Source organism: Larkinella fluvii (genome assembly GCF_051857545.1).
In the GTDB taxonomy this organism is placed as follows: Bacteria; Bacteroidota; Bacteroidia; order Cytophagales; family Spirosomataceae; genus Larkinella.
In genome coordinates, this window is the sequence record NZ_JBPZHB010000018.1 from 1 (window position 1) to 114,951 (window position 114,951).

The 114,951-nt window shown below is 51.0% G+C and carries 77 protein-coding genes, 1 tRNA gene and 1 rRNA gene; 43 read left to right on the forward strand and 36 right to left on the reverse strand.

Going from position 1 to position 114,951, the window contains the following annotated elements; all coding sequences use genetic code 11:
- Positions 1 to 210: 210 nt before the first annotated feature.
- A tRNA-Met gene (locus ACS5NO_RS31350) sits at positions 211 to 283 on the reverse strand.
- Between the two features lie 128 nt (positions 284 to 411).
- On the opposite strand from ACS5NO_RS31350, the gene era reads away from it, so the two are divergent.
- The 4 genes from era to ACS5NO_RS31370 all read left to right on the forward strand — a co-directional run bounded on the left by era (position 412) and on the right by ACS5NO_RS31370 (position 4,077).
- Positions 412 to 1,329 (forward strand): GTPase Era, encoded by a 918-nt coding sequence (era, locus tag ACS5NO_RS31355; RefSeq protein WP_114407539.1) that lies wholly within the window; start codon positions 412 to 414, stop codon positions 1,327 to 1,329.
- A gap of 44 nt (positions 1,330 to 1,373) precedes the next feature.
- Positions 1,374 to 2,681 (forward strand): ribosome biogenesis GTPase Der, encoded by a 1,308-nt coding sequence (gene der / locus ACS5NO_RS31360; protein WP_138992910.1) that lies wholly within the window; start codon positions 1,374 to 1,376, stop codon positions 2,679 to 2,681.
- On the forward strand, positions 2,678 to 3,601 hold the full coding sequence (locus ACS5NO_RS31365; RefSeq protein ID WP_439418762.1) for a DMT family transporter: 924 nt from the start codon (positions 2,678 to 2,680) through the stop codon (positions 3,599 to 3,601). The genes der and ACS5NO_RS31365 overlap by 4 nt, the downstream gene beginning before the upstream one ends.
- 167 nt (positions 3,602 to 3,768) lie before the next feature.
- Positions 3,769 to 4,077, forward strand: a complete 309-nt coding sequence (locus ACS5NO_RS31370; RefSeq protein WP_138992908.1) for an ArsR/SmtB family transcription factor — start codon at positions 3,769 to 3,771, stop codon at positions 4,075 to 4,077.
- 38 nt (positions 4,078 to 4,115) lie between these two features.
- On the opposite strand, the gene ruvB is transcribed toward ACS5NO_RS31370, so the two are convergent.
- Complete coding sequence (gene ruvB / locus ACS5NO_RS31375; RefSeq protein ID WP_439418763.1) at positions 4,116 to 5,144, reverse strand: Holliday junction branch migration DNA helicase RuvB; 1,029 nt, start codon at positions 5,142 to 5,144, stop codon at positions 4,116 to 4,118.
- 112 nt (positions 5,145 to 5,256) lie between these two features.
- Positions 5,257 to 9,348, reverse strand: coding sequence for a PKD domain-containing protein (locus ACS5NO_RS31380; protein WP_439418764.1), 4,092 nt, complete (start codon positions 9,346 to 9,348; stop codon positions 5,257 to 5,259).
- A 250-nt stretch (positions 9,349 to 9,598) separates the two neighbouring features.
- Here ACS5NO_RS31380 and ACS5NO_RS31385 point away from each other — a divergent pair, with 250 nt between their 5' ends.
- The 3 genes from ACS5NO_RS31385 to ACS5NO_RS31395 all read left to right on the forward strand — a co-directional run bounded on the left by ACS5NO_RS31385 (position 9,599) and on the right by ACS5NO_RS31395 (position 17,088).
- The gene (locus ACS5NO_RS31385; protein ID WP_439418765.1) at positions 9,599 to 10,633 is read left to right on the forward strand and encodes a PorP/SprF family type IX secretion system membrane protein; all 1,035 of its coding nucleotides are present in this window, start codon (positions 9,599 to 9,601) and stop codon (positions 10,631 to 10,633) included.
- A gap of 177 nt (positions 10,634 to 10,810) precedes the next feature.
- On the forward strand, positions 10,811 to 13,696 hold the full coding sequence (locus ACS5NO_RS31390) for a DUF8487 domain-containing protein (RefSeq protein WP_439418766.1): 2,886 nt from the start codon (positions 10,811 to 10,813) through the stop codon (positions 13,694 to 13,696).
- A gap of 23 nt (positions 13,697 to 13,719) precedes the next feature.
- Positions 13,720 to 17,088: a DUF5107 domain-containing protein gene (locus tag ACS5NO_RS31395; protein WP_439418767.1), complete on the forward strand. Its 3,369-nt coding sequence runs from the start codon at positions 13,720 to 13,722 to the stop codon at positions 17,086 to 17,088.
- Here ACS5NO_RS31395 and ACS5NO_RS31400 read toward each other — a convergent pair.
- The gene (locus ACS5NO_RS31400; RefSeq protein ID WP_150877386.1) at positions 17,085 to 17,966 is read right to left on the reverse strand and encodes an AraC family transcriptional regulator; all 882 of its coding nucleotides are present in this window, start codon (positions 17,964 to 17,966) and stop codon (positions 17,085 to 17,087) included. The two genes, ACS5NO_RS31395 and ACS5NO_RS31400, sit on opposite strands and share 4 nt — an antisense overlap.
- A gap of 101 nt (positions 17,967 to 18,067) precedes the next feature.
- Here ACS5NO_RS31400 and ACS5NO_RS31405 point away from each other — a divergent pair, with 101 nt between their 5' ends.
- From ACS5NO_RS31405 to ACS5NO_RS31430, 6 genes are all read left to right on the forward strand, one after another.
- Positions 18,068 to 19,408: a sugar porter family MFS transporter gene (locus ACS5NO_RS31405; protein WP_439418768.1), complete on the forward strand. Its 1,341-nt coding sequence runs from the start codon at positions 18,068 to 18,070 to the stop codon at positions 19,406 to 19,408.
- A 174-nt stretch (positions 19,409 to 19,582) separates the two neighbouring features.
- Complete coding sequence (locus ACS5NO_RS31410) at positions 19,583 to 22,642, forward strand: SusC/RagA family TonB-linked outer membrane protein (RefSeq protein WP_439418769.1); 3,060 nt, start codon at positions 19,583 to 19,585, stop codon at positions 22,640 to 22,642.
- 29 nt (positions 22,643 to 22,671) lie between these two features.
- Positions 22,672 to 24,240, forward strand: a complete 1,569-nt coding sequence (locus tag ACS5NO_RS31415; RefSeq protein ID WP_439418770.1) for a RagB/SusD family nutrient uptake outer membrane protein — start codon at positions 22,672 to 22,674, stop codon at positions 24,238 to 24,240.
- A 70-nt stretch (positions 24,241 to 24,310) separates the two neighbouring features.
- Entirely contained in the window at positions 24,311 to 27,631 is a 3,321-nt protein-coding gene (locus tag ACS5NO_RS31420) for a VCBS repeat-containing protein (protein WP_439418771.1), read from the forward strand.
- 94 nt (positions 27,632 to 27,725) lie between these two features.
- Positions 27,726 to 30,497 carry a DUF1553 domain-containing protein gene (locus ACS5NO_RS31425; RefSeq protein WP_439418772.1) on the forward strand — a complete coding sequence of 924 codons (2,772 nt, stop codon included), beginning with the start codon at positions 27,726 to 27,728 and terminating at the stop codon, positions 30,495 to 30,497.
- Between the two features lies 1 nt (position 30,498).
- Positions 30,499 to 32,013 carry a DUF1501 domain-containing protein gene (locus tag ACS5NO_RS31430; RefSeq protein ID WP_439418773.1) on the forward strand — a complete coding sequence of 505 codons (1,515 nt, stop codon included), beginning with the start codon at positions 30,499 to 30,501 and terminating at the stop codon, positions 32,011 to 32,013.
- Here ACS5NO_RS31430 and ACS5NO_RS31435 read toward each other — a convergent pair.
- The 11 genes from ACS5NO_RS31435 to ACS5NO_RS31485 all read right to left on the reverse strand — a co-directional run bounded on the left by ACS5NO_RS31435 (position 32,000) and on the right by ACS5NO_RS31485 (position 46,601).
- Positions 32,000 to 33,292, reverse strand: a complete 1,293-nt coding sequence (locus ACS5NO_RS31435) for an aspartate kinase (RefSeq protein WP_439418774.1) — start codon at positions 33,290 to 33,292, stop codon at positions 32,000 to 32,002. The genes ACS5NO_RS31430 and ACS5NO_RS31435 overlap by 14 nt on opposite strands.
- Positions 33,293 to 33,429: 137 nt before the next feature.
- The gene (gene dxs / locus ACS5NO_RS31440) at positions 33,430 to 35,364 is read right to left on the reverse strand and encodes a 1-deoxy-D-xylulose-5-phosphate synthase (RefSeq protein ID WP_439418775.1); all 1,935 of its coding nucleotides are present in this window, start codon (positions 35,362 to 35,364) and stop codon (positions 33,430 to 33,432) included.
- Positions 35,365 to 35,649: 285 nt separating this feature from the next.
- Positions 35,650 to 36,570: a rhomboid family intramembrane serine protease gene (locus tag ACS5NO_RS31445; protein ID WP_114407557.1), complete on the reverse strand. Its 921-nt coding sequence runs from the start codon at positions 36,568 to 36,570 to the stop codon at positions 35,650 to 35,652.
- 3 nt (positions 36,571 to 36,573) lie between these two features.
- Positions 36,574 to 37,350: a rhomboid family intramembrane serine protease gene (locus ACS5NO_RS31450; protein ID WP_439418776.1), complete on the reverse strand. Its 777-nt coding sequence runs from the start codon at positions 37,348 to 37,350 to the stop codon at positions 36,574 to 36,576.
- 33 nt (positions 37,351 to 37,383) lie between these two features.
- Positions 37,384 to 39,333, reverse strand: a complete 1,950-nt coding sequence (gene mutL / locus ACS5NO_RS31455) for a DNA mismatch repair endonuclease MutL (protein ID WP_439418777.1) — start codon at positions 39,331 to 39,333, stop codon at positions 37,384 to 37,386.
- A gap of 535 nt (positions 39,334 to 39,868) precedes the next feature.
- Positions 39,869 to 40,594, reverse strand: a complete 726-nt coding sequence (locus tag ACS5NO_RS31460) for an RluA family pseudouridine synthase (protein ID WP_439418778.1) — start codon at positions 40,592 to 40,594, stop codon at positions 39,869 to 39,871.
- A 76-nt stretch (positions 40,595 to 40,670) separates the two neighbouring features.
- Positions 40,671 to 41,489 (reverse strand): 3-methyl-2-oxobutanoate hydroxymethyltransferase, encoded by an 819-nt coding sequence (panB, locus tag ACS5NO_RS31465; protein WP_138992889.1) that lies wholly within the window; start codon positions 41,487 to 41,489, stop codon positions 40,671 to 40,673.
- A gap of 134 nt (positions 41,490 to 41,623) precedes the next feature.
- Positions 41,624 to 43,015: a murein hydrolase activator EnvC family protein gene (locus ACS5NO_RS31470; RefSeq protein ID WP_439418779.1), complete on the reverse strand. Its 1,392-nt coding sequence runs from the start codon at positions 43,013 to 43,015 to the stop codon at positions 41,624 to 41,626.
- Positions 43,016 to 43,087: 72 nt separating this feature from the next.
- Entirely contained in the window at positions 43,088 to 43,939 is an 852-nt protein-coding gene (gene lolB1 / locus ACS5NO_RS31475; RefSeq protein ID WP_439418780.1) for a lipoprotein insertase outer membrane protein LolB1, read from the reverse strand.
- A complete protein-coding gene (locus ACS5NO_RS31480) occupies positions 43,932 to 45,689 on the reverse strand; it encodes a tetratricopeptide repeat protein (protein WP_439418781.1) in 1,758 nt (585 codons plus the stop codon). Before ACS5NO_RS31480 ends, lolB1 begins: the two co-directional genes overlap by 8 nt.
- Positions 45,690 to 45,956: 267 nt before the next feature.
- Positions 45,957 to 46,601, reverse strand: a complete 645-nt coding sequence (locus ACS5NO_RS31485; RefSeq protein ID WP_114407565.1) for an AlbA family DNA-binding domain-containing protein — start codon at positions 46,599 to 46,601, stop codon at positions 45,957 to 45,959.
- Positions 46,602 to 46,805: 204 nt separating this feature from the next.
- Here ACS5NO_RS31485 and ACS5NO_RS31490 point away from each other — a divergent pair, with 204 nt between their 5' ends.
- The gene (locus tag ACS5NO_RS31490; RefSeq protein ID WP_138992884.1) at positions 46,806 to 47,249 is read left to right on the forward strand and encodes a sterol desaturase family protein; all 444 of its coding nucleotides are present in this window, start codon (positions 46,806 to 46,808) and stop codon (positions 47,247 to 47,249) included.
- Positions 47,250 to 47,328: 79 nt separating this feature from the next.
- On the opposite strand, the gene ACS5NO_RS31495 is transcribed toward ACS5NO_RS31490, so the two are convergent.
- Positions 47,329 to 47,550 carry a DUF2795 domain-containing protein gene (locus tag ACS5NO_RS31495; protein WP_009284883.1) on the reverse strand — a complete coding sequence of 74 codons (222 nt, stop codon included), beginning with the start codon at positions 47,548 to 47,550 and terminating at the stop codon, positions 47,329 to 47,331.
- Between the two features lie 197 nt (positions 47,551 to 47,747).
- On the opposite strand from ACS5NO_RS31495, the gene ACS5NO_RS31500 reads away from it, so the two are divergent.
- Positions 47,748 to 48,491 carry a copper homeostasis protein CutC gene (locus tag ACS5NO_RS31500; protein WP_439418782.1) on the forward strand — a complete coding sequence of 248 codons (744 nt, stop codon included), beginning with the start codon at positions 47,748 to 47,750 and terminating at the stop codon, positions 48,489 to 48,491.
- Between the two features lie 91 nt (positions 48,492 to 48,582).
- On the opposite strand, the gene ACS5NO_RS31505 is transcribed toward ACS5NO_RS31500, so the two are convergent.
- The 4 genes from ACS5NO_RS31505 to purU form a co-directional block, all read right to left on the reverse strand.
- Complete coding sequence (locus ACS5NO_RS31505; protein WP_439418783.1) at positions 48,583 to 50,247, reverse strand: sodium/sugar symporter; 1,665 nt, start codon at positions 50,245 to 50,247, stop codon at positions 48,583 to 48,585.
- Between the two features lie 135 nt (positions 50,248 to 50,382).
- A complete protein-coding gene (locus ACS5NO_RS31510) occupies positions 50,383 to 51,456 on the reverse strand; it encodes a DUF4421 domain-containing protein (protein WP_439418784.1) in 1,074 nt (357 codons plus the stop codon).
- Positions 51,453 to 54,287, reverse strand: coding sequence for an AsmA family protein (locus ACS5NO_RS31515; protein WP_439418785.1), 2,835 nt, complete (start codon positions 54,285 to 54,287; stop codon positions 51,453 to 51,455). The genes ACS5NO_RS31510 and ACS5NO_RS31515 overlap by 4 nt, the downstream gene beginning before the upstream one ends.
- Before the next feature lie 86 nt (positions 54,288 to 54,373).
- Positions 54,374 to 55,213 (reverse strand): formyltetrahydrofolate deformylase, encoded by an 840-nt coding sequence (gene purU / locus ACS5NO_RS31520; RefSeq protein WP_439418786.1) that lies wholly within the window; start codon positions 55,211 to 55,213, stop codon positions 54,374 to 54,376.
- A gap of 108 nt (positions 55,214 to 55,321) precedes the next feature.
- Between purU and ACS5NO_RS31525 the strand changes: the two genes are divergently transcribed.
- Entirely contained in the window at positions 55,322 to 57,136 is a 1,815-nt protein-coding gene (locus ACS5NO_RS31525; protein ID WP_439418823.1) for a glycosyltransferase, read from the forward strand.
- 121 nt (positions 57,137 to 57,257) lie between these two features.
- Here ACS5NO_RS31525 and ACS5NO_RS31530 read toward each other — a convergent pair whose 3' ends face one another.
- Positions 57,258 to 58,628 (reverse strand): DUF349 domain-containing protein, encoded by a 1,371-nt coding sequence (locus ACS5NO_RS31530; protein ID WP_138992878.1) that lies wholly within the window; start codon positions 58,626 to 58,628, stop codon positions 57,258 to 57,260.
- A gap of 71 nt (positions 58,629 to 58,699) precedes the next feature.
- Between ACS5NO_RS31530 and ettA the strand changes: the two genes are divergently transcribed.
- Both ettA and ACS5NO_RS31540 read left to right on the forward strand, forming a co-directional pair.
- Positions 58,700 to 60,367, forward strand: a complete 1,668-nt coding sequence (gene ettA, locus ACS5NO_RS31535) for an energy-dependent translational throttle protein EttA (RefSeq protein WP_421828025.1) — start codon at positions 58,700 to 58,702, stop codon at positions 60,365 to 60,367.
- Positions 60,368 to 60,426: 59 nt separating this feature from the next.
- Positions 60,427 to 61,245 (forward strand): aminotransferase class IV, encoded by an 819-nt coding sequence (locus ACS5NO_RS31540; protein ID WP_439418787.1) that lies wholly within the window; start codon positions 60,427 to 60,429, stop codon positions 61,243 to 61,245.
- An 80-nt stretch (positions 61,246 to 61,325) separates the two neighbouring features.
- Here ACS5NO_RS31540 and ACS5NO_RS31545 read toward each other — a convergent pair whose 3' ends face one another.
- A complete protein-coding gene (locus tag ACS5NO_RS31545; protein WP_439418788.1) occupies positions 61,326 to 61,880 on the reverse strand; it encodes a KdsC family phosphatase in 555 nt (184 codons plus the stop codon).
- A 207-nt stretch (positions 61,881 to 62,087) separates the two neighbouring features.
- On the opposite strand from ACS5NO_RS31545, the gene ACS5NO_RS31550 reads away from it, so the two are divergent.
- Positions 62,088 to 63,299 (forward strand): AGE family epimerase/isomerase, encoded by a 1,212-nt coding sequence (locus ACS5NO_RS31550; RefSeq protein WP_439418789.1) that lies wholly within the window; start codon positions 62,088 to 62,090, stop codon positions 63,297 to 63,299.
- A gap of 7 nt (positions 63,300 to 63,306) precedes the next feature.
- Here the strand turns inward: ACS5NO_RS31550 and ACS5NO_RS31555 are convergent, their stop codons facing one another.
- The 7 genes from ACS5NO_RS31555 to ACS5NO_RS31585 form a co-directional block, all read right to left on the reverse strand.
- Complete coding sequence (locus ACS5NO_RS31555) at positions 63,307 to 64,101, reverse strand: Rossmann-like and DUF2520 domain-containing protein (protein ID WP_439418790.1); 795 nt, start codon at positions 64,099 to 64,101, stop codon at positions 63,307 to 63,309.
- A 278-nt stretch (positions 64,102 to 64,379) separates the two neighbouring features.
- On the reverse strand, positions 64,380 to 65,729 hold the full coding sequence (locus ACS5NO_RS31560) for a Gfo/Idh/MocA family protein (protein WP_439418791.1): 1,350 nt from the start codon (positions 65,727 to 65,729) through the stop codon (positions 64,380 to 64,382).
- Between the two features lie 9 nt (positions 65,730 to 65,738).
- Positions 65,739 to 66,455, reverse strand: a complete 717-nt coding sequence (locus ACS5NO_RS31565) for a 3-keto-disaccharide hydrolase (RefSeq protein WP_439418792.1) — start codon at positions 66,453 to 66,455, stop codon at positions 65,739 to 65,741.
- 5 nt (positions 66,456 to 66,460) lie between these two features.
- On the reverse strand, positions 66,461 to 67,969 hold the full coding sequence (locus ACS5NO_RS31570) for a RagB/SusD family nutrient uptake outer membrane protein (protein ID WP_439418793.1): 1,509 nt from the start codon (positions 67,967 to 67,969) through the stop codon (positions 66,461 to 66,463).
- Between the two features lie 26 nt (positions 67,970 to 67,995).
- Positions 67,996 to 71,424 carry a TonB-dependent receptor gene (locus ACS5NO_RS31575; RefSeq protein ID WP_439418794.1) on the reverse strand — a complete coding sequence of 1,143 codons (3,429 nt, stop codon included), beginning with the start codon at positions 71,422 to 71,424 and terminating at the stop codon, positions 67,996 to 67,998.
- 206 nt (positions 71,425 to 71,630) lie between these two features.
- A complete protein-coding gene (locus ACS5NO_RS31580) occupies positions 71,631 to 72,719 on the reverse strand; it encodes a FecR family protein (protein ID WP_439418795.1) in 1,089 nt (362 codons plus the stop codon).
- Complete coding sequence (locus tag ACS5NO_RS31585; RefSeq protein ID WP_439418796.1) at positions 72,716 to 73,300, reverse strand: RNA polymerase sigma factor; 585 nt, start codon at positions 73,298 to 73,300, stop codon at positions 72,716 to 72,718. The genes ACS5NO_RS31580 and ACS5NO_RS31585 overlap by 4 nt, the downstream gene beginning before the upstream one ends.
- Before the next feature lie 913 nt (positions 73,301 to 74,213).
- On the opposite strand from ACS5NO_RS31585, the gene ACS5NO_RS31590 reads away from it, so the two are divergent.
- Together ACS5NO_RS31590 and ACS5NO_RS31595 are read left to right on the forward strand one after the other, a co-directional pair.
- Entirely contained in the window at positions 74,214 to 75,215 is a 1,002-nt protein-coding gene (locus ACS5NO_RS31590; RefSeq protein WP_439418797.1) for a type I glyceraldehyde-3-phosphate dehydrogenase, read from the forward strand.
- Between the two features lie 60 nt (positions 75,216 to 75,275).
- Entirely contained in the window at positions 75,276 to 75,749 is a 474-nt protein-coding gene (locus tag ACS5NO_RS31595; RefSeq protein ID WP_439418798.1) for a Dps family protein, read from the forward strand.
- A gap of 126 nt (positions 75,750 to 75,875) precedes the next feature.
- Here ACS5NO_RS31595 and ACS5NO_RS31600 read toward each other — a convergent pair whose 3' ends face one another.
- Positions 75,876 to 78,782, reverse strand: coding sequence for a T9SS type B sorting domain-containing protein (locus ACS5NO_RS31600; RefSeq protein WP_439418799.1), 2,907 nt, complete (start codon positions 78,780 to 78,782; stop codon positions 75,876 to 75,878).
- Between the two features lie 122 nt (positions 78,783 to 78,904).
- Here ACS5NO_RS31600 and ACS5NO_RS31605 point away from each other — a divergent pair, with 122 nt between their 5' ends.
- Positions 78,905 to 79,210 (forward strand): hypothetical protein, encoded by a 306-nt coding sequence (locus ACS5NO_RS31605; protein WP_439418800.1) that lies wholly within the window; start codon positions 78,905 to 78,907, stop codon positions 79,208 to 79,210.
- 113 nt (positions 79,211 to 79,323) lie between these two features.
- On the opposite strand, the gene ACS5NO_RS31610 is transcribed toward ACS5NO_RS31605, so the two are convergent.
- Both ACS5NO_RS31610 and lpdA read right to left on the reverse strand, forming a co-directional pair.
- Complete coding sequence (locus ACS5NO_RS31610) at positions 79,324 to 81,009, reverse strand: hypothetical protein (protein WP_439418801.1); 1,686 nt, start codon at positions 81,007 to 81,009, stop codon at positions 79,324 to 79,326.
- Between the two features lie 216 nt (positions 81,010 to 81,225).
- Positions 81,226 to 82,626 (reverse strand): dihydrolipoyl dehydrogenase, encoded by a 1,401-nt coding sequence (gene lpdA / locus ACS5NO_RS31615; protein ID WP_439418802.1) that lies wholly within the window; start codon positions 82,624 to 82,626, stop codon positions 81,226 to 81,228.
- 174 nt (positions 82,627 to 82,800) lie between these two features.
- On the opposite strand from lpdA, the gene ACS5NO_RS31620 reads away from it, so the two are divergent.
- The 3 genes from ACS5NO_RS31620 (at position 82,801) to ACS5NO_RS31630 (ending at position 85,702) form a co-directional block, all read left to right on the forward strand.
- The gene (locus ACS5NO_RS31620) at positions 82,801 to 83,658 is read left to right on the forward strand and encodes an RpnC/YadD family protein (protein WP_439418803.1); all 858 of its coding nucleotides are present in this window, start codon (positions 82,801 to 82,803) and stop codon (positions 83,656 to 83,658) included.
- 132 nt (positions 83,659 to 83,790) lie between these two features.
- Positions 83,791 to 84,868 (forward strand): peptide chain release factor 2 gene (gene prfB, locus ACS5NO_RS31625; RefSeq protein WP_150877490.1). Its coding sequence is split into 2 segments (ribosomal slippage): positions 83,791 to 83,850 and positions 83,852 to 84,868, totalling 1,077 coding nucleotides; the frame shifts between segments, so codons are not numbered across the junction.
- Between the two features lie 75 nt (positions 84,869 to 84,943).
- Positions 84,944 to 85,702: an alpha/beta fold hydrolase gene (locus ACS5NO_RS31630; protein WP_439418804.1), complete on the forward strand. Its 759-nt coding sequence runs from the start codon at positions 84,944 to 84,946 to the stop codon at positions 85,700 to 85,702.
- Here ACS5NO_RS31630 and ACS5NO_RS31635 read toward each other — a convergent pair.
- Positions 85,699 to 86,376 (reverse strand): TVP38/TMEM64 family protein, encoded by a 678-nt coding sequence (locus ACS5NO_RS31635; protein WP_150877494.1) that lies wholly within the window; start codon positions 86,374 to 86,376, stop codon positions 85,699 to 85,701. The genes ACS5NO_RS31630 and ACS5NO_RS31635 overlap by 4 nt on opposite strands.
- Positions 86,377 to 86,442: 66 nt before the next feature.
- Here ACS5NO_RS31635 and ACS5NO_RS31640 point away from each other — a divergent pair, with 66 nt between their 5' ends.
- The 4 genes from ACS5NO_RS31640 (at position 86,443) to dcd (ending at position 89,702) form a co-directional block, all read left to right on the forward strand.
- Entirely contained in the window at positions 86,443 to 87,582 is a 1,140-nt protein-coding gene (locus ACS5NO_RS31640; RefSeq protein WP_439418805.1) for a cystathionine gamma-synthase, read from the forward strand.
- Positions 87,583 to 87,707: 125 nt separating this feature from the next.
- Positions 87,708 to 88,001, forward strand: coding sequence for a hypothetical protein (locus ACS5NO_RS31645; protein ID WP_439418806.1), 294 nt, complete (start codon positions 87,708 to 87,710; stop codon positions 87,999 to 88,001).
- Between the two features lie 11 nt (positions 88,002 to 88,012).
- Positions 88,013 to 89,104, forward strand: a complete 1,092-nt coding sequence (locus tag ACS5NO_RS31650; RefSeq protein WP_439418807.1) for a hypothetical protein — start codon at positions 88,013 to 88,015, stop codon at positions 89,102 to 89,104.
- The gene (dcd, locus tag ACS5NO_RS31655; protein ID WP_439418808.1) at positions 89,091 to 89,702 is read left to right on the forward strand and encodes a dCTP deaminase; all 612 of its coding nucleotides are present in this window, start codon (positions 89,091 to 89,093) and stop codon (positions 89,700 to 89,702) included. Before ACS5NO_RS31650 ends, dcd begins: the two co-directional genes overlap by 14 nt.
- A 19-nt stretch (positions 89,703 to 89,721) precedes the next feature.
- On the opposite strand, the gene ACS5NO_RS31660 is transcribed toward dcd, so the two are convergent.
- The gene (locus tag ACS5NO_RS31660; RefSeq protein ID WP_439418809.1) at positions 89,722 to 92,103 is read right to left on the reverse strand and encodes a TonB-dependent receptor; all 2,382 of its coding nucleotides are present in this window, start codon (positions 92,101 to 92,103) and stop codon (positions 89,722 to 89,724) included.
- A gap of 358 nt (positions 92,104 to 92,461) precedes the next feature.
- Here ACS5NO_RS31660 and ACS5NO_RS31665 point away from each other — a divergent pair, with 358 nt between their 5' ends.
- From ACS5NO_RS31665 to ACS5NO_RS31690, 6 genes are all read left to right on the forward strand, one after another.
- Positions 92,462 to 93,403 carry a ring-cleaving dioxygenase gene (locus ACS5NO_RS31665; protein WP_150877504.1) on the forward strand — a complete coding sequence of 314 codons (942 nt, stop codon included), beginning with the start codon at positions 92,462 to 92,464 and terminating at the stop codon, positions 93,401 to 93,403.
- Positions 93,404 to 93,482: 79 nt separating this feature from the next.
- Positions 93,483 to 94,148: an alpha/beta hydrolase gene (locus tag ACS5NO_RS31670; protein WP_439418810.1), complete on the forward strand. Its 666-nt coding sequence runs from the start codon at positions 93,483 to 93,485 to the stop codon at positions 94,146 to 94,148.
- 14 nt (positions 94,149 to 94,162) lie between these two features.
- Entirely contained in the window at positions 94,163 to 94,459 is a 297-nt protein-coding gene (locus ACS5NO_RS31675; protein WP_138995205.1) for a muconolactone Delta-isomerase family protein, read from the forward strand.
- Positions 94,460 to 94,490: 31 nt separating this feature from the next.
- On the forward strand, positions 94,491 to 94,928 hold the full coding sequence (locus tag ACS5NO_RS31680; protein WP_439418811.1) for a barstar family protein: 438 nt from the start codon (positions 94,491 to 94,493) through the stop codon (positions 94,926 to 94,928).
- 93 nt (positions 94,929 to 95,021) lie between these two features.
- On the forward strand, positions 95,022 to 98,375 hold the full coding sequence (gene mfd / locus ACS5NO_RS31685) for a transcription-repair coupling factor (RefSeq protein WP_439418812.1): 3,354 nt from the start codon (positions 95,022 to 95,024) through the stop codon (positions 98,373 to 98,375).
- Positions 98,376 to 98,465: 90 nt separating this feature from the next.
- Positions 98,466 to 99,743, forward strand: a complete 1,278-nt coding sequence (locus ACS5NO_RS31690) for an SUMF1/EgtB/PvdO family nonheme iron enzyme (RefSeq protein WP_439418813.1) — start codon at positions 98,466 to 98,468, stop codon at positions 99,741 to 99,743.
- Between the two features lie 36 nt (positions 99,744 to 99,779).
- On the opposite strand, the gene ACS5NO_RS31695 is transcribed toward ACS5NO_RS31690, so the two are convergent.
- Positions 99,780 to 100,496, reverse strand: coding sequence for a ComF family protein (locus ACS5NO_RS31695; RefSeq protein ID WP_439418814.1), 717 nt, complete (start codon positions 100,494 to 100,496; stop codon positions 99,780 to 99,782).
- Between the two features lie 136 nt (positions 100,497 to 100,632).
- Here ACS5NO_RS31695 and ACS5NO_RS31700 point away from each other — a divergent pair, with 136 nt between their 5' ends.
- The 6 genes from ACS5NO_RS31700 to ACS5NO_RS31725 all read left to right on the forward strand — a co-directional run bounded on the left by ACS5NO_RS31700 (position 100,633) and on the right by ACS5NO_RS31725 (position 111,454).
- Positions 100,633 to 100,992, forward strand: coding sequence for a hypothetical protein (locus tag ACS5NO_RS31700; RefSeq protein WP_439418815.1), 360 nt, complete (start codon positions 100,633 to 100,635; stop codon positions 100,990 to 100,992).
- 135 nt (positions 100,993 to 101,127) lie between these two features.
- Positions 101,128 to 104,601: a DUF4175 family protein gene (locus ACS5NO_RS31705; RefSeq protein WP_439418816.1), complete on the forward strand. Its 3,474-nt coding sequence runs from the start codon at positions 101,128 to 101,130 to the stop codon at positions 104,599 to 104,601.
- Between the two features lie 172 nt (positions 104,602 to 104,773).
- The gene (mnmG, locus tag ACS5NO_RS31710; RefSeq protein WP_439418817.1) at positions 104,774 to 106,636 is read left to right on the forward strand and encodes a tRNA uridine-5-carboxymethylaminomethyl(34) synthesis enzyme MnmG; all 1,863 of its coding nucleotides are present in this window, start codon (positions 104,774 to 104,776) and stop codon (positions 106,634 to 106,636) included.
- A gap of 62 nt (positions 106,637 to 106,698) precedes the next feature.
- Positions 106,699 to 107,529: a class I SAM-dependent methyltransferase gene (locus ACS5NO_RS31715; protein WP_439418818.1), complete on the forward strand. Its 831-nt coding sequence runs from the start codon at positions 106,699 to 106,701 to the stop codon at positions 107,527 to 107,529.
- A gap of 56 nt (positions 107,530 to 107,585) precedes the next feature.
- Complete coding sequence (locus ACS5NO_RS31720; RefSeq protein ID WP_439418819.1) at positions 107,586 to 109,193, forward strand: Ig-like domain-containing domain; 1,608 nt, start codon at positions 107,586 to 107,588, stop codon at positions 109,191 to 109,193.
- 452 nt (positions 109,194 to 109,645) lie between these two features.
- Complete coding sequence (locus tag ACS5NO_RS31725; RefSeq protein ID WP_439418820.1) at positions 109,646 to 111,454, forward strand: tetratricopeptide repeat protein; 1,809 nt, start codon at positions 109,646 to 109,648, stop codon at positions 111,452 to 111,454.
- Positions 111,455 to 111,491: 37 nt separating this feature from the next.
- Here the strand turns inward: ACS5NO_RS31725 and thrC are convergent, their stop codons facing one another.
- Positions 111,492 to 112,796: a threonine synthase gene (gene thrC / locus ACS5NO_RS31730; RefSeq protein ID WP_439418821.1), complete on the reverse strand. Its 1,305-nt coding sequence runs from the start codon at positions 112,794 to 112,796 to the stop codon at positions 111,492 to 111,494.
- A gap of 157 nt (positions 112,797 to 112,953) precedes the next feature.
- Between thrC and pruA the strand changes: the two genes are divergently transcribed.
- A complete protein-coding gene (pruA, locus tag ACS5NO_RS31735; RefSeq protein WP_439418822.1) occupies positions 112,954 to 114,585 on the forward strand; it encodes an L-glutamate gamma-semialdehyde dehydrogenase in 1,632 nt (543 codons plus the stop codon).
- 247 nt (positions 114,586 to 114,832) lie between these two features.
- A 16S ribosomal RNA gene (locus ACS5NO_RS31740) occupies positions 114,833 to 114,951 on the forward strand; the annotation flags it as partial.

The following is a 114,951-nucleotide window of genomic DNA, read 5'->3' on the forward strand; positions in this document are numbered from 1 at the left end:
CGATAAAATCGGGTAACAGGTATTCGACTAAAGGCAGGAAACTCTCCAAGACGGTCAGGTTTGATGAAAAATACAAACCTAAAAAAATGCAACGCACTCCACAACTTTTGTACTTGATCCACTCTTTCGAATAAACTTGATCCGGTCTCTTTGGGAAGCAGCCTGCTTGAAAACAGAAAAAGGCCACACGATTGTGTGACCTTTTCTTTGTAGCGGGAGCTGGACTCGAACCAGCGACCTTTGGGTTATGAGCCCAACGAGCTACCAACTGCTCCATCCCGCGATGTTGGGACTGCAAAGGTAAGGCGTTTTTCATAAAAAACAATTACCTTTGTGAAAAAATCTGCCCCCTCCCGCTATTTTTTTTAGTCGGAGGGGAGTTTTTTTCTGTAGTCATTGGTTGTCAATTACATGGATATTTCAAATGAAACGTACGGCCCGGATCATAAGGCCGGCTATGTCAGCATCATCGGTAAGCCCAATGTCGGCAAATCGACGCTGATGAATCAATTGGTGGGCGAGCGGCTTTCGATCATCACGTCAAAAGCGCAAACCACCCGCCACCGCATCATGGGCATCCTCAACGGGGTGCACGACGGGCAGGAGTTTCAGTTGGTCTATTCGGATACACCCGGTATTATCAAGCCGCAATACCGGTTGCATGAATCGATGATGAGTTTTGTGCGCGGTTCGCTGGAAGACGCCGATGTGATTCTGTTCGTGACCGACATTTTCGAGAAATACGACGAAAATGACGTGATCGAACGGTTGCAGAAAACGCAGACCCCGGTTTTGTTGCTTATCAACAAAATCGATCTGGCGACCCCCGAACAGGTGGAGGAGAAAATTCAGTACTGGAAGGAGAACTTCAAATCCGAAGCCATCATTCCGATTTCCGCCCTCACCGACATCAACATCAAGCATGTCTTTAAAGCCATTGTAAGCCGCCTGCCGGTTCATCCGCCTTATTTCCCGAAAGACGAATTGACCGACCGGCCCGAGCGCTTTTTTGCCTCAGAAATCATTCGCGAGAAGATTTTCCTGAACTACAAAAAAGAGGTTCCCTACAGTTGTGAAGTGATCATCACGGGCTTTAAAGAAAAAGACGACATCATCGTTGTCCAGTCAGAAATCCTGGTTGAGCGGGCTACTCAACGGGCGATTTTGCTGGGCGAAGGGGGTAAAATGATTAAAAAAACGGGTATTATGGCCCGTGAGGAACTGGAACGCTTCTTCGGCAAGAAGGTGTTCCTTGAACAATACGTAAAAGTTGAACCCGATTGGCGCACCAAAGAACGGTCGCTGAAGAGGTTTGGGTACGAAGAATAACCGAAGGCCAGCCAAAAGGCTCCTTCTTTCCTCCTAAGTGAATCATGGCAAATATTGTAGCAATTGTGGGCCGACCGAATGTCGGTAAATCGACGCTGTTTAATAAATTGGTAGAACAGCGCCAGGCCATTATGGATAACCAGCCGGGCGTGACGCGCGACCGGCATTACGGCTATGCCGACTGGACCGAGAAGTATTTTACCGTCATCGATACCGGCGGTTATGTGGTCGGATCGGATGACGTTTTTGAAGAGTCGATTCGGGAACAGGTCCAGATCGCCATCGACGAAGCGTCCGTGATTTTATTCATGGTCGATACCATGGCCGGATTGACCGACATGGACAAGGATTTTGCCGACGTGCTGCGCCGGTCGAAAAAACCGGTGATCGTGGTTGCCAACAAATCCGAAACCGTTCTGCGTCAGAACTCCGTCGGCGAATTTTACGCGCTGGGTCTGGGTGATCCTTTCCCGATTTCGTCCCTGACCGGAACCGGTACGGGCGATTTGCTGGATGAAGTCGTGAAGCATTTTCCGTCCGACGGCGTCGAAGATCCGAACGCGGGCATCCCGCGCATCGCCATTCTGGGTCGTCCGAATGTTGGGAAGTCGTCGTTCCTGAACGTCCTGATCGGCGAAGAACGCAGCATTGTGACGGACATTGCCGGCACCACCCGCGACGCCATCGACACCCGTTACAAAGCTTTTGGCAAGGATTTTATCCTGACCGACACCGCCGGGATCCGGCGCAAAGCCAAAGTGAAGGATAACATCGAGTTTTACTCGGTTATGCGCTCGCTGAAGGCCCTGGAAGAGTCGGATGTGGTGATTGTGATGCTGGACGCCACACGCGGTCTGGAAGCGCAGGATATGAACATTATCGGACAGGCCGTTCGGGCCAAAAAAGGGGTTCTGCTGATGGTGAACAAATGGGACGCCATCGAGAAAGATACCAAAACCGCCGATACGTGGAAAAAAGAGATCGTGCAGCGCATGGCACCGATCGATTATCTGCCCGTTATTTTTGCTTCGGTCGTAGAAAAACAGCGGATTTTCCAGGTTATGGAAAAAGCGATGGAGGTCTACGAAAACAAGCACAAGAAAATTTCGACCTCGAAACTCAACGAGGCCATGCAGCAGGAAATCATGAACTACCCGCCCCCGGCGACGAAAGGAAAGCTGATCAAAATCAAGTACATGATTCAGTTACCGACGCCCTCGCCCACGTTTGTGTTTTTCTGTAACCTGCCGCAGTACATCAAGGAACCGTATACCCGGTATCTGGAAAACAAACTCCGCGATCACTTCGGGTTCGACGGAGCACCGATAACGATATTTTTCCGGCAAAAATGAGGGGTCCGCAGACAACGGCATCAACTCGGACACGGTATTGGATTGGAGCGCTGCTGGTTTTTCTGGCAGCGTTTTGTTTTGCCTTAAAGGGCATCTTAATCAAAATGGCCTACCAGTATCCGATCGACGCGATTTCGCTGCTGACGCTGCGGATGGTCTTTGCATTGCCGTTTTATGTGGTCATTGCTTTGAATCTGTCACGACGGCTTGCGCCAGCCCGTTTATCCATTCAAAACTGGTTAAAGTTGGGTATGCTCGGCCTGACGGGCTACTACATCGCTAGTTTCCTGAACTTCCTGGGTCTGGTTTACATCACGGCCAGTCTGGAGCGGATTCTGCTGTTTGTCTATCCCACGTTTGTCCTGCTGCTCGGCAGGGTGGTGTATGGCCGTAAAGTCAACCGGTTGCAGATTCTGGCGGTGCTGCTGACGTATGCCGGGATCATGGTGGCGTTTGCCCCTAACATCAATTCCGGGCAGCAGAAAGACGTGTTTTTGGGGGCGTTCTGGGTCATTCTGAGTGGTCTGGTCTATGCGGTTTATCTGGTGGGCAGCGATACGATGATTGCCCGCGTGGGCGCCCAGCGGTACACCTGCTACGCCATGATTGCGGCCACCCTGGCCATCGTTTTCCATTGCCTGATCGCCAACGGCCTGGATCTGTTCCGGTTTGCCGCTCCGGTATACGGGCTGGCCCTGCTGATGGCGGTTTTGGTCACCGTGATTCCGACGTTCATGATCGCCGAGGGCATCAAACGCATCGGGTCCGGCAATGCTTCCATTGTCGCCAGCATCGGCCCCATTTTCACCATCGTTCTGGCAACCACGCTTTTAGACGAAACCATCTCGATTTCCCAGCTTTTCGGTACATTACTGGTATTGCTCGGCGTCTTTCTGATTGGTTGGAAAGGCCGCAAATAACCGGACACCCAACCGAATTTGTCTGCTAATTACGTTGCCCTGCTTAACTGGTTTTAGACCCTTTTTAAATAGATTAACATATCAATGTTACTAGCATATTTTTTTGCTTATCCCGTATAAATAACTAAATTTCAGTTACTTTACGTACCTAAATAGCACACAGAATCATGACAAAGGAAACGGTAGTTAACGACGAAAAAAAGATTGAGCGAGCCGCTTATGTATTGAAGGCCGTCGCTCATCCGTTGCGCATCAAGATCATCCAGATGTTGAATGAGCACAAAGAATTAAACGTATCAACGATTTATAAGAACCTGAACGCGGAACAGTCGTTGATCTCACACCATCTCATTAATATGCGCGACAAAGGAATTCTTGAAATCCGGAGAAGTGGCAAAAACATTTACTACTTTCTGGTAGACAATTCGATAGCTGAAATTATCGATTGCATTTACCGCAGTAAAATTCTGGCGTAACAAAAAAGGGAAGCAGTAACGCTTCCCTTTTTTGTTTTTCAGGAGAACAACTCCCCATCCCGGTACGCGGGCACAATGCCCAGGTGTTTATACGCCTTTTCAGTTGCTTCCCGTCCCCGCGACGTTCGTTTCAGATAGCCTTCCTGAATTAAAAACGGTTCATATACTTCCTCAATCGTTTCGGCCTCATCGCCACAGGCCGTCGCAATGGTCGACAGCCCAACCGGCCCACCCTTGAATTTATCAATGATCGTCGTCAGAATCCGGTTGTCCATCTCGTCGAGACCATTTTGATCCACATCGAGCGCCCGCAGAGCCATTTCGGCAATCGCAACCGTAATGATTCCTTTGCCTTTTACCTGCGCAAAATCGCGCGTCCGGCGAAGCAGGTTGTTGGCAATCCGGGGCGTTCCGCGACTCCGGCGGGCAATTTCGTAGGCCCCATCGGACTCGATGGGTGTTCCCAGAATAGCCGCCGACCGGTTGACAATCGTGGTCAGCAAAGCCGCATCGTAATATTCCAGCCGGGCGTTGATCCCAAACCGCGCCCGCAACGGCGACGTCAGCAAACCGGCACGGGTGGTGGCTCCGATCAGCGTAAACGGGTTCAGTTTAATCTGAACGGTTCGGGCGTTCGGGCCGGAATCGAGCATGATGTCGATTTTGTAATCTTCCATCGCCGAGTACAGGTATTCCTCCACCACGGGGTTGAGCCGGTGAATCTCGTCGATAAACAGCACATCGTTTTCCTGCAAATTGGTCAGCAGACCGGCAAGGTCGCTCGGCTTGTCGAGCACCGGGCCGGAGGTCATCTTGATGCTGGCATTCAGCTCATTGGCAACGATGTGCGAGAGGGTGGTTTTGCCCAAACCCGGAGGGCCATGAAGCAGAACGTGGTCGAGCGCTTCGCCACGCTGGAGGGCGGCCTGTACAAAAATCCGCAGGTTTTCGAGTATTTTGGCCTGACCCGTAAAGTCTTCGAACGACAGCGGCCGCAAGGCGCGTTCGATCTCCTTTTCGGTGGCCGTCATCCCTTCGTTGGTACCTTTCAAAATGTCTTTCCGCATCGGTATTTGAATGAACGTATTTGTTGTTTACACTTAAAACAGGGCCTGTTTTTCAGACACTTATACAGACACTGATTTCATTCAAATATACAGAATTTCGGGCATATTTCCACTATCGAACCAGTAGAATCGAACCGCGTTTCAGCACTTTTGGCCGCTCCGGATAATAGAGACTTTTGAAGTTTACCGTATAGGCATACACCATCGACGGATAGGCCTGCCCCCGGTAATTGCCATCCCATTTTTGTTCCGGATCATTGGAAACGAAGATCACTTCGCCCCAGCGGTTGAAGACCCGAAGCTCAAAATCCGTTACGTAAGACGTAAAAACATCCAGTAAATCATTGTTACCGTCGCCATTGGGCGTAAAGGCATCGGGAATCACGACCCGGGGCTCGCACTTGTCCACCACCACCGCCGTATCCAGAGCCGCACAGCCATTAGCACCTGTCACCCGAACGGCATAACGGCCTACTTCAAGAACGGTTATTCGGGGCGTTGAATCGCCGGAATGGGGCCAGAAATACGTCAGCGTGCTGTTTCCGGATACCTGCAAAACCGCCCGACCCTGATCGCCGACGCACAGCGGAACCTCCCGCGTCAGATCGAAAGTCGGTAATGGCAAAAAGGTCAGTTTCACCTCATCGGTCGCCGTACAGGCTCCTGACGTCGCGACGACGGAGTAACTACCGGATGTGGTGGGTTGAATAGACGATGTGGTGGCCCCCGTCGACCACCGATAGGTTGCCCCGGCCGATGCGGTTACTTCCAACCGCAGTGTTGGCGACGGACACAGGGTCGTGTCGGGACCCAGGCTCACCGTTGGCGGAAGCTGAACAAAGACAATCTTGCGGTCGAAGGCCACACAACCACCCTGAGAAGCCGAATAGGTCAGTACGATGGGATTCGGCCCGGCCAGACTATCGGCGGGGGTGAAACGACCGGTACTGTCGACGCCCCGGCCCGTCCAGAATCCCCCCAGGGGTGTCGCGCCACTGAGTGTAAAACTGGGCGAATTGGCGCATATTTCCTGCGGAAGCCCGGCTTCCACGACCGGTTTTGCGTTGAAAGTAACTACTACTTCGTCGGAACCCTGGCAACCCGTGATCGAGTTGCGAACCGTCAGGCGGTAAGGACCAGCCGTCGTTACATTGATCGAAGGCGTGTTCTGACCACTGTTCCAGAGGTAAACATCGCCGGGCGTTTGCACCAGCGTCGACAGTTGAATCGTATCGCCAATGCATTTGCCGCGATCAGGCCCCAGGGACACAAAACCGGTGGTGTCGACCGGAACGCGGATATTGTTCAGCGTATCCAGACAGCCCCCCGTATCGCGGGCTTCAAGGCTGTAAACGCCACCGTTGATCCCCGTCAGGCCAGAACCGTTGCCCACCACCGCGCCATCGGCATCCCGCCAGATAAACTCGGTCGGTCGTCCCCGCACAATGGTGAGTCGAATGGAACCACTCTGCGGAATCGTACACAAAGCCGTCTGCGGATTGGCCTGAACCTCAATGCTGTTGTTGGATCGAAGCGTTAAGGTCGTGTCGACCGTACAGGCGTTGTCGCTGATGATCCGCACGGTATACTCACCATCGCGAATACCCTGCAACAGCGCGGTCGTATCACTGAGCGGTTGCCCACCAGAACTCCATTCAAACCGCCGAACGGTGGCCGACCCAACGCTGAGCCGGATGCTGCCGTCGGTTGTCGTACAACCCGTGGGAGGAGTCATGAAAGCCGTAACGACCGGTTTGGGTAAAGCGACCACCGCGACGGTATCGGTATTCTCGCAGCCGTTCACATCCCGAACAATGACCGAATACGTTCCTGCCTGCGTGATGGTCGTTTCCCGCTCGGTGGAACCGTTGCTCCACTGGAAGCTGTTCCAGCCACTGCCCCGGGCGGTCAACGTCAGGGAACTGTTCAGACAGAGCGTGGTGTCGGGACCCAATGTGAAATTGGGCGGACGGCGTAATGAAACTCGAATTGTGTCACTTGAAAAACAACCGCCATTCGCAGCAATAACGACAAAAAGTCCGGATGTTATGCCGTTATAGCCCGGCGATCCGGGCACGGTCACGGGTAATGTTCGCTCGTTATACCCTCGTATCAATCGCCCGTTTCGGATCCAGATGTAGACACTGGCCTCCACTTTGGCGTCCAGCGTCACCATATTCTTGCAACTGTCAATGTCCGGCCCCAGATTGATCGGGTCAGGCGTCCGAACAATGGTTACATCCTGAGGAATCAAAGTATCTTTACAAACTTCGCCATCTGAGCGTACTGTTACGATTCGTAGAGTAACAGGATAAACCCCAGGTTCATTGTAAGTGTGCGTTGCTTGAGTAGCAGTTGTACTAAACGGCGCACTTCCATCCCCCCAATTCCAGGTATAACTTTCTTTCAATGGCGGACACATGGGCGTCACCGTAAACTGCGTGGGCGAACCGGCGCAGGTGTCAGCGTACGAAAAACCGGGTGAACTGGACGGTTCGTTGAAGTTGGCGACCATGTTGGGCAAACCCAACTGGCTGGTTGGCCCGTTCAGATTGAGACCATTCGGATCGAAGGTGGCAGGAGCAAGCAGTTCATCGTTCGGGTTGTCGATCACCCCCAGGCTGGTTCCATCCTTGATAGCCACATAGATTTTCCCGTCGGAACCGATTTGCAAGGCCCCATACTGTCGGCTTTTGGTACTATCCAGCACGGTTTTGGACGCTTCAATGGCGGCCGGGTCCGGATTCGTCAGGTCATAAATCAGAATCTGGGAGGCATTGGCCGTATCACCCTGTAACGAAACGTAGAGTTTCGACCCATCCGGCGAAAACTCCACCCCATAGGCTTTGGGCGGGGCGGGGCCGATGTTAATGGCTGGCCCGGCCGTCATGACTCCGGTCGAATCGTTGAAGGTAAACACTTCGACGTAGTTGGTGGGTGGACCGGGCACCACCACCGCGATGGGGCGGTTTCCGTTGCCGGTCGTATCCGCCGGACCGATTTTCATGTAGCCTTCGCCTTTCGTCGTGGTGTCGTGGGGCATTCCGAGGGCATATTCTTCCGGTCCTTCAACTCCGGCTTTCGTTACGTGATAAACCTTGAACTTGTTGTTACCGAAGTCGTGGGAAATAACCCAGTAAGTCGTATCGCGGTCGTTCCGCACCGAAGCCAGCCGCTCCGTCGTCAGCGAATCGACCAGCGTATTTTTTTCGATAATGGCACCCGTTCCCTGGTTATACCGCATATCGACCACACTGACACTCAGGATTTTTTTGCCGTTGATTTCGGAGGTTGTATACACCCGGTAGAGGTATTCACAGCCTTTACAGGTGGGTTGTGGCACAATCAAGGCCGACTGCGTCGAGGTCTGGCTCCCCTGCAACTGGGCCGTATCCGCCGGGTTGAGCGGTTTCATCAGGTTGCCGTTTTTGTCGTAAATGAGCACCCCGCCGGTATAAAACAGAAGCTGTCCTTTGGTGTTGGAAATCGATGACGACCCTTCGATGGTGTTGAGTTTTCCGTCGTCCAGCGGTGTGGGACTGCCGCCGGAGAAGTCGATCCCGGCATTATTTCCGAAATACCACTTGGCACCCTGCTGTTCCGGCCGCTGTCCACAGACCTGCACATTGATCCGGTCTTCCACCGAGCAGACTTTCTGTTTATCCGCCTGCGTACCAATCCAGACTTCCACCGAATAACAGCCCGCGCTATCGACCTGAATGGTCTGCGTCGTGTCGCCTTTGGGATACCAGAGAAAACTGGCACCCGCAGGAGCGCCATTAGGATACGGATCAAGCGTGATTTTCTGACCGTTACAAAGCATGGTGTCCGTCCGCCAGTTCTGAAACTGGGTGGGAGGGACGCCAATCGTAATCGTCGTATCGGTTTGCAGTGTCGTCCCGTTTTGGAGTGTCCGGGTCAACGAAACCGTATAGTCTCCGGGATTTCTATAGGCATAACTCGGTTTGGCCGCCGTGGACGTATCCGCAGCAGTAGAAGGGTCGCCAAAATCCCACACTCGGGAGCGTACATTCGGCACGGTATCTTCAAACATCACGGCGGGGCCATTCTCGCACGATGGATCCGGAATGCAAAGCTTGCCGCTCACCTTAATGCCCGACTGCGCCCGGGCCATACCGGCAAACAGCCCCCAACACAGAAGCATCCATCCCAACCGCCGTACCATTCCTGTATAGGTTGTCATTCGCTGCTAATAAAATCAAGTAGGTTGCCGGTTTTCCCAGTGGCTGTGAACATAACAGTGAAGGTCGGCAGTACGTTATTGTAAACGAAACGGCAGCTATAAAAATTTTATAGGAATCCATTCATCCGTTTCATCCGTTACCACTACCTTTATCTAGGCGGTCAAGTGCAATTTTACGGTAAAAAAACGTTTATGTTTTAGTGTTTTCCCGGAACCAGTTTGGCAAGTTGTTTGCACTAAAGATACAGTTATGTTAAAACGTTACCTTTTTCTCCTCTTTGGCTTGCTGATCGCCGGAACGGTTTGGGCGCAGGATCCGCAGTTTTCGCAGTTCTATGCGGCTCCCATGTACTTAAACCCGGCTTTTGCCGGTTCGGCCCTCGCTCCGCGGGTAACGGTCAACTACCGGAACCAATGGCCCGCCGTGACCAATTACGTCACGTCCATGGTGAGCGTCGATCACTATTTCGACCGCTACAACAGCGGGGTCGGCTTGATGCTGCAAAGCGATAACCAGGGTCAGGGGCGCATCCGTTCCACCGACATTGGATTACAATATTCCTACCAGATTCAGTTGGCGGAACAGACCTTCGTTCGGCTGGGCGTTCAGGGCTCCTACGTAAACCGCTCGATCAACTGGTTTGGCTTGACTTTTGGCGATCAATATAACAACGGCGGTTTTACCGGCAATCCCACCACCGACCCCGTGGTTTCCAACGGCTCACCAACCCTTTCTTACCTGGATTTTTCAACCGGCGGTTTGTTGTATTCCGACTGGTACTGGATCGGCGTGGCGGCTCACCACCTGGGGCGACCCAATCAGGGCGTTTTTGTCCTGAGCGACGAAAGTCGTCTTCCGATGAAAGGGAGCGTCCACGCGGGACTGCGGATTCCCTTTGCGGGTTTCACCGGCCTGGGCGACGAGTGGGATCGTGAAAAAACAATTTCACCCGCGATCAACTACCGGTATCAGGGCAAGTACGACCAACTGGATCTGGGCGTTTACATGACCTATTCGCCCATGGTAGTCGGGCTTTGGTACCGTGGTTTACCGTTGAAAAAATACGCTCCAAGCGTCACCAACCGCGAATCACTGATTGTTTTGGCCGGTTTTCGTCAGGACAATTTTTCGATTGGCTACAGTTACGACGCCACCATCTCCTCGCTCGGACCAGGCAGCGGGGGTGCCCACGAAATTTCGCTGTCATACACCTTTGAGAATTTCCCTTCGGGCAAACCGAAAACCCGCAAAGCTCGCAAGCAACTTTCCTGCCCAAAATTCTAATCGCTTTGTTTCGTGAAATGCCTGCCTCCTTCCTCTGGTTGAAGGTGGCCGGAATTTCCGTTAAATTATCCATCTTTTCCCAAATAAACTCTATGGTTTATTTTATATGAATTTGTGTTTTTTGCATGACGATTAGGTAGATCACGGGTGATCATAAACCGCCTGATCGGGTTCACAATGCAAAAAAGGGGACTATTCATTTTTATCCTTTCAATCGGAAGCTGGCTTGCCAATTCTACACAAGCCGTCAGTCAATCTAAAATCTCGTTAGCCGGGGAGTGGCAACTCCGTTTAGACCCCGCCGATCTGGGCTTGCGGGAACATTGGTGGCAGGGAACCTACCCCGATCGGGTGAAGCTACCGGGTTCTTTAACGGAAAATGGAAAGGGCAATGACATTACCCTGCAAACGCCCTGGGTGGGCGACGTCATCGACAGCACGTACTTTTTTGCGGACAGCTATAAAAAATACCGCGAGAATCCCATCAAAATACCGTTCTGGCTCCAGTCCGTCAAGTATTACGCCGGACCCGCCTGGTATCGGCGCCAGATCGAGATTCCCGCCAACTGGGCAAAAAAACGCATGACGCTGAACCTGGAACGCTGCCATTGGGAAACAATGGTATACGTTAATGGCCAGTTCTGCGGCACCCGCAACTCCCTCGTGGCTCCCCACCAGTTCGACCTGACCAAACACCTGCGACCGGGCAATAATACCATCGCTATTCGGGTCGATAACCGCTATAAACTGCACATTGGCCCCAATTCGCACAGCGTTGCCGATCATACGCAAACCAACTGGAATGGGTTGGTCGGTGATTTGTCGGTAACCGCCGAAGCACCAACGTATATTGAAGACGTTCAGGCCTTTCCAAATCTGGCAACTCAATCGATCAACGTGGCGCTTAGGCTTCACCAGCCCCGGCACCAGGAGTTTCAGGGGAAGTTGATTCTACAGGCCCGGAGTTTGCAAAAAAATGGCGCGGCCTTGCCGGAATTCACGCAGGCCGTTCGGTTCACCGGCGAAGAAACCACGTTAAACCCAACGTATGCCATACCGAATCCGCAACGCTGGGACGAGTTTAACCCCAACCTGTACAAATTGCACGTTCGGCTGGTCAGCGATCAGGGCGAGTTGCTATCGGAACGGGAGGTGACGTTTGGCATGCGCGAAATGAGTACGAGCGGAACGCGACTGGCCATCAACGGTCGCCCGATTTTTCTGCGGGGCGATGTCGAATGCGCCACCTTCCCGCTGACGGGCTATCCGCCAACGACGGAACCGTATTGGGAAAAAATCATGAAAACCGCCAAAAGCTACGGCCTGAATCACCTGCGCTTTCACTCGTGGTGTCCGCCCGAAGCGGCATTTGACGTGGCCGACCGGCTTGGCGTGTATCTATACGTGGAGAGTCCGCTCTGGGCTAATCAAAGCAGTGCCGTCGGGACCGGTGGCGTGATCGACGATTTCATTTACCAGGAATCGGAACGCATTCTGAAAGCGTACGGCAATCACCCGTCGTTTTGCATGATGTCGTACGGCAATGAACCAGCCGGACCCGAGCAGAACGAATTTCTGGGTCGCTGGGTCGATCATTTCAAGCAAAAAGACAACCGCCGACTCTACACCAGTGGCGCGGGCTGGCCGATGATTCCTGAGAGTCAGTTCCATATCCATTCCGACGCCCGGATTCAGCGGTGGGGCGAGGGCGTGAAAAGCATCATCAACGCGGGAACGCCCAAAACCAGCTACGACTGGCGCGAGATCACCAAAACCGCTACGGCTCCCTACGTCAGCCACGAAATCGGGCAGTGGTGCGTTTATCCGAATTTCAAGGAGATTGCCAAATACACCGGCGTGATGCGGGCGAAAAATTTTGAAATCTTCAGAGAAACGCTCGAAGCCAACGGCATGGGCGATCAGGCCGAAGCCTTTCTGCATTCGTCGGGCCGTTTGCAGACGCTCTGCTACAAAGCCGACATCGAAGCGGCCCTGCGGACGCCCGGTTTTGCCGGTTTTCAGTTGCTGGGGCTACACGATTTTCCGGGACAGGGCACCGCGCTGGTGGGCGCGCTGGATGTTTTCTGGGAATCCAAAGGCTACACCACCCCTGAGGAATACCGCACGTTTTGCAGCCCAACGGTTTTGCTGGCCCGCATGGAAAAGCTCGTGTATGAAAACAATGAAACGTTACAGGCCGCTGTGGAAATCGCCCACTTTGGCGCGGGCGAGTTGACCAACCAAACCGTGCTCTGGCAGGTGCTCGATGCAGCCGGTAAAGTAAAACGAAGTGGTTCGCTGACCAAAGATAAAATAGCGATTGATAACCTCCAGTCGGTCGGAACCATTCAATTGCCGCTGGCGGGTTTCAAAAAACCGGAGATGCTTACGTTGAAAGTCGCGTTGAAAGGGTCCGAAAGCACGAATTCATGGAATTTCTGGGTCTATCCGGCGGGCGTCAATGCCGATGCGGCCACGGGCAAAGTTATTGTTGCTCATACGTTGACGCCCGATGTCGTCAATCAATTGCAGAACGGCGCGAACGTTTTGCTGTTGCCCTACGGACACGTCAAAAAAGGCAAAGGGGCTGAAGTGGAGATTGGGTTTTCGAGTGTTTTCTGGAACACCTCCTGGACCAAGGGGCAGGCTCCGCACACGCTCGGTCTGGTTTGCAATCCGGCTCATCCGCTGTTTGCCAGTTTTCCGACCGAAGCCAGCAGCAACTACCAGTGGCAGGATCTGGTCAGCCATTCCCAAACCGTCATTCTGAACGATTTTCCGAAAAACCTCCGTCCGCTGATTCAGCCGATTGATACCTGGTTCGAAAACCGCCGGTTGTCGCTGGCGTTTGAAGGCCGGGTTGGCAAGGGAAAACTGCTGGTGTGCAGCATCGACCTGGAAAGTGATCTGGCCAAACGCCCGGCCGCCCGGCAGTTGAAATACAGCCTGCTGAACTACATGAACAGCGGCCAGTTTAAACCCGCGAACGAGCTGGCACTCGATCAGGTAAACCAGTTGTTTCAGGCCGAAACGTCTCTGCTTACGCCCGCTAAAAACGACTAAAATATTTTGACAGACCTCTATTTATGGCTTTGCAGGAAGTAACTGTGTGGGAAGAATCGGTTGTGATTACCACGTATGGTGTCGGCGCACCCGAAAAAAATCCGATGTTTCTGGAAAAACGGGTGTATCAGGGCAGCAGCGGGGTGGTGTATCCGCACGCCGTGATCGAAAAGATCGACGACCACAAGGAGGACCGGACGTATCAGGCGGTTTTTCTGGAAAACCGCTACCTGAAAATCATGGTGTTGCCCCAGTTGGGCGGACGGATTCAGATGGCTTACGATAAAATCAAAAACCGTCATTTCGTCTATTACAACCAGGTGATCAAACCGGCGCTGGTCGGGCTGACGGGGCCGTGGATTTCGGGCGGTATCGAGTTCAACTGGCCGCAACACCACCGCCCGAGTACGTTTGAGCCGGTGGATTATACGACCGAAGCGCATCCCGACGGCTCCAAAACCGTGTGGGTCAGCGAAGTGGAGCGGATGTTTCACACCAAAGGCATGGCCGGTTTTCGGCTGCATCCTGATAAAGCCTACCTCGAAATTCAGGGCGTGCTGTACAACCGCACGCCCGTTCCCCAGACTTTTCTGTGGTGGACGAACCCCGCCGTCAAAGTGAACGATCACTACCAGTCGGTTTTTCCACCGGATGTCTATGCGGTTTTCGACCACGGAAAACGGGATGTTTCGTCGTTTCCGATTGCCACGGGGACCTACTACAAAGTGGATTATTCGCCGGGGACGGACATCTCGCGGTACAAGAACATTCCGGTGCCGACGTCCTACATGGCGGTGGCGTCGAAGTATGATTTTATGGGAGGTTATGAGCACGACAGCCGGGGCGGTTTGCTGCACGTAGCCAATCACCATTTGTCGCCCGGTAAAAAGCAGTGGACCTGGGGCAACGGCGAGTTTGGCTACGCCTGGGATCGCAACCTGACCGACGAAGACGGGCCGTATATCGAGCTGATGACCGGCGTTTTTACGGACAACCAACCCGATTTTTCGTGGATCATGCCCAATGAAGAACGGACGTTTGTGCAGTACTTCATGCCTTACAGCGAAATTGGAATCGTTAAAAATGCCACAAAGGAAGCCGCTGTCAATCTGGAACTTACTGACAAAACCGTTCAGATCAGCGCGTATGCAACCGCCGTTTACGCCGGGGCCGTCATTCGATTGACAAAAAATGTAGAAGTGGTTTTTGAACAACGGATTGAGCTTTCGCCGGAACAACCGTTTCTGCATGAAATACCGCTGGAAATTGAAAATTCCACGCATCTCCGCCTGAGTGTCGAAACCGCCGACGGCCTGGAACTGGTTGCTTACCAGCCCGACGAAGGGACGGAGACAACGGTTATTCCAGAACCGGCGCAGGCCGCTCTGGACCCCGCCGAGGTAGAAAACAATGAGCAGTTGTATTTAACGGGTTTGCACATCGAGCAATACCGCCACGCAACCTATGTCGCCACCGATTATTACGAGGAAGCCCTGCGCCGTGATCCGAAGGATGTGCGCTGCAACAATGCCCTGGGGCTTTGGCATATGAAACGCGGTCAGTTCGCCAAAGCGGAACCGTATTTCAGACAAGCCGTTCAGACACTGATTCAGCGCAATCCGAATCCGTACGATGGCGAACCGTATTACAACCTCGGCCTGTGTTTGCAGGGGTTGGGGCGGTATGACGAAGCCTTTGACGCGTTTTTCAAAGCCACCTGGAATGCCGCCTGGCAGGACACCAGCTTTCTGGAACTGGCTCGCATTGCCACCCGGCGAAAAACCTATACCCAGGCCCTCGAACTGGTCGAGCGTTCACTGGCGCGTAACTGGCACGGGCATTCGGCGCGGCATTTGAAAGTCGCTTTGCTGCGGAAAACCGGGCGAACCCACGAGGCTTTGCAGCTCATCAACGACACCCTGGCGATCGACCGCTTTCACTTCGGTTGTCTATTCGAAAAATCCCTTATCGAGCAAACCGACGACGCAACGGCTGCGGCCCAGACGCGGAACCAGCTTAACGACCTGATGCGCTACAACGTCCATACCTACCTGGACTACGCGCTGGATTACAGCCGGGCCGGTTTATACGACGCAGCAATTCAACTGCTGTCGGAATTGCTGCCAACCGGAAAGGCGGTTTATCCGATGGTATATTACTTCCTGGCCTTTTTCAACACGCAGTTGGGCCAGACCGAAACCGCTCACGATCATCTCAAAAAAGCCACCGAAGCCAGTCCTGACTTTGTGTTCCCCAACCGGCTGGAAGAATTGATGGTTTTGCAATGGGCGGTTTTGCAAAAACCGGATGATCAGCCGATTAATCACGCCCATGCCTGGTATTTTCTGGGCAATTTCTGGTATGGCAACCGGCAATATGAAGAAGCCATCGACGCCTGGGAGCAGTCAGTGAATTTCGATAATACCTTTCCCACCGTGCACCGGAATCTCTCTTTGGCGTATTACAACAAACAGCAACGGGCCGACAAAGCACTGGCGTCTCTGGAAATCGCCTTTGCGCTGGATACCGCCGATGCGCGGGTACTGATGGAGTTGGATCAGTTGTATAAAAAGCTGAATTACCCGCACGAAGAGCGGCTGGCACTACTGGAAAAACATCTTGATACAACCGAAGAGCGCGATGACCTGTCTTTAGAGCGAATCACGCTGTATAATCAGCTCGGCGCGTATGAAAAAGCCCGTGATTTGCTGGTGACCCGGCAGTTTCATCCGTGGGAGGGGGGCGAAGGCAAAGTGGTGAGCCAGTACCTGATTTGTCACATCGAGCTGGCGAAGCAGGCGTTGCAAAATGCCGAGTATGCCGCAGCCCTTGACCTGCTAACAGCCGCTGAAACCTATCCAATCAATCTGGGCGAAGGCAAACTGTTCGGGGTGCAGGAACCCGATATTTTCTATTTGAAAGGACTGGCCTACGAAGCTCTGGGCGAAACGCAAACCGCCCGATCGTATTTTGAACGGGCATCAGTCGGTTTGGATGCGCCGGTGCAGGCGGTTTTCTACAACGATCAGCAGCCGGATAAACTGTTTTATCAGGGCTTAGCCCGGAAAAAACTGGGGCAGAACGACCGGGCCGAAAAGCTCTTCAAGACCCTGATTCAGTACGGAGAAACGCACCTGAACGACGCTATCAAGATCGATTATTTCGCGGTATCGCTCCCCGATCTGCTGGTGTTTGATGCCGATCTGAACGAACGAAACCGCATCAGTTGTCTGTATCTGATGGGCTTAGGTCATCTGGGCCTGGGAAACGGTCATGTTGAACAAGCTCTTGCCTGTTTTGATGGCGTACTGGCCAGTGACCGCAACCACCAGGGCGCAGCTTTGCACCGGAAAATGGTCGATTTTCTACCGGCGCAGGAAGTGTCGGGTTAGGATTTCCGGAGTTTGCGGAAGTCGCGCGGAGACACGCCCATGACGTGGGCAAAAACCCGGCTGAAGTGGTACGGATCGCTGTATCCGATCTGATAGGCGACTTCCTTGATGCGCAATTGCGTGTTTTCGAGTAAACGACAGGATTCCTGAATCTTTAAAAAGGTGAAGAAATTGATGGGCGCACTTTGGACTTTGGTCCGGAAAACCGCCGAATAATGCGACGCCGACATGCCCGCAATCTGCGCCAGGTCTTCCAGCGTCAGGTTCTTGCTCAGGTTCTCTTTCATGAACGCGATGGTTCGGCTGATCGGGTCATTTTCGGGTTGGGCAAACTGGTTGGGGTTATAAACCGCATTGTTGAACGTGGCCAGAAACCGCGACAGACTGCTGTTGGCATACACAATATTGTCCATGTTATACGACATTTCAACGTGCGACAGAATGTCGTCGAAGAGTTGAAACCGTTCGGGCTGGGGCGACACGGTTACCGGGGACGGATCGGTATCCTGCTTTAAAAACTGCAAAAAATGATGCGCGTTGGAACCGGTAAAATGCAGCCAGTAGATGGTCCAGGGATTTTGGGCGTCGGTTCCGTAGCGGTGGGCGAGGTCAGCGGGCAGGATAAAGGCCTGATTGGGTTTGACAAGGTGTTTCCGGTCGTTGAGGACGTACCAGCCTTCCCCCTGAACGCAGTAGATGAGAATATGCTGCGGGCTTCCTTTCCGGCGTTCGCGATCATGAAACGCGGCTTTCGGATAATACCCAATATCGGTGATGTACAACGACTCACAAAGCGGATGAACGGCAATCAGTTTTTTTAACTCGCCCGGCAACACATAACTGCGTTGTCCGGCAAAGCCTTCTTTCTTTTTGATCATGTCGCAATATTATCTAGGTATGGGTCAGGAATGGTTTGTAAAAATACGCATCTGTATCGCTTTTTTTCTAAAAATTACCCGAATACTTTAACAAAACCACCATGGCAAAAACCGGGCTTAACGCCAACTATATTTTTGGAATCGCTTTCATTTCGGCCTTGGGCGGGTATCTGTTTGGCTTTGATTTTGCCGTGATTTCGGGAGCGCTGCCATTTCTGCGGGGGTATTTTGGGCTCACGGCCTGGTGGGAAGGATTTCTGACCGGCTCGCTGGCCCTCGGCTGTATGCTGGGCTGCGTGCTGGCCGGCACTCTCGCCGACCGCTACGGTCGTAAACCCGGGCTGATGGTGGCGGCCCTCATTTTTGCGCTCTCTTCGCTGGGCATGGCCTTCTCCTCCACCTTGCCGGTTTTCATTACCATGCGCTTCGTGGCCGGAATCGGAGTCGGAATGGCGTCCACACTCAGTCCCCTCTACATTGCCGAAATTTCGCCCGCCGAAGTCCGGGGCCGTAACGTTTCCATCAACCAGTTGACCATTGTGATCGGGATTCTGATCACCAATCTGGTGAACTATACGCTGGCCGACAACGGCCCGGATGCCTGGCGCTGGATGTTCGGGTTGGGGGCCGTGCCATCCGCCGGTTTTCTGCTGGGCGTCTTCTGGTTGCCCGAGAGTCCGCGGTGGCTGGTGCAGAAAGGTCGGGTGCAGGAAGGTGAAACGATTTTGCGCCGGATTGGTGGCGAATCCTTTGTGAAACAGACGGTTATTGCTATCAATCGTTCGATGGAAGGGGCCGAAAAACCGTCGTTGTCCATGCTGCTGGAGAAGGGCGTTCGCCCGGCAGTGATTGTCGGCATTGGCCTGGCGGTGCTGCAACAGTTGTGCGGAATCAATGTGGTTTTCAATTACACCTCCACGATTTTCGAGACCGTGGGAGCCAATCTCGACCGGCAGTTGTTCGAAACCGTAGCCATCGGAATCGTCAATCTGGTGTTCACACTGGTGGCCATGTGGCAGGTGGACAAACTGGGCCGAAAACCGCTGATGCTCATCGGAACCCTGGGGCTGGCGGTGCTGTATGTGGTGATTGCGGTGCTGCTGAAAACCGGTGCGTCATCGGGTCTGCTGTCCGTCTTTGTGCTGCTGGCAATCAGCGTTTACGCCACCTCCCTGGCACCCATCACCTGGGTTTTGATCTCGGAGATTTTCCCCAACCGGGTTCGTGGGCTGGCGTCGTCGGTCGCGATTCTGGCGTTGTGGGGTGCTTATTTCATTCTGGTTTTCACATTTCCGATCCTCGCCGAACAACTGGGCACGTACGGACCTTTCGGGCTTTATGCGGTAATCTGCCTCGTCGGATTCTGGTTTGTCCGCCGGAATGTGCGCGAAACGAAAGGAAAAACGCTGGAAGAACTGGAAGATACCTTCATCGCGCATTGATTTCATAAGATTATCCATCTTAATCGAAATTCTCTCTATTGATTTAGGAGCTGAAGCCTTTAATCTTTGTAGTTATGGAATTTAGCAAATAATGATTTGGATTTTATTGTGCCTACCATCAATTCAATCGGCTAATTCTGACTAATCAACTAAACCCTTAATCCTTTCTTACGTATGAATCATTCTATACGGTGTCTGCAAACAACCCTGGTATTGGTTTGCCTCACACTGACCACTTTTGCCCAGAGCCTGATTACGGGCAAGGTGGTTGGCGAGCAAAACGATGGCATACCGGGTGCTACGATTACCATAAAGGGCACGACCCGGGGCACCACAACCGATGCTTCCGGTGGGTTTCAACTGAATGCCAGCCCGAACGAAACGCTCGTATTCAGCTACGTGGGCTATGTGACCCAGGAAGCTGTCGTTGGCAACCGCACCAGCCTGACCATTAAAATGCTGACCGACACCCGCAGCCTGGAAGAAGTGGTGGTGGTGGGCTACGGTACGGTAAAAAAGAGTGACCTGACCGGTTCCGTTTCGACCATCAAAGCCGATGCCATTAAGGAAATGCCGGTGGTCTCGGTCGATCAGGCCATTCAGTCACGGGCGCCGGGGGTTCAGGTGACCCAGAGTTCAGCGGCTCCGGGCGGTGGGATTTCCATCCGTGTGCGGGGTGCCAACTCCATCAACAGCGGAAGTGAGCCGCTGTATGTCATCGACGGTTTTCCCATGTATCCCGACAACGGTGCCATGGGAACCGCGGGGAACCGGCAATCGAGCAACGCGATGGCCACCATCAACCCCAACGAAATTGAATCCATTGAAATCCTGAAAGATGCCTCCGCTACCTCGATTTACGGATCGCGGGGTTCGAACGGCGTGGTTTTGATTACGACCAAACGCGGAAAAGAAGGCCAAAGCCGGGTCGATTACGAAGGATCGTACTCGTTCCAGCAAATTGCGCGGCCCATCGAGGTGTTGAACGGCAGTGACTACGCCCGGTATCTGAACATTCTGGAACGCAGCCAGGGCGGCAGTCCGCGGTTTACCGACGCGCAAATCAGCCAGATCGGCGAGGGCACCAACTGGCTGAATGCAATCACGCAAACCGGCGCACTGTCTAACCACCAGCTTTCGTTTACCGGCGGAAACAAGGCGATGCGGTATGCCTTTGTTGCCAACTATCTGGATAACAAGGGAATTGTCAAGAATACATTTTTCAAACGGTACGGTTTTCGGCTGAACCTCGACAACGATTTTCTCAACGGCCGGGCCACGCTCAGCAATAGCTGGTCGTATAACCGGACGGGAAGCAGCAACGTGGCCACGGATCGGGGCGGCCCGGGCGGGATCATCATTACGGCCCTGGGCCTGGACCCGACCGTAGCGGTGTATGACCAGAATGGCAATTACAATTACCCCAGCTACGATCAACGCTTCAACATCAACCCGCTGGCGGAAGCCGTAGAAGGCTACGACCGGGATAACATCAACCGGTTATTCGGGACAACAGCCCTGACGGTCAACATCATCGAAGGACTGAAATTCCGGACCAGTCTGGGCGCCGATGTCGTGAATGCCACCCGCAACACGTTTTACAACAACTATACCTTCACCGGGCGGCAGTATGGTCGGCAACTGGAACGGGCCAACCGCAACGTCAGCAGCATCCTGAACGAGAACATCCTGAGCTACAACAAACAAATCCGGCCGGGCCACAACCTTGACGTAACGCTGGGATATACTTACCAGCAGGAAAGCAACCGGTTCAACTCGGCGTCGACGCGCGGGCTGCCTTCGGATGATCCGGAGTCGGTTAACATGCAAAACGGCAGCAGACCGCAGATTCCCAATTCCGGGCGTCAGGACTGGACGTTGCAATCGTTGCTGGGCCGGGTGAATTACAACCTGAAAGACCGCTACCTGTTTACGGTCACGTTCCGGCGCGATGGTTCGTCGCGGTTTGGTCCGAGCAACAAATGGGCCACGTTCCCTTCGGCGGCCGTTGGCTGGCGTCTGGTAAACGAAGATTTCTTCCAGAATTCGGCTCTGAAAAATGTGTTTGACGACGTTAAAATCCGGGCCAGCTACGGTTTGACGGGTAATTCACAAATCCCGGTTTACCGGTCGCTGGGCGGTTTGTCGACCTACAATTATGTGTTTGGTGGTGGCCTGGCTGCGGGTTATGGCCCCAACCGGATTGCGAACCCCAACCTGAAATGGGAAAGTACGGCGATGCTCAACCTCGGTCTGGATCTGGCCCTGCTCAACAACCGCCTGTCGATGACCTTCGACGTGTTCAGCAACAAAACCACGGATCTGCTCCTGGATGTTTCCATTCCGCAAAGCACGGGTTTCAGCACCATCATGCTGAACTCCGGAGCGCTGACCAACAAGGGTCTTGAGTTTTCCACGAACTACAAAATCTTCAACAATGCCGCGTTCAAATGGGATGTGAGCGGTAATATTTCGGTGTTGCGGAACGAGATCACCGATTTGGGACAGAGCACGCCCTTCTTCGCCAACAGCACCAGCGGCCACCTGGGCGTTTTTGGTAGCTGGGTAGAAGCCGGCAATCCGATTGGTGTCTGGAAGGGCTACAAATACGTCGGGCTGTTTCAGACCGACGACGAAGCCCAGACCTTTGCCGCCCGCGCCGGTTATCCGAAATACGAAGACGTGAACGGCGATGGAAAATATACCGCCGACGATTACGTGGTGATGGGCAATCCGAACCCGAAATTTACCTGGGGACTGAATTCCAGTGTTAAGTTTAAAAACTTCGACTTCTCGATCTTCTTCCGGGGTGTTCACGGCAACGATGTGCGGAACCTGCAACAGTCGGAAATGGGCGACGGGGTCCAGAAAATCAACCAGATTGGCGACATCCTGACGGATTCGTGGACACCGACCAATACCGGTGCCAGCCGGCCCGTGATCGATGGTCGTCGGGATTTCATCTCCTTCCGCCGGTCGTCGTTCTTCATTCAGGACGGTTCTTTTGTGCGGTTGCAAAACCTGGCGCTGGGCTATAACATTCCGTTGCATACCAAATACATCCGGTCGGCCCGGATCTACGCCAGCGGCCAGAACCTGTTCCTGATCACGAAATACAAAGGATTTGACCCGGAAGTGAACAACCAGGGCCAGAACAACCTGAACCGGGGTGATGACTACGACGCGTATCCCCGCGCCCGGATGTTTACGGTGGGAGTCAATCTTGGTCTGTAATTCGCTAACCCTACAATCTTTAAAGAGACATGAACCTGATTATTTCTTCCAAAGTCAAATCCCTGCTGATGCTGTCGGTCCTGGCCACGGGCCTCGGTTGCTCGGATCTCAAGGAAAACCCCGACTTCATCAATCCCGACACGTTTTATAAATCGGCTACGGAACTGGAACTGGGCGTCAACGGTATTTACGACGATCTGAACTCCGGCTATTCCGGTTATTTCTACGACCGCTACGTATTTGAGTGTTTGACGGGCGACCAGATCGGCTGGGAAAAAGGCCCGCTGCAATACAACCTGGGCAACGTCAGCTCGGCCGATGAGTACATTGAGGCTTACTGGTCAATCAGTTATCGCTCCATCAACCGCGCCAATGCCGTGATTGAAATCGCCGATGCCATGAATGACCCGGCCAACGACGCGCTGGTGAAACGCCTGAAGGGTGAAGCGCAGTTTCTGCGGGCGTTCTATTACTACGGTTTGCTGAGTTATTTCGACAATCCTCCGCTGACGACCAAGTCGACCAAGGGAATCAGTGAATTGCCGTCGAACGCGGGTGGAAAACGCGCCGTGATCGACCAGATTTACGCCGATGCCAAAGCCGCTGCCGAAGCATTGCCCGCAGCTTATACCGGTGCCAACGCCGGACGGGCAACGAAATGGGCCGCCAAATCGATCCTGATGAAAGCCCAGCTTTGGGATGAAAAATGGGCCGACGCCAAAACCACCGCCGAAGACATTATCAACAACAGCGGTTTGCAGTTGTACGAAAACTTCGGGTATAACTTCGATCTGGCCCACGAAAACCAGGGCGAACGGATTTTTGAAGGCCAGGTTTCGGCAGCCGCCAACGCCAGCGAGTGGAATGTACATTCAGCCCACTTTAACCCCGAAGATTACCCGAGCGAACTGGGTGGCGCGGGCTGGAGCTGGCTGAGTGCGACGCAGGAATTCCGGGCTTCGTACGACAGCAAGGACAAACGCATCGATGCCACGTTCATCGAATCATATCCAACGGGCCGCCTGGGCAAAGTCAACGGGCAATATCCGGTTGTGAAGTGGAGTCCGACGGCGGATTTCAACCTCTCCCGGTTCGGCGGGATCGTTAAAGCGGATGCGAATCCGGCCGATCCCAGTCAACTGGTTTTTGGCAAAGCGTGGGCGGGTAAGCTGGTGGAACTGGGTATCAACTACAACAATACCGAAAAGAACACCATCTACATTCGTCTGGCCGACATCCTGCTGGGCCATTCCGAAGCCTGCAACGAAAGCAATACGGGTGACAAGTTTATGGGAATCAACAAGGTACGTGCCCGCGCCGGTCTGACGGCCCTGAGCGGTTTGAGCCAGTCGGCCTTGCGGGATGCCATCATCAAGGAACGCGAACAGGAGTTTGTCTTCGAGCAGGTCATGTATCCGGAACTGCGTCGCAAAAGCAAACCGGGCGGACAGCCGGATTACCTGGGTGCGCGAATCAACCACTACATCACGAAATACAAAGTGGGCCGAACCCTCAAACCGCGCGATTATGTGCTTCCGCTCCCGCTGAAAGAAATGCAGGGTAATCCCAACGTGACTCAGAACCCGGTGTGGCAGTAACACAAGATCAATCAAAAAAGGGCTTTCACGAGCCCTTTTTTGATTTCTGTTTTTTAGCGACCTTGCCTGTATGAAGTACCTATTCCTCCTGCCGGTTTTCCTGTGCATCCTGGCCTGCGAGCAAAAGCCGAAGACACTCTTTACCAGCTTGCCCGCTTCGAAAACCGGCGTCCATTTTCAGAATACCGTTACCGAAAACGACTCCTTTAACCTGGTCGATTATTATTACGTGTACAATGGCGGGGGCGTCGCAGTCGGCGATTTGAATAATGACAACCTGCCCGATTTGTATTTCACCGGCAATCAGGTGGGTGACCGGATGTATTGGAACACCACCAAACCCGGTTCGGATTCGCCCACCTTCGAGGACGTGACGGACAAGGCCGGTATTCAGAAAGGCGGCTGGTCGACGGGGGTGACGATGGCGGATGTGAATGCCGACGGGCTGCTGGATATTTACGTTTGTAAGTCCGGGAATTACGCCGGAAGCCGCCGGAAAAATCAGCTCTACATCAACAAAGGGAATTTTCAGTTTGAAGAAAGCGCCGAACGCTACGGTCTGGCCGATACCAGTTACACCAACCAGGCTACGTTTTTTGATTACGACAAGGACGGTGATCTGGACGTTTTTTTGCTGACCAGTACGAATCTGGTTCGCAATCCCAACCAGGTGACGCCGGTCATTGCCGACGGTTCCGGGCTGGCCAACGACAAGCTGTTTCGCAACGATTCGGAGGCATCGGAACCCCGGTTTACGGACGTGACCAAAGCCGCTGGTATTCTGCACGACGGTTTTGGGCTGGGGCTGACGGTGTCGGATTTCAACCAGGATGGCTGGGAAGATATTTACGTCGCCAATGACTTTCTGGCAAACGATTTTCTGTACGTCAACAACCAGAACGGCACGTTCAGCGAAGTCAGCAAATCGTACTTCAAGCACCACAGCCAGTTTTCGATGGGCTGCGATGCTGCCGACATCAACAACGACGGTCTGCCGGATCTGGTCGTAGCCGACATGCTGCCCGCCGACAACGAGCAGCGCAAAAAAATGGCGGGACCGGCTAACTATCAGCAGTTTGAAAGCATCACCCGCCAAGGCTATCACCCGCAGTTTATGCGCAATATGCTGCAGGTGAACGGCGGAAAAGCCGCCGACGGTCGGATGGTTTTCTCCGAAATTGGGCAGTTTGCCGGGGTGTCGGCCACCGACTGGAGCTGGTCGCCCTTGCTGGCCGATCTGGACAACGACGGCTGGCGGGATTTGGTCATCACGAATGGCTATCTGCGCGACATTACCGACCTGGATTTTGTGTCGTTCAACGACTCCTTCGCGCAGGGAAACCGGACGCCCGAAGAAATTAATGCGTATCTACGGCAGGGCGCACCCAAAATGCCGAGCATCAAAAAAGCCAACCGATTTTTCCGAAACCGTCGCGATCTGACGTTTGATGACGTGACCGCTACCTGGTTCGGCTCGGAAACATCCCTGTCGAATGGTTCAGCCTACGCCGATCTCGACCGCGACGGTGATCTGGATTTGATTGTCAACAACATCAACCAGGACGCCTACATCCTGCAAAACGCGACCGTCAACTCGCATTACCTGCAACTGGAATTACAAGGCCCGAAACAGAACCGGTTCGGACTGGGCGCGGAGGTGACACTGTACAGCAACGGATTGACGCAAACGCATCATCAGGCCGTTACGCGGGGCTATCAATCGTCAGTCGATTACATCATTCACTTTGGTCTGGGTGCCGCAAAAACCGTTGATTCCCTGCGGATTGTCTGGCCGGATGGCAAATCGCAGACGCTGAAAAAACCGGGCATCGATCGGCTGGTAGCGTTGGATTACCGTCAAGCGGCCCAAACCGCCCGGCAACCGGAAAACCGCCCGGCCACGCTGCTGACCGACATCACAAAGGCATCCGGAATAAGGCTTACGCACCAGGAAGAATCCTATCTGGATTACAACCAGGAACCGCTTTTGCCGCACAAACTCTCGCAACAAGGTCCGAAACTGGCGGCAGGCGATGTCAACGGCGACGGTCTGGAAGATTTGTTTATCGGTGGTTCGTTCCGGCATTACGGAAAATTGCTGATTCAGACGTCGGCGGGGCGGTTTATCGAAAAACCGTATACCGATGAATCACTTCCCAAAGACGAAGAAGATGTCGGGGCACTGCTGTTCGATGCGGATGGCGATGGCGACAAGGATTTGTACATTGTTAGTGGCTCCAACGAGTATTACGACGGTTCCGAGTATTATCAGGACCGGCTGTATTTGAACGACGGAAAAGGCAAGTTTACGGCGGCAACCGACCGATTACCGGCCATCCGGCACAGTGGTTCGTGTGTGCTGGCGGTTGATGTTGACAAAGACGGTGATCTTGACCTGTTCCGGGGTGGACGATTGAAAGCGTTACAATATCCATTACCGGGCGAGAGCTATCTGTTGATCAACGATGGCGGGCGCTTTCGGAATGCAACGGATGAGCTGGCACCCAACCTGCGGAACGTCGGCATGGTGACCGATGCGGTTTGGGCCGACATTGACCGCGATTCGTGGCCGGACCTGGTGGTGGTGGGTGAAATGATGCCCATTACGGTTTTCAAAAACAACCGGGGGAAGTTGGCTCAGGTGTCTTTTGACGCGCTAAAGGGTTCGGAAGGGTTCTGGAATTGCATTCGTTCGGGTGATTTCGACCACGACGGCGATGTCGATTTTGTGATTGGGAATCTGGGGTTGAACAGCCGCTACCGGGTATCGCCCAGCCAGGCCATGCGCGTTTACGCGGGTGATTACGACAATAACGGTCGGCTCGATGCCATCGCCACGTATTATTTAGACGGCATCGAATACCCGATTGCGTCCCGCGACGAGTTGGGTCGCCAGTTGCCCCTCATCAAAAAGCAGTTTACGAATTACGCCCTCTACGCCAAAGCCAAAGTAGCCGACCTGCTGACGCCCGAACGGCAGAAAATCAGCACGGTTTTGCAGGCTTGCTGGCAGCAAAGTGTATTGTTGGAAAATACCGGTGGCAGTTTCCGGCTTCAACCCTTGCCCGCGCTGGCCCAGTGGGCGCCCATCCAGAGTTTGCTGGTGGAAGATATTGACCAGGACGGTCATCTGGACGTGCTGGCGGTCGGAAATGCGTACGATGCCGAATCGGTGGCCGGGCAGTATGATGCGATGACGGGACTCGTGCTGAAAGGCGACGGAAAAGGCGGTTTTCAGCCATTGCTATTTCCACAAAGCGGTTTTCTGGCGGATGGCGATTGCAAATTCATCGTTGGACTCAACAGCCCGGCCCAGCGGCTGATTGTGGTCTCGGTCAACAATGGACCCTTGAAGGTCTTTCGTTCCGGAAACAAGAGCCGAAAACCGTAAAATTATCCATGTAAAGCAAAATTTGCTCCATTCCGATTAGGATTATGGCTGACTAAATTTGTGTAGAACCAATACCGCCCAGTTAGGGCCGCGTATGAACACAAAAGTAATCGTCGTCAGTGGAGCCGTGGTAGGCGTGGGTCTGCTGCTCTCGTCCTTTCTGGGCTGGTTCGAGGAGCGCGTCGACTTCAACACCCAGGTCAAACCGCTGCTGAATAAAAACTGCATTGCCTGCCATGGGGGCGTCAAAAAGGCCGGGCGCTTTTCCGTCTTGTTCCGGCACGAAGCCGTTGCACCCACCAAATCGGGCAAACCCGCGATCGTTCCCGGTGACGCCGACGCCAGCGAAATGATCCGCCGGTTGACGCTAACCGATCATGACGACCGGATGCCGCTGGATGCGCCCCCCCTGAAACCCGAAGAAATTGAAACCCTCCGCAAGTGGATCGATCAGGGCGCGGAATGGGGAGATCACTGGGCCTATACCCGCATCGAAAAACCGGAAATTCCGAAAGTGGGTACGTTCTGGAGCCGCATGGGAATGGCCAAAAATGATGAAACCGACTGGGTTAAAAACGAAATCGATCCGTTTATCCTCGAAAAACTCCGGGGCCAATCGCTGAAACCGTCACCGGAAACCGACCGCGCTACGCTCATTCGGCGCGTTACCCTCGACCTGACCGGGTTGCCGCCCACCCAGCAGGAAGTGGCTGATTTTGTGAAGGATCAATCCCCGAATGCGTACGAAAAAGTGGTGGACCGGCTTCTGGCTTCACCTGCCTATGGTGAACGCTGGACATCACTCTGGCTCGATCTGGCCCGGTATGCCGATTCGAAAGGCTACGAAAAAGATACCGAACGAAAAATCTGGCGGTACCGCGACTGGGTTATCAAGGCTTTTAATCAGGATATGCCGTATAACCAGTTCACCATCGAGCAACTAGCAGGCGATTTGTTGCCCAATCCGACCGATGACCAGTTCATTGCCACCGGTTTTCACCGCAACACGATGACCAACGACGAGGGCGGCACGCAGGACGAGGAGTTTCGGGTGGCTGCGGTGCTGGACCGGGTCAACACCACCTGGGACGTGTTTCAGGGAACCACGTTTGCCTGTGTGCAGTGTCACAGTCACCCCTACGACCCGTTTGTTCACGATGAATATTACAAGTATCTGGCGTTTTTCAACAACACCCGCGACGAGGACGTTCAGACCGATACGCCGACCTTGCGATTTTTCAAGGATCAGGATTCGGTGAAAGTGGCCGAGTTGAAAAACTGGGTTTCGTCGCATACGAAGCAGCCCCAGCCGGTGCAGGAACTGGTGAATTTTGTTCGATTGACTGAGCCAAAAATCAACTCGCACGATTTTGATCAGTACGTCAACGCGTCGCTGCTGGATGCCAAATTTTTCGGCGTGCAACACGGCGGATCGGCGCGAATCAAAAGCGTCAACCTGAACGGAACCAACCGCCTGATTATGGCGATTGGAACAAATGCCGAAAAAGCGGTTTTGACGCTCCACCAGGACAGCCCGACCGGCCCGACACTATTGACGATCCCCGTACCGAAAACCGGGAGCCAGTGGCGGGATACGGTGATGATTTACGCGCTTCCAAAGGTTTCGGGGCGTCATCATGTGTATCTGACCATGGACAGCCCGAAGCAACCGAAGGATTGGACGATAATCAAATGGGTGTCGTTTCGGCCCGCCTTACCGGGAACTTCGGCAACGGTTTTGGGCGAAATGGATCACAAACTCCAGGAGGTGCTGAACGCCAAACCGGAATCAACGCCCGTACTGTACGAAGGGAAGGGCGATTTTGCCCGGAAAACGCACGTCTTCGAACGGGGTAACTGGCTCGTGAAAGGAAAACCGGTACAAGCCGACGTCCCCAAATCGCTGCCACCTTTGCCCACCGACTCAACCGGAAAACCGGTGCCCCGCAACCGCCTGGGGCTCGCGTTGTGGATGGTCAACCGCGATCATCCGCTGACGGCGCGGGTGGCCGTCAATCGCTTCTGGGAGCAACTTTTCGGAACCGGACTGGCCGAAACCGTGGAGGATATGGGAACGCAGGGCATTCCGCCCACCCACCGGGAACTGCTGGATTATCTGGCGACCGAATTTATGGAAACCGATCAATGGTCGGTGAAACGCCTGCTGAAACGGATGGTTCTGTCAGCCACTTACCGCCAGCGTTCGGAGGCTTCGGCGGATCTGGTCGCAAAAGATCCGTTTAACCGCTGGCTCGCGCGTGGCCCGCGTGTCCGGTTAACCGCCGAGCAGGTTCGCGATCAGGCCCTGGCAACCAGTGGTTTGCTGAGTTCGAAACGGTTTGGTCCGAGTGTGAAACCGTCGCAACCCGATGGCATCTGGCAATCGCCCTACAACGGCGAAAGCTGGAAACTAAGTGAGGGCGAAGACCGCCACCGCCGGGCCCTGTATACCTACTGGAAACGCACCTCGCCCTATCCGTCGATGATTACCTTCGATAGTCCAAGCCGCGAGTTTTGTCAGGTCCGGCGCATTCGGACGAACACGCCCTTACAGGCCCTCGTCACGCTGAACGATCCGGTTTTTGTCGAATCGGCGCAAACGCTGGCAGCTTTGATGCAGAAACAGGGAAAAACCGCCGACCAACAAATTCAGGCCGGTTTTCGGCAAGTCATGCAACGAAATCCGGCCCCTCAAAAATTGGCTGTGTTGGTGAAGCTGTATAAAAAAGCAGAGACCTATTATCAACAGCATCCAACCGATGCACAGAAGCTACTGGCCCACAAAGACGCCACTCCGCAGTTGGCAGCCCTGACGATTACCGCCAATACGATGCTCAATCTGGATGAGGTGATAACCAAAGAATGACATGAGAAAGCTCATCAACGAATTACAACAGGCAGCTGCCCAGCGCGAAACCCGGCGGCATTTTTTGCATACGTGTTCAACGGGTCTCGGCGCAATGGCATTGGGTTCCGTCCTGGCTAGCTGTGATTTTTTGGGGAAATCCGACGAGAAAGGTTCCTCCGTAACCAGTGCGCAACCGCTGGGTAACGACGACCGTTCCCCGACGGCGGTGCGTCCGGCGCAGTTTGCGGGCAAAGCCAAACGGGTGATTTACATCCACATGGCGGGTTCGCCATCGCAACTGGAATTGTTTGATTACAAGCCCGAACTGGCAAAATACAACGGCAAAGACTGTCCGCAGGAACTGCTGACCGGGAAAAAATTTGCGTTCATCCGGGGCGTTCCCAAAATGCTGGGTCCGCAGGGGAAATTTGCGCAACACGGTCAGTCGGGAGCCTGGGTTTCGGATTATTTGCCCCATTTGCAGGGTATGGTGGACGAAATCACGTTTCTGAAAGCCATGCACACCGACCAGTTCAACCACGCTCCGGCGCAGTTGCTGATGCACACGGGAGCCGCCCGGCTGGGACGGCCCAGCATGGGTTCGTGGGTGACCTACGGTTTGGGAACGGAAAACGATAATTTGCCCGGTTACATCGTGCTGGCGTCGGGGGGCAAGCAACCCGATGCCGGGAAGTCGGTCTGGGGCAGCGGTTTTCTGCCGTCGGTGTACCAGGGCGTTCAGTGCCGGACGGAAGGCGACCCGGTTTTGTACGTTTCCAACCCGGATGGCATGTCGCGGGATATGCGCAAAAACACCATCGATGCGATTTCAGAAATTAACCAGCAGCAATACAACGACGTCAAAGATCCAGAAATTCTGACCCGAATTGCGCAGTATGAACTGGCGTTCCGGATGCAGATGTCGGTGCCGGATGCGATGGATATTAAGGGCGAACCGCAGTATATGCTTGATCTGTACGGCGTTGACCCGAACAAAGGCTCGTTTGCCCGGAACTGTCTACTAGCCCGGCGGCTGGTGGAGCGCGGGGTGCGTTTTGTCCAGTTGTTCGACTGGGGCTGGGATTCGCACGGCACGGACACGAGCACGGCCATCGATCTGGGACTTCACGAAAAATGCCGCCAGTCAGACCAGGCCGTGGCGGCTTTGCTCCAGGATCTGAAGCAACGCGGTTTGCTGGACGACACGCTCGTGGTTTGGGGTGGCGAATTTGGCCGGACGCCGATGCAGGAAAACCGCGATGGTCAGACGCTGCCCTTCATGGGCCGCGATCACCATTTGGATGCGTTCACGGTCTGGATGGCGGGCGGTGGCGTTAAACGCGGTTTTTCATTTGGCGAAACCGATGACATCGGCTATTATGGCGTGAAGGATCAGGTACACGTCCACGATTTACAGGCGACGATTCTGCATTTGCTGGGGTTCAATCACGAAAAACTAACCTATCAGTTTCAGGGCCGTCCGTTCCGGCTGACCGATGTGGCCGGAAAGGTGGTGAAACCTATTCTGGCGTAAGTTCCAGCCTTTGGCTACTGGCTTCGTCTTTCACCACCAGTTGCACCGTATACCGGCTTTTTTGTTCCAGCAGCAGTTTTTTATGGACCAAAACCCGGTCGATGGTTTTCTCGTCGTAGTGGCGAATGGTGATGAGCTCCAGCCCCTCGTTGTAGGTAATCCGAAAGTTTTCCTGCAAATGGGGCATCAAACGGGCCAACCGCTCCGGCCGGTGGTCGACCACGACGGAAAAGCTGATGGCGGTATTTTGCATCAGGTTGATTTTCACGCCATATTCCGCAAAATGACCGAAAATCTTACTCAGATTTTCTTCCGCGATAAACGAAAAGTCTTTCGGATGCAATGATATCAGCGTCTGGTTCATCTTGAAAATGAACGACGGAACGGGCAGGTGCTTCTCAAAATGCCCGATGACCGTTCCGGGCTCCTGCGGTTGCAGAAACGACCGGACGTAGAGTGGTATGTTCTTGTTCTGTAACGGTTTGATGGTTTTCGGGTGAATAACCGTAGCGCCGTAATAGGCCAGTTCGATGGCATCTTGGTAGGTCAACTGGTCGATTTTAACGGTTTCGTCGAACCATTTCGGATCGGCGTTCAAAACGCCCGGCACATCTTTCCAGATCGTAACGCACTCAGCGTTCAGGCAATACGCAAAAATAGCCGCTGTATAATCCGAACCGTCCCGACCCAGAGTCGTGGTGTAGCCTTCGCCTGTGTTGCCAATAAACCCCTGCGTAATCACGACGCTGGTTTCGATCAGATCGGCGAGGGTGTCCGTAATGTGTTCGCCGGTTCGCTCCCAGTCTACCTTGCCTTCGCGGAAGGTATCATCCGTTCGAATTAACCGCCGGGCATCCACCCAGTAGGAGTCCAAACCGGATTGGTTCAGGTGGGCATTGAGAATGCGGGTCGACAGCAGTTCACCAAAGGAAACCAGTTGGTCATATACTTTATCCGCATGGGGTTCCGGCTCCTCGGCAAGCAGGGTTTCCAGATCGGAAAACAGCTCATAAACGCCCTCAAAAGGCTCACGGTTATCACCAGCCAAATTATCGATCACTTGTTCGTGACGCGCCCGGATGTGCTGCCAGATCGTGTCTTTGCCCGCTTCCCGGCCGAGATAGGCCCAGGTCAGCTTCTCCAGTTCATTCGTGGTTTCACCCATTGCCGACACCACCACCACCAGTTGCTTCGGTGGCTGCTGTTGAATGATTCCGGCCACGTTGCGAATTCCCTGCGCATCTTTCACCGATGCCCCGCCGAATTTAAATACCTGCATTGTCAAAAAGAAGAAATGAATACGAACGTGGCCGGATTACCGCTGCGATTGAAGAGAGGAAGTCGGTCGTTTCCGTACCCATCCATCGGTTCAATCACACTGGTAACCCGGCCACGTTACTGAGTAAGGGTTATCGTTTAAGCAGTAATGATGCGCTCGGCATAGGTTAGTTCCCGGACGGCATCAGCAATTCCTTTCGGATCGAAACCACATTCGCGGTGAAGGTCAATCTGCTCGCCGTGTTCGATCACCGCGTCCGGGATGCCCAGCCGCTTCACGCGGGCCACGTAGCCGTGGTCGGTCATGAATTCGATCACCGCACTGCCAAAACCGCCCATCACGCAGCCATCTTCAACGGTCACGACTTTGTCGTACCGCTGAAATATTTCGTGCAACATCACTTCGTCGAGCGGTTTTACAAACCGCATGTCGTAGTGTGCCGGGTGAATCATCTCGGTTTCGAGGAGGTCACAGGCGGTTGTGACGTAGTTGCCAATGGGGCCAATCGTCAGAATGGCGACGCCTTTTCCGTCCCGGATTTTACGGCCTTTTCCTACTTCAATGGCTTCAAGCGGAGTCCGCCAGTTGGGCATCACGCCTTCGCCCCGCGGGTAGCGGATGGTAAAGGCCTGTTTTCCCTGCTGAATGGTGTCCGACTGGGCCGTAAACATCAGGTTACGGAGTTCCTGCTCGTTCATCGGGCTGGCCACGATCATGTTCGGAATGCAGCGCATGAAAGACAAATCGTAGGCTCCGTGGTGCGTTGGACCATCGGCACCGGCAAAACCGGCCCGGTCGAGGCAGAAAATAACCGGCAATTCCTGAATACAGACGTCATGAATCACCTGATCGTAGGCCCGTTGCATGAACGTAGAGTAGATGTTACAGAAAACCACCTGCCCCTGTGTGGCCATTCCCGCCGAAAACGTAACGGCATGTTGTTCGGCAATGCCGACATCGAAAGCCCGGTCCGGGATGGCTTTCATCATGATGTTCATCGACGATCCCGACGGCATGGCGGGTGTTACACCCACGATTTTCTCGTTCGCTTCGGCAAGTTCCACCAATGTATTCCCGAAAACATCCTGGTATTTAGGCGGTTGCGGTTTATCATAGACTTTCTTTTTGATTTCACCCGTCACCTTATCGAACAAACCCGGCGCGTGCCATTTGGTCTGGTCTTTTTCGGCGGGGCCGTATCCTTTGCCTTTTACCGTTAGACAGTGCAGCAGTTTGGGGCCGGGAATGTCTTTCAGGTCGTTCATCACACTCACCAGATGATCGATGTCGTGGCCGTCGATGGGGCCAAAATACCGCAGGTTCAGCGATTCGAACAGGTTGCTCTGGTGAAGCAGCGACGCTTTCAGTCCGGTTTCAATTTTAGAAACAATGTCCTGCGCGCTTTTTCCGAAATTGCTCATCTTGCCCAACAAATTCCAGACTTCGTCCTTCATTTTGTTGTAGGTCGGCGAGGTGGTAATGTCCGTCAGATATTCGCGCAAGGCGCCCACGTTGGGGTCGATGGACATGCAGTTGTCATTCAGGACAATGAGCAGATCGGCTTCGGTTGCGCCGGCGTGGTTCATGCCTTCAAAAGCCAAACCGGCCGTCATCGCACCGTCGCCAATGACGGCAATGTGATGCCGTTTGGGATGGTTTTGTAGCTGCGAGGCAACCGCCATACCCAGGGCCGCCGAAATCGAAGTTGAAGAGTGGCCAACGCCAAAAGAATCATATGGACTTTCCTTCCGTTTCGGAAAACCGGAAAGCCCCTTATAAAACCGATTGGTATGAAAAGTATCCCGTCGTCCGGTTAGAATTTTATGGCCATACGCCTGATGCCCGACGTCCCAGACCAATTGATCATCCGGCGTGTTGAAAACGTAATGCAGGGCTACCGTCAATTCGACAACGCCCAGACTGGCCCCAAAGTGGCCTCCATATACCGATACATTATCGACAATGAATTGCCGTAGCTCGGCACAGACTTGTGGAAGATCGGTTTGATTCAGATTACGGAGGTCGTCCGGACTGTCAATCTTGGCGAGTAGTCTGCCGGGTGTGATCAACATAGTAGGTTGGATGCTATAGAATGTTTTTCATAAACTACGTGTGGTAACAAACTGTTTCACAGCGTTCATTCATGAAATGAGTATCAGGCAAAAGTACAAAAAAAATACAAACTGCACAGTGATTGCCCAGATTCCGGACAAATGGCTTACAGAATTGATACAGGGTCAAAAAGCACGCTAAAATCGGGTTCCAGCGTGCTTTCAGCTAAAGTTTATCGAACAGTATGTATTCTTTCCCTCTAAAAACCGTCACCGAAAATTCGCGAGAAAAATACAATTTAGATTCTATCCACGCTGGCTCGCCCGGAAAAGTTTCTGTTTCTCTTCACGAGTCAGGCTTTCATAACCGGAACGGGATATTTTATCCAGAATCGCGTCAATTTCATCCTGATCCGGCATCGCAACCGCCGAAGGAGACGACGGAGCCGCGTAAGCTCCGGTGCTCAGGCTGGCACTACTGCGCTGACGGTAAGACACTTTAACCGGCGGTTTTTTCCGAAACAGGCTTTGCCAGCCGTCCATCACCCAATAAATAGGCTGCCCCAGATCCGTTCCATTCTGAAGCATTTTGATGAACAGAAATCCGACCAAAGCGCCCCCCAAATGGGAAAGATCGCCCCCGGCATTCGGACCAATGGACCGGGCCAGCGACAGAACAATGTAGAAGAAGGCAATGTATTTGATCCGAACCGGACCAAAAAACAGCAGATGAAAGGTATAGTTGGGTAGCAGTGTTGAAGCCCCAACCGCGACGGAAAAAGCCGCAGCCGACGCGCCCAGCATCCGGGAGTCACCCACCTGCTCCTGGAAATAGGGGAGGAGGTTGTAGATGGCCATATAAGCCAGACCGCCCGCCAAACCGCCCAGCATGTAGAGCGCCACCAGCCGGCGATTTCCCAGGTATTCGTCGATCAACCGGCCAAACCAGTATAGGAAGAGCATGTTGAACAGAATGTGAAAGACGTCTTCGTGGGTAAAGAAGTACGTGATCATCGTCCACGGCTTCGTGATGAAGGTTCCCAGGGCAGCCGGTAACCGCAGTTGATCGACAATCAGATTGTAGACTCCTGACATCTCTGCCAGCGTCAGAATGACTTTCAGGATCAACAACAGCAGAAAGACAATGGTATTAACAAGAATCAACTGCACCAACGTGTTGTTGGGTTTGTTGAATTCGCTCCGGAAGTCATCTAACAGTCCACTCATTACTCAATAAAAATTATTTCGTTGCTTCCCCCAATATTTCACCAATATAAAAGCAAACAGCATACCGCCAATATGAGCAAAATGCGCCACATTGTCGGACTGTGCCCGATAAATGCCCGAATACAATTCATACGCACCGTAAAACGCCACCAGGTATTTCGCCTTGATGGGGATCGGTGGAAATAAAAGGAAAAGTTCGGTATTTGGGAATAATAATCCAAATGCCATCAAGATTCCAAAAATCGCTCCCGACGCCCCAACCATCGGTACCGCCAATTGCTGCTCGTAATACGTTTGAATCAGTTGCACCGCCCCTCTTCGATACGCTGGGTCCGTTGGGTTGTCTTCAAACACGCGTAAAAAATTATCCCCCTGACTCAACAGGCCCCGATCCGACAAAAATAACTCCAGCGACTCGGGGGTTGGGTTACTTTGGAAAGCAGCCACTGCATCTCGTAACTGGCTGGCTTCAAAATAGTTTATGCCCAGAAATAATAATCCGGCTCCAACGCCGGTAATAAAGTAAAAAATCGTAAACCGTTTGCTCCCCCAAACCTGCTCAAGCATCGGGCCAAAGAAAAATAAACCCAGCATATTACTGAAAATGTGACCAAAATCAGCATGTAGAAACATGTAGGTTACAAACTGATGGGGTGCAAAGGCCGGTGAGAGAAACGAATAGAGTCCAAACGTACTGATCAGATCGATTCCCAACGCTTTTACAATAAATAAACCAACATTAATAAGCAACAGCGTCCTGACGACCGGCGTAAGATTCATAAAGTTGTAACGTTTTCTTGCATAATAACCATATCAGGACCGAAATAATCCCGCTAATTTATCCAACGCCAACAGGGTTGTAATCGGTTCACCACCGGGCGTATAGGATGGGTTTGATGACGCAATTAATTGGTCGACCAAAGCCCGTTGCTCCGGTTCGGCCAGTTGCTTCTGGTGCCGCGCAGCCGACCGCCGGGCCAGCGAACGGGCAAGGACTTCGGCCCGCTCCAGTTTCAGCCGCCCCGTATCTTCGCGGAGTTGCGCCAGCAGATTGGCAAACAGTTCTTCTTCATTCTCGCCTACCGAAAGCGCCGGAACGCCCCGGATCATAAAGGCATTCTGCCCGATTTCGTCGAACAGAAATCCCAGACTCGTCAAATCGTCGCGCAGCTCAAGGGCCAGGTTGTAATCGACCGGCATCACCGTCACCGTTTTCGGAAACAGCAGTTGCTGCGACACGCCGTTGCGCTTGGTCAGTGCGGCCTGGTATTGATCATACAACACCCGTTCGTAGGCCCTTCGCTGGTCGATCACCAGCATACCGGCCTGAACGGACGTTACCAGATAGCGGTTATGCACCTGAAGAATGGGACCAGCCCCTTCCAGAGCAACCGCTGACGTGATGAGTTTGTTCACCCGGCTTCCCAGCGTTACCGACTCGATTTCGGCCTGCGAATCGGCTGATGCGTTGTTTTCAAACAGATTCTGCGCTTCCGTCGCCGGGGTTTCGTTGGTTTCCAGCCCTTCAAACAACGCCTGCCAATTAGCGGCCGACTTGCGTGGAAAGTCAAAACTGGTGGCCGCTTTGTGTTCAGCCGGTTCGGTCGACCAAGCGGGGGACATCGGGCGCAGGGGGGACCGGCTTGTTGCATCCGATTGACCACTTCCGTTTCCCACTTGTACTTCAGACGTACGACGGGGGGCCGGGGTCACAGGCAGGAAGTTCACATTGGAATCAAAATCGAGCGAAGGGGTCAAATTATAGACGCCAACGGCCTTCCGAACAGCCGCCATGACGATGGCATACACCGAGCGTTCATCGTCGAACTTGATTTCGGTTTTGGTAGGATGGATGTTGATGTCGATGTGCGACGGATCAATTTCGATAAACAGGACGTAGAAAGGATGAAAACCGTCCTGAATCGTTCCTTCGTAGGCACCCACGACGGCATGATGCAAATAATTGTGCTTGACGAAGCGCGAATTGACAAAGAAAAACTGTTCTCCCCGCGTTTTGCGGGCAAATTCGGGTTTGCCGATATACCCCCGGACGTTCACATACGGCGTTTCTTCTTCGCAGAAAGCCAGTTGTTCGCGGTATTGCTTTCCAAACAAATCGACAATCCGGCGGCTCAGCTTTCCGGCCTGCAGGTTGTAGACTTCCGAATCGTTGTGATATAGAGAAAAGGCTACCTCCGGATGGGCCAGCGCGACACGCTGAAACTCATCGAGTATATGGCGCATTTCTACCGAATTGGTTTTCAGGAAATTGCGCCGGGCCGGCACATTAAAGAATAAGTTTTTTACCAGAATATTCGTTCCCGGCAAACACGAAACCGTCTCCTGGGTTTTCAGTTCGGAGCCTTCCATCCGGATAAGCGTTCCCAACTCGTCGTTGGTGCGGGATGCGTCGGACCGTCTGGTGCGCAGTTCAACCTGGGCAATGGCGGCAATGGATGCCAGGGCTTCGCCCCGAAAACCCATCGTTCGGATGCGAAACAGGTCGTCGGACGAACGGATTTTTGAGGTCGCGTGTCGTTCAAAACTCATCCGGGCATCGGTTTCCGACATGCCAATGCCATCATCTATAATCTGAATCAGTGTTTTCCCGGCATCCCGAATAATAATTTGTACGGTTTTTGCTTGGGCATCTACTGAGTTTTCCAGTAATTCTTTGACCACTGATGCCGGGCGTTGCACCACTTCCCCTGCCGCAATCTGATTGGCAATTGAATCCGGTAACAGTTGAATAATATTCAACATTTTGTATTTATCTACTATTTCAAATCCTTAATGGAAGAACAAATTACTATTTTTCCACGACATAGCGAAAAGCAATCAGACCAGCTGTTGTAATTTAGTAAATCTTTTTTTTTGAATGTTTGTTATAGAAATAATTCAAGAGTAATTTTGAATATAAGCAGAAACCAAACGTTTCTATCTTGGAATCCAGTACAGTACCAATAGGGGTTTTAATACCTTGCGTTCCGTTAAAAGTGGCACCCTTTTACCCAAATACCGAGATGAAGAAGGTCAAATTGAACATGATTTTGCACTGGGTCGTTTTCTTCCCCATTATTCTGCCTTTATGTATGATTTTTGGCGCTTTTCAGGGAGCGATTCAGATGGCAGACAAAGTGCTCAACCAGTTTTGGTCTGATGTAGCACCCACCGTAAAGTAAGCGGTTTGTATCCCTCATTTTCCGGTTCGAAGACCGGTTTCTCTTCGCCCGAATATCTACGCCATTTTAACGAATTGTAGGATGATTCTACGTTGGCCTTTCGCTGATGGGAGTGATCAATAAATAAAATCCAGGTTTTTATCCTTGTAATCTTCCGGATCAAGCGCTAAAAACTCTTCCCAAAATGGACTATTTGGAACCCCGGCTTTACAGATCAGGGGTTCTTTTTTTATGGGATGAATAAAATAAAGCCGTCTGGCATGTAAATTGATGCTGCTGTCCTGATTCGGTCGCGGGAAGCCGTACTTGATGTCTCCCCGAATCGGACAGCCCATACTCGCCAATTGCACCCGAATCTGGTGCGGCCGACCCGTAATCGGATTGACTTCCAACAAATAATGATCGTTGATTTTTCCGAGTAAACGGTACGTCAGTTCGGCCTTTTGCGAACCCGGCACTTCATCGTCATAGGCTTTGACGGTATTCGTCGCTTCATCTTTGAGCAGAAAATGGGTCAGTCGCCCTTTCTCCTCCCGGGGTTTTCGCCCCACCACAGCCCAATAGGTTTTCTGAACCTGCCGTTTTCGGAAGATTTCGTTCATCCGTTCCAGCGCTTTCGACGTCCGGGCAAACACCACCAGCCCACTGACGGGCCGGTCGAGCCGGTGAACGGTTCCCAAAAACACATCGCTGGGCTTATCGTATTTTTTCTTGATATAACTTTTTATCATATCAAGCAGTGGCACATCACGGGTTTTATCCGCCTGCACCAACACACCCGGCTCTTTATTGACAACAATCAGGTGGTTATCTTCGTAGACAACGACGTATTTCTGTTTCATTCGTTTGGAACGGTTTTTCAAACCGTCTTTTGTGCCTTCCTGATAAGCCGGGCTGGGCTCCCGACCGTTCGTTCGGCTAATAGGCTTCTTCTTTACTCGGAAACTCGCGGTCTTTCACATCGTCGACATAATGCCCGATGGCCTGTGTAATGACGCCGTGCAGGTCGGCATACCGGCGCAGGAAACGCGGTTTGAATTCTTTGTTGATGCCCAGCAGGTCGTGCAACACCAGAATCTGGCCATCGGCATCCGGTCCGGCCCCAATACCAATCGTCGGAATGGTCAGACTTTCGGAAACCTGTTTGGTCAATGCGGCCGGAATTTTTTCCAGAACAACGGCAAAGCAGCCAATGTCTTCCAGCATTTTCGCGTCTTCCAACAGTTTTTGGGCTTCGGTTTCTTCCTTCGCCCGAACGGCATAGGTCCCGAATTTATAGATCGACTGCGGGGTCAAACCCAGGTGGCCCATCACGGGAACGCCCGCGCTCAGAACCCGGATAATCGACTCCCGAACTTCCAGACCGCCTTCCATTTTCACCGAATGCGCACCCGATTCTTTCATGATCCGGATGGCCGACCGCAGGGCTTCCGATGAATTCCCCTGGTAGGAACCAAACGGCAAATCGACCACGACCAGCGCCCGCTTCACGGCCCGAACCACCGAGGTAGCGTGGTAGATCATCTGGTCCAGCGTAATCGGCAGGGTCGTTTCGTGGCCAGCCATCACGTTGGAGGCCGAATCACCCACCAGGATGATTTCGACACCGGCGGCATCGACCAATCGAGCCAGTGAATAGTCATAGGCAGTCAATGCCGAAATTTTCTCTCCCTTGCTTTTCAGCTCCTGAATAACATGGGTAGTGATCCGTTTGATGTCGGGGTTATGAACAGACATTCCTTAGGTAAACCGTTTTAAATAGTCAGTGAGCAGGATTTAGCAGGCAATCTACGGGTATTCGTAGCTAATAAAACCACGATGGCGGCAAAATGATTCTGTTGAAGGTTAACGGTTTGCGGTTTAGGTTAAAATCAACGGTCGATCAGCCAGGATTCGGGGTTCATCCGGCTGGTGCTTTTCCAGACCTGGAACTGCACTTCCGCCACGCCATCCTTGTCGGTGGCCACCACGCCAATCACCTCGCGGGCTTTGATGCGCTGCCCAACCTGCACCGACACACTTTTCAGTTTGGCGTAAACCGTGTAATAATCCCCGTGCTGAACAGCCACGATGTTGTGCATCCCGGTTACGTAGGTCGTATACTGAACAATCCCGTCATAAACCGCTCTCACCACCTCGCCGGGCGTGGTCTGAATATCGATGCCGGGATTATCCTGCATGACGCCTTTCAAAACCGGGTGCGGTTTTACGCCGTAATGATCCGAAATGAAGCCCCGCGTGACGGGCCAGGGCAGACGGTTTTTGGAAGAAGCAAAAGAAGACGCCAGAGCCGCTTCTTCGTCATTTAGCAAATTATTTCGTCGCTCATCGGGCTTGCGGGCGGTTCGTTCCGACGCTTCTGCGGCCGATTCGGTGGCCTTGGGTTCAACGGCTTTCGGTTCAGCCGTCTCCGGTTCGTCCGATTCTGCTGCGGCAGCGGCCCGTTCAGCTTTGGCTTTAGCTGCGGCTGCCGCAGCGGCTTTTTCACGGGCGATCCGCTCCCGTTCGGCTTTCAATCGGGCCAGCCTGGCCAGGCGTTCCCGCTCTTCCCGTTCGCGAATTTCCCGGCGAATCATTTCCGTAATGGCCGATTCCAGCCGATTGACGGCCTTCCGACTTTCGGCCAGTTCGGTCCGCAAATCCTGTTCTTTCTCGCTTAGTTCCTCGGCAACCCGGTTTTTCTCATCCTTCAGCCCTTCCAGGCGCTTCGATTCGTTGACCTGCACGGCCAGTGTCCCCTGCTGCTGTTTCTTTTTACGCTCGACGTCCTGCTGCTTTGTAAGCATCTCCTGCCGTACTTTCTCCATCTGCCGCACCTGGCCCTGCCGGGCTTCGGAATATTGCTGGAGGTATTTGTACCGCGCCACCAGTTGATTAAAATTTTCGGCCGAAAACAGAAAGCCCAACGGGTTGACCTGCTGCCGGCGTTTGTCGGCGGCATAAATCATTTCGCCGTATTCCTTTTTGAGTTTTTCGAGGTTGTTCTGCAACTGGTTGGAAGTCCGGCGCAGTTCCTGAATTTCGGACGTCATCAGCTTGACATCTTCCGTCAGCAGGTTGATCTGTTTGGATTGGGCCGCAATTTCCTGATTCAGCGCTTTCAGTTGGCCGAGGGTCGCCTGTTTCTGCGAAGAAGTTTTTTTCAGAATCGTCCGGATCTGCGAGACCTTCTCGATGTTCTGCTTTTTCTCTTTTTCTAACTGCTGACGACTCCGCTGCTGGGCCATTACGCTCCCGCCAGCCAGCCAGCATAGGGTAAGCACAAGGATCAATTTCCTCCAATCGGTAGCCCGAACCACTCTGTACTTCATAAGCATCTTGCAATACCGGGGCAGTTACGGTCTCCGCTGGTATTTTGGCGGAATGCTGAACGGAAAGCCCGGATTTTTATCGGTAAGCTCTACTTTATTGTGTCGTATTCGTAAGACGGTCTGGTAAGGTTGACCGTCGTTTTTGGATTTGTAATCGACGGTTACCAGACTGGTGTACGGAAACAGGAAATTATTCAATACCGTGAAGTCTTCATAATCCAATGTCAGCGAATTCTTGGTGGGTTGCTCCACCACCAGCAGTTTTTTCAGTTTCCGGTTTTCTTCTCCAATATAATTGTCGACCATTACCTTGCCTTCGCGCTGCCGCAACAGGAGGTAATCCTTCTCGTTTTTAACCCGTTGGGCCGGTTCCTGGGGCAGCGGCAAATTCCCGATCAGCAGCGACTGGATCAGACCGAAAGTCAGGTTGAAATTAAACCGCTGACTCAATGACGCGTAATCATACACGGAATATTCGCGGTGAATGCGATCCATAATCACCACGGAATCTTTTGTAATCAGCGCCCGTGCCACTTCAACCCCAACGCCCGACACCGACAACCAGATCAGGCTGTCTTTATCGATACGGAGGTTTACGTTTGCGTTGTTGATGTCCTGGTCTTTGCTTTTGAACGAAACCTTCGATTTGGCCGTCAGGTAAGCAAAGTCAACCTGGTCGACGGTCGCCTTGGGGTCAACGGAAGACACGACCGGGGCGGTGGCAATCGTATCGGTCCGGATTGGGGTTTGGGCTTGCACGGAAACCGTATCGGCTGTGGGCGAAGGTGGGGCGTTGCGGAACAGTCTCCGCCGACGACATCCTTCCGATGTACACAGCATGATGACGCACAAAAGTCCAATAAGGTATTTACTCATAAATTTTTCCGGTTGCAATTTTCTTGTCCAACCGCTCGGTCGTTTCGCCTTTTAATTTGGCCCGCTTCCACTGTTCAATTGCCTTGTCGTGCTCGCCAAGCTGGTATAACACATCGCCGTAGTGTTCGATAATGGTCCCACTCACATTCTGATCGGCCTGAATGGCTTTTTCGAGGAAAGTCCGGGCTTTGGCATAGTCCTTCATGACATACAAAACCCAGGCGTAGGTATCCAGATAGGTCGCGTTGTTCTGGTTTTTTTCAACCAGTCGCTCCGACATTTGCAGCGCCAGCGGCAATTTCTCTTTCCGCAGAGACAAAAAATAGCTGTAGTTATTCAAAACGTGATCGTTGTCCGGGTCTTCTTTCAACACCAGTTCGTAGGCTTCGTCCGACTTCTGGTGGTCGCCCATGCCGTTGTAGACGTCGCCCAACTGCGCGTTCACGCTTTTCATCAGCTCGGCGTTGGTGGCCGAAAGCCGCCGGGTTTCCTCGTAGGCTTCAATGGCTTCTTTATACCGTTTCTTGAAATAATTGGCCGATCCGTTAAACGCCCAGATGACGCCCTGATTCGGGAATAATTCCAGCGCCTGTTCGGAGTGAACCAACATGCTGTCCATCTGATTCAGTTCACCGTCGAGTTGCAGAATGGCCCCCCAGACTTCGTAGGTCGCTTTGTCCAGACGGGCGGCTTTAACGTAATAATCCCGGGCTTCGGCTTTTTTACCCTGTTGCACCAGCAAGTCGGCATAAATGGCCTGCGAACGGGCGTCTTTGGGATGAGCCGCTGCCAGCTCTCTGGCCAGTTTCACGGCACTCTGCCTGGCTTTTTCGTCTTTACCAACCACGCCAATGTAACTTGATAAGATCCGCGCTTTAATATCAGCTTCCAGGTTCGGATTCGAAAAAACCTTGTCAAGTTCCTGGCTGCATTTTTCCAGATCACCCTGCTTGCGATATAGATCGGCCAGCATGACGTGGGCCTGGGGCAAATCCGTGTTGACTTTCAACGCCCGCTGGAGCCAGTCCACTGCCTGATCGTTCCGGTCGTTGGCAATCAGCAATTCTGCCCCTTCGAGCAGGTAATCGGTTTCGCCGGGTTCAGAAGCCACCAGTTTTTCAGCTTCCTGAATGGCTTTTTCCACTTTATTCTGCTTCAGGTAAATCCGCTGTTTCTGCCGGATGATTTCTTCGTTCATGCCGGTGGCCTTCTCCACCTTGTCGTACATGTCGAGGGCCTTGTCCGGTTTTTCGTCGAACAGGTAAATGGCCGCCAGTTCAACGCCATATTCTATATTTTCCGGGCTTTTCTTGATCAGTTCTTCATACAGATTTTCGGCATCGGCGTATCGTTTCTGCTTCACCAGCAGTTCGGCCAGTTGCAGCACATAATATTTGTTGGTGCCTTTATCCAACTGAACGGCTTTCTGGGCGAAAGGAAGGGCCTCTTCCGGTTTGCTCAGTTTCATCAGGGCCGTAGCGGCTGCGTAGTTGGCCGCCGGGTTTTCGGGATCAAGCTGGATAACTTTCTGGAATTGCGGTACTGCTTTGGCCGGTTCGTCCATCATCATGAACTTCATCCCTTCCGTAAACAGGGACTCCTCCACGCCCCGAACGCCCTCTTTCGGCTTCTGCTGGTCTTTTTCCTTGGATTTGCGTTGTGCCTCAGCGGGTGTGATGCTCCACACCATCAGGCAACCGATACCGGCAACCAGCCATTTCCGCCAATTGGGTTTTACCAGATAGTGCATCTGTATGAGTTACTTAAATGAATTGAACGACTCTGAATGCCCACCGGGCTCTCCTGTTCAAACGTGTCAGGCACAGTCTCTATTGCAACCGGATGCAACCATTGGTCACAATATGCAAAGGTAGTGGAAAACCGTCAGAACCTTTGACCAGGAAGAGATTGAATAATGATAAATGTAAAATGATGAATGCAGAATGTAAAAGTGTTCCCATGCCGCACATTTTTACATTCTGCATTCATCATTTTACATTCATCATTAAGACCCTTGTCACCCCATCCGCGTCGTAAACCGATCTACGGTTTCATGGGGATGAATTTCCAGCACATTGGCCAGCACCAGCAAGACCAGGGTTCGGGAGGCCATTTTTCGGGGAATGTTGGCGATGTTGGCGAAGAGATCGACGGTAATGCTCTGGTTGCGATCCAGATGCTGCATTAAGGTCTGCTCTTTGTCGCCATACGTAAACCGCACGGCCCGCTCGGCGGTTTCGCCTTTCATAATCTCGCGCACCTCCTTGCTGGCCTGAACAGCTTTGTCGTCAACCCGAATGTAGGCCCGCCGGAAATCATTGAGCGGATCGTCGACGTAATGCGGTTTTCGCTCACTCTCCGGAACCGTAATCACCAGCACTTCCCGCTCGTTGGCGAGTAGCACGCGTTCCATGGAGTAGGTAATGGTGGGCGTACAATACCGTTCGATGGCGCGTTCCAGCAGGTATTCGTCTTCGTCGACGTGTTTAAGGCCCTGGATGCTTTTGTCGTCGCCGATGCCAATGAGCAGTTTCCCGCCCTCAGTGTTGGCAAACGCCACAATTTCACGAATAATCCGTTCGGGGTGATTGGACTTTAATTTGAATTCGAGATGCGTTCCCTCACCCTGTCTAACCAGTTCCTTGAGCGCCCTGTAGTCCATCCGTCAGTCGGCTGTGTAGGTATCAGGAAGGATGTCAGCCCCTCCCTTGCTTTTAAATATAACCGTTTTAACCCATACGAACCAAAAGGTTGAACAACTATTTTACCGGAAATTGCCGTAATTTTGTCCGTTGTTCTCAGTATTAACCATTTAAACTAGTTAGCGGTTTTACCTTTGGGTAGGATCTGATCTAGTAACGAAAAAATGCTGGTAAACGTTGTTATCGTCCTGGTTACGTTTGTGGGAATGGAAGGGGTGGCCTGGTGGACACACAAATACATCATGCACGGTTTCATGTGGCGCTGGCATCATTCGCACCACAACCACCATGCCGGTTTTCTGGAGCGAAATGATCTGTTCAGTGTCATTTTCAGTTTGGCGGCTGTCGGAACGGTGGTGGTGGGCTTCGAAGTCGACTCGCTCTGGTTTCTGGCACCAATTGGCATTGGCGTGACCTTATACGGTATTTTTTATTTTATTTTCCACGATGTTATTGTCCACCGTCGGATCAAAATCCGGTTCAACACCCGAAATTCGTACCTGAAGCGAATCATCCGGGCGCATTACATTCACCACAAGGTTCACAAGCGCCAAGGAGCCGAAGCATTCGGTTTTTTGTATGCGCCGAAGAAATACCGGAATCGCTGATTTCCCGCAAATGGCAAAACCCATAAAGTCACAACGTTTGCGCTGTACCTTTATGGGCCAAATTCATGGAAACAACCGGCTAATACTCGTCTTCGTTGAAGAAGAAATCGTCCTTGGTTGGGTAATCAGGCCATATTTCCTCGATACTCTCGTAGGGCTGACCGTCGTCTTCCAACTCCTGCAGGTTTTCAACTACTTCTAAGGGAGCGCCAGAGCGGATCGAGTAATCAATCAACTCATCTTTGGTAGCCGGCCAGGGGGCATCTTCCAGATAGGATGCCAATTCGAGTGTCCAATACATACGCGTTGCTGCTAAAATATGACGACTGATTGTCGTAAAATTGTGCAAAAGTAAAAAAATATGAATATCCTATACATGTCGCTGAAAATTCTTTCAGAAACGGTACGGATGCCGTTCAGGCCATTTAACCGAATCCCGGTTGAAAATGTTTGTATTCTTTCGTCAAACTTCTTCTTTTTCTAACCGTCTATTAATCAATGAACATTGAAATTTGCGCGTTTTCCCTGGAGTCCTGCCTGATTGCGCAGGCCAACGGTGCCACCCGGATCGAGTTGTGTGGGGGAGCAGGGGAGGGCGGCACCACGCCGAGCTACGGCCTGATCGAATTGGCCCGCCAGCAGGTAACGATTGCCCTTTACGTTATGATACGTCCCCGTGGAGGAGATTTCTTATACAACGCCACCGAACTGGCGGTGATGCGCCGGGATATTGAAGCCGCGAAGCAAGCCGGTGCCGACGGCGTGGTGCTGGGCCTGTTGAAGGCCGACGGTACGGTCGATGAAGAAAAAACCGCCGAACTCATTCAGTTAGCCCACCCCTTAGCGGTTACGTTTCACCGGGCGTTCGACCTGACGCGCGATCCGGAAGAAGCCCTGGAAGCCGTGATCCGAACGGGGGCCAAACGGATTCTGACTTCGGGGCAGCAAGCCAGCGCAGAAGCCGGTATTCCGCTTCTGACGAAGCTGGCTGAACAGGCCGGTAACCGCATCGAGATTATGGCCGGCGCGGGCGTGACAGCCGCCAATGCCGCGTGCCTGGCCGCAACAGGTGTTCACGCGCTCCACCTGACGGGCAAACAGGTAATGAACAGCGGCATGGAATACCGTAACCCCAACGTGCCAATGGCTTCGGTAACAATGAGCGAATACGAATGGCTCAGTACGAGCCGTGAAGTCGTCCGGGCGGTGGTCGAAGCTACAAAAACTATTTCGCGGAGTTGAGCGGAGAAAAAGGAGTTAAGCAGAGTTTATATTTTTCTCTGCTTAACTCCTTTTTCTCCGCTCAACTCCGCGAAATAACTCAAACCTCTTTCTACCAGAAATACCCGTATAAAAGTACAATAATGGCCAGCACAACGGCGGCTCCGATGGCGAAGCTGGAGGACGTTTTGAACATGCTGCTGTCAATCTCCAGCCCTTTGTCACTGGGCTTTTGCAAACCAAGCACGATCATCACAGCGACACAGATCAGGAAGACAAAGCCCATCGTATCGAGAAACGGAATGGTGTAGATGCCATCCGGGTTCGGGACGGCAAAACCGGTTGGGGCCAGAAATTGCAGATCTACCAGACCGGGCAGCATGTATTTGAAAAACAGCGACAACAGGAACCCGCCAACAATGGCGAACAAGGCCCCGGCCGAGTTGGTTTTTTTCCAGAAGAAACCCATGATAAAGGCGGCAAAAACGCCCGGTGACACCAGCCCCGTCATTTCCTGGATGAACTGAAAACCGCCTTTTTTGTCGATTCCCATAAACGGCGAAATGAAAATGGCCATCAGCATCGACACCCAGATGGCAATTCGACCCACCCGCACCAGTTTCTTCTCACTGGCATCCGGTGCAATGTATTTCTTGAAAATATCGAGCGTAAAAATGGTCGAAATCGAGTTGGCTTTCCCGGCCAGCGAAGCCACAACCGCAGCCGTCAGTGCGGCAAACGAAAGACCTTTCAGACCGGCGGGCAGCAAATTGAGCAAAACCGGATAGGCATGATCTTTATTCACTTCGCCCGTCGCATCGAGCATTTCCTGTTGAAACAAGCCCTGCTGATACAGTGTGTAGGCGGCAATCCCCGGCAAAACCACGATAATTGGCATCAGGAGTTTCAGAAATGCCGCAAACAGAATACCTTCCCGGGCGGTTTTCAAATCCGCCCCCAGCGCCCGTTGCGTGATGTACTGGTTGCAGCCCCAGTAGTTTAGGTTCACAATCCACATCCCGCCGATCAGTACCGTCAAACCGGGTAGCGACGCGTAATGCGGGTGACCCTTCGGAAAGATCATGTGAAAATGGTCTTCGGATTTCGCCAGCATGTGGTTGAAGCCGTTGAGGATGCCGGTGGTACCGTTCTCCGACGAGACCAGATTGACCGCCAGATAGGTGGTGGCCAGCCCGCCCAAAATGAGAAAAAACACCTGAATCACGTCCGTATAACCAATCACTTTCATGCCGCCCAGGGTGATGATAACCGCAAAAACGGCCAGCGCAAACATACAGAATGTAAAATTGAGTCCCGAAATGGTGGAAACCGCCAGCGCGCCCAAAAACAGAATCGACGTCAGGTTGACCAGGATGTAAAGAAACAGCCAGAAAATGGCCATGATCATCGCAACGGTGTTGTTATACCGTTTGGTCAGGAACTGCGGCATCGTAAAAATCCGGTTCTTGAGGTAGATCGGCATAAAAAAGACGGCGACCACAATCAGCGTAGCAGCAGCCATCCATTCGTAGGTGGCAATGGCCAGCCCCATCGCAAAACCGTCACCGGAAGCACCGATGAACTGCTCCGCCGAAATGTTGGAGGCAATCAGTGACGACCCGATGGCCCACCAGGTGAGTGACCCTTCGGCCAGAAAAAAATCGGTAGAGGAGGTTTCTTTGGTCTTTTTTCGTTGGTAAATCCAGTAGCCGTACGACGCTACAATGATGAAATAAATGAAGAAAACAACGTAATCGAGAGTCTGTAATTTTTGCATGACGGCAACTGTAAGCGGGGAAGAAATAAGCTTAGGATTATTACGACTCGAAAGATAATAATTTACAGAACATATTCTTGCCAATCTTCGTCTCCCGCGTAGATTATTGTTGTAAAGCGATATTCGCCAGAATAATCAGATTTTGATGGTCTCCGGCACGATTTTCCGCAACCGGGGATTTGCTTTGAAGCGATGGGCAACGGTCAACCGGTAGTTCCCGGTGTGGATGGTGTAGTTATAAACGGGTGTTGTGACCGACACCGAGCCGTTGACCCAGCCCAGCGTTACACACCACAGATTGCTGTTGTAGCCCGCAACGATCCTGAAAAGGAGATCCGGACGCAGCGTGCTGTAAGTTAGTTTGCCGGCCCCAACGATCTCTTTGCTGAAGGTGGCGTTCAAATTGGTCGTCAGCGAACCCGTGGCAAACCAGTGTTGCCGGTAAACGTACGTGTAGGCATAGCCCGCACCGGGGCCAAATTTCACAAACCGCATCCGGCGCACGTCGGCTTCCAGGAAAACCGGCCGCAAAACGGAGGGAAACAGCGCACTATCGCCCCGCACAATGCCGTAATACAATTGGAAGCCAGCCAGAAACGTGCCTGCTGATTTTTTCTGCCACTCATTTTGCACCAAAGCCGCCCGAAACGAAAACCGCCGAAAGTTAAATACCCGCCGAATCGATGCACCCACCAGGTAAATACCCAAATCGGGACGCTGATAGTATTGATCGGGATTGGGCGACGCGTTGCCCCGGGGAGCGAGGTAGTACCCTTCATAAAATTGCCCAAATCCGTCGACGACCCATTTCCGCATGTAAAGGTGCGTTTGGAGGTCAATGTCGCGGGTTTTGCCTTTCCCGTTGTTGTTCAGAAACGAAAGACCGTAGGCCAGATTCAGCGTCAGGGCGTTGAAGGTGGCACCAATGCCCAGATCCAGCGACGAATTGGGCTTGAAACGCAACGCAGGACTTGGAATAACCGGCGTTGACAGAACAAACGAGGTGTATTTTTGGGAAAGGTACAGCCGCCCCGTCAGTTTTCCGGGGAACGTCTTTACATACGTTGAGTCCAGTCCGCGGCCCAGGAGGCTTTGGGCTAGTCCTGGCAAAACCGTCCCGAATACCAGACAGACAACCGGAAAAGCGAAAGAAAACGCCCGGTTTACGGAGCTGACAAACCCACGATCACCCTCCAAACGTCGCTTCATCGGGAAAAGGTAGTGTCAATTCTGTGGCGGCTCAACTCTTCCTGCCATTCCGAACGAAGGGTTTGCTTCTGGGCTTCAAAATCTCTTCGGCCAAACATTTTCATCCGGTATTTTCCGAGGTCGCGCTGCAACAGCAAGTGGTTTTTCAGTCCGCGGGAAGTTCGGGTCGAGTCCGGTTCCTGAATCTGCCGAATGCGTCGTTTATTATTACCAAAAATTAAATCCGTCAGGCTGATTTCCACCAGAAAAGCGGCTTTCTTGTTGAGCGTGTAATCGCCGTTCAAATGCAGATACGACAGGTTGCTGGACAGATTCAAATCTGGCATCAAAATCCGGTTGTCGTGCAGCAAAAACTGGGCTTCTACGTCTTCAAAATAGATGTGGCTCGTCTTGGCCTTCGGCAAAAATCGCAGGGCTTGCTGAATGGGTTGAACTTCGATGAGTTCCATTTGCCGAATCGAAGCCCTGGTATAAGCCGTTATTTTCTTGATATCCGGCAAAAAATCGTTGTTCAATTCCGTCCGGAGCGACATAGCACAATCCACATTACCCCGGATGTTCTCGCTTTTCAGCACATCGATTCTCATTTCCTCAGCCGCCCGAAAAAGCTGGTGGAGATCCATCTTCTGGAGCGTTACATTGAGCGTTACCGGAAACCCTTCCGGACGACCCAGTTTCATCAAGCCATGGGAACCCAGCCGCCCGCCAAAAACATTCATCGTGAGCCGTTCCAGTTGCGCGGTTTCGTCTTTGATGACGGTTTTCAGACCAAAGTCGTCGCCTTTCAGCGTTTGGTAGTCCAGCTTGCGGGCTTTCACTTCCACATCAAACTGGTAATCGTTCAACGCGGATTTTTTTTGCTGCGAAACCGGCCTTTTGTAAGTAGCCTGCATGCTGTTCAATCCAGACAACAAACCCACCAGTCGTTGCAGATCCAGCCGTTCATACGACAGGCTCAAGGCCGCATAGGGTTCCTGAATCCCGTCCGGGGTCAGTTGAAAATGGCCTAATCCAGCAATTGAGCCACCTAAAGTAGTCCGGCAACGAAGCTGCGGAACCCGAACCCGTTCTCCTTTTTTGTGAACCACGAACGACATATCGCTCAAATCTTCCCGAGACGGCAGCCGAATGCGATCAATCCGAATGACGGCGGAATACTCGGTGCCAAACAGCAACCCGGCCAGCAAACTATCGGTTGAAGTCGGTATTTTGGGAGGAGCCGACCGCCGGTTCGACGGAGGGAGCGGTTTTGAGAAATCCAGTTCCTGCCAATGCGCAGCCAGTTTGGTCCGAACCGGGTATGTAGCCCGGTTGCCGCCCAGGGCATACCGAAGCAGATTAGTCACTTCGCCATTGATTTTGAAAAACCGCCCGTCCAGTTTCCCCACCACTTCCCGAATCCGAAGCATGTTGTTTTCCGGAATAAAATGAATATCCGCATTGAGCGCCGTACACCGACCCGACGGTTTTGGAAAATGAAGACAACCGTCTTTCACACGAAGCGTTCCTTTCCAAAAGGGTTCATTGGGAGAGGGCTTGATTACATTCGAATACAGCAGCGGGCTGCGAACGGCCAGATCGATGGCGGCTGTCCCGGAATAGAGCGAGTCACCGGGCCAGTTCATCAGTTGGGCCAGTTGTTGCAGTGATAAGTTCCCCTGAATGGTGGCATCGGCAACCGGCGACACCAGATTGGCCAGTGTACCGCGCACCACCAGTGTATCGTTTCCCGACTGAACCCGAAACTGCTGAAGCGTCAGTTTGGTGGTTTCGCGGGCGTTTCGGGCGCCGTTGTTCCAGTTTCCCCGCACCTGCACGGTTTGAAAAACCACCGGTGTTTTGGGCCAGTGGTAATTTTGGGCCTGTAGCTGAAAACTGATGTCATTGTGGGGCCGCACCGTCGTGCTGCTCTGTCCACTCATTCGAAACCGGAAAGCGACTTTTCCCTTCATGTCGGCATCTCCGGCATACCGTTTAAGCGAGTCAGGCAACAAAGCCGCCAGAAACTCGTGAGCCGGTTGCAGGCCGTTCAGACCGATGTTCAGATCCATGCCCTGGTTTTCGGGCAGTTTCCGGTGGCTACCGGTCAACTGAATGGGCAAACCATTGACCACAAGCTGGCTTTGGCTGAAAGTCCCGGTTTTGGTCGTCGGGTTGTATTCATAATGGACCTTGGCCGTGAAAGCCTGCGCCCGAAACAGCATCAGGTTCCGGTTTTTAATGAAATCGATCGCTCCCTCGACGGTCCCTTGCAATTGCAGTGTAGGATGGTTGAGATGGCCATTCAAATCGGCATTTCGGATGGTCATCGAAAACGCATTCTTTTTGTATTCATTTTCAACAACCACCGTGGCGTCTTCAATCCGGATTTCGGGAATGGCAACCGAATGCGTGTGGCTGGTGTCCGGCCGGTTTTCGGCTTTCCAGACCAGCCCGGTTTTTTGCCCGGTCGAATCAACGCGCTGGTGATACCGAACGCCTTTCAGCAGGATCTTCTGAACGGTTCGGCTTTCCCGGAAAATATCGGTGAGCCGGATCACCAGATTGGCCTGATCAACGCCCACAATTTCCATCGGTTTTGGCCCCTGGTTATCGTGGATCGACACATCGTTAAGCTGAATGGCCAGATTCGGAAAGTGGCTGAGCAATGAAAAATCTACGCCGAAATCGGCCAGACGCTGTTCGGAATGGCTGGCAAATTCATTGCGAACGGCCAGAATGACTTTTTCTTTGTAGACGGTTGTCAGCAAAAGCGGAATCAGCAAGCCCACCACCAGCAGAACACCAGCCAGAGCGGCTCCTATTTTTATCCAGTGAGAAAACCTCGCCATGCTTTTACAGACAGATCGTTGAGCAATCGAATCCGGCAAAATAGCCGGTTTTAACTAAACACCCATCGGCGGCACACTGTTCGACCCTACAGAATGATCGTCCGATTCTGGTGAATGAAAACGCGGTCGTTGAAAACCAGTTTCAGCGCCTGCGACAACACGATTTTTTCCACGTCTTTTCCTTCCGTAGACATATCGGCCGCCGTGTGCCGGTGGTCAACCTCCTTGATGTTTTGGGCAATAATCGGGCCTTCGTCCAGATCATTGTTCACGAAGTGAGCAGTGGCTCCGATAATTTTGACGCCCCGTTCATATGCCTGCCGATACGGGTTGGCACCCATGAAGGCCGGCAAAAATGAGTGGTGAATGTTGACAATGCGGTTCGGAAACTTTTTCACAAATGTTGGTGTCAACACCCGCATGTATTTGGCCAGCACAATGTATTCCGGTTCATAAATCGACAAGGTCCGGGTGATGGCCTCTTCGTGTTCTTCCCTGGTTTTGTGCTCGTGGGTTACATAATGAAAGGGAATACCGAACTTACTGACCAACGGCTGGAGCGTATTGTAATTGCTGACTACCGCCAAAATATCGGCATCGAGTTCATTAAAAGCATACCGGATCAGCAGTTCGGCCAAACAATGATGTTCCTTTGTAACAAAAACAATAATATTTTTCTTTTTTTTGGGATTAATACGGAGATTGATGCCCGGTGGTAAGGTCTGTTGTAAGTTATCAGACAAAACGGATGAATCATAGTTACCTTCGAACTCGGTACGCATGAAAAACTGCCGGTCGGGGCTTACGTATTCGTCGTTTCGGATGATATTCAGATTGTAATGCGCCAGTACGCCGGTGACGCGGTGAATGAGTCCCGTGCTATCGGGGCCGTCCATTAACAGAATGTGACGTGTTTCGGTTGCCATGAACGAATTGATAATTTGAAAGTTAGTGTAAAAGTAGTAAAATCACCTCGCGAATCGCCTTTCCCGACTGAATAAGGCAGGCTAGCCACCCTAACAAATTGTATGGCATTGGAATCGATGTTCTCTGCATCTAAGCGAAAATTATTAATTGAAGTGGCCTGGGAAGTTTGTAACCAGGTCGGCGGTATTTATACCGTCATCCGGTCGAAGGTGCCTTCGATGGTCGAGAAATGGGATAATGACTACATCCTGCTGGGCCCGTATTTTCCACAACGGGCCGCCGTTGAATTTGAACCGATTACGCACGACGACGGCACCGAAATCGGCCGTGTCGTGCTGAACATGCGCTCGCGGGGGCTGGATGTTCAATATGGCCACTGGCTTATTACGGGCAAACCGCGTGTGGTTCTTTTCGGTATTGCAAGCCTTGGAACGGCCATCGACCAAGTGAAATTCCAGCTTTGGGAACGTCACCAGATTTCGACGCTGGGTGTTGAGGATCTAGTCAATCAGGTGGTTGGTTTTGGTGAACTGGTGCGCATTTTCCTGACCGAACTGGCCGCTGAAAGTGCTAAGCACGTCGATATCGTGGTTCATTTTCACGAGTGGATGGCCAGCAGCGGTTTGCCGGATTTGCGGAAAGACAATGTGAAAGTCGCAACGGTTTTCACCACCCACGCCACCATGCTCGGTCGCTACCTGGCCCAGAACGAATCGGGTTTTTACGGCAAACTGCCGTTTTTCGACTGGCAGCGCGAAGCCAAACACTACAACATCGAGGCTCAGGCAACCATCGAGCGGCTTTCGGCGCAGCTTTCCCACGTTTTCACAACCGTCAGCGACGTTACCGCCCGCGAGTGTGAAGTGTTTCTGGGCCGCGTTCCCGACCTTATTCTGCCCAACGGTTTGAATATCGTCCGGTTTACGGCAGTTCACGAATTCCAGAATCTGCACGTCAAGTTCAAGGAACGGATTCATGAGTTTATCATGGGCCACTTCTTCCAGAGTTATTCATTCGATCTGGAAAAGACCCTGTATTTTTTCACCTCGGGCCGGTTTGAGTTCAGCAACAAAGGCTACGACATAACGCTCGAAGCACTCGCCCGGCTGAACTGGAAAATGCGCGAGGCCAATATGGACATGACCGTCGTTATGTTCATGATTACCAAGCAACCCTTCAAGTCCATCAACCCCGACGTGTTGCACAGCCGGGCACTGCTGGACGAGATTCAGGAAACTTGTAAAGCCATTGAAAATCAACTCGGTGATAAGTTATTTTTGAATGCCGCTTCCGGCGAAGACATCAATTTGCCCGACTTGAATCAGTTTGTGGATGAATACTGGCGGCTCCGGCTCCGGCGAACCATCCAGAGCTTCAAGACCAAGCAACTGCCGCCGTTTGTGACCCACGACCTGGTTGAAGAAGACGACATGGTGCGGTTTATCCGGCAGGTTCAACTGATCAACAATGCCCACGACCGGGTGAAAGTCGTGTACCACCCTGACTTCATTTCCTCGACCAATCCGTTGTTCGGGCTCGATTACGGCCAGTTTGTGCGGGGTTGTCACCTGGGCGTTTTTCCGAGCTATTACGAACCGTGGGGATACACGCCCCTGGAATGCGTGGTGCGGGGTATTCCGACCGTCACCAGCGACCTGTCCGGTTTTGGTGATTTCATTATGCAGATCATGCGGGATTATGAAAACCGGGGCATTTACGTCGTGAACCGGAAAACGCAAACCTTCAACGAAGCCGCCGATCAACTCGCCAACATCATGTTCCGCTTCGTCCGTCTTTCACAACGCGACCGGATTACCCAGCGAAACCGGGTCGAAAACATTGCCGAAGTCTTCGACTGGACCAACCTGCGTTCCTATTACGACACCGCTCATGATCTGGCGCTAAAGCGCAGAAAACCGTGATAGACAAGAGAGAAAAGACAAGAGAACAAAGACGGTAATACCACTAAAAGACAAGAGAGTAAAGAATTCCAGTGCGGTTTTCTTTACTCTCTTGTCTTTTCTCTAACTTCTCTATTCTACCTCAATATTGACTCAGTTCTTTATTGAACTCACTCAGTATCTGTTCCTTCATCGCAATTTTCCGTTTTTGCGTGTTCATTTTGCTCATCATCATTTTGTCCGCATCTTCGTTGCCGGGACGTCCCATGGTATCCATGCTGCTCATCGACATGGCCAGATCGCTTTTTTCGCGACGAACAAGATACTCCAGTTCCCGAACTTTCGTACGTATCTGCTCGGAGCGGCTTTTTAGTTCGAAGGCCGGATATTTGCGGCTGATGACACGTTCCAGATAATTCAATTCGAAAATCTTGTCACATGACGACCGGAAACGCTCCGAAACCGCTTTATCGACCAGTTTGAACGGAATCTTGATTTCTTTCCACTGATTCAGCAGTTCTTTCGCGCGGTCGGCAGCCGCCGGAATGTTCGACTGTTTCGCCAGTTTTTCGGCTTCGTCGGCCATTTTCATTTGCTGCTCCACGCGTGGGTCGATCCGAACTTTTGGCTGGATTCCACGCGCCAGGTTGTAGCGGTCGAAGATGGTTTTGGTGGCCCGGCGGTATTTTTTAAGGATTTTTCCGGATTTTTTGATCGGCACTTCGCCCACCTCTTTCCAGTCGTTGTTCAGATTCCGAACGAGGTGATAGGCTTCCGTCAGCACTTTCATGTACCGTTCTTCGGCGACATTAGCGCGTTCGAGGGCTTCACCTTCCAGTCCATCGCGTTTGAAGGGGCGGCTGCGGTCGGCTTCGTAAATGCTCCGCACGGCCCGTTCGGCCTGCCAGATCAGGTTATCATAGCGATCCATGCGCTCCTGAATCACCTTGTTCTGTTCATTGAAGAATTCGCGCCGACGCTGAAAAAAGCCATCGAGGGTATCGCTAAAACGCGTCTCGATGGTTTCGTCCAGTTCTTTATCGACCGGCCCGGTTTTTATCCACTTTAGCTTAATCTCCTGTAACTTCTCCGCCGTTTCGCGCCATTCCGTACTGTCGGCGACCTGTTCGGCTTCTGCCAGCAGAGCATGCTTGATTTCAAGATTTTTGAGCTGATTCGTCCGAATCAATTCGACCAGGACCTGTTCCTGTTCGTCGAGCCGGTTCAGCAGCGGAATGAAATTTCCAATCGCGTCGAAACTCAGTAATTTTTTTCGCAGTTGAACGAGTTTCGTCAGGTACGACCCTTTGTTCTGGGCCTCCTCAACTTCCTGCTCTAACTGGTTTACTTTGTTTTCGGCAATTGTAAACCTATTTTTGAAATAATCGAGCGCTTCCTGTTCTGTGCGTTTCACTTCACCGATTTGTCGGTCCGGATAGCTGAGGTAGCTCGATAAGAATACCTTTCCGTCTTTGACGTAACCGTATTCGTCTACCAATTGAGCTTGTTCCATTATTTTACTCTTTAAGACTAAGCTATGGGTTTAATTGTTGATATTTGCCACCTAAAAAAGTAATCAAACCAATGAGTCAGGAAACGATCATTTTTTCCATGGCGGGTGTCAGTAAAATTATTCCGCCAAACCGACAAATCCTAAAGAATATCTACCTTTCCTTTTTTTACGGTGCAAAAATTGGTGTTTTAGGCTTGAACGGTTCCGGTAAATCGACGCTATTGCGCATCATTGCCGGTATTGACAAGAATTTCCAGGGTGACGTTGTGTTTTCTCCGGGCTATTCAGTAGGCATGCTGGAGCAGGAGCCGAAGCTCGATCCGACCAAAACCGTGAAAGAAGTGGTGGAGGAGGGCGTGCAGGAAACGGTGGATCTGCTGAAAGAATTCGATCAGATTAACGAAGCGTTCGGCGATCCCGACGCTGATTTTGATAAGTTAATTGCCAGACAGGGCGAGGTGCAGGAGAAACTCGACCACCTGAATGCCTGGGAACTGGATAACCGGCTCGAAAAAGCCATGGACGCCCTTCGTTGCCCGCCTTCGGATGCGAAAGTGGCGAATTTGTCGGGCGGGGAAAAACGCCGGGTGGCGCTCTGCCGCCTGTTGCTCCAACAACCCGATGTCTTGCTGCTGGATGAGCCGACCAACCACCTTGATGCTGAATCGGTGCTGTGGCTCGAAGAACATTTGCGCCAGTATGCCGGAACGGTCATTGCCGTAACGCACGACCGGTATTTTCTGGATAACGTCGCCGGCTGGATTCTGGAACTGGACCGGGGCGAAGGCATTCCATGGAAAGGCAATTATTCATCGTGGCTCGATCAGAAGCAAACCCGCTTAGCCAAAGAAGAAAAGCAGGAATCGAAGCGCCAAAAGACCTTGCAGCGCGAACTGGAATGGGTCCGGATGGCTCCCAAAGCCCGTCAGGCCAAGTCGAAAGCCCGGTTGGGTGCCTACGAAAAGCTGCTGAGTGAAGACAACCGCCAGAAGGAAGACAAACTGGAAATCTTTATTCCGGCAGGCCCGCGTCTGGGCTCCAAAGTCATCGAAGCGCACGACGTTGCCAAAGCGTTCGGCGACCGGCTGCTGTTCGAACACCTCGATTTTCAGTTGCCACAAGGCGGTATTGTCGGTATTATTGGCCCGAACGGTGCCGGTAAAACGACCCTGTTTAAACTTATCACCGGAAAAGAACAACCCCAAAACGGCACGTTCGAAGTGGGCGAAACCGTGAAGTGGGCGTATGTCGATCAGGAACACGACGGGCTGGAAGGCGACAAGACGGTTTTTCAGACCATCGCGGGCGGTAACGAATGGGTAATTCTGGGCGGCAAACAGGTGAACGCCCGCGCCTACGTCAGCCGGTTCAACTTCACCGGTTCCGATCAGGAGAAGAAAATCGCCAATCTGTCGGGCGGGGAGCGCAACCGCGTTCACCTGGCCATGATGCTGAAAGAAGGCGCCAATCTGCTGCTGCTCGATGAACCGACCAACGACCTGGACATCAACACGCTGCGGGCGTTGGAAGAAGGACTGGAAAATTTTGCCGGTTGCGCCGTCGTCATTTCCCACGACCGCTGGTTCCTCGACCGCGTGGCCACGCACATTCTGGCGTTTGAGGGCGATTCGCAGGTCTACTGGTTTGAAGGCAACTTCTCCGAATACGAAGAAAACCGCAAAAAACGGCTGGGCGGAGATGCCACGCCGAAGCGGATTAAGTATAAAAAACTGGTTTAGGATTGGAAACCTGTCAGGTCTTGTAGACCTGACAGGTTGAAATTTTGGTATCACTGCACATGTACGGCTATTTCAACGGCTCCATTCTCCCCGTCGAGCAAATCGCTTTCGGCATCACCGACCTCGGACTGCTGCGCGGTTTCGGGCTTTTCGACTATTTCCGGACTTACAACGGACGCCCGTTTCAGTGGGACTGGTATTGGGAGCGTTTCGCGAATTCAGCCACCAAAATGCATTTGCCGGTTCCGATTCAGAAGGAGGAAGCCTACCGGGTGGTGATGGAGTTGGTCGATAAAAGCAGTCTGCCGGACGTTGCTATACGCTTCGTGATGACGGGCGGTTACAGCCCCGACAGCATCAGTGTGGTCAATCCCAATCTGGTGATGATCGCGGAGGAAATCCATCCGACCCCACTCAGCCAGTTTGAAGAGGGCATCAAGGTGATTCTGGACGACTACGTCCGCGAAATGGCCGAGGTTAAAAGTACGGATTACAAGCGCGTCATTCTGCTCGCCCAGGCCATCCGGTCGGCGCGGGCGTCGGATGTGTTATACCACAAAAACGGTGAGATAAGCGAACTGAGTCGCAGTAACTTCTTTATTTTCAAAGGCGACCGGCTGATTACCCCCAACCGCCACATTCTGCACGGCATCACCCGCCGAACCGTCATGAATTTGGCGCAGAACGATTTTGAGGTGGAAGAGCGGCCGGTTTTGCTCTCCGATCTCTACGACGCCGACGAAGCCTTTACGACCAGTTCGACCAAGAAAGTATTGCCCATCGTTCAGATTGGCGAACTGACCATTGCCGACGGAAAACCGGGTAAACGGACCTTGTTTTTGCTGGAGGAATTTAACGAACTGATCGAAAATTGGTAACAGTACAAGGACACCAGCGACACCTGACAGGTTTTGAAAACCTGTCAGGTGTCGCTGGTGTCCTTGTACTGTTGTCTTGATCACCGCTCATTGTGCAGTTTGAACGGTTCTACATCCGTCAGCCACGACAGCCATTTGCCCTGCGCCTTCATCACCTGCTCAATCACATCGCGAACCGCCCCACGGCCACCCGGCACGGGCGAGATGTAGTCGCAGACGGCTTTGATTTCATCGGCGGCATCGGCCGGGCAGGTGCTCAGTAGCGTAGGACGCGAAAGCACCTGAAAATCCGGAATGTCGTCGCCCATGTACAACACTTCAGCTTCGTTGATCTGATCGCGATTTAAATACCCCAGGTAGGCATAGATTTTCTGCTCTGTGGGACCACCCATGAAGATATCCTTGATTTTCAGGAACTCGAGCCGCTTGCGAACGCCAAACTGGCTTCCGGCAGAAAGGACAGCCACCCGGTAGCCCGAATGAACCGCCCGTTCGATGGCGTACCCATCGCGAACATTGAACGTCCGGTATTGTTCCCCCGTCTCCAGGGCATTCACACTGCCGTCCGTCATAACGCCGTCGACATCAAAAATGAATGTCGTTATTTTTTTGAATCGTTCCTGTAAAGCATCCATACTGATATGGTTAATGAAACTACTGATGGAAAAACCGATTAAACGGATCGAACAGATCAAAACAAATTTCAATCCGCGCAAATCCGTCTCATCCGTTGAATCCGCGTTCCCATCAAAACGGACGAAAGTACGCGTTCAATCGGTTTAATTTCCATTTACTCCGATTTTCTTATAGTTTCGGGAATGCCAATGAATGCAGATAATTGAATGGATTTCAGTAAACTGGCTGCTCTGTACCAGGAAAGCCTTTTCCGAACAATCATTCCATTTTGGACGAAACACAGCCGCGACACCCTCTGCGGTGGGTATTTTAATGCGCTTACCGATCAGGGAGAAGCCTTCGATACCGACAAAGTCATCAAACTTCAGGCGCAGCAAATCTGGGCCTTTGCCTTTTTATACAACGAGGTCGATGCCATTCCATTGTGGCTCGATCTGGCGCGACATGGGGCCGATTTTTTGCTGAAGTACGGACAACACGAAAACCGCTGGCTGGGCGTGGTCGATCGGCGGGGGAGAGCCGTGACACCAGCCGAGACCATCGAATCGGATTGCTCGGCCGCGATGGCTTTTGCCCAACTGTATACGGCTACGAATGAACCGAAATTTGCGAGCCTCGCCCGGCAAACCATGCTCTCGGTGGTCACTTACCGTCAGGAGCAACGCGAACAATGGGAAAGTCAACTGGGCGGTTTTCGGGAATTTAAACACCTCGGCGAACCGATGTTGCTCCTGAAAGCCTTGCTGGAAACCCGTGCTTTACTGGACCCGGATTTGTATAAACAGGCGTATGAAGCGGTTTTGAGCGAAATTCAGAACGAGTTTTTTGACAAACGCATCACGGTTTTGCGGGAATATGTGTTGCCGGGCGGTTCCTTTTGTGACAGTGTAACCGGACGGCGGCTCCACGGCGGCTACGGGTTTGAAACCGCGAATTACCTGCTGGATGCCGCCGATCTGGCCGGCAACCGGCGACTGGCGCAGCAAGCCATGCAGATGGCACTTCATCTGGCGGATATTTGCTGGGATGAACCGGCCGGCGGTTTTTTTCAGTATGCCGATTTGAAAGAACGACCCAGCGTATACAGTGAATGGGACCGGAAACTATGGTGGATTCACTCCGAAGCGCTATCGGTTTTTTCGAGAGGTTACGTCCGCACACGGCAAAACGATTGCCTGAAGTGGTTTCGGAAGATACACGATTACACCTGGTTACATTTCCCGGACAAGGCCAACAAAGAATGGTTCGGCGTCCTTGACCGGAAGGGGGAGCCGGTGTCGACGGTGAAAGCCACCCCCGAAAAAGGGTGTTACCATCTCGTCAAAGGCTTGTACGAAACCTGGCGGGCGCTGGAACAAAGTGCCGCGATTACGGACAAACCCCGCATGGAAACCCGGCTGGGTCGACCGTTGCGCTAAGCTGGTTTCAACGCCGGGTTTGAATCCCACCCGACAGCATCCGGTAGAGTTGCAACAGCTCCGGCCTGTCCGACAAATAAGCCCGGTGGAGACTCAGTGTAGTCACATCACCGCGCCGGGCGGGGCCGGTTTGCACCTCGGCCGGATGCCGGGCATCGAGTGCTTTTTGAACGGTTTCCTCAATCAGCGGTTTCAATAAATCAAACTCCAGGTTTTCAGAATCGGTCAGGTCTTTAGCAATGCCGAAGAGGTAATTGGTGAAATTGCAGGCAAACACTGCGGCTATGTGCAGCACCTTCCGCTCGTGTGAATTGACCAGATACACAATCTGGCTCAGTTCCTGCCCCAGCGCAATGAGCTGCTTTTCGGTGCTCTTGTCACTGGCTTCGATGCAAAGCGGAATGGTTTCAAAAGGGAGGGGGTTGATGCCTTTGCTGAACGTTTGAAGCGGGTAAAAGACGCCCGTCCGAACCGGTACGTCGCTGTAAATGTCCATCAGTTGACGCAGACTTTCCAGGGATTTGCTGCCGGATGTATGAACCACCAGCGCATTTTCGGGCAACACCAACTGGGCGGTCACTTCTTCCAAAACATCGTCTGGTATGGCCAGAACAAATAGTTCGGACTCACTTTCGGCAAAGTTCAGATCAGGATTTAACCGGGCATCATACAGCATCGAAATGAGTCGCCGGGCATTTTTTTCATCACGGCTATACACCTCACAAATAACATTACCGGCATTTTCGAATGCCATTGCCAAATGCCAGGCCAAATTTCCGGCACCAATAAAGGAGAGCTTCATCCAATCCGTTTCGTTTTAAGTATACCAATCCGAAAAAATAGTAACTATCTCATTATCATCTAACAGTGTTAACTAGCAAGCTTTTACCAATACCGCCATTACCTTTTATTTTAACTACAAGGAGCGGCACTGAGCTCTAATGAAATACAGAAATTTCAATTTACCTAACACTGTTAGATGCACACGCAAATATAGTAAACGCAAAATAACGCCCCAATCAGGTAGTTTTCTGATCGGGGCGTTATTTCATTTCCCGGATGACTGCCGGCGATGCCGCTTTATACTTTCGGCTCCCAGCCTTTTTCATAATCGCGGCTCCAAAGCTTCTGTGCTTCTTTATCGCCGATGATGTGGCCATTTTTAGGGTCAATTTTCAAATCACGGCCCACGCGCCAGGCAATGTTGCCCAACTGCATCGCCACCACACTTTTATACCCCAGTTCGACATCGCAGTTCGGACGGCGGTTGTTCTTGATTGCGTCCAGAAAGTCGGCAACGTGGAGATTGTCCATGCCCAAACTCGGGCTCGCCGTGTTCCGTCCCTGCACATCGCCTTCGCCATCACCGACGGATTTTATTTCCTTCACCAGCTTGCCATCCAGATCGTAGACCTTGTAACTATCGCCACCCGTGTCCAGACTGCCGTTTTCGCCGTAGAAAATAATACCCCGATCCAGTCCTTCGATTTTCCGGCCGTTTGAGCTTCGGGACTCCCACATCAGCGACACGCGACCGGGATAATCCATCGTAATCACTTGCGTATCGGGCGTTTCCCAGTCATCTTTGAACTCGTAGCGACCACCTACGGAGGTGACGCGCGTCGGAAAATCGACGTTCAATCCCCAACGGGCTACATCGACTTCGTGGGTGCCGTTGTTCAGTGCTTCGCCGGTTCCCCAGTGCCAGAACCAGTGCCAGTCATAGTGAATCAGTCCTTCCTTGTAGGGCATTCGCGGGGCCGGGCCTTGCCACAGTTCATAATCCAGCCAGGACGGAACCGTGCCCGGTTTCAAAACCGTTGCTTTACGCTTGTTTGTGTACCAGGCTTTCGCAAGATACACGCGTCCGATAATCCCTTTGTGCAACTGCTGAATACCTTCCGTCAAAACCGGTGCCGACCGGCGTTGTGCGCCCATCTGAACCACCTTGTTATATTTCCGGGCGGCCGCAATGGCCAGTTCGCCTTCGTGCGGATTATGGCTCAGCGGTTTTTCAACGTACACGTGTTTGCCGGCCTGACAACCCATGATCGTCAGCGGAGCATGCCAATGGTCAGGTGTGGCAATGTAAATCGCATCGATCGATTTGTCCTCCATCACTTTCCGGCAGTCTTTTTCGGATTTCGGGCTGGCCGTCGATTTGACCTTTTTGATGGTGGCGATGGCCTTCGGAATAGTGCGTTCGTCTACATCGCAAACCGTGGCAACTTCGGCGTTTTTCTGTCCGGCAATGGTGCCGCCCATGCTGTTTCCCCGGCTGTTGACGCCAATTGTGGCTACCCGAACCAGCTCATTCGCCCCGATGATGCGGTTATAGCTTTTGGCACTGAATCCGAAGGCCGTTCCACCGACGGCCAGGCTGGCCGAACCGGCGGCTATTTTCTTAATAAATTCGCGTCTTTTTTCCATGCGCAGGTCTTATAACTCTTTGATTTTGATATTTTTAAACGAAACCTCACCGCCATGTTCCTGCAACAGAATATGGCCTTTTTCAACCGTTCCAAAGGCGGGTTCGGCTTTGTTGAACTTACTCAGCGCAACCGCATCCGTGAACGCCTGACTGCCGCGTGTAAACTCCAGAATCTTCACGTCATTTAGCCAGTGTTCCACTTTTTTGGCTTTGGAAACGATTCGCACTGTATTCCACTGACCCGGTTCGTGCGTCTTTTTCAGAGCCGCATTGGGCGGTATGACATCATAAAAAGAACCCGTCAGGTGGTTTTCCTTCTTGTTGTCTTCCGCCAGTTTATCATCCAGAAGCTGGTATTCCATGCCCAGATTACCGCCTTTATCGTATTTCGTGTAAAAATACTTGACGCCACTGTTGCCAGTCGGTTCGATATTGTAATCGAACCTCAGATCAAAATCCGAATACTGGTTTTCGCTGACAATATCCCCGCCTTTACCGCCTTTTTTGGCCGTGAGTGTACCGTCTTTGATTTCCCAACCCGCCGGAACCGGATTTCCCGAAGGGGTTTTCCAGCCCGCCGAACTCGTGCCGTCGAACAGCAGAACCCACCCGTCCTTTTTTTCTTTCGTAGTCAATGTGTTGGCCTTCTGGGAAAAAACCGCCGTTGGCAGCAGCATTCCGAGCGTCAAAATGCCTAAAAGTCCTGGTATCGTCCGTGTTTTCATGCGTCTCAATAGCCGGGGTTTTGCTTGATTTTATCCGGATTCGATTGAATAACCGACAACGGAATCGGAAACAGCAGCATGTTGTCGCTCCAGGAAGCCGGGTTGAATCCATTCTGTTCTTTCTGCTCCTGCGACATCACGGTTTTGGCCCGTTCCGTTCTGACCAGATCGAACCACCGGTGATTTTCAAAAGCCAACTCGACCCGTCGCTCTTTTTCAATGGCCAGTAAGAACGCTTCACTGGAGGTAAAAGGCGGATAATCAGCCAGTATACTTGCCGAACCGCCGGTGCTGTTCCGGGCGCGCTGGCGAATTTTATTGAGATAAACGAGGGCCGTTTCGGGCTGCTTGCCCTGCCGAACGAGTGCTTCGGCGTAGAGCAGGTAGACGTCGGCCAGCCGGAGTTCGATCCAGTTGTTGTCGTTGTCGGAACCCGCAAACGAGACGTCGTAGTATTTCCGGACGTATTTCTCGTTCACCGTGTTACCACCCGGCACCGCCACGTAGTTATCGCTCATGGATATGGTTTTCCGCGGATCACCAGTTTCGTAAGCTGCCGACATCGACGGCGTTGGCGCATTAAAACCGCTTTTGTCGCCGATCAGAACCACTTCCCGGTTCGAAAACCGGGGCGCAAAATCATTATTCCAGGGGCTGCCCGTCGTGGTTCCGCCTTTTTTGTATTGAATCTCGAACAACGATTCGGTACTGTTTTCATTTTTTACATCGAACAGTGCCTTGTAATCCGGCACCAGCGAATACGTTGACATATTAATCACTTCCAGGGCTTTAGCTTCCGCCAGGGCGTAATGCGATGCGCCTTTTTTCAGAGGATAACCGGCCATGGTCATGTACACTTTCGCCAGCAGCCCTTTGGCACCGCCCACCGTGACACGTCCTTTGTCGATCGCTGCGTACGAAACCGGCAGATTGGCTTCGGCGAATTTCAGATCCTCGACGATAAAGTCATACATTTCCTGCGTCGACGTGCGCCCGACGGCATAGGCTTCCGAGACAGACAACTGCTTGTCGACTTTCGGCACATCGCCGTAGACGCGAACCAGCCAGAAATACATCAGCGCCCGAACGAATCTGGCCTCCGCCTTATACTGTTCTTTCAGTTTTGGATCTTTGAACGGTACGGCGTCGATTTTATCCAGCACGATATTGCACCGCAGAATGGTGTTGTAAACGTTGTTCCAGAAATTCAGAACAAACGTATTGTCGGACAACATCACATCCCCGAAATTGTCGATGGACGTCATGTTTTTGGAGTCGCCCGGCACCCAGGAAAACGTGGTGTTGTCGGAACGAACTTCGCCCATGTAGATAAAAAGCTGGTTGTAGACATTCCGCAGCGACGCATAAGGCGACATAACCGCCTGATTCATATCCTGTTCGGTTTTGTAAAATACGCCCGCGTTCATGTCCGAAATGGGCTGGAGGTCGATAAATTCCTCCTTGCAGGAGAAAGAAACCGCAATGAGCAGGACGAGTATAAGAATTCGTTTCATGTTCCAGAAGTTTGACGATCAGGTAATTAAAAACTTACGTTAAGACCAGCAATGATGGTGCGGGCGGCCGGGTAGCCCAGGTAATCACCGCCCCGCGACAACCCGTCGCCCTGACTGCTCGTTTCCGGATCGAAGCCCGGATATTTTGTGAAGGTGTACAGGTTTTGCCCCGTCACGTAAACCCGTAAGCCCTTGACGTGCAGGCGCTGTGTGAGGGCCGGTGCAAAATTGTAGCCCAGCGAAACATTCCGGATGCGCAGGAACGAGCCGTCTTCTACCCAGTAGCTGGAAGGCTCTTTTTGCAAGCCTTTCGGATCGCGGTTGGCCCGCAGAATGTCGCCCGATCCCGGGTCACTTTCCGACCGCCAGCGATCGATCAGCTTGGCCCGCCCGTTCCGGTCGCCGTGGTAAATACCGACCATCCGGTTGAAAAAACTAAACAGTTTAGCACCCTGCGAACCGGTCAACTGCACATTCAGGTCAAAGCGGTTATACGAAAAATCGTTGCTGAAACCGTACATAAACTTCGGCTGGTTGTTGCCCAGATAGGTTTTGTCAGCCGCACTGATCACGCCGTCTTTGTTGATATCGATGTAGCGCGGATCGCCGGGGTGGTCGTTCGCCAAATGGGGCGCGGCATCCAGTTCCGACTGGTTTTTGAAGACGCCGTCGTACTGGTAGCCGTAGAACGTGGCAATGGGCTGGCCAATCGTCGTAATAAACGTATTGTTGGCATTGGGCGCACCCGCATAAATCGGCAGTCGATCCGGCCCCAGCGCCAGCACTTTATTTCTGTTGAAAGAAATGTTGAAATCCGTCGACCATTTCAGTTTGCCGATCAGGTTACGGGTTCTCACCAGGTATTCCATGCCTTTGTTTTCCACCTGCCCGATGTTCTGAAGCTGCGTCGCGTAGCCGGTCAGCGTCGGAACCGGCACGTTCAGCAGCAGATCGACCGACCGGCTGATGTAGAAATCAGCTTCCACCTGAATCCGTCCGTTCAGTAAGCCCAGGTCAAAACCAAGGTTCCATTGCCGGGTTTTCTCCCAGCCCAGATCGGGGTTCGGATAATTGATCGGATTGACAGAATTGACCAGACTGTTGTTCAGGATGTAATAATTGGAACTGGTGCGGGCAATGGCGTCGTAATTTCCGATGCGGTTATTGCCGACCAGACCCCAGCTCGCCCGCAGTTTCAGGTCCGTAATTTGCCGGATGTCCTGCATGAACGGTTCGCTGCTCACCCGCCAGCCAACCGAAAGCGACGGAAACGTCCCCCATTTGTTGTTGGCCCCAAATTTGGACGAACCGTCGGTCCGGATGCTGGCCGTCAGCAGGTATTTTTCATCGTACGCGTACGTAAACCGGCCTAAATATGAAATCAGTGAGTTACGGAATTCCGTATTCGTTCCGCCCACGATTTGCCCGGCATTCAGGGTCCGGATCACGTCGTTGGGAAAATTCTGGGCCATCACCTGCGTGTACTCACCGAAGGTTTTCTGAGCCGTATAACCGGCTAACAGGCCAATGGCATGCTTGTTGAACAGCGTTTTGTTGTAATTCAACGTGTGTTCGATCAGCCAGTTGCGGTCCAGCCAGGTTTCATTCCGGGCATCGGCGGTTTTGGGCGCGCGCGAACCGTCGGTGTCGACAAACGAAGGGCGGTAGTATTTCAACCGTTTGTTTTCCAGTGAGCCGTTCAGGCTAATCCGGTATCTCAAGCCTTCGATGATTTCATACTGCCCGTAGACCGAGGCAATGAGTCCGTTTCTAGTCGTAAAATTGGTTATGTTTTCCGCAATGCCGACCGGGTTGGCAACGTCACCCGCCCAGATTTCCGGATTCCGAACCTGCGAACCGTACGTACCATCGGCGTTTCTGAGCGGATAAATCGGCGGCAGATAAACCGCATACGCCAGCGGACTGTCTTTTCCGTCGTCGACGTTGTTGTTCTCCGAATAATACGCGCTGATCGTGGTGCCGATTTCCAGTTTTTTGCTGATGTTCGACGTAATGTTCGCCCGCAAATTGTACCGTTTGAAGTCGGTTTTGATCTGAATACCGTCCTGATTCGTATACCCTGCGGAAATGGCATACCGGGTTTTTTCAACGCCCCCGGTTACGGAAAGCTCGTGCCGCTGCGTTGCAGCAGTTCGGAAGATTTGGTCCTGCCAGTTGATGTCCGCAAACTGGCTCGGATCGTTAAAACTTTCGGGAATGACGTAAAAGCTGGAGTTCGTATATTTTTGGCGGATGGAATTGGGATCATTGATGGTATGCGGAGCGTCACCGGCCATCGGTGCCCGATCCAGCCAGGCCTGGTTGTGGCCGTCTTTAAAAAACTCAATGTATTCGCGGGTGTTCATCATGTCCATTTTTCTGGCAACCTGCTGAATCCCGTAAAATGCGTTGTAAGAGATGGTTGGAGCGCCAATGCTCCCTTTTTTCGTCGTAACGATAATAACGCCATTGGAACCCCGCGAACCGTAAATGGCGGTTGAAGAGGCATCTTTCAACACCTGAATGCTTTCAATGTCGGACGGGTTCACCAGCGAAAACGCACTGCCTTCAATCGGATAACCGTCGATGACGTAGAGGGGCGTATTCCCCGCCGTAATCGAACCCGTTCCCCGTACCCGAACCGACAGGCCTTCGCCACCCGGAGCGCCGTTGATCTGCTGCACCTGCACGCCCGCCATCTGGCCCACCAGCGCTTCACCATAGGAAACCGCTGCCTTGTTTTTGAATTTGTCCGCCGAAATGGTCGCAATGGCCCCGGTTAGATCGGCTTTTTTCTGGGTGCCGTATCCCACAACGACCACTTCACTCAGCGTTTTGTCGTCGGACTTCAGCGTGATCGTAAACGTGGTCTGGCTGTTAACCGGAACTTCCTGGTTCACAAAACCAACGTAGGAAAACACCAGCACCGATTTGGTATCCGGCACCGAAAGGCGAAAAGCGCCTTCGGCATCGGTGGACGTGCCTTTGGTCGTGCCTTTCACCACCACACTCACCCCCGGAAGGGCCAGCCCGGCTTCATCCCGCACGGTTCCGCTGACGGTTTGCTCGACCGAAGCCACAAAAGCCGTGTTTTCATTGGCTACCGGAAGGGAAGACTCGGGTTTGGAAGGTTCCGGAATCGGCGAGATAACAATCTGTCGTCCAATGACTTCATAACGAAGCCGAAGCGGTTTTACCACTTTGTCCAAAACCGTCCCCAGCGATTCGTTGGACACACTAATGGTCGTTTTTCGGTCGAAGGGAATCTCCCGGGGCCGGAACGCAAACCGAATGTTGGTCTGGTTTTCGATTTCTTTCAGCACCTTGCGTAAGCCCTGATTTTCAAACCGAAAGCTTACCCGCTTATTCAATACTTCCTGGGCGGTGGCGTCATAGGCCAGCGAAACACCCGTACAAATCATGGCCAGAATAACCTGGGCCAGCGAGAGTTTCATGAGTAATAGCAGGGTTTGGATTGGTATTGGTTTTTTCATTAGCTTTAAAGGTTTTGTTAAATTTTTGGACAAAACAACCCTCTTCATCCTGAAAAGGACGACGGCAAAACCAGCGCATCGAGGGGAATCGGCATCAGTGGTGTTACGAGCATCACTGATGTTTTTTTAGGTAAAAGCTTATTGGATTGGCATACCGGCAGGGGTTTTTACAGGGGTTTAGGACAGCCTTTGCTATAGATTACAATCTGTGCATTGAGCAGTTTGTACCGGGCGTCGAGCACTTTGCAAATGACATCCAGTTTCTGAAAAAGATCTTCATTGTCGATGCTCATCGTCAGCGTACAATGCTGCATCACTTCTTCGTCGAAAATAATATCGATTCCGTAAGCCCGCTCGATGGCCGTAAAAACCCGGTCTACCGACGCATCTTCAAACACAAACCGCTGCATTTCTTTTTTGGGAATCAACGGAAGCGGTTTTTCCACCAGCAGTTTGTTGAGCGTCGCAGCCTCGCGCTGAAAAATGACTTTCTGGTTGGGCGTCAACACCATTCCTTTTGATTCCGGGTCCTGAACCCGGCTCGGCTGGTTGGGATAGACCGACACCCGACCGGTTCTCACATCCACCGTCACCGTGGGCGCATCCTTCGGGGCTTTGATCCAAAAGCTGGTCCCCAACACTTTCGTTACCAACCCATTGGCATAGACAATGAACGGTTTCTTAGGGTTTTTTCTGACATCAAAAAAAGCATCACCGGTCAGATACACCTCCCGCTGAGCGCCTGCCAGCTCTTTCCGGTAACGAAGTCGTCCGCCTTTTTGCAGATCGACCCGGCTGCCATCCGCCAGTTGAATGTGCATGATCTGGCTGGCTTCGTTAAGCGTTTCCACCCATTCATTAGCCGTCAGAGAACGTTCTGTCGGCGAAAAACCGGCTTTCTCCAGTTGCTGCCAACCGAACCAGCCGACGCCCAGCATCAGCAAAACCGCTGCCGCCACTTTCCAACTCCGGGAGCCCGTCAGCCAACGTTCCACCGGCATCGGTCGGGTACGTTCGAGCGTGTTTTCGATTCGGTTCCAGATGGCGTCTACGTTTTTCGCAAGTGCGGGCTGGTGCTGAATGTCCCGCAAACCGCTCACCAGTTGCCGGGCTTCCGCCACCTGGTAATACCGTTCCGGATACTCCCGCAGGAACTCCGTCCAGAAGGCCTCCGTTTCAGGACCGGGCGAGCTGACCCACTCCTTGAAGTAGTCGTCAGCCGCCAGATCCTCCGTGCTGAATTGATAATAATTCATGGTTGTATATGCGTTAAGAATCCTTCCAGCCCAATCCACAAAAGTCCCCAGGAAAAAATCCGAACGGCTTCCCGGAGTGTTTTCAATGCGGAGTAAATAAACCGGCAGGCCGACTGGTAGTTGACACCCATAATCCGGGCGATCTCTTCGTTGCTGAAGTGCTGATAAAACCGCAGATTCAGGGCTTCCTGCTGGCGGGGTGTCAGCAGATCGTAGCTTTTACGGAGTTGCCGGTGTACCTGTTCCCGCTGTTCGTGCTCGATGAGGGTATTTTCAATGATAAAGTCGTCCGCCGTATGAACGGTATTGATGTCGGAAGCCTGAAAAAACAGATCGCGGTGGCGGGTTTTGTTAATCTTGTTACGCAACGACCGAAACAGGTAAAACCGGATCGAATCCGTGTCGCTCAGGTTAGCCCGGCTTTGCCACAGTTCGATGAACAGGTCGTGGATGCTGTCTTCAATGAGCGGCACATCGTTGGTTACTTTGTAGCCATAATTGAGCAGGTCGCGGGCATACAACCGGTAAATCTGTTGAAAAGCCGCTTCATCCCCCTGGCGGAAGGCATACCACAAATCCATAGGGGGATGATGAGTCAGCACAGTGGTTAAAGGTCGGGTTAGGAATAGTTGAACAATGGTAGGATTTATCTGCCCAAAACCATGTCCATTTAATTACTAATGCCCGGTTCCATCAATTTTAATCCCTTTTTTTCTAAAAATAGTTGAAAAATGGGCTATGAGCTTAGAAATACCGGTTTTAGTCGGTTTTGAGAATACCCGTTCGTTAGCATCCGATCGGTCATCCCTACGGGATTGGATGTGTTCCGTTCACCTTTACCCCGGTTTCAACCGGGGGCTACAAAATAATTCATCCCTACGGGATTTTAATTCTTTGTTCATCTGTCCCCCCGGATTGAACCGGGAGCTACAAAATGACTCATCCCTACGGGATTTTAATTCCACTTTGTTCATCTGTCCCCCCGGATTGAACCGGGAGCTACAAAATGACTCATCCCTATGGGATTATAATTCCACTTTGTTCATCTGTCCCCCCGGATTGAACCGGGAGCTACAAAATGACTCATCCCTACGGGATTTTAGTCCTCCCCCGGATTGAACCGGGAGCTACAAAATGACTCATCCCTCTGGGATTATAAAATCCAAAAATCCCGTAGGGATGAATCATTTTGTAGCGGTGGGTTAAAACCCACTGGATGATATTGAATCGAACGAACCCAATCCCGTAGGGATGACCGATCGGATGCCAACGAACGGGTATTCCTCAAAACCGACTAAAACCGGTGTGATGGCATTATACCCTTGTTAAACAGCCTTGCAAGGATCATTTCCCGGTTCGTATATTTATTACGGTTCACTGAACTTTTTAAAGGCTCCTCTCTCTTATCATTTTGTAGGGGCGTAAAGATCAATCGTGCCGTTTTAGCGCGGATTTACGCCAAATTCCCCGTTTGTTCAACAAATCATCTTTCGTATGGCAACTATTGCATTGTATGGATTCGGTCGCATCGGGCGACAGTTTCTGCGTGTTGGCTTGAGCAACAACCTCTTTGTTCCCGTTTCGATTTCCGACATCCGTGATGAGCCCACTCTGGCGGCTCTGTTCGCGGTCGATACCAACTATGGCCGCTGGCCGGAGCCGGTTTCTGGCAGCGAAGGCCAGTTGACCATTGGCGACCGGACCATTCCGTATATCAATTCAGCCAAGGAAGTCCCCGACTGGAAGGCACTGGGCGTCGATCTGGTGGTCGATTGTACGGGCCGGGCCACCACCCGCGCCGGAGCGCAGGTTCACCTGGACCGGGGTGCTAAATATGTGCTCATCAGTGCACCCAGCAAATCCCTGGCCGACTGCGACGCGGTGTTGCTGAAAGGCATTAACCTCGACACGTTCGATCCGGAAAATCACCACATCATCAGCATGGGAAGTTGCACGACCAATGCCCTGGCGGCCGTGGTGAAAGTGATTCGGGAGAATTTTGGCATTCAATACGGTTTATTTTCGACGGTTCACTCGTATACCAACACCCAGTCGCTGACCGACCAGCCGATGAAGGACCGGCGGGATTCGTGGGCGGCCGCCGAAAACATCATTCCGTCGTCGTCGGGAGCCGCCCGTGCCTTGCAATTCATCTGGAAAGACCTCAAAATCACCGGGAAAGCCTACCGCGTTCCGACGCGCACGGGTAGCATCGCCGAGTTGAACCTGATTACTGAAAAAGACTGCACCGTGCAGGAAGTCAACGACGCGTTCCGTAAAGCGGCCTCGGAAGGACCCTTGAAAGGTGTGCTGGATGTGCTGGAGCAGGAGTGGGCCTCGTCGCGGATTGTGGCCGACCCGCATTCGTCGATTGTCGATCTGCCATTGACGGCCAAAGAAGGTAATCTTCTGTCGGTGGCTGCCTGGTACGATAACGAGTGGGGTTTCTCAAACCGTCTGGCCGAAGTGGCCGCCCATCTGGCCGAACGGATTTAACAGTGTTTTCTCTAAATTGCCCTTCAAGCCACTCAGTTACCGTTTTAACACACACAAAAGATGAAAACAAGTATTGGTATTTCAGCCGAAAACCGGGAGGTTGTCGCTCACCAATTGGCCAAATTATTGGCCGATGAATTTGTATTGTACACAAAAACCCTCAATGCCCACTGGAATCTGGAAGGCATGGATTTCCATTCGGTTCACCTGTATTTTGAGGAGTTATACACGCAATCGGCAGAGATTGTGGACGAGGTCGCCGAACGGATTCGCCAATTGGGACATTACGCGCCCGCCACGCTGAAAAGCTTTCTGGAACTGACGCACTTAACCGAACATGATGCCGGTGGAAACGACAGCCGTAGCCTGATCAAAAAACTGCTGGCCGACCACGAAAGCATCATTGCGTTTATCCGGGGCAATATCGACGAGTTTGCCGAAGCCCACAAAGATGCCGGAACGAGTGACTACATTACCGGTTTGATGGAAAAACACGAGAAAATCGCCTGGATGCTGCGGGCGCATATTAAATAAAAGGGAATTTTAAATGTAAAATGATGATTTTAAATGTAAAAGTGCCAGATCAGGAAGTACTTTTATATTTAGAATTCATCATTTTACATTTATTATTCAGGTTCTTTAAAAACCGGAACCGCTTCATTAATTCGTTCCGCCGGATTCTCTCAGAATCTCCACCCAGCCTTTGTAGATTTCCTCGGGTGCTGCGCAATTCAGCCGCGTGAATTTCACCCGAATCTGGTAGTAATACAAACCACCCGGCAATTCCTGACCGCGGCTGTTGGTACCATTCCAGGTTAGCGCGCCATCGACGCTGTTGTTCTGATAGACTTGCCCACCCCACCGGTTGACAATAATCAATTCGGCCGACTCCACAAACCGGGGGCATTGCATGGGCTGAAACTCGTCATTTTTGCCATCGCCGTTGGGCGTAAACACATTGGGCATCATCAGATACGGGCAATTGTCCTTACAAACCCGGTTGGAAGCCACACTTTCCTGACCACTCCGACTCACCGCCCGGACTTCGTAACACCCCGCAAAGGAAGTCAGATTTTCGTGCCGATAGGTCATCGTAGGCGCGTTCACCGACGCCAGTAAAACCAGCTCCTGGCCTTCGCAGGGCGCATAATAAATATTGTATTTGACTACGTTTTGGTCACACTCGCCCGTTGTCGGCCTTTGCCACGTTAACGTGTTGGCAAAGGTCGTCTGATTGCAAAACGCTTCGGGTGTCAGACTGGCGCAATTGAGCGTATCGATGGCTAACTGTGGGGGGCACGGTTTGGTCGTGTCAATGGGCATTGCACACACGCCCTGCGAGAAATTATTCAGCAACATTGTCGTCAGCGGAGCCGAATACCGCCCTACGGTTTCCACCCGGTAACAATAATTGCTATCGACCGACATGGTCACGGGCTGAACGCCATCGGCCGCGTAGGTATCGGCTCCCTGATCGGTATACGTGTAGCTATTTGCCGTGGTAACCGGAACCACCGCCACCAGATTGAACGGCCCGTTGGGACCGGTTTTGCTGCGATATACGCGATGTTGCTGGTTGTCGTTGCTCCAGGGCACGTTAGCTTCCCAGGCAAGCTGAACACGTCGCATGCCGGGGGTTGCCGTTAATCGAACCGAACTGGCATTTTCGGTCGCATCGAGTCGCTGCAACTGGCCGGAAGCCGGGTCAGTAAAGTAAAATTCAATGCGGTAGCGATAGGCATTCGCCACGGTATTTAGCCCACGGTCGGTATACACCGTATCCGCAATACCAGGTTGCAGCGTGGTGCTAATGGCCGCAATCTGGGTAAAGTTAGTGCCGGTCAGACCTGTAGCCCGGAACAGGCGGTATTGGAACGGGCCGGTGCCATCGTTGGGGTCGACACCGGGCGGGCGGGTCCAGCGAACGTTGATAACGCCCCGGGTATCGTAGGTACTATCAACCGTAACGTGGGTAATCAGCGGCACCTGTTGGGGCAGGGTCACGCAAATCTGCTCGGAAACCGCACTTTGGCCGTTGTTAGGACGCGGTAGAATAACCACAATCCGGTAGCTATACTGCACACCCCGCGATAGTCCCTGACTGGAATTGTTATCCGTAAACGTGGTTTGGTCGATCGGTACTTCGCCAATTTTCACATAACCGGTCGACGCCAGCAAACCGGCATCCGTACAGGGGTCGAGGGTGAGATTCTCACAGCCTTCCTTGCGATAAATAGCCATTTGCGTGCCCGACGGCAGCGCCGAAACCCCACAGGCATAGGCGGCCCAATTGAGAATGATGGCGCGTCCGGCCGGGTCCGTGGTCGGGCGGGCGGTGAGATTCTGGGGTTTGGGGGCATAAATCCTGATTCGGAACGATTCGAGTGTTGCCAGTTGAGTCTGACCCGCTCTTTGCGGGAAATCGACAACGCGGAAAATGACATCGTACGGTTCGGCCCGGACGTGGGCACAGTTGGTTTGCCAGCGAAAAGCCGAGGTTGCGGGACTATTCTGAACGCCCGCTGGCGTCAGCGTAGCGGCTGGTGGAGCCACCAGTTGAATGGTGGCATTATTGGGGCCTCTGTTGAAAGGGCCGCCGTAGCCGGTCAATTCGAGACGGTTTCCGTCGGGGTCGGTGGCCGTAACAGTCTGGTTGATGAGCGTTCCGGCCTCCACACAGAGATCTTCCGGTACCCTCAGTTCCGGACGCTTGTTGACGGAAGGCGTCACAATGATTTGAATATCCCGGACAATTTCGCCGATTTTGACACCATCCCGCCATTCTTCCACAATGAACGCAATGTTATATTGCCCTACTTCGGCCGGTGCGTCCCAGCAGACATCACCGGTCAGGGCGTTGACTGTCAGGGTCGCCGGACCGGTATTGGCTTCATTGACCCGATTGAGACCAATCGTCGTCGGGTCCGAATAACCGGCCACAAAACCCAGGTCGCAGGAAGCATCGTCGGTCTCGTTTATTTTCCCGGAAGGCGTGTAAAGCCGGTAGGCTAAACTATCGCCATCAGCATCGAAAGCCGCCGGGTTGTGGCACCATTTTTGGCCAACGCGGGCCGAATCCAACGGAGGGTTCAACAAAACCGGGGTGCTGTTGAGCCCCAGATTGGCATTCACCACAATGGTGGTCCGCAGTTTAAAGCTGGTATTGATCGAAACGGGAATATTCCGGGTTCCTTCGTTCCGGTTGACGATGGTGCAACTGATGTCATAGACACCGGGCCCCGAATAGGTATAGGTGGTCCGGTAAATGTTGATGGTGGTATTGGCATTGATGTTTCGGGTTTCGGCATCGACCCGGGGCACCCGGCGCATTTGCTGCCCAACGCCGAAACAGAAATTGACATCCCGTTGTGCAAGAGCGGCATCATAGCCTCCACCGGGGCCGCGTGTGACGTCGTAATAAACCGTTAAGGTAATTTCGTAGGTCAGCGACGTAGATGACACCCGCCGGGTCGTAATTTCGCCCGCCCGAACGTGGGTGGCCAGCGCATCCGAAGCCGCTGCCAGATTCAGCAATGCCCAGAAGATCAGAAGTAGATACCTTTTCATAGAGCCCGTCGTATTTCATATAAACGGCTCATCATCTGGTTTTTGCATACCCATCCATCGCTTTTGCGTGAAAAAAAACGGCGGTGCTGCTTATATTGCGCTACAAAATTCAATTCCCAATCATGGATACAACGATCAAAAAAGTGTATAAACGCATCCGGCAGCTCTGGAACGATGAATTTGAGCTCAATCCCGGCCACCGGATTATTCAGTCGGTAGAGATGAGTGACGACGAAAAAGTCGAGGTAGAACTGCTGGATTTCCGCTTTTCCTTAGCGGCTGAAAAGGATCATCTTACGGCAACCTTCGAAACAATACCGCATGTTGATGCGCCCTCGGCAGAGGACATGAAAGCCGTCGTCGTTCACGTAGCGGACCTGGTCAAAAACCTGACGGGTGAGCTGCCGGTTGAAATCATTCCGGCCTGACGGTTAGAGTAGGATAGCGCACTTTCCTGTAGCTTGAAAAGCAAAAAAGTTTGGCATGAACGGTTTTCTGTCGATCGTTCATGCCAGACCCTAAACAGGCGGTGTGGATGTTGTTAATTCGATACGCAGTTCCGAATCAACTGCCTGAAGGTTTCGGCCACGTAGCGGCCTTTTTCAATATCACCCAGTTGAATTTTTACGGTGTGGACGTAGTCCGAAGGCTTTCCGTCTTTGAAGGTTTTCACCAGTTTTTCTTTTCCTTTGGTCACCAGGTTGACGTAGACATTTTTGCCGTCGACATCGAAGCTGGCGGCATCCGCATTCAGGTCTTTCAAGGCCAGGTCATAGACGAGCTCCGATACTTTCCGACCGCCTTGTGCCACCGTCAGCTTGAGATCGCAGGTACCATTTTCGGCCGCCAGCGTATACGTAACCGGCTCTTTTTCACCGGATTCCTTGGGAAGCTGCTGCGAAATCCAGTCCAGCCGGGCTTGTTGACCAGCCGTTGGCACCGGGCTTTTCCGGGATTGCGCACAGGCCTGAACGGCTTTTTCAAACGCCTGCGACATATACCGCACATTCTCCAGATTGTCGGACGCCAATTCGATTTCGGATACGTAATTCTGACGAACACCGTTCTTGGTATACCCAATAAACCGGCGGTTGTCGCGCGTTTTCAGATCGATGGTGTAGAGTTCTTTATCGACGCCCAGTTTGGCACCTTTCTCTGCCAGATCGGCCAGATTGAACTCATAAACCTCTTCGGTATTGTTTTTATTGTAGGTTTCGCGCCGGGTGTAGGTACAGATGCAATCCGGTTTCAGGCTCTGCTCAATCGTGCGGTCGTTTGTTTTGGCCGGTTGGATGCTCGATTCCAGGTATTTCTGAGCAGCGGGCATTGCGGCAAAAACTGGTTTTTTAGATTCCAGTTGCTTGACTGCCAACGGGATTAGTTTGCGCCAGGCAGCAGCCACATCCCGAATTTTGTCGGCATCAGCACTGATGATTTCAAACGTCTGAACGACATTATCCAGTTTTCCGTCTTTCGCATAACCCATCAGCTTCTGCTTTTGCTGAACCACCAGTGATAGCTCAAACCGCTTGCCTTTGGTTTCAACCTGTAAACCTTCCAGCCCCAGATCCCCGAGGTTAAACGAGAACGTTTCAGAAGAGGCTGATCCTTTCGCGCCTACTTCGCTCCGGCGGAAAACCGCCCGCAACGGATTATCGAAGTCGAAGGTGAGTGCCTGTTCGTATTTATCAGACCCAATGGCTTCGTTGCCAATGTTGGTTTTCAGCCACTGGCGCAAATCGTCCAGCGTCTCGGGCGTTCGGGCCGGTTTGTACGATTTTTCGGCCGCCAGAATCGCCTTCTTCAACGACTCAACGAGTGCTTTGGCGATGTCCGGATTATCGGCATAGAGTTTAACGCGGTCGGTCAGGCTCTTTAACTCGCCGTTCTCGCTGTAGCGGACAAATTTGCGGTGTTGTTTGGTATCGGCCAAAACCGCAATGACATCTCGCTCAACCTTATACGTTACCGTTGAGACATCCAGATCCGATAGATTCAGAAAGTACGTATTTTCATCGCCTTTGCCTTTATCGCTGGTTTTGGTCACCGAAAACGTTGCCCGGTGATTGGGTTGAGACGCTTCGATTTTCTGAATGAACTGCGCATTTCCGGTTTTGACGGGTTTCAACTGGGTAGATACGCCGGAAAGTGGGCCGGTCATGAGGTCTTGGGCATTGGCCGCGACGCAGAAGGTGGCTGCCAACCAGAACAGTACTGGTTTTTTCATGAGTGTTTGGCGGTATTTGTTGTTGGTATACCGGTTTTAAAAACCGTTCGGCAAAGATAGGCAGGCGGGGGCAGGCCGAAAGCAGACCAATCAGCAAACGGAAGTTCAGCCTGTTCAACTGCACATTTCGCTAGCTGAATCGTAAAAACAGAAATGCCGCCGGGATAACGTTCCCGACGGCATTTCTGTAAAAAGCTAAAACTCTATTGTCCTGACTTAGAGGTGAATTGCTTCTCCGTAAGCCGCTTCTGTCGCATCCTTGATGGATTCGGAGATGGTCGGGTGGGGGTGAACCGCTTTCAGGATTTCATGACCCGTCGTCTCCAACCGGCGAGCAGCCACCACCTCGGCAATGATTTCAGTGACGTTGTAGCCGATGAAGTGAGCACCTAACCACTCGCCGTATTTTTTGTCGAAAATCACTTTCACGAAGCCTTCCGGTGCACCAGCGGCTTTGGCTTTTCCTGATGCTGACAAGGGGAATTTACCCACCAGAATGTCATAACCGGCTTCCTTGGCCGCAGCTTCCGTGTAGCCAACCGACGCAATTTCCGGCGTGCAGTACGTACAACCCGGAATGTTGTTGTAATTCATCGGCTCGACGTGGTCCAGACCGGCGATTTTTTCCACACAAATGATGGCTTCCGCTGAGGCCACGTGCGCCAGCGCCTGGCCTTTGGTACAGTCGCCGATGGCGTAATAACCGTCCACATTCGTGCGGTAAAAGTCGTCCGTGGTGATTTTACCCTTTTCGGTTTTGATCCCGGTTTCTTCCAGACCGATGTTTTCGATGTTGGCCACTACGCCAGCCGCCGACAGCACCACTTCCACATCAAACGTCTTTTCGCCATCCGGCGTCTTGACGTATACTTTGCTGAGTTTTCCGCTCGTATCGACTTTCGTTACTTCCGAACTCGTATAAATATCGACGCCCAGTTTCTTGTAATTTTTAGCCAGTTCTTTCGAGATTTCCTCGTCTTCGACCGGCACAATGCGCGGCATAAACTCGACAATGGTCACTTTCGTGCCCATCGAAGCATACACATACGCAAATTCGACCCCAATGGCCCCGGAACCAATCACCAGCATCGATTCGGGTTGTTTTGTCAACGACATCGCCTTGCGGTATTCGATCACTTTTTCGCCATCGATCGGCACGGCAGGCAGGGCGCGGGCGCGGCCACCGGTGGCAATGATGATGTGTTTGGCTTCGTATTCGGCGGTTTTACCGTCTTTATCCGTTACGTCGATTTTCTTACCCGGTTTTACTTTTCCGTTTCCGAACAGAACATCGATTTTATTTTTCTTCATCAGGAAGGTAACCCCTTTGCTCATGGAGTCGGCGACACCCCGGCTGCGTTTGATCACCGCACCAAAGTCCGGTTTTGCTTCACCGCTGATGGTAATACCGTAATTTTCAGAATGTTTGATGTATTCAAAAACCTGTGCGCTTTTCAGCAGGGCTTTGGTTGGGATACAACCCCAGTTCAGGCAGATTCCACCCAGACTTTCGCGTTCGACAATGGCTACTTTAAATCCTAACTGCGACGCGCGAATAGCAGCTACGTAGCCTCCGGGGCCGCTGCCAAGAACAATTACATCATATTGTGATGCCATAATTTGCGGAATGTTAATGAGTAGTAGAATTAACTGTAACTCTATCAGGGGAACGCAAAGTTAGTTTGAAAAGTTGATTTACCACCTACTTCTACTCCGCCCCGGTTTTCAATCACCATCTATTCCTGCATTACTTTCCGCATCCTTTCCCGTCTAAGGAGAAAACGTGCGTTCATGTCACAGGATTACGATAAAATTTTCCGGGAAAATCTGGCTGAAATCATCTTGCCTTTAGTTCGGAAAACCGTCGGTCTGAATCCGTTAAAACTCGAGAATCTGCCCGAGAAATTGCAGCGAACCGTCGAACGGATTCCCGACTTTTTAAAGAAAGTCGTCGATGTGGCGAATGATCCCTATATTCTCCACATCGAGATTCAAACCACCGACACGCCGGATATGGTGTACCGGATGCTGGAATATGCCGCCATGATGCTGCGGAAATACAAAATCCTGGTTCGGCAATATGTCTTTTACATTGGTGAAGGCCACGCCCGAATGCCGGTTCAATTGGAAACCGGGACCTTGCGGTATCAGTTCACGCTCGTCAATCTGAGCGAAATTCCGTATCAGCAATTTATCAATTCCGAAAAACCGGAAGAGCTGATCCTGACGATTTTAGCGGATTTTCAGCAGGAAAAACCGCGTGAGATTATCAGCCAGATTTTACTGAATTTGCATCGGTTAGCGCCCGATCATCTCCAGTTGGGCAAATTCATCCGGCAGTTGGAAATCTTGTCCCAACTCCGTAATTTTAATTCAATCGTTTCAAAAGAAGCAGAAACCATGGCACACGGATTCGACATCACCATCGATCGGCTTTATATCAAAGGCCGGGAAGAAGGAATAAAAACCGGGATAAAAGAAGGTGTACGGGAAGGCATGGAAAATGGAGTCAAGATAGGCAAAGAACAGGCCCGTCGGGAGTTGATTTTCTCGTTTCTCCATAAGAAATCACTATCCATCGAACAGATTGCCGAACTCATGGAAGTTCCGATTGCTCTGGTCCTCGATGTTAAACAAAAAGGCATTTAACGGTTTTCTATCCACAATGGGAAGCGGATGATTTCATCCGCTTTTTTGTTGGGTTCGGATAGCGGTTTGCAAAATCGTATCTTTGCAGGCTAATTAGTAAGACATTCACCATTCAATTATTTTTTCACGCATATGACGACCGACCAATTAAAGGACGTGAGGGCCAGAGTAGAGGCCCTGAGGGGGTATCTTTGACTACGATAGCAAAAAAGAACAACTCGCTGATTTAGAAGACCGAACAACCCAACCGGAGTTCTGGCAGGACGCCGAAGGTGCCGAGAAAACCATGAAGCAGGTCCGCGCCCTGAAAGGTTGGACGGGCGGTTTCGAGCATGTCGATGCCCTGGTGGGCGACCTCGAAACGCTTTATGAATTTTACGAAGCGGGCGACGTTACGGAAGAAGAAGTTGACGCCGAGGGCGAAAAAGTGAAAGCCGCGCTCGACGATCTGGAGCTGAAGAAAATGCTCAGCAACGAGGAAGACCAGCTCAGTGCGGTTCTGGAAATCAACTCGGGTGCGGGCGGAACCGAAAGCCAGGACTGGGCCGATATGCTCTACCGCATGTACCTGATGTGGTCCGAAAAACACGGCTATAAGGTCAAACAGGTGGATTATCAGCCCGGCGACGGCGCTGGGATCAAATCCGCCACGCTGGAAGTGGACGGCCCGTTGGCCTACGGTTTCCTGAAATCGGAAAACGGCGTTCACCGGCTCGTGCGGATTTCCCCCTACGACGCCAACGCCCGTCGGCATACGTCGTTTGCTTCCGTTTACGCGTATCCGCTCATCGACGATTCAATTGAAATTGAAGTCAATCCGGCTGACATCGACTGGGATACCTTCCGGTCGGGTGGCGCGGGTGGTCAGAACGTTAACAAGGTCGAAACCGCCGTACGGCTGCGTCACCGGCCCTCGGGTCTGATCATCGAATGCCAGCAGGAGCGGAGCCAGTTGCAGAACAAAGAAGTGGCGATGCGGCTGTTGAAATCGAAACTGTACCAGATTGAAGTTGAAAAACGCAATGCGGCCCGCGCGGAAGTGGAAGCCAGCAAAAAGAAAATCGAGTGGGGCTCTCAAATCCGCAGTTACGTTCTCGACGACCGCCGGGTGAAAGATCACCGCACCGGTTACCAGACGTCCAATACCGATGCGGTTTTGAACGGTGACCTCGACGGGTTTATCAAATCGTACCTGCTGATGCAGGATTAAGTCTTTTTTGGCCCACTACATTGTTCCCGGCAGGCTCTGGCTTGCCGGGAACAGTCGTTTATTGTATGTTTGGCCATGCTCCCGGTTTTCAAGCTGTCAAACGGCCCCGTTCCCTTATTGGCTTTCCACGGAATTGGTCAGGATCACCGGGCCTTTGAACCGCTGGCGCAGCAACTGGAAGGACGGTTTGCGGTGTATGCCTTCGATCTGTTTTTTCACGGCTCCCAACCCGCTCCGGTTTCTGACGATGTGCTGACCAAACAACGGTTCCAGGAAATCATTCAGGCTTTTCTGCATCAATACCGGATCAATCGCTTCGCCGTTTTGGGGTTCAGCATGGGCGGGCGTTTTGCGCTGGCCACCGCCGAGGCTTTTCCTAAACACACCACCGAACTTATTTTGCTGGCACCCGATGGCATTACGATCAGCCCGTGGTATCAAATAGCAACGAACACCGGCCTGGGTCGACAGCTTTTTCGGTATTTCCTGAAGCATATGCCGCTTTTTCACCGGTTTGGGTTGCTTTTTTTAGCGTTGGGGCTTATCAATCGCAGTGTCCTGCGGTTCGCCGAAAGTACGCTTGCTACGCCGGAACAGCGGGAATCAGTGTATAATGCCTGGGTGTATTTCCGGAAATTACAGTTCAATCATCGAAAACTGAGCGAGATTTTGAATAATCACCCGGTACGCGTGCGTTTTTTTGCCGGACATTTTGATCAGGTGCTGCCAGTTTCATACATCGAACCCTTGAGCCGACGATTGCACGCGTACGAACTGACGGTCTTAAAAACCGGTCACAACCGACTCCTCGAACGCGTAGGGAAGATTCTTTAACGGTTTAAGGCCCGATTCAGGACGACAAATAACCCAACAACCGACGCCAGCAGCAGAATCCCAATGAGAAGCTGCGTTTCATTGCCGGCATTTGGATCTTCGACTAATGCCCGGATTTCTTTGGCTTGCTTTGCCGTCCAGACCGCAATCAGGGTTCGCGGAATCATGCCCAGAAAACCGCCCAGCAAAATATTGTTCAACCGCGCACCCGACAGGGCAAACACCAGATTCGTCACGGCAAAAGGCAAAACCGGTGATAATTTCGTAAAAAATATCACCTTCAATTCCTGCTCCCGAATGCGTTCCAGGACGTTTTTGGCCTTGGGATTTTGCTCGATGAAATGCAAAAACCGGTCCTGATCGAACCAGCTTACCAGTTTATTGACCAGTAAGATACAAACCATATTGAGCGCAAAAAGCGGCAGCAAAGCATTCCAACCCAGAAAATAACCAAAAATTAGTGCTAGAAAGGTCGGTGGCGTCAGGGCAAACGTCGACGTCAGGCAACAGGCGATGGTTAATAGCAGCCATTCCCAGCCGTTAAATTGAGCAACGGTTTCTTCGTTCGAAATGGTCAGATACGTCAGCGCCGAACTGAACAGGAGGGGGGCCACCGACAGGACCAATCCCGCCAGTGCTGGTCCCGAAAATGCTTTGAGTAGTACCGTCTTCACGCACCAAACTTACAGCTTTTCATGGCAATGACTGGCACGGTTTCCAAAACCGTGTTACATTCGGGTATGAAATTCGCAACCAAAGCCATCCACGCCGGCATTGAACCGGACCCCACGACGGGCGCCATCATGACGCCGATTTACCAAACGTCGACCTACGTTCAGGAATCGCCCGGCAAGCACAAGGGCTACGAATACGCCCGGACGCAAAACCCGACGCGAACGGTTTTGCAAAACAACCTGGCCGCGCTGGAAAATGGCAAACACGGGATTTGCTACGCATCCGGGCTGGCCGCGACTGATGCCATTCTGAAGCTTTTCAAACCCGGCGACGAGATTATTGCCAGCAACGACCTCTACGGCGGTACGTACCGGATTATGGTGCGGGTTTTTCAGGAATACGGCATCAAATTCACCTTTATCGGACTGGAGAATCCGTCGGCTTTGGAAACTGCCCTTACGCCCGAAACGAAAATGGTCTGGATTGAAACGCCAACGAATCCACTGCTGCGAATCGTTGATATTCAAGCCGTTGCCGCGATTACCAAAGCAAAAAACACCTTGTTGGTGGTCGATAATACGTTTGCGTCACCGTATCTGCAAAATCCACTGGATCAGGGTGCTGATATTGTGCTTCACTCGGTGACGAAATACCTCGGCGGTCACTCCGACACGGTGATGGGCGCAATTGTTCTGAACGATGATGCGATTGCGAAACGGCTGGAATTTATCCAGAATGCGTGCGGGGCCGTTCCGGGGCCGCAAGATTGCTTTCTGGTTTTGCGCGGCATTAAAACGCTGCACATCCGGATGCAGCGGCACTGCGAAAATGCGCTGCAAGTTGCCCGGTTTTTGAGTCAGCATCCGAAAGTGAGTCAGGTGAATTATCCGGGGCTGGAAAATCATCCGCAGCACGAACTGGCGAAGAAGCAGATGCGCGGTTTTGGCGGGATGGTGTCCTTCGAACTCCACGGCGATTCGCTCCCGGAAGCCATCAAAGTGATGGAAAGTTTCGAGGTGTTTTCGCTGGGCGAATCGCTCGGGGGTGTCGAGTCGCTTTGCACGCATCCGGCTTCGATGACGCACGCCAGCATTCCGAAAGAAGAACGGGCGAAGAACGGCTTGAAAGACACGCTGATTCGGTTAAGTGTTGGTATTGAGGACGTTGACGATTTGATTGCAGATTTGAATCAGGCGATTGGGTAATGACCATATTATAAAATATTACAACAATTCTTTGGATATAAAGTATTATTACTATATATATGCAAAAAGTATTATCTTTGCGCATTTTATAAGTACTAGGTTTTCATTATAAAGCATTGATAATCATGCTATTTGCTCAATCCAAAGCATACTTCAACTCCATCCCTGTCTATGTTTCATTGCTCAATGAGTTAATAGAACAGGCTAATGACAAAAATAAGCTTTTGTTTGAGCATATTATTGATCAAACAATTAGGCTTGCTAACAAGCAGATTAGCCATTTTGACATTGACAGCAAAATTTATCCTATTGTCGCTTACTTGATTGATAATTTTTCTGAAGATTTTGAAGATTTGTCCGATACTTCTGAAAAGGATAAATATCAAATTCTTAGAGATCGCTTACTACAGGAAGCGTAAATCATATTTTAATGGACTACAGACTAATAGAGCTTGAATGTAGTAGATTACGTGTTTACATAAGTGGCATCAAGGCTAATAAATATTCTGATAAAAGGCTTTGGGCGTATCAGAATAAATTAATTGAGTTATTATCAAAAGTATCTGAGGAAATATCTTCAGATACTTTTTCTATTTATAGCAATACAGAATTAGAATCAATTAATCAAATTTTACAGTTCATCAAGTACAGCACGGAATTTCTTAAGGATAGTACACTAAATCTCATACCTTTTGAAACTATTTATTGTCTTGAGTGTGCTTTAAAAGAATGGGTAAAAGAAGATAATTTTATTATAGTTACTTCTTTGCAATACAATGAATATTTTTTCAATGGCTATTTATCTTTGTATGAAGCTATTTATGATTTAATTTTATCTAAATATAATATAGTTTTTGATTATAGACTTATACAAATTTCCATACCTAAACTAGAAGTTAATGATTATTTATCAAATGTTGTTTTATATCATGAATTAGGTCATTTTGTTGATAGTAAATATAGCATTATTGGAAGAATTATTAATGACGAATATATGAAATTGAGTGACGATGATAAAAAAGCTAGATTTGAAGAATTTAATATTTTATATAATCACTTGTCTGAATATTTTTGTGATATTTTTGCCGCGCAGTACACTTCTGAAACGGCATCTTATTATTTAGATTATGTAGCAGGAAAAGATATTGACTCCTCAACACATCCTTCAACGGTTAAAAGAATCGAAGTTGTTAAAGCATTTCTATCTGATGCTACAAACAACATCAAAGACCAATTGAATGAAGCTACAGATAAAGTTTTGGGGAAAACTCTATCTGTTAGATTTAGTAATGTTTCAATTGACGACTTCATTAGTTTAATTCCTTGTGAAATAAAAAACGATGCTGAGCTACATTATTTATTTATACTTGGGTGGGATATATGGCTAAATCAACGAAATAACTTCGATGGTTTCACATTAGTAAGACTTTACGAAATAATAAACAATTTAATTGAGAAATCTATAAGCAATTATATTATACAATCAAAATGGAAAATTCTAAAAAACAATGTACCTACATAAAGAACAAATTATAGAACGTTTAAGATTAGAAGATCCTTCAAGAAAGTTAACGATAAGACCCCTATTAGACGAAGAAGAGCAAATAGGCCAGTTGACCGTTGATTTTAGGCTAGGCACAGATTTTCTAGTATCTTTTCAAGGACGTGATGCATATATTAATGCTACCGGTTCCGGTTTAGAAGAAAATATGCCTATTAGTTATTTTTTCGAGCCTACAAGAAGAAAATTTGGAGAGACTATATTACTACATCCAAATCAAACGATTTTATGTTCAAGTTTAGAATATATAAAGTTACCAAACGATATTTTTGCAACTTTAACTATGAGAAGTTCTTACAGCCGTTTGGGCCTTGGTATTTCAACAATTGTTCAAGCTGGATACTGTGGTTGCATTTCGTTAGAGCTTACAAATACCAATAACAATCCAATAAAGTTAGCAGTCGGTTCTCGCTTATTTCAAGCACGTTTATTTCAATTAGAAAAAGACCTAATATACACTTATTCAAAAAGGAAATATGTATGCCAGGTTAGACCTACTCCTTCAAAAATTGAAAATGATACTGATCTTAAATTTTTAGAAGAAATGGCTCAGATATAATTATCTGAGCCCTGTAAATTTAAAATCGCAGCCTCACCCCCGCCAGAAAATTCCGTCCAGCTTGCGGATAATAGAAGTTTTCCGTCACGGTTTTCCCTTCCGAAATGTAGCTGAACGTGTAGCCGTTCGACTCATACAACTCACTCAGAACGTTATTCAGCAAAAATGAAAACGAAAGTTCGTTCATCCCTTTGGGCTTTACGGTATAAATAAACCGCAGATCGTTCACAAAATACGCGTCCAGTTGGCGGTTTTCGTTGGATGTATTGTCCAGGTATTGCTTCCCGACGTATTTCGATAACAACCCAATTTCCAGCCCTTTCGCGGGCGTATACAGCAATTGCGAGCCTACAATGGTATTCGGCGCAAACGCAATGTCGGTGTTTGCATATTGATTCACTTTCTGTTCGCCGGTGTCGTAATTGTCCAGAAACTCCGTAAACGTTTTGACTTTATTCTGGCTGAAAGTCGCGTTGACGTTCCAGCGCAGATTTTTCGCCAGCGCAGTTCCAGCTTCCAGTTCGATCCCGGCGCGGTAACTGCTCGGTATATTGACACGGTTGTACGCCCCAACATCATTGATCTGCCCGGTCAATACCAGTTCATTTTTGTATTTCATGTAATACAGATTGGCCGAAAAAGCCAGCCGCTGGGTTTGCAGCTTGTACCCCGCTTCCCAGTCATTCAATGCCTCCGCTTTCGGGCGGCTGGCCGGTGTCGATTGTGTATAGTCATTGCGGTTGGGTTCCCGGTGACCAACGCCGTAAGACGCATACACTGTGCTGCGGTCGTTCAGGGCGTACGTAATACCGGCTTTCGGATTAAAGAAGCTCAAATTAGCATCCTGCTGCACATTTCGTAGTTGATTGTCGAAGCCTAAAAACGAGTAACCGACAGTCCGCACCTGCAAATCGACAAAAGCGTTTAGTTTTGACGTAAACTGATAGTATGCCTTCCCGTACAGATTAAAATCGGTTTTGGTGGCATCGTTGTCATAATACCGGTGCCGGATGTTGCCCGTGCTGGCAAACCGCGCCCAGATGACCTCGCCGTAATGTTTGCCCCGGTATTGATTCCAGCCCCCACCGATGTGGGCCGTCAGCTTCCCGAAACTGTTGTAATCCAGCGAAAAAACCGCCCCGTAAAAGTCATTGTCCAGCCAGCGACGGCGGATCAAATCCGTTCGGCTGATGGTCGAATCACGGATCACGATCGACGGCAAACCGTAGTCGGCCAGGTCGTTATCAGCCCGGTATTGCTCATAATAGCCCCGGCCCTGCGTGTAGTGCAACGACGCGTTCAATCGCCAGTTGCGGCTCAGTTCGCGCGAACTAATCAACTGGTAATGATCCTGTTGATAATTGTCCACTTCATTGTCGTAGGTGTAGGAATTATACGTACGATTGGTTTTCAGCAAGCTTTCGGGAATACCATTCCATGATTGGTACGTCTTTTCTGTCCCGGAAAAGACATTCAGCCGCACGAAGCTTTTTTTGCCGTACCAGCCCCCTGAAAGGTAAAACGATTTCAGATTGGACGACGCACGATCGACAAAACCGTCGGAAACAATGCGGGAAAGCCGGGCATCTACCACAAAGTGATTGTTCAACAAGCCCGAACCGGCTTTAACCGTCGTTTTTAACGTGTTAAAAGAACCGCCCGAAACATCTACTTCGCCATACGGATTTTTCTCGAAACTGTTGGTTTGCACGTTCACCGATGCTCCAAAAGCCCCCGCGCCGTTGGTCGATGTGCCGACGCCCCGCTGAATCTGAATGCTGCTGACGGACGACGCCAGATCGGGCATATTGACCCAAAACGTCCCCTGCGATTCGGCATCGTTGTATGGTATTCCGTTAACGGTGACGTTAATCCGCGTCGCATCCGAACCCCGAATCCGAAAACCGGTGTAGCCCACGCCCGCGCCCGCGTCGGAGGTCGTAACCAGCGATGGCGTGAAATTGAGCAGCAGCGGAATGTCCTGACCTAGATTCTGTTTGTTGAGTTCCCGCGCCGAAACGTTCGTGTAGGCAATCGCCGACTTCTGATTGGCCCGCGTGGCACTAACCACCACCTCATCGATGGCAACGGCGGTTTTGGTGAGCGATACGGCGATCTCAGCATCCCGATTCAGTTCGACGGCTTGCAAAACCGGCTCATAACCCAGCAGGGAAATGCGAAGCTGGAGTGAACCCGGCTTGAGATTGGTCAGACGAAAAGCCCCGCTGGCGTCGGCATAGGTACCTTTGTACGTGCCTTCGACCGCAATGGCAGCTCCGGGTAAGATTCCGCCGTCGGCATCGCTGACTTTTCCAGAAATGGAGAATTGTGCCCAGGCGGGCAGGCATGACAAGCAAAGTAACGCTGCCACACCAACAAGATAGGTCGTAACTTTTTTCATGTGACTGAAAAGTTTACGATAGGCAAGGGGCCAACCTACCTTTTGGTTGTTTGGATGATAAATTAAATTGTGCGGTCGAGCCATTTTGGCCCTATCCGCAGATCCGTTCCCTTCGCCAGCATTACCCGGTGCAGGTTCAATGGGTATAATCTCAGCCCGTTGTATTAAGGCACCCCTTATTAAGATTAGCTACGCAAAGGTAATGCATAAAAGCGGTCATGCTGACAAAAAAGGCATCTTTACACTTTTATTTAAAACCAGTGAACTCAAATCCTATTTTAAATGTATATACATTAAATGTAGCAACATTTAAAAACTCAAACCAAAACGAATTGCTTTAATTAACTGATATTCAATTATGGAAACGCTCGTCAATGGGTTACACCACGTCACTGCTCTCGCCGGAGAAGCCCAACGCAATGTTGATTTTTACACCCATATTTTGGGGTTACGACTGGTTAAAAAAACAATCAATTTCGATGCACCGGACGTGTACCACCTGTATTACGGTGATGAAACCGGGTCGCCGGGCAGCATTCTGACCTTTTTCCCGTACGGAAAAAACATTCATCGGGGACGCAAGGGTGGGGGACAACTGACCTACACCGCCTTTTCTATTCCGTCCGAATCGTTGACCTACTGGATCAACCGGTTGAATGAATTCAATATTGCGCATACTGAACCGCTGCAACGGTTTAACGAAACGTATCTACGGTTTGAAGATTTCGACGGCATGGGCATCGAACTGGTCGCCAATGACGCTGATCAAAGGCCGGGCTGGTCGAACGGTTTTATTCCCGTCGAACACGCCGTGAAAGGTTTTCACACCGTCACGCTGAACGAGTTTCGGATCGACGACACGGTAAAATTATTAACCGAATCGCTCGGCCACACGTTGGTATCGGAAGAAGCCGGACGGTTCCGATTCCAGGCAGGGAAAGGCGGTTCCGGCAATTACGTCGACGTGCAGCATTCACCGAATGATGTTCGGGGACAACAGGGCGGAGGCTCGGTTCACCACGTGGCTTTCTCGACGGATACGGACGAATCACAACTCGTTCTCCAGCATCAGCTTCTGGAAGCCGGGTATCAGGTGACGCCCGTTCAGGATCGGAATTATTTCCACAGCATTTATTTCCGTGAACCGGGCGGTATTTTATTTGAAGTGGCCACCAATCCTCCGGGCTTCTCGGTTGATGAACCGGTTGCAGAATTGGGTAAAACGCTTAAATTGCCGGAGTGGTACGAACCCCGTCGCGCTAAAATCGAAGCGGCTTTACCGAAAATCGAAGTAAAATAATCGCTTTCTCTCGTCCGGTTTTGTCATTTCAGTCCTTTCGATTGGCATGGCAAAACCGGAGTAATCCGTAGAAGTTGCTATGATACACAATCCGAATAATTTCGTAACCGCCGGGAAACCGCTGGAAAAAGCCACCAAAGTCATGGTTATGATCCACGGTAGGGGGGCACCGGCGCGGGATATTTTGTCGTTGTCGAGCCACATCGACGACAAGGAATTTGCCTTCATTGCGCCCCAGGCCAGCCAGAATACGTGGTATCCGTATTCGTTTTTGAGTCCGCTGGAACAAAACGAACCGTATTTGTCATCGGCACTTCAGGTGTTGAGCAGCATTCGCGCCCGGCTGCAATCCGATTATAATTTCAAAACGCCCCAGATTTTCTGGCTGGGTTTCTCGCAGGGCGCTTGTCTGGCACTGGAATACGTGGCCCGCAACGCAATGCCCTACGGGGGCGTCTTTGGTTTGAGCGGTGGTTTGATCGGCCCTCCGGGAACACCCCGGCTGTATGAAGGCGAACTGGAAGAAACACCAGTTTTTCTGGGTTGTAGCGACATCGACCCACACATCCCGAAAGAACGCGTGATTGAGTCGGAAGGTGTGTTTCGATCGATGGGTGCGGAGGTGAAGATGAAATTATATCCAAATTTTCCGCATTCGGTCAACGAAGATGAGCTAAAGATTGTTAATCAATTGATTGCCGGTTCGCCAACGTCCGGTGCCCCCATTCGAGAATTGTACACTTAAAAACTACCACCGCTATGAGCCAGTTTATGGTAGAATTTGATCTCCCGGTCGACATGACGGAGGAATTTACGGTAAAAATCCCGCTCCAGCGACTGAAAGTAAATGAGTTGATGGAAAGCGGGAAACTGCTGTCCTACGCCTTGTCCCTTGATCGTCAGAAACTATGGTGCGTGGTGAAAGCGCAGACGGAATTCGACGTGATGGAAATCATTTCGGAATTCCCGTTGATCAGCTACATGGATCCGACCATTACGGAACTGATGTTCAACAATATCGTTTCGTTACGAATGCCCTTGTTTTCGCTGAATTGACTATTTTTGCCTTCTCATCTTCCGCTTATTCATGGCAAATTTTAGAGTCGTTCAATCGGATTCGGACTTAAAACCGTACGCTGCTTTTCGGGTGGCTCGAATCGACGGCCAGAAGGCCCAGACGTTCAAAGCATTTTACGAGCAAATGGCCCGCGAACTCAAATTCCCGGATTATTTTGAATTCAATCTGGAATCCCTCGACGAATTACTGAACGATCTGGACTGGCTGGATGACGACAAAATTGCGCTGTACATCACCCATTCAGATGCTTTTCTGTCGCAGGAAAAAAATGAAGCGCGCAAGGTGGAATTGCTGAACGTTCTGGACGTGGCCGCCGAAGACTGGAAATGGGTCGATGAGGAAGAAGAAGGCGTTACACCCCGCGAGCTGGTAATTCTGTTTCAACCCGGCGATGCGTTCACTGCGCTGTTGGATAAAGAAGATTTTGCGTACGACCGCACCGTTTAAATTTGCAACCAAAACCGCTTGCACACGGTTAATCAGTTGCTGTATGCCGCATGGAAAATTTGCTCCCTGCGGCTTTTGGCATTTTATTTTTTTATGAAAGTAGCCGATTTAATTACTTTATATACTGAAGATAGTTTCATCAAAATCATTGGTGAACAGTTCCGACAGCCGCATACGACAGAACCTTCGCGCATTCAACTGAAAGGCATTACCGGTAGCCTAGATGCCGTACTGGCCGCGTCGATTTACCGTACAAACCCCTCCACGTTTCTGTTCATTTTAAGCGACCGGGAAGAAGCTTCGTATTTCTACAATGATCTGCAAAATCTGCTGGGTCAGGAAGTTCTGTTCTTTCCAATGTCGTATAAAAAACCGTATCAATACGAGGAAATCGAAAATGCCAACGTATTGATGCGGGCGGAAGTGCTGAATAAACTTAATTCGGAGGCCAAAGAAAATGCCGTTGTCGTTACCTATCCGGAAGCTTTATCAGAAAAAGTAATCAACAAACGGTCGTTGCGGGCCAATACGCTGTCGGTCCAGACCGGTGATAAACTGGATGCCAATTTCATCAATGAACTGCTAAACAGTTATGATTTCGAGAAAACCGACTTTGTATACGAAGCCGGTCAATTCTCCATTCGCGGGGGAATTATCGACGTTTTTTCGTTTGCCAGCGAGTTTCCGTATCGGATCGAACTCTTTGGCGATGAGATCGAAAGTATCCGGTTGTTCAATCCCGAAAGTCAGCTTTCCACCGATCCTGTAAACCGCATCAGCATCATTCCCAACATTGAAAACAAGCTGACGCACGAAAGCCGGGAGCCGTTTCTGGAGTTTTTTCCGGAAACCGCCACGCTCTGGTTCAAAGACGTGGAACTCACGCTTGAAATCATTGAGAAGAGTTTTGAAAAAGCGGAAGAGAGCCTGGCCAGTCTGGTGGGTACCAAAGGCGCGATCAAGATTGTTTCTGATCCGAACACCTTGTTTGAAACCCGACGCGGTTTTCTGAATCAAATCAAGCCGTTTCGGACGGTGGAGTTTGGCCGCCGGTTTTATTTTAAATCCGAAGACAAACTCACCTACGCATCCAAGGCACAGCCGTCGTTCAACAAAGATTTCAAGCGACTGGTCGAAAACCTGGCTGAAAACCAGTCGAAAGGTTACACCAACATCATCGCGGCTGAGTCGTATAAACAGCATGAACGCTTAAAAACGATTTTCGAAGAACTCGATCCGTTTCTCAAATTTCAGGCCTTAGGCATTTCTCTGAAAGAAGGATTTGTGGACGAGCAGACGAAAATCGTCTGTTATACCGACCACCAGATTTTTGACCGGTATTACAAATACCGGGTTCGTGATAAATTCTCCAAATCGAAAGCCCTGACGCTGCGGGAACTGAAAACGCTGCAACCCGGCGATTACGTCACGCACGTCGACCACGGCATCGGGCGGTTTGCGGGGCTGGAAAAAGTGGATGTCGGTGGCCGCGAACAGGAAGCGATCCGACTCATTTACCGCGACAACGACATTCTGCTGGTCAGCATTCACAGCCTGCACAAGATTGCTAAATACACTGGGAAGGAAGGGACGCCACCGGTGATGAGCAAACTGGGCTCGCAGGAGTGGGATCTGAAAAAATCGCGGGTCAAGAAACAGGTCAAGGACATTGCCAAAGAACTGATTGCGCTCTACGCCAAACGCCGGCAGGCCCCCGGTTTTGCATTTTCGCCAGACAGTTTTCTGCAAGCCGAGCTCGAATCGTCATTTATTTATGAAGATACGCCCGATCAGGCCAAAGCGACGGCGGACGTGAAAGTTGATATGGAACAGGGTCACCCGATGGATCGGCTGGTGTGCGGTGATGTCGGTTTTGGCAAAACCGAAGTGGCGATTCGGGCGGCTTTCAAAGCCGTTACGGACAATAAACAGGTAGCGGTTTTGGTGCCGACGACCATTCTGGCCATGCAACACCACAATACGTTCCGCGAGCGGCTGGCCGATTTCCCGGTTAAAATCGAATACATCAACCGGTTTCGAACGGCGGCACAAATCAAGGAAACGCTGAAACGGGTGGCTTCAGGCGAAACCGGTATTCTGATCGGAACGCACCGGATTGTGAATAAAGACATCAAATTCAAGGATTTAGGGTTGCTGGTTATCGATGAAGAGCAAAAATTCGGCGTCAAAACAAAGGATCGGCTGAAAGAAATGCGGGTCGATGTCGACGTGCTAACGCTGACGGCGACGCCGATTCCCCGAACCCTGCACTTTTCGCTCATGGGTGCGCGCGATCTTTCGGTGATTGCGACGCCACCGCCCAACCGCCAGCCGGTGACGACCGAAGTACACACGTTTAGTGAAGCCGTCATCCGCGACGCCGTTAGCTATGAAGTTCGGCGGGGTGGTCAGGTATTTTTTGTTCACAACCGGGTGAGCGACATCGAGTCGATGGCCAATCTGATCATGCGGCTGGTGCCCGACGCCCGCGTGTCGGTGGCGCATGGTCAAATGGAAGGCGACCGGCTGGAACGGGTGATGACCCGGTTTATCGAAGGTGAAAATGACGTGCTGGTTTCGACGAACATCATCGAATCCGGTCTGGACATTCCAAATGCCAATACCATCATTATCAACCAGGCGCACATGTTTGGTTTGTCGGATCTACACCAGATGCGCGGCAGGGTAGGGCGGTCCAACAAAAAAGCATTCTGTTATCTGATGACGCCCCCGGTTTCGGTGATCACGACCGACGCCCGGAAACGGCTGCAAACGCTCGAGGATTTTTCGGAACTGGGCGAAGGTTTTAAAATTGCGATGCGTGACCTCGATATCCGGGGTGCCGGAAATCTGCTGGGTGCCGAACAGAGCGGTTTTGTCAACGATCTCGGTTTTGAAATGTATCACAAGATTCTGGACGAAGCCGTTCAGGAACTGAAAGAAACCGAGTTCAAAAACCTGTTTATGCCCAATGACGAAACACTGAAAAGTCTGTTGCCGGACACGCTCATCGAAACGGATTTGCAAGTGTTGATTCCCGAACGATACGTAGCCAATATCTCGGAGCGTCTGTCGTTGTATAATCAGTTGGATAACATTCAAAACCAGACGGAACTGTCGAGTTTTCAGCGATCCATTGCCGACCGGTTTGGCCCGATGCCGGAAGAAGTCGAGAATCTGATCAAATTAGTGATGGTTCGCTGGAAAGCCGAGCGTTTACAGCTTGAAAAATTGACACTAAAAAATAATATCATGAAGGGAACCTTCGTTTCTTCTGGGAATGACGCTTTCTTCAACTCCGGGCAGTTTGGCAAAGTAATTGATTATATCAAGAAAAATTCGGCAACCTGCTCATTAAAAGACTTTAAAGGAAAATTGATTTTTACGCAACGAGACGTAAATGCAGTCGATCAGATGGATGATGTGTTGAGCCAGATGGTGGAGTGATGGCCGTAAAATTCGGATTCGGCTGTTCGTAATCGTGAAAGTTTCCCTGACAAACTGTAATTTTGAACTTCTATTAGTTACCTAATCACAATGAATCGAAAACAACCGTTACGCTCGATGGTCTATCTGCTGGCTTTTGCCGCAGTGTTAGGCGCGTGTAAGTCCAAGCACCCGACCAGCGTGAAGCCGGGGAAGGAAAGTACGGCCACCGGTATTAACTACAACAAGGAAAACGGATTTCAGGTAGCTAAGTACAGAGGACAATCGGCCGGCCCGAACCTCGTCTTCATCGAAGGAGGACGTTTCACGATGGGTGCGCTGGAAGAAGATGTCATGAATTCGCGTGACAACCGCGAGCGGACCGTCAGTATTCAGTCGTTCTACATGGACGAAACCGAAATCGCCAACATTCACTACCTGGAATACCTCGACGCGATTCAACGTGATTCGTCGGAAGAAATTTACAGCCGCGCGCTGCCCGATACGAACGTGTGGAAAAACCCGCTGTCTTATAACGATCCCTACGTAACGCAGTACCTGCGTTTCCCGGGTTTCCGCTATTATCCGGTCGTTGGGGTTTCGTGGGAACAGGCCGTGGATTATTCGACCTGGCGGACGGATGCCGTCAACGCCAACCTGGCCCAGAAAGGTGCCGCCAGCAGCAAGAAAAAAGGATTCTCGCTGAAGCGCAAGAAGAAAGAAGAAGCGGCTCCGGCCGTTGCTGAGGGCGAACAACCGGTAGCAGTAGCCAAAAATTCGCAAACGACGGCTTCGATGGAAAGTGGCAATGTGTTGCCAAATTACCGACTGCCTTCCGAAGCGGAATGGGAATATGCCGCCAAAGCCATGATCGGTACGCAGTATATTGATGAAAACCAGTCCAATCAGCGGATTTATCCGTGGGATGGCTCATCCGTCCGGAACGCCAAGAAAGGCCGCAAACAAGGCCAGATGCTGGCCAACTTCAAACGTGGTCGCGGTGACTACGCCGGTATTGCCGGAAAATCGAACGATGCGGCTATCATCACGGCTGAAATCTATACTTATCCTCCCAATGACTTCGGTTTGTATAATATGGCCGGAAACGTGAATGAGTGGGTATATGACGTCTATCGTCCGCTGTCGTATCAGGACATGAACGACCTCAACCCGCTGCGTCGGGATGGGTATCAGGATGATGAGAAAAACTACGATACGAAAAACGGCAACTCAATTATCAACGATAAATTACGGGTTTACAAAGGTGGTTCGTGGTCCGATGTAGCCTACTGGTTGTCACCGGGTACCCGTCGGTTCATGGCGCAGGATTCGGCAACGGCCACCATCGGTTTCCGTTGTGCTATGATCGCCGGAGGACGGAACAAATAAGATATAACTTCCTGGACCCTTACAGCGGCCATCCGACTATCGGGTGGCCGCTATTGTTACAATCCCGACCGATTGGCTGTTTGCGGCCAATAAAGTCGCCGTACAGGCCTCCAAAGTAGCTCCGGTAGTCAGGACATCATCGACCAGCAAAATCCGCTTATTTGCCACTAAATCCGCATCTCCAATCCCGAAGACGTTGTTGACGTTCTGCCAGCGTTCAATTCGGTCTTTTCCGGTTTGGCTAATGGTGTACAGATTCCGTACCAGCGCCCGGTCACTCCACGGTATCTCCAGCGTTTCCGACAAACCCTGGGCAAACCAGTCGCTCTGGTTATAACCGCGTTGCCGAAGTTTGGCCGGGTGCAACGGTACGCCCACAATGAGATCGATCTGATCGTTTAATTGAATGTCGGTTTTTAACTGATAGCCATACCAACGCCCGAGTACACTCCCTATCTCTTTTGTATTACGGTATTTCAGGGCGTGAATCAGTCGCTGCGTTTTCCCTTTCTTGTTAAAATAGAGATACGCATATACAAAGTCCACCGGCACTTTTCCGGCAAACCGGAGTTGGCCTGACACCAGTGCTTCACCTCGGTGCTGACCGGTTTCGGGAAACTCGAGACGGCAGGTCGTGCAGATCAGTTGTTCCTGGCTTTGCAACGTGTTGCGGCACAGCAAACAGGGATTCGGGTAAAGCAGATTGAGCAGATCCCGAAAACCGCCCGCAACCAATTTTCCAATGATTTTCACGAACTTGGTTTGTTGAAATTATTTTGATGCAACGACGTGCAGAATCCATTCCTCTTTTGTTCTCTTCCTATGTGACGAAGGCGGGTGGAAAAAGTCATAAAAATGAGTGAACAAACTCCATAAATTTTTACGAAGGATGATTACACAGGAAATTGAACAAGAGTGGGAGCAGGTGCTGGACTATCTGGAGAAAGCCATTGGCAAACGGCCGGCGGATTTAAACAGCGTGCTGTTTCTGATTGGTGTGCAGGAACTGGGCCGGGGAACGCAGATTTTCACAAAAGAACAGAAACAGGATTTGATGCACATCGCCATCTGCAAAGTCCTGAGTTTTTCGGGGTATTACGAACTGGCAGGAACCGATCAGGACGGCTGGCCCCATTGGAAACTGGTTCAGAAAGTCCCATATGTCGACTTGCTGACTCAGGAGAATTTTTTAAAACTTCACGTCATTACCTACTTTAACGATTACCTCGATTTGCCCGAAAACCAGTGAGTCGTGCCACGGGATAAAATTGTACAACGATCTTTTTCGTTATCAGAAGGAAGTTAAGGTTCAATTGATTATCTTCATTTTAGGATCATTGAGTTGTGATGACCGGAGCAGTGCCAACCCTTTAAGACTAGACCGATGCAGATGCAAGAATCCATTCAAACGCTGCTGCTGCGTATTGAAGAATACCGAAAGAAATTTTATATCAACCAGATTGCCAAAGGGGCCATATTTTTCATTGCCTTTACGCTATCGATCTATCTGCTGATGAACACGGCTGAGTTTTTCGGTCGGTTTAGCTCGCCGGTTCGAGGTGTGCTGTTTTTTGGTTCATTGACGGTTCTGCTGCTGGCTTTGTATTACTGGATCATCAATCCGCTGGTGCATCTGTATGGCATCGGAAAATCGCTGACTAACGAAGAAGCCGCCCAACAGATCGGCCGGTTTTTTCCGGAAGTGGGGGACAAGCTCCTGAACACCCTCCAACTTCGGGCGTTGACGCGGCAGCAAAGCGATTTGCTCGAAGCCAGCATCAACCAGCGGTCGAAACAACTGCTGATCGTTCGGTTTGCCGACGCGATTCAAATCAATCAAAACCGTCGTTTTATCAAGTTTGCCATTATTCCGGCTTTTATCATCGGCGGTTTGCTGCTGTTGTATCCGGCTTTTCTGACCAGTACGTCGAAGCGCATTATCAGCTATGATCAGGAGTTTGCGGAAGAAGCACCGTTTCAGTTTCAATTGCGCAACAAAAATCTCAAAGCGTTTCGGAATGAAGACTATACGCTGGAGTTACAGCTCCAGGGAAACAGTCTGCCTCAGGACGTCTACCTGGTTTCAAATAACACGCGCTTCAAGCTGACCAACGACGGAAAAGGGCTTTTTACGTATACATTTGATAATGTTCAACGCGATATTCCGTTCCGTTTTGAAGCCGTCGGATTCAATTCGCCGGGCTACGAATTGGTCGTTCTGGATCGTCCGGGTTTGCTGGCTTTCGACGTCAGTCTGGTGTATCCGTCCTATCTCAACAAACCGTCAGAGCAACTTTCGAACGTTGGCAATCTGCTCGTTCCCGAAGGGACGCAGGTGACCTGGCGGTTTTCTGCCGCCAATACCGACTCGGTTCTGGTGCGGTTTGGCAACGAGCCACGCGGTTTGGTGGCCGACAAACAGTCGTCAGACGAGTTCGAATTTTCACGTGTGGTAAAGAAATCTTCGACGTATTCTATTTCCCTCAAGAACAAAGTAGCCGCCAGCCGGGACAATATTCAGTATACTTTGAACGTCGTCAATGACAAATTTCCGCAAGTTTCGCTGGAAAATTTCAAGGATACGACCTTCTATAACTACGTCATGCTGGGCGGGACCATCACCGACGACTACGGTTTTTCCAACCTGAAGGTGATGTACAAAGTGATCCGGGCCGGTCAAAATTCACCGGATAAATTCTTAACCCGCGCGGTTCCGTTCAACCGATCGGCGGCTACCCAAAACTTTTATTACCAGTGGGGACTTGATAGCCTGAAAATGCAGCCCGGCGACCGGCTTGAATATTTCGTTCAGGTTTGGGATAACGACGTGGTCAATGGCTACAAAAGCGCCCGTTCCAGCTTCGCTCAGTTTGCCGTTCCCGATCAGGCCAAGCTGGCAGAAGCCGCCGAGCAGTCTGCCCAGAAAACTGAAAATCAGATCAGCAAAACGCTGACGAAAGCACAGCAACTCAAAAAGGATCTGAATGCACTGGAAAACCGCCTGCAAACGAAGAAGAACCTGGATTTTCAGGATAAAAAACAGGCCGAAGATTTGTTGAAAAAGCGGGAAGAACTGATGCAGGAATTGAAAGAACTGCAGGAACAGAACAAGACCAACAACGAGCGCCAGGAACGGTTTAACAACCAGAATCCGGAAATGCTCCAGAAATTTGAGCAACTCCAGAAGCTTATGAACGAGTTGATGGACCCGGAAACGCAGAAGCTGTATGAAGAGCTGAAGAAGATGCTGGAGCAGAAGCAGGACGACAAAATGATCGACATGCTCGACCGGCTGAAGAATAAAGAGAAGAATCTGGAGAAGGAATTAGAGCGCGCTCTGGAGCTTTTCAAGCAGCTTCAGATGGAACAGAAGATGGAGAATGCCATCAAGGATCTGGAGAAGCAGGCTGAAAAACAGGAAAAACTAGCGAACGAAACAGAGAAACAGGAAGCTCAGAAAGAAAAAGAAGACAAAGCTCAGTCGAAAAAAGACGATGCAAATTCGAAGAAGGACGAGAAAGCCCAGTCGAAGAAGGATGAAAACGGCGATAAGAAGGATCAGAATGGTGATTCTAAGAAAGAGGATAACGCCAAAAAGGACGAGAATGCGGAGTTGAGCAAAAAGCAGGAGGAACTCAATAAGGAGTTTGAAAAGACCCGCGAAGATCTGAAAGAGATTGAAAAAATGGCGGAGGAAATGAAAAATCCTCAGGAAAAAGACACGCGTGAGGATCTTCAGCAGGACATTAGCAACGAGCAAAAAGAGAGTCAGAAACAACTCGATCAGAAACAAAACGATAAAGCGTCAAAATCGCAGAAAAAAGCTGCCAAGCAAATGAAGGAGTTGAGCCAGCAATTGGAGCAACAACAGCAGTCGGCGGAGATGGAAGAGTCGCAGGAAAACATGGACGATTTGCGCGACATTCTTGAAAATTTGATTCAATTGTCATTTGATCAGGAGCGCGTCATGAAGGATTTCAAGGCGGTTTCGTTGCAGGATCCTCGCTTCGTAAAACTCGCCCAGGATCAATTAAAGCTCCAGGATGACGCCAAAATCATTGAAGACAGCCTGTATGCACTGGCCAACCGGGTTCTGCAAATTCAGTCTTTCGTGACCCGGGAATTAAACAGCATGAAAGGATACATGGATGAAAGTGTTAAATACATTCGCGAACGTCGATTAAATGTTGCTACATCTAAGCAGCAGTTTGCGATGACTTCCATCAACAACCTGGCCTTAATGCTTAGCGATGTTTTCAAGCAAATGCAGGAGCAGATGAGCCAAATGTCGGCCTCCGGTTCTGGGAAAGGCAAGAAAAAAGGCAAAGGCAAAAGCATGTCGATGGGTGAAATGCAAAAGCAATTGAATGATCGGATGCAAAAACTCATGAAAGAAGGGCAGGGGCAGGGCGGAAAAGGCGGACGCGGCATGTCGGAAGAGCTTTCACGTCTGGCTGCCGAACAGGCCATGATGCGGAAAATGCTGAAAGAGCTTCAGGACGCTCAGAAAGGCACTGAAATGGGTAAGAAGTTGGGAGGTGAAATGAATGACATCATGAATAAAATGGACGAGACGGAAACCGATCTGGTCAACAAACGTGTCACTCAGAACACCATTAAACGGCAACAGGAGATGTTAATCCGCTTGCTGGAATCTGAAAAAGCGATTAAAGAGCAGGAGGAAGATCTGCAACGGAAAGCAGAATCGGCTAAACCGGTTATGCGGAAACCACCACCACAATACGAACAACTGGTGAAGGACAAGCAAAAACAGGTTGAATTGTTACGCTCGGTTCCCCCTGATTTTTCACCTTTCTATAAACGCGAAGTGGATTCGTATCTTAAAAAGTTAAAGTAAGTTAAGGGGCCTCGGCCCCTTTTTTCTTTTGAATCTTTTTAACCCGACGTACGTTGATTTCAACGATCCTTCTCTTCACGCTTGTTTTATTTCTATTTTTGTGTTTCTTTTTGTCGTGCTGTGAAATGTTTCCACGTGGAACATTTTTTCAAAATTGTAAAAACTCAGATCAATGTTCAATAAGTATGATGTTATTGTAGTAGGAGCGGGGCATGCCGGTTGTGAAGCTGCCACAGCAGCCGCAACAATGGGTTCGTCTGTTTTACTGATTACAATGAACATGCAAACGATTGCTCAAATGTCATGCAATCCGGCAATGGGTGGTGTGGCAAAAGGGCAAATCGTTCGGGAAATCGATGCATTAGGGGGGCAATCGGGAATCATCAGCGATAAATCGATGATTCAATTCCGAATGCTCAATCGCTCCAAAGGCCCCGCCATGTGGAGCCCACGTTGTCAGAGTGACCGCATGATGTTTGCCGCCGAATGGCGTAAAACCATGGAAGAAACACCCAATCTGGATTTTTGGCAGGATATGGTGACAGAAATCATCGTGAGAGACAAACGGGTTGCCGGTGTGAAAACCAGTATGGGAATGGAAATTCTGGCAGATTCCGTTGTACTTACAAACGGAACCTTCCTGAACGGAAAAATCTACATTGGAGAGAAAACATTCGGGGGCGGACGGACTGCCGAGCGATCGGCCACCGGTTTAACGGAACAACTCGTACAACTCGGATTTGAAGCAGGACGGATGAAAACCGGGACGCCACCACGGGTCGATGGTCGCAGTTTGAATTATACATTGATGGAAGAACAACCCGGCGACGAAAATCCGGGCAAGTTTTCATACCTGAATACACCGGCTTTAACCAAACAACGGCACTGCTGGATCACATATACCAACCCGGAAGTTCATGAGATTTTGAAGACCGGTTTTGAGCGTTCACCCATGTTTACAGGCCGGATTAAGGGTTTAGGCCCCCGGTATTGCCCCTCCGTGGAAGACAAAATCAACCGGTTTGCCGACAAAGATCGCCACCAGATTTTCGTAGAACCGGAAGGATGGGACACTGTCGAGGTATACGTCAACGGTTTTTCGACTTCCTTGCCGGAGGATGTACAGATAAAAGCATTGCGAAAAATACCGGGTTTCGAGAATGCCAAAATGTTTCGCCCCGGCTACGCGGTCGAATATGACTACTTTCCACCGACCCAATTGAAGCAAACGCTGGAAACCCAGTTGGTCGACGGGCTGTTTTTTGCTGGTCAAATCAATGGAACAACCGGTTACGAAGAAGCCGCCTGCCAAGGTTTGATGGCCGGCATCAACGCCCACAATACCGCAAAAGAACTCGGTGAATTTACGCTGAAACGTTCCGAAGCCTACATTGGCGTGCTGATCGATGACCTGATTACGAAAGGGACCGAAGAACCGTATCGCATGTTTACATCCCGCGCCGAGTACCGAACCATTCTCCGGCAGGACAATGCCGACCTACGATTAACCGAAAAAGGATATAAAATTGGCCTCGCTTCGCAGGAACGGTTCGACCTTATGCAAACCAAACAGGCCAACGTAACGGCCATTCTGGATGAGATGAAGCAGATGCGCGTGCAACCGGAAACCATCAACACGCTTCTGGATTCGCTGGGAAGTGCGCAGATTCGGGAAAAAACATCGCCTTACGCGCTGTTGAGACGACCGGAAATTAACCGCAAAGAGCTTACCATGCTGGGCGACAATGTTGCCGATTACCTCAACGCGTTCAATGAAGAAACCGTAGAGGAAGCCGTGATTCTGGTGAAATATGAAAGCTATATCGAGAAGGAGCGGATGCTGGTGGAACGCACGGAAAAGCTGGAAAGCCTGATTATTCGTCCGGATTTTGACTTCGACCGGCTGTCCGCTTTGTCGTTCGAAGGCCGGGAAAAGCTGAAGCGGATCCGTCCCCAAACCATTGGCCAGGCATCGCGCATCAGCGGTGTCAGTGCATCTGATATTTCCATTTTGATGATTTATTTAGGCCGGTAAACATGACGGTTGAGCACCTTATAGAATGCCCGGTTTGTGGAAATCAGTCCTTTTCCAACTGGATGACTTGTACGGATTTCCTGGTTTCGAAGAACGAATTTGCTATCCAGCGTTGTGAAAAATGCGGTTTTAAAGCAACAAATCCACGGCCGGTAGAAGCAGAAATTGGGCAGTATTACCAATCGGAAGAATACATTTCGCACAGTGATACCCGGAAAGGAATCATCAGCCAACTCTATCATACCGTTCGGACAATAACCGTTCAGCAGAAGGTAAAACTGATTACGGGGCTGTCTCCACGAAAAGGTCAGTTGCTGGACATCGGCTGCGGCTCCGGCTATTTTCTCGCAGCCAGTCAGGAAGCGGGCTGGAAAATCAGGGGCACCGAGCCGGATGTCAATACGCGACGGCAAGCCGTGGAACGGACTAAAACGGAGCTTGGGAAATCCATTTTTAACCTTGATAGCAAGGAGCCATTTGATGTGATTACGATGTGGCACGTGTTGGAACACGTTCATGAATTGCAGGAAACTCTGGAATGGATACGCAGCCACAGTCGCCCGAAAGGGCATCTGGTGATTGCCGTTCCAAACTATCATTCGTGGGATGCCCGGCATTACAAACAGTTCTGGGCGGCTTATGATGTACCCCGGCATCTGTACCACTTTTCACCCGACACCATGAAAACGTTGCTGAAACGATACGGTTTTGAACTGAAAGAACAGCGGCCCATGGTGTTTGATGCGTTCTATGTAAATATGCTCAGTACGAAAAACCGGGACGGAAAGCCAGCTTATCTTGAAAGTTTTTGGAATGGAATTCGTTCTAATTGGGCAGCTTATCAGGATGGAGGAAATTATTCAAGCTTGATTTACGTCGCTCAGGCCCAATAATCAATCATTTTTCATACCCTGATCAGGAAACTGTTCAGGGTTTTTTATTGCAAAAAATGAAACAAGCACTCGCTCTATTCGCCATTATCGTCGTTTTTCTGAACTCCTGTTCCCAATATGCCGCGCCGATTGGGGGTAAAAAAGACACCCTCGCGCCCGTTCTGGTGGTCAGCACACCCATCAATAAACAGAAGAATTTCAAAGGAAAAACCGTCGAGGTTTTCTTTAACGAATACATCCGGGTGGAGAATGCCAACCAGAAAATACTGATCACGCCGGAGCCGGAAGCACCTTTCAAAGTCAAAATCAAGCCGACCAGTCTGCGGCTTTCGTTCGACAAACCGTTCAAGGATAGTACGACGTACACCTTCAATTTCACGGATGCCGTAAAAGACGTGACCGAAAACAACCCGGCTCTGAGTCTTAAATTGGTATTCAGTACGGGCAGCACCATCGACTCGCTCAGGGTAGGAGGGAAGGTGACTGACATCCAGACGGGCCAGCCCACCTTGAATACATTGGTGGGACTCTACATTCCGAATGATACGCTGACACCCACCAAAAGCAAACCATATTACTTCACGCGCACCGATACATCCGGGGTGTTTTTATTGGAAAACGTGAAAGACGGTCGCTATAAACTATTCGCGTTCGACGACAAAAACCTGAATTTTATCCTGAATCCAAATACGGAAAAAGTAGCTTTTCTGAAAGGTGACCTTGACCTGACGGCGAATAACGACACCCTGAATTTGCAGTTATTTTCTTTTTACAACACCCCACCGCGATCGGTCCGAACGCAGCAAATGGTCAACACGTATACCTATGTATTTGACCGGGGAATTGAAAAGTATTCCATCCGTTTTAACAATCCGGAGGACAGCATTCCATCGTATTTCAGAACACCAACGGAGCTGACCTTCTTCAATGCGAAGGCAACATCGGATACAATTCGGGTGAAGATTTCAGTAACGGACTCGCTAAAAAACACGACGGAGTTGACCCAGAAATTCAAGTTCCGGACCTCCACGCGCCGTGAAACGCCGGAGCCGGTAACGATCACGGCCAAGCCGGCCGACAACGGAGATAGTGATCGGAATCTGGAAGTCGTGCTTGAGTTTTCAAAACCGATGAAACAAATTACACCAGATTCTTTGATGCTCTTTAGTGACAGTACAAACCGCATTTCACTGACCCAGCAGGACTACCGATGGGAAGATAATCAAACCCGTTTTGTGCTGACCAAGTCGACCACCGCCCGGAACAACCTTATCCTCCGATTGGGACGGGGCGCATTTATCAGTGCCCTCAATGACTCGACGGCACGAACGGAATTAAACTATACCATCCGTGATCCCGAGAAATATGGCGTCCTGACGGGCCGCGTAAATACTACTTCAAAGCAGTTTATTGTGGAACTACTGGATGAGAATTTCAAGCTGGTTGAGAAGCAGCTAAACAACCCTACTTATCGATTCGTTAACATAAAACCGGGTCGCTACCGGCTTCGGGTCATCATCGATGAAAACGGAAACGGCCGGTGGGACAGTGGGAATGTGACCGAAAACCGCTTTCCTGAACCCATCTTTTTCTTCACCAATAATAAAGGCATCATACCCATCAAGCAGAACTTCGACGTTAATGCGGATGTAGACGCCTTTTGAAAGGTCAATGTGAAATTAAAAAAACACAAGTTATCGGTGGAAAAGTAGGTGGAAAAGTGGATAAAGGGTGTGGATAAAATGTGACGGGGTACAAAAATTGCTGTGGACAACCAGACTCAGGCTGTGGATAAGAAAAAAGTAAAGTGTGTATAGTGTATAACTCTGCTATTTTCCACAACTTATTCTTACCTTCATCAACATGTGGAAATGTTTATACTGTACCTTGTGGAAATGTGTCTAAAAGGGCGGTTTGTTCCAGTGCGAGAATGTTGATAAATAATAAACGTATTGAAAATCAGTTATTTGTGTGTGGATAAGTGCGTTAACGTTGTGGATAAGTCATTTTTGTTATCCACAAGATTCCAGAAGAAATGTGCATAAAGAAGTTGTCCACATATCCACAGGCAACAATCCTTTAAATCCTTTTATTCTTTAATTAATAAAAAAAGAAAATGAAGAAGATAGTAGGACTCCTGATGATGCTACTGTTGGTGGGCTCATTGAATGGATTTGCTCAGGAAGGAGCAGACCTGGCGGATGAATATTTCAAAAAAGGCGAATTTGAAAAAGCGCATACGATCTACCAGAAATTGATGAAGCCCGGAGCCAGCAAGCAAATCATCAGCCGCTATGTAGAAAGCTCGGTCAAGTTGAATAAAATACCGGAAGCGGAAAAGATGTTCAGGAAGCTGGTGAAGTCGGACGACAAAAATCCGTATGTGTTTCTACAGGCCGGCATTCTTGAAGAGAGCCGGAGCGATTCGGCTAAAGCAGACGTTTACTTTAACAAAGCTATTGCCGTTGCAGGAAACGCAATTAACGGCTTGCCGGAACTGGCTCAGGATTTTGCCGAGCAACAAAAACAGAACTGGGCCATCAAAGTACTGAAAAAGGGGCGTGAACAAAGTCGGGAACCGCTGGCCTATGCCGGCGAACTGGCGCGCCTGTATGGCGCGGTCGGGCAAAAGGAAAACATGATCGACGAATTGCTGCACTGGGGACTCATTCCGGGCAATCGAGACAATGTGCAGGCCATTTTGCAGGACAACCTGAAAGACGCCGATCAGAAGATGCTGGAGACGGTTCTGTACAAGAAAGTGCAGGAAAATCCGAACGAGATGTTCTATACCGAGATGCTCGTCTGGTACCTAACGCAGAAGAAGGAGTTTTATAAAGCATTCATTCAGGAACGCGCCCTCGACAAACGCTTAAAATTGACCGGTGTGCGCGTTTATGACCTGGGTGCGGTCGCACTCCAGAACAAAGATTATAAGAACGCAGCGGCCATGTTTGAGTACGTAGCGAAGGAATATCCCCAGGGGCAGCTCTATCCGTTTGCCCGGCGGCTGGTGATCAAGGCCCGGGAGGAGCAGGTAAAGAACACCTACCCGGTGGATAACCTTGAAATCCGGAAGCTCATTGCCGATTACCAGAAGATGTTTCAGGAACTGGGCAAAAACAACCGAACGCTGGAAGCCCTCCGCAGCACCGCCAGTCTGTACGCGTTTTACCTCGATGAAAAAGACACGGCTTTAACGATTCTGCAACTGGCCACCGAAATCAGCAAAAACGAGAAAGGGTTTATTGACCGGTGCAAACTGGACATGGGCGATATTTACCTCCTCAAAGGCGAACCCTGGGAGGCTACATTGCTGTATTCACAGGTTGAAAAATCGCAGAAAGAAGAACTGCTAGGCTATGAAGCCAAGCTGCGGAATGCGAGGTTGCACTACTACAAAGGCGAATTTGAGCTGTCGAAAGATGTGCTGGACATTCTGAAACAGGCCACCAGCCGGGAAATTGCCAACGACGCCGGGGCGCTCAGTTTGCTCATTATGGACAATACCGGCATGGATTCAGATAGCAACGAAACCGCCATGAAAGAATACGCTTCCATTGAGCTAATGTTGTTCCAGAACAAAGTTGATTCGGCCGCGCTGGAACTCAACCGATTGTATGCCAAATACAAAGACCATAGTCTGGCCGACAACATTTTGTGGCTGCGGGCCAATACGCTGATCAAACAGAATAAGATTGATGAAGCTTTGCAGGATCTGGAAAAAATCTCTGCCAACTACGGAGAAGATGTCCTGGGCGACGATGCGCTCTTTCTGACGGCCAAAACGTACGAGGAAAACAAGCAGGATAAACCGAAAGCAATGGAACTCTACAACCAGCTTTTGCAGAAATATCCGGGAAGCATTTTCGGAGCCGACGCCCGAAAGCGGTTTCGGGCCTTGCGGGGAGATACCATCAATTAATCAAAAAGACCCGCTGCTCGGCGGGTCTTTTTGATTATCAGGCGGTTTGCAGAAGGAAATCTTTAAACTCCGCAAAGTCAGCCTTCATCCTGAAACTCTGTTTCTGTCGGTTCATCAGTTCTTCCAAAGCCACAGGGATATCCACAGGTGTGTGGATAACTGACTCAACGAGCTCTTTGAACTTGGCCGGATGAGCCGTAGCCAGCGTTATTCCACACACATCCGGGTTGGTTTGTTGATAACTTTGTAAACCGAGGTAACCGACCGCCGTGTGTGGACACATGACGTAGCCAAATTGTTGATAAACAGCCGCCATGGCTCGTTTGGTCTGCTCATCATCGAAGAAGTACCCAGTTAAAACGTGCTTCAACGTTTCAAAATTATCGTTGAACAAGTGGGTAAGGCGCACGAAATTGCTTGGACTTCCCACATCCATCGCGTTAGAAATGGTTTCGACGGACGGTTTTGGCTCGTATACACCCGTTTCCAAATACTTCGGAACCACGTAGTTCAAATTCGTCGACGCAATGAACTGTTGAACCGGTAAGCCCATTTTATAGGCTAATGCCCCCGCACTGAGATTACCGAAATTGCCGCTGGGCGTCGAGAAAACCACCGGTTTTCCCAAATGCTTCACTTGTCCATAGGCCCGAGCGTAGTAAAAGCTTTGCGGAATCAGGCGGAAGATATTGATGGAATTGGCCGACGCCAGGCTAAACTGCTGATTCAATTCAGAATCGGTAAAGGCGGTTTTCACCAGCGCCTGACAATCGTCAAACGAACCGTCGACTTCAATGGCCGTAATGTTTTGTCCCAGGGTCGTTAATTGCTTTTCCTGCAATTCACTGACCCGACCGGTGGGATACAGAATCGTCACCTTAATACCCGGAACACCCAGAAAGCCCATGGCCACGGCACCACCCGTATCACCGGACGTCGCGACCAGGATATGCACTTCCCGGTTCGATTTTTCCAGATAATAGCCCATCATGGCCGCCATATAGCGGGCGCCCACGTCTTTGAAAGCCAGCGAAGGCCCGTGGAACAACTCCAGAACGTGCGTTTTTCCGTCTTCGAGCGCCACAACGGGCGTATCGAATGGAAAAGCGTGGTGAACCAGTTCTTCCAGTTTCGCGGCTGGAATAGCGTCTTTAAAAAGCGCCGAGCTGATTTGAAAGCCAATATCGGCCAGTGAGCCGCCGGAAATGGAATTGAAAAAATCCGCGCCCATCGCTGGGATCGTTTCCGGCATATAAAGGCCCCGGTCTGCTGGCAAACTTCGGAGCAACGCTTCTTCCATCGAAACCCGGACAGAAGGATTATTCGTACTGTAAAACTTCATGGTAAGGAGCTAAAAAATTGCCGCAAGTTACGAAAACCCAAACCGTTAAGCGAACAATTGAATCGACAAATGACAAAAACTGTGGTATAAACCACTGGGAACCTAAATCAGTTACATTCAATTATCTAGTTTAGCAGCTTCAAAAATCAACAAACGTATGTCAGTAAGCTTTTTTCAGGTTCCGATTCCACTAAATGAGCCGGTTAAAGAGTATCGTCCCGGTTCCGACGAGCGCGCAAAGTTAAAAGCCGCCCTCGCCGAGGCTTCTTCGAAAACCGTTGATATTCCGATGTACATCGGTGCAGACGAAGTTCGGACCGACATTCAGAAGGAATTAGTAGCTCCGCATAATCGCCACCAGGTTCTGGCGCATTTTCACGAAGGAGATCAATCGCATGTTGAACAGGCTATTACGGCGGCACTGAATGCGAAAGAAGAGTGGGCGAATCTGTCGTGGGAACACCGCGCCAGCATTTTTCTGAAAGCCGCTGAACTGCTGGCTGGGCCGTATCGCTACAAAATTAATGCGGCAACGATGTTGGGTCAGTCGAAAAACGCATATCAGGCCGAGATTGATTCGGCTTGTGAACTGATTGATTTTCTACGGTTTAATGTCCATTACGCAACGGAAATCTACAGCCAGCAACCTAAATCGTCGGCTGGTGTCTGGAACCGTCTGGAATACCGTCCGCTGGAAGGCTTCGTTTTTGCCCTGACGCCATTCAACTTCACCGCCATTGCCGGCAATCTGCCCACCGCGCCCGCTTTGTTGGGGAATACTGTGGTTTGGAAACCGGCCTACCAGCAAATTTATTCAGCGCAAGTCATCATGGAAGTGCTGAAAGAAGCCGGTTTGCCCGATGGCGTCATTAATTTGATTTACGTCGACGGGCCACTAGCGGGTGAAGTAATTTTTAAACACCCGGATTTTGCGGGGATTCACTTTACAGGTAGCACCGGTGTTTTCCAGCAAATTTGGAAAACGATTGGCGAAAACATCCATCGGTATAAATCCTATCCGCGCATTGTGGGCGAAACCGGAGGAAAAGACTTTGTCTTGGTTCACGAGTCGGCCGATCCGAAAGCCGTGGCGACTGGCCTGGTTCGCGGGGCCTTTGAATACCAGGGGCAGAAATGCTCGGCGGCATCCCGGGCGTACATTCCGTCAACTCTCTGGGAACAGATCCGGGCGTACATCGTGGCCGATTTGCAGGCCATTAAAATGGGGGGTGTCGAAGATTTGGGGAATTTCGTCAATGCGGTTATTGACGAAAAAGCTTTCGATAAGATCAGCAAATACATTTCTGATGCGAAGGCTGATCCGAGCGTCGAAATCATTGCGGGGGGTAATGTCGACAAAACCGACGGTTTTTTTGTGGAACCAACGGTTTTGGTCGCGGCCAATCCGCTATATGTAACGATGTGTGAGGAAATATTCGGCCCGGTTTTGACCATTTATCTCTATCATCCCGACAATTTTGAGCAAACCATCGAACTGGTCGATCAAACGTCACCGTATGCCTTGACGGGAGCGGTTTTCGCCAAAGACCGGTATGCCCTTGAATTGGTCACGAAAAAACTGTCAAATGCGGCCGGTAATTTCTACATCAATGACAAACCAACGGGAGCCGTTGTGGGTCAGCAACCCTTTGGCGGAGCCCGGGCGTCAGGGACAAACGACAAAGCCGGTTCCTTATTAAACTTGCTGCGGTGGGTTTCGGCCCGGACCATTAAGGAGACTTTGGTGTCACCAACTGACTTCCGGTATCCTTTTTTGGAGAGTGAATAACATTTAAAATGATCAATAAGGAGATAGAATTGCATTCAAAAAAGAATGTTGTGGTAAATCAACTTTTTTCGAAAAAGGACTTGCGCTAAGCAAAACAAACCTCTATCTTTGCAGTCCCAAATAAGTGATACGGCTGGACGGAAGCGTTCAGCAACAGTTTTCCAAGCGAGGAAAACACGTTCTTTGACAACTTGACCAAGTAAGTAAGAAGTAAGGATTCTGCGTAAAGTATAAGTACAAATCATTTACAATGGAGAGTTTGATCCTGGCTCAGGATGAACGCTAGCGGCAGGCCTAATACATGCAAGTCGAACGGATGTAGCAATACATTAGTGGCGTACGGGTGCGTAACGCGTAAACAATCTA

What these genes read in the sequence shown, in the direction of transcription:
- dxs (WP_439418775.1), bottom strand. Translation starts at nt 35,364, where the DNA reads ATGTTGATCACACCCGGCAGACTACTCGCCAAGATTGACAGTCCGGAC.
- ACS5NO_RS31530 (WP_138992878.1), bottom strand. Translation starts at nt 58,628, where the DNA reads ATGGAACAAGCTCAATTGGTAGACGAATACGGTTACGTCAAAGACGGA.
- ACS5NO_RS31420 (WP_439418771.1), top strand. Translation starts at nt 24,311, where the DNA reads ATGAAGTACCTATTCCTCCTGCCGGTTTTCCTGTGCATCCTGGCCTGC.
- ACS5NO_RS31715 (WP_439418818.1), top strand. Translation starts at nt 106,699, where the DNA reads ATGACTTGTACGGATTTCCTGGTTTCGAAGAACGAATTTGCTATCCAG.
- ACS5NO_RS31595 (WP_439418798.1), top strand. Translation starts at nt 75,276, where the DNA reads ATGAAAACAAGTATTGGTATTTCAGCCGAAAACCGGGAGGTTGTCGCT.
- ACS5NO_RS31555 (WP_439418790.1), bottom strand. Translation starts at nt 64,101, where the DNA reads ATGAAGCTCTCCTTTATTGGTGCCGGAAATTTGGCCTGGCATTTGGCA.
- ACS5NO_RS31505 (WP_439418783.1), bottom strand. Translation starts at nt 50,247, where the DNA reads ATGCAAAAATTACAGACTCTCGATTACGTTGTTTTCTTCATTTATTTC.
- ACS5NO_RS31585 (WP_439418796.1), bottom strand. Translation starts at nt 73,300, where the DNA reads ATGGATTTGTGGTATGCCTTCCGCCAGGGGGATGAAGCGGCTTTTCAA.
- purU (WP_439418786.1), bottom strand. Translation starts at nt 55,213, where the DNA reads ATGGCAACCGAAACACGTCACATTCTGTTAATGGACGGCCCCGATAGC.
- ACS5NO_RS31725 (WP_439418820.1), top strand. Translation starts at nt 109,646, where the DNA reads ATGAAGAAGATAGTAGGACTCCTGATGATGCTACTGTTGGTGGGCTCA.
- ACS5NO_RS31700 (WP_439418815.1), top strand. Translation starts at nt 100,633, where the DNA reads ATGATTACACAGGAAATTGAACAAGAGTGGGAGCAGGTGCTGGACTAT.
- ACS5NO_RS31370 (WP_138992908.1), top strand. Translation starts at nt 3,769, where the DNA reads ATGACAAAGGAAACGGTAGTTAACGACGAAAAAAAGATTGAGCGAGCC.
- ACS5NO_RS31610 (WP_439418801.1), bottom strand. Translation starts at nt 81,009, where the DNA reads ATGAAAAAACCAGTACTGTTCTGGTTGGCAGCCACCTTCTGCGTCGCG.
- ACS5NO_RS31430 (WP_439418773.1), top strand. Translation starts at nt 30,499, where the DNA reads ATGAGAAAGCTCATCAACGAATTACAACAGGCAGCTGCCCAGCGCGAA.
- lpdA (WP_439418802.1), bottom strand. Translation starts at nt 82,626, where the DNA reads ATGGCATCACAATATGATGTAATTGTTCTTGGCAGCGGCCCCGGAGGC.
- ACS5NO_RS31380 (WP_439418764.1), bottom strand. Translation starts at nt 9,348, where the DNA reads ATGACAACCTATACAGGAATGGTACGGCGGTTGGGATGGATGCTTCTG.
- ACS5NO_RS31620 (WP_439418803.1), top strand. Translation starts at nt 82,801, where the DNA reads ATGTCACAGGATTACGATAAAATTTTCCGGGAAAATCTGGCTGAAATC.
- ACS5NO_RS31410 (WP_439418769.1), top strand. Translation starts at nt 19,583, where the DNA reads ATGAATCATTCTATACGGTGTCTGCAAACAACCCTGGTATTGGTTTGC.
- ACS5NO_RS31665 (WP_150877504.1), top strand. Translation starts at nt 92,462, where the DNA reads ATGGAAACGCTCGTCAATGGGTTACACCACGTCACTGCTCTCGCCGGA.
- ACS5NO_RS31540 (WP_439418787.1), top strand. Translation starts at nt 60,427, where the DNA reads ATGTACGGCTATTTCAACGGCTCCATTCTCCCCGTCGAGCAAATCGCT.
- ACS5NO_RS31400 (WP_150877386.1), bottom strand. Translation starts at nt 17,966, where the DNA reads ATGATCAAAAAGAAAGAAGGCTTTGCCGGACAACGCAGTTATGTGTTG.
- ACS5NO_RS31590 (WP_439418797.1), top strand. Translation starts at nt 74,214, where the DNA reads ATGGCAACTATTGCATTGTATGGATTCGGTCGCATCGGGCGACAGTTT.
- ACS5NO_RS31560 (WP_439418791.1), bottom strand. Translation starts at nt 65,729, where the DNA reads ATGGAAAAAAGACGCGAATTTATTAAGAAAATAGCCGCCGGTTCGGCC.
- ACS5NO_RS31670 (WP_439418810.1), top strand. Translation starts at nt 93,483, where the DNA reads ATGATACACAATCCGAATAATTTCGTAACCGCCGGGAAACCGCTGGAA.
- ACS5NO_RS31500 (WP_439418782.1), top strand. Translation starts at nt 47,748, where the DNA reads ATGAACATTGAAATTTGCGCGTTTTCCCTGGAGTCCTGCCTGATTGCG.
- ACS5NO_RS31680 (WP_439418811.1), top strand. Translation starts at nt 94,491, where the DNA reads ATGGCAAATTTTAGAGTCGTTCAATCGGATTCGGACTTAAAACCGTAC.
- ruvB (WP_439418763.1), bottom strand. Translation starts at nt 5,144, where the DNA reads ATGCGGAAAGACATTTTGAAAGGTACCAACGAAGGGATGACGGCCACC.
- ACS5NO_RS31390 (WP_439418766.1), top strand. Translation starts at nt 10,811, where the DNA reads ATGCAAAAAAGGGGACTATTCATTTTTATCCTTTCAATCGGAAGCTGG.
- ACS5NO_RS31640 (WP_439418805.1), top strand. Translation starts at nt 86,443, where the DNA reads ATGAAATTCGCAACCAAAGCCATCCACGCCGGCATTGAACCGGACCCC.
- ACS5NO_RS31485 (WP_114407565.1), bottom strand. Translation starts at nt 46,601, where the DNA reads ATGGACTACAGGGCGCTCAAGGAACTGGTTAGACAGGGTGAGGGAACG.
- der (WP_138992910.1), top strand. Translation starts at nt 1,374, where the DNA reads ATGGCAAATATTGTAGCAATTGTGGGCCGACCGAATGTCGGTAAATCG.
- ACS5NO_RS31385 (WP_439418765.1), top strand. Translation starts at nt 9,599, where the DNA reads ATGTTAAAACGTTACCTTTTTCTCCTCTTTGGCTTGCTGATCGCCGGA.
- ACS5NO_RS31550 (WP_439418789.1), top strand. Translation starts at nt 62,088, where the DNA reads ATGGATTTCAGTAAACTGGCTGCTCTGTACCAGGAAAGCCTTTTCCGA.
- ACS5NO_RS31460 (WP_439418778.1), bottom strand. Translation starts at nt 40,594, where the DNA reads ATGAAACAGAAATACGTCGTTGTCTACGAAGATAACCACCTGATTGTT.
- ACS5NO_RS31580 (WP_439418795.1), bottom strand. Translation starts at nt 72,719, where the DNA reads ATGAATTATTATCAATTCAGCACGGAGGATCTGGCGGCTGACGACTAC.
- ACS5NO_RS31690 (WP_439418813.1), top strand. Translation starts at nt 98,466, where the DNA reads ATGAATCGAAAACAACCGTTACGCTCGATGGTCTATCTGCTGGCTTTT.
- ACS5NO_RS31650 (WP_439418807.1), top strand. Translation starts at nt 88,013, where the DNA reads ATGGACTACAGACTAATAGAGCTTGAATGTAGTAGATTACGTGTTTAC.
- ACS5NO_RS31705 (WP_439418816.1), top strand. Translation starts at nt 101,128, where the DNA reads ATGCAGATGCAAGAATCCATTCAAACGCTGCTGCTGCGTATTGAAGAA.
- ACS5NO_RS31395 (WP_439418767.1), top strand. Translation starts at nt 13,720, where the DNA reads ATGGCTTTGCAGGAAGTAACTGTGTGGGAAGAATCGGTTGTGATTACC.
- ACS5NO_RS31365 (WP_439418762.1), top strand. Translation starts at nt 2,678, where the DNA reads ATGAGGGGTCCGCAGACAACGGCATCAACTCGGACACGGTATTGGATT.
- panB (WP_138992889.1), bottom strand. Translation starts at nt 41,489, where the DNA reads ATGTCTGTTCATAACCCCGACATCAAACGGATCACTACCCATGTTATT.
- ACS5NO_RS31435 (WP_439418774.1), bottom strand. Translation starts at nt 33,292, where the DNA reads ATGCAGGTATTTAAATTCGGCGGGGCATCGGTGAAAGATGCGCAGGGA.
- ACS5NO_RS31600 (WP_439418799.1), bottom strand. Translation starts at nt 78,782, where the DNA reads ATGAAAAGGTATCTACTTCTGATCTTCTGGGCATTGCTGAATCTGGCA.
- ACS5NO_RS31445 (WP_114407557.1), bottom strand. Translation starts at nt 36,570, where the DNA reads ATGAGTGGACTGTTAGATGACTTCCGGAGCGAATTCAACAAACCCAAC.
- lolB1 (WP_439418780.1), bottom strand. Translation starts at nt 43,939, where the DNA reads ATGAGTAAATACCTTATTGGACTTTTGTGCGTCATCATGCTGTGTACA.
- ACS5NO_RS31480 (WP_439418781.1), bottom strand. Translation starts at nt 45,689, where the DNA reads ATGCACTATCTGGTAAAACCCAATTGGCGGAAATGGCTGGTTGCCGGT.
- mutL (WP_439418777.1), bottom strand. Translation starts at nt 39,333, where the DNA reads ATGTTGAATATTATTCAACTGTTACCGGATTCAATTGCCAATCAGATT.
- mfd (WP_439418812.1), top strand. Translation starts at nt 95,022, where the DNA reads ATGAAAGTAGCCGATTTAATTACTTTATATACTGAAGATAGTTTCATC.
- ACS5NO_RS31605 (WP_439418800.1), top strand. Translation starts at nt 78,905, where the DNA reads ATGGATACAACGATCAAAAAAGTGTATAAACGCATCCGGCAGCTCTGG.
- pruA (WP_439418822.1), top strand. Translation starts at nt 112,954, where the DNA reads ATGTCAGTAAGCTTTTTTCAGGTTCCGATTCCACTAAATGAGCCGGTT.
- ACS5NO_RS31405 (WP_439418768.1), top strand. Translation starts at nt 18,068, where the DNA reads ATGGCAAAAACCGGGCTTAACGCCAACTATATTTTTGGAATCGCTTTC.
- thrC (WP_439418821.1), bottom strand. Translation starts at nt 112,796, where the DNA reads ATGAAGTTTTACAGTACGAATAATCCTTCTGTCCGGGTTTCGATGGAA.
- ACS5NO_RS31660 (WP_439418809.1), bottom strand. Translation starts at nt 92,103, where the DNA reads ATGAAAAAAGTTACGACCTATCTTGTTGGTGTGGCAGCGTTACTTTGC.
- era (WP_114407539.1), top strand. Translation starts at nt 412, where the DNA reads ATGGATATTTCAAATGAAACGTACGGCCCGGATCATAAGGCCGGCTAT.
- ACS5NO_RS31495 (WP_009284883.1), bottom strand. Translation starts at nt 47,550, where the DNA reads ATGTATTGGACACTCGAATTGGCATCCTATCTGGAAGATGCCCCCTGG.
- ACS5NO_RS31720 (WP_439418819.1), top strand. Translation starts at nt 107,586, where the DNA reads ATGAAACAAGCACTCGCTCTATTCGCCATTATCGTCGTTTTTCTGAAC.
- ACS5NO_RS31515 (WP_439418785.1), bottom strand. Translation starts at nt 54,287, where the DNA reads ATGGCGAGGTTTTCTCACTGGATAAAAATAGGAGCCGCTCTGGCTGGT.
- ACS5NO_RS31450 (WP_439418776.1), bottom strand. Translation starts at nt 37,350, where the DNA reads ATGAATCTTACGCCGGTCGTCAGGACGCTGTTGCTTATTAATGTTGGT.
- ACS5NO_RS31630 (WP_439418804.1), top strand. Translation starts at nt 84,944, where the DNA reads ATGCTCCCGGTTTTCAAGCTGTCAAACGGCCCCGTTCCCTTATTGGCT.
- ACS5NO_RS31490 (WP_138992884.1), top strand. Translation starts at nt 46,806, where the DNA reads ATGCTGGTAAACGTTGTTATCGTCCTGGTTACGTTTGTGGGAATGGAA.
- ettA (WP_421828025.1), top strand. Translation starts at nt 58,700, where the DNA reads ATGAGTCAGGAAACGATCATTTTTTCCATGGCGGGTGTCAGTAAAATT.
- mnmG (WP_439418817.1), top strand. Translation starts at nt 104,774, where the DNA reads ATGTTCAATAAGTATGATGTTATTGTAGTAGGAGCGGGGCATGCCGGT.
- ACS5NO_RS31510 (WP_439418784.1), bottom strand. Translation starts at nt 51,456, where the DNA reads ATGAAGCGACGTTTGGAGGGTGATCGTGGGTTTGTCAGCTCCGTAAAC.
- ACS5NO_RS31545 (WP_439418788.1), bottom strand. Translation starts at nt 61,880, where the DNA reads ATGGATGCTTTACAGGAACGATTCAAAAAAATAACGACATTCATTTTT.
- ACS5NO_RS31575 (WP_439418794.1), bottom strand. Translation starts at nt 71,424, where the DNA reads ATGAAACTCTCGCTGGCCCAGGTTATTCTGGCCATGATTTGTACGGGT.
- dcd (WP_439418808.1), top strand. Translation starts at nt 89,091, where the DNA reads ATGTACCTACATAAAGAACAAATTATAGAACGTTTAAGATTAGAAGAT.
- ACS5NO_RS31645 (WP_439418806.1), top strand. Translation starts at nt 87,708, where the DNA reads ATGCTATTTGCTCAATCCAAAGCATACTTCAACTCCATCCCTGTCTAT.
- ACS5NO_RS31415 (WP_439418770.1), top strand. Translation starts at nt 22,672, where the DNA reads ATGAACCTGATTATTTCTTCCAAAGTCAAATCCCTGCTGATGCTGTCG.
- ACS5NO_RS31570 (WP_439418793.1), bottom strand. Translation starts at nt 67,969, where the DNA reads ATGAAACGAATTCTTATACTCGTCCTGCTCATTGCGGTTTCTTTCTCC.
- ACS5NO_RS31565 (WP_439418792.1), bottom strand. Translation starts at nt 66,455, where the DNA reads ATGAAAACACGGACGATACCAGGACTTTTAGGCATTTTGACGCTCGGA.
- ACS5NO_RS31675 (WP_138995205.1), top strand. Translation starts at nt 94,163, where the DNA reads ATGAGCCAGTTTATGGTAGAATTTGATCTCCCGGTCGACATGACGGAG.
- ACS5NO_RS31425 (WP_439418772.1), top strand. Translation starts at nt 27,726, where the DNA reads ATGAACACAAAAGTAATCGTCGTCAGTGGAGCCGTGGTAGGCGTGGGT.